General features: G+C 69.1%; 110 protein-coding genes and 1 tRNA gene (2 of these 111 cut by a window edge). 62 read left to right on the top strand and 49 right to left on the bottom strand.

Annotated features, from left to right (window positions below; all coding sequences use genetic code 11):
* Positions 1–1,765, bottom strand: partial view of a nitrite reductase large subunit NirB gene (gene nirB / locus QTI33_RS29345; RefSeq protein ID WP_286510004.1) — the 5' portion only. 692 nt of this gene lie to the left of the window's left edge; 1,765 of the gene's 2,457 nt are visible here — the first part of the coding sequence; the start codon lies at positions 1,763–1,765; the stop codon falls past the left edge of the window.
* 64 nt (positions 1,766–1,829) lie between these two features.
* On the opposite strand from nirB, the gene QTI33_RS29340 reads away from it, so the two are divergent.
* Positions 1,830–3,539, top strand: coding sequence for a bifunctional protein-serine/threonine kinase/phosphatase (locus QTI33_RS29340; RefSeq protein WP_286510003.1), 1,710 nt, complete (start codon positions 1,830–1,832; stop codon positions 3,537–3,539).
* 17 nt (positions 3,540–3,556) lie between these two features.
* Here the strand turns inward: QTI33_RS29340 and QTI33_RS29335 are convergent, their stop codons facing one another.
* Complete coding sequence (locus QTI33_RS29335; protein ID WP_286510001.1) at positions 3,557–4,825, bottom strand: MFS transporter; 1,269 nt, start codon at positions 4,823–4,825, stop codon at positions 3,557–3,559.
* A gap of 227 nt (positions 4,826–5,052) precedes the next feature.
* On the opposite strand from QTI33_RS29335, the gene QTI33_RS29330 reads away from it, so the two are divergent.
* Positions 5,053–6,309 (top strand): ANTAR domain-containing protein, encoded by a 1,257-nt coding sequence (locus QTI33_RS29330; RefSeq protein WP_286510000.1) that lies wholly within the window; start codon positions 5,053–5,055, stop codon positions 6,307–6,309.
* Between the two features lie 32 nt (positions 6,310–6,341).
* Here the strand turns inward: QTI33_RS29330 and QTI33_RS29325 are convergent, their stop codons facing one another.
* From QTI33_RS29325 to QTI33_RS29310, 4 genes are all read right to left on the bottom strand, one after another.
* Entirely contained in the window at positions 6,342–7,151 is an 810-nt protein-coding gene (locus tag QTI33_RS29325) for an ABC transporter ATP-binding protein (protein WP_286509998.1), read from the bottom strand.
* Positions 7,148–8,059, bottom strand: a complete 912-nt coding sequence (gene ntrB, locus QTI33_RS29320; protein WP_286509996.1) for a nitrate ABC transporter permease — start codon at positions 8,057–8,059, stop codon at positions 7,148–7,150. The genes QTI33_RS29325 and ntrB overlap by 4 nt, the downstream gene beginning before the upstream one ends.
* Positions 8,060–8,069: 10 nt before the next feature.
* Entirely contained in the window at positions 8,070–9,314 is a 1,245-nt protein-coding gene (locus QTI33_RS29315) for a CmpA/NrtA family ABC transporter substrate-binding protein (RefSeq protein WP_286509995.1), read from the bottom strand.
* 322 nt (positions 9,315–9,636) lie between these two features.
* Positions 9,637–10,908 carry a nitrate regulatory protein gene (locus tag QTI33_RS29310; protein WP_286509993.1) on the bottom strand — a complete coding sequence of 424 codons (1,272 nt, stop codon included), beginning with the start codon at positions 10,906–10,908 and terminating at the stop codon, positions 9,637–9,639.
* Between the two features lie 86 nt (positions 10,909–10,994).
* Here QTI33_RS29310 and tsaD point away from each other — a divergent pair, with 86 nt between their 5' ends.
* Positions 10,995–12,032 carry a tRNA (adenosine(37)-N6)-threonylcarbamoyltransferase complex transferase subunit TsaD gene (tsaD, locus tag QTI33_RS29305; protein ID WP_286509992.1) on the top strand — a complete coding sequence of 346 codons (1,038 nt, stop codon included), beginning with the start codon at positions 10,995–10,997 and terminating at the stop codon, positions 12,030–12,032.
* Here the strand turns inward: tsaD and QTI33_RS29300 are convergent.
* Positions 11,992–12,717 carry an alpha/beta hydrolase gene (locus QTI33_RS29300; protein WP_286509991.1) on the bottom strand — a complete coding sequence of 242 codons (726 nt, stop codon included), beginning with the start codon at positions 12,715–12,717 and terminating at the stop codon, positions 11,992–11,994. The two genes, tsaD and QTI33_RS29300, sit on opposite strands and share 41 nt — an antisense overlap.
* Positions 12,718–12,932: 215 nt before the next feature.
* Entirely contained in the window at positions 12,933–13,304 is a 372-nt protein-coding gene (locus QTI33_RS29295) for an Hsp20/alpha crystallin family protein (protein WP_286509989.1), read from the bottom strand.
* 127 nt (positions 13,305–13,431) lie between these two features.
* Here QTI33_RS29295 and QTI33_RS29290 point away from each other — a divergent pair, with 127 nt between their 5' ends.
* The 25 genes from QTI33_RS29290 to QTI33_RS29170 all read left to right on the top strand — a co-directional run bounded on the left by QTI33_RS29290 (position 13,432) and on the right by QTI33_RS29170 (position 37,410).
* On the top strand, positions 13,432–14,712 hold the full coding sequence (locus tag QTI33_RS29290) for a branched-chain amino acid ABC transporter substrate-binding protein (RefSeq protein ID WP_286509988.1): 1,281 nt from the start codon (positions 13,432–13,434) through the stop codon (positions 14,710–14,712).
* 16 nt (positions 14,713–14,728) lie between these two features.
* Positions 14,729–15,889: a pyridoxal phosphate-dependent aminotransferase gene (locus QTI33_RS29285; protein ID WP_286509987.1), complete on the top strand. Its 1,161-nt coding sequence runs from the start codon at positions 14,729–14,731 to the stop codon at positions 15,887–15,889.
* A gap of 249 nt (positions 15,890–16,138) precedes the next feature.
* Positions 16,139–16,405, top strand: coding sequence for a 30S ribosomal protein S15 (gene rpsO, locus QTI33_RS29280; protein WP_007837783.1), 267 nt, complete (start codon positions 16,139–16,141; stop codon positions 16,403–16,405).
* 208 nt (positions 16,406–16,613) lie between these two features.
* On the top strand, positions 16,614–18,944 hold the full coding sequence (gene pnp / locus QTI33_RS29275) for a polyribonucleotide nucleotidyltransferase (protein WP_286509985.1): 2,331 nt from the start codon (positions 16,614–16,616) through the stop codon (positions 18,942–18,944).
* Positions 18,945–19,031: 87 nt separating this feature from the next.
* A complete protein-coding gene (locus tag QTI33_RS29270; protein ID WP_286509983.1) occupies positions 19,032–20,030 on the top strand; it encodes an NAD(P)H-quinone oxidoreductase in 999 nt (332 codons plus the stop codon).
* A gap of 11 nt (positions 20,031–20,041) precedes the next feature.
* A complete protein-coding gene (tpiA, locus tag QTI33_RS29265) occupies positions 20,042–20,794 on the top strand; it encodes a triose-phosphate isomerase (protein WP_286510035.1) in 753 nt (250 codons plus the stop codon).
* A gap of 37 nt (positions 20,795–20,831) precedes the next feature.
* Entirely contained in the window at positions 20,832–21,257 is a 426-nt protein-coding gene (gene secG / locus QTI33_RS29260) for a preprotein translocase subunit SecG (protein WP_286509982.1), read from the top strand.
* A gap of 122 nt (positions 21,258–21,379) precedes the next feature.
* Positions 21,380–21,464 (top strand) — tRNA-Leu (locus QTI33_RS29255).
* A gap of 58 nt (positions 21,465–21,522) precedes the next feature.
* Positions 21,523–21,882, top strand: a complete 360-nt coding sequence (locus QTI33_RS29250; protein WP_286509980.1) for an NADH-quinone oxidoreductase subunit A — start codon at positions 21,523–21,525, stop codon at positions 21,880–21,882.
* 15 nt (positions 21,883–21,897) lie between these two features.
* Positions 21,898–22,377: a NuoB/complex I 20 kDa subunit family protein gene (locus tag QTI33_RS29245; protein WP_012748606.1), complete on the top strand. Its 480-nt coding sequence runs from the start codon at positions 21,898–21,900 to the stop codon at positions 22,375–22,377.
* 12 nt (positions 22,378–22,389) lie between these two features.
* Positions 22,390–23,001: an NADH-quinone oxidoreductase subunit C gene (locus QTI33_RS29240; protein ID WP_286509979.1), complete on the top strand. Its 612-nt coding sequence runs from the start codon at positions 22,390–22,392 to the stop codon at positions 22,999–23,001.
* Between the two features lie 85 nt (positions 23,002–23,086).
* A complete protein-coding gene (locus QTI33_RS29235; protein WP_286509978.1) occupies positions 23,087–24,340 on the top strand; it encodes an NADH-quinone oxidoreductase subunit D in 1,254 nt (417 codons plus the stop codon).
* An 8-nt stretch (positions 24,341–24,348) separates the two neighbouring features.
* Positions 24,349–24,882 (top strand): NADH-quinone oxidoreductase subunit NuoE family protein, encoded by a 534-nt coding sequence (locus tag QTI33_RS29230; protein WP_444814905.1) that lies wholly within the window; start codon positions 24,349–24,351, stop codon positions 24,880–24,882.
* Complete coding sequence (gene nuoF, locus QTI33_RS29225) at positions 24,882–26,222, top strand: NADH-quinone oxidoreductase subunit NuoF (RefSeq protein ID WP_444814904.1); 1,341 nt, start codon at positions 24,882–24,884, stop codon at positions 26,220–26,222. Before QTI33_RS29230 ends, nuoF begins: the two co-directional genes overlap by 1 nt.
* 17 nt (positions 26,223–26,239) lie before the next feature.
* Positions 26,240–28,384: an NADH-quinone oxidoreductase subunit NuoG gene (gene nuoG, locus QTI33_RS29220; protein ID WP_286509976.1), complete on the top strand. Its 2,145-nt coding sequence runs from the start codon at positions 26,240–26,242 to the stop codon at positions 28,382–28,384.
* The gene (nuoH, locus tag QTI33_RS29215) at positions 28,381–29,457 is read left to right on the top strand and encodes an NADH-quinone oxidoreductase subunit NuoH (RefSeq protein WP_286509975.1); all 1,077 of its coding nucleotides are present in this window, start codon (positions 28,381–28,383) and stop codon (positions 29,455–29,457) included. Before nuoG ends, nuoH begins: the two co-directional genes overlap by 4 nt.
* Positions 29,458–29,468: 11 nt before the next feature.
* Entirely contained in the window at positions 29,469–30,011 is a 543-nt protein-coding gene (gene nuoI / locus QTI33_RS29210; RefSeq protein ID WP_286371383.1) for an NADH-quinone oxidoreductase subunit NuoI, read from the top strand.
* 38 nt (positions 30,012–30,049) lie between these two features.
* On the top strand, positions 30,050–30,697 hold the full coding sequence (locus tag QTI33_RS29205; RefSeq protein WP_286509974.1) for an NADH-quinone oxidoreductase subunit J: 648 nt from the start codon (positions 30,050–30,052) through the stop codon (positions 30,695–30,697).
* Positions 30,694–31,002, top strand: coding sequence for an NADH-quinone oxidoreductase subunit NuoK (nuoK, locus tag QTI33_RS29200; protein ID WP_286371385.1), 309 nt, complete (start codon positions 30,694–30,696; stop codon positions 31,000–31,002). Before QTI33_RS29205 ends, nuoK begins: the two co-directional genes overlap by 4 nt.
* Before the next feature lie 13 nt (positions 31,003–31,015).
* Positions 31,016–33,034, top strand: a complete 2,019-nt coding sequence (gene nuoL / locus QTI33_RS29195) for an NADH-quinone oxidoreductase subunit L (protein WP_286509973.1) — start codon at positions 31,016–31,018, stop codon at positions 33,032–33,034.
* A 24-nt stretch (positions 33,035–33,058) separates the two neighbouring features.
* On the top strand, positions 33,059–34,543 hold the full coding sequence (locus tag QTI33_RS29190) for an NADH-quinone oxidoreductase subunit M (protein ID WP_286509972.1): 1,485 nt from the start codon (positions 33,059–33,061) through the stop codon (positions 34,541–34,543).
* Positions 34,544–34,551: 8 nt separating this feature from the next.
* Positions 34,552–36,039 (top strand): NADH-quinone oxidoreductase subunit NuoN, encoded by a 1,488-nt coding sequence (gene nuoN / locus QTI33_RS29185; RefSeq protein WP_286509971.1) that lies wholly within the window; start codon positions 34,552–34,554, stop codon positions 36,037–36,039.
* A 7-nt stretch (positions 36,040–36,046) separates the two neighbouring features.
* Complete coding sequence (locus QTI33_RS29180) at positions 36,047–36,370, top strand: DUF2818 family protein (RefSeq protein ID WP_286509970.1); 324 nt, start codon at positions 36,047–36,049, stop codon at positions 36,368–36,370.
* A 1-nt stretch (position 36,371) separates the two neighbouring features.
* A complete protein-coding gene (locus tag QTI33_RS29175) occupies positions 36,372–36,962 on the top strand; it encodes an NUDIX domain-containing protein (RefSeq protein WP_286509969.1) in 591 nt (196 codons plus the stop codon).
* Between the two features lie 7 nt (positions 36,963–36,969).
* On the top strand, positions 36,970–37,410 hold the full coding sequence (locus tag QTI33_RS29170; RefSeq protein ID WP_286509968.1) for a DUF1178 family protein: 441 nt from the start codon (positions 36,970–36,972) through the stop codon (positions 37,408–37,410).
* A 10-nt stretch (positions 37,411–37,420) separates the two neighbouring features.
* Here the strand turns inward: QTI33_RS29170 and QTI33_RS29165 are convergent, their stop codons facing one another.
* Entirely contained in the window at positions 37,421–39,223 is a 1,803-nt protein-coding gene (locus QTI33_RS29165; RefSeq protein WP_286509967.1) for an ABC transporter transmembrane domain-containing protein, read from the bottom strand.
* A gap of 78 nt (positions 39,224–39,301) precedes the next feature.
* On the opposite strand from QTI33_RS29165, the gene QTI33_RS29160 reads away from it, so the two are divergent.
* The 10 genes from QTI33_RS29160 (at position 39,302) to QTI33_RS29115 (ending at position 50,277) form a co-directional block, all read left to right on the top strand.
* The gene (locus tag QTI33_RS29160) at positions 39,302–39,856 is read left to right on the top strand and encodes a MarR family winged helix-turn-helix transcriptional regulator (RefSeq protein ID WP_286509966.1); all 555 of its coding nucleotides are present in this window, start codon (positions 39,302–39,304) and stop codon (positions 39,854–39,856) included.
* Positions 39,837–41,312: an efflux transporter outer membrane subunit gene (locus QTI33_RS29155; RefSeq protein WP_286509965.1), complete on the top strand. Its 1,476-nt coding sequence runs from the start codon at positions 39,837–39,839 to the stop codon at positions 41,310–41,312. The genes QTI33_RS29160 and QTI33_RS29155 overlap by 20 nt, the downstream gene beginning before the upstream one ends.
* A 40-nt stretch (positions 41,313–41,352) precedes the next feature.
* A complete protein-coding gene (locus QTI33_RS29150; protein ID WP_286509963.1) occupies positions 41,353–42,660 on the top strand; it encodes an HlyD family secretion protein in 1,308 nt (435 codons plus the stop codon).
* Positions 42,661–42,677: 17 nt separating this feature from the next.
* Entirely contained in the window at positions 42,678–44,237 is a 1,560-nt protein-coding gene (locus QTI33_RS29145) for a DHA2 family efflux MFS transporter permease subunit (RefSeq protein WP_286509962.1), read from the top strand.
* A 168-nt stretch (positions 44,238–44,405) separates the two neighbouring features.
* A complete protein-coding gene (locus tag QTI33_RS29140; protein WP_286509961.1) occupies positions 44,406–45,176 on the top strand; it encodes an ABC transporter ATP-binding protein in 771 nt (256 codons plus the stop codon).
* Entirely contained in the window at positions 45,176–45,886 is a 711-nt protein-coding gene (locus tag QTI33_RS29135; RefSeq protein ID WP_286509960.1) for an ABC transporter ATP-binding protein, read from the top strand. The genes QTI33_RS29140 and QTI33_RS29135 overlap by 1 nt, the downstream gene beginning before the upstream one ends.
* 44 nt (positions 45,887–45,930) lie before the next feature.
* Positions 45,931–47,127, top strand: coding sequence for an ABC transporter substrate-binding protein (locus tag QTI33_RS29130; protein WP_286509959.1), 1,197 nt, complete (start codon positions 45,931–45,933; stop codon positions 47,125–47,127).
* A 40-nt stretch (positions 47,128–47,167) separates the two neighbouring features.
* On the top strand, positions 47,168–48,361 hold the full coding sequence (locus tag QTI33_RS29125; protein ID WP_286509958.1) for an ABC transporter substrate-binding protein: 1,194 nt from the start codon (positions 47,168–47,170) through the stop codon (positions 48,359–48,361).
* Positions 48,362–48,399: 38 nt separating this feature from the next.
* Positions 48,400–49,275, top strand: coding sequence for a branched-chain amino acid ABC transporter permease (locus QTI33_RS29120; RefSeq protein WP_286509957.1), 876 nt, complete (start codon positions 48,400–48,402; stop codon positions 49,273–49,275).
* A 12-nt stretch (positions 49,276–49,287) separates the two neighbouring features.
* Positions 49,288–50,277, top strand: coding sequence for a branched-chain amino acid ABC transporter permease (locus QTI33_RS29115; RefSeq protein WP_286509956.1), 990 nt, complete (start codon positions 49,288–49,290; stop codon positions 50,275–50,277).
* A gap of 6 nt (positions 50,278–50,283) precedes the next feature.
* Here the strand turns inward: QTI33_RS29115 and QTI33_RS29110 are convergent, their stop codons facing one another.
* The 9 genes from QTI33_RS29110 to andAc form a co-directional block, all read right to left on the bottom strand.
* The gene (locus QTI33_RS29110; protein WP_286509955.1) at positions 50,284–52,359 is read right to left on the bottom strand and encodes an O-linked N-acetylglucosamine transferase, SPINDLY family protein; all 2,076 of its coding nucleotides are present in this window, start codon (positions 52,357–52,359) and stop codon (positions 50,284–50,286) included.
* A 152-nt stretch (positions 52,360–52,511) separates the two neighbouring features.
* Positions 52,512–53,213: an ABC transporter ATP-binding protein gene (locus QTI33_RS29105; protein WP_444814907.1), complete on the bottom strand. Its 702-nt coding sequence runs from the start codon at positions 53,211–53,213 to the stop codon at positions 52,512–52,514.
* 20 nt (positions 53,214–53,233) lie between these two features.
* Positions 53,234–53,998, bottom strand: coding sequence for an ABC transporter ATP-binding protein (locus QTI33_RS29100; RefSeq protein WP_286509952.1), 765 nt, complete (start codon positions 53,996–53,998; stop codon positions 53,234–53,236).
* Positions 53,995–54,981 (bottom strand): branched-chain amino acid ABC transporter permease, encoded by a 987-nt coding sequence (locus QTI33_RS29095; protein WP_286509951.1) that lies wholly within the window; start codon positions 54,979–54,981, stop codon positions 53,995–53,997. Before QTI33_RS29095 ends, QTI33_RS29100 begins: the two co-directional genes overlap by 4 nt.
* A 5-nt stretch (positions 54,982–54,986) precedes the next feature.
* The gene (locus QTI33_RS29090; RefSeq protein WP_286509950.1) at positions 54,987–55,907 is read right to left on the bottom strand and encodes a branched-chain amino acid ABC transporter permease; all 921 of its coding nucleotides are present in this window, start codon (positions 55,905–55,907) and stop codon (positions 54,987–54,989) included.
* Between the two features lie 4 nt (positions 55,908–55,911).
* Positions 55,912–57,105 carry an ABC transporter substrate-binding protein gene (locus QTI33_RS29085; RefSeq protein WP_444814903.1) on the bottom strand — a complete coding sequence of 398 codons (1,194 nt, stop codon included), beginning with the start codon at positions 57,103–57,105 and terminating at the stop codon, positions 55,912–55,914.
* 28 nt (positions 57,106–57,133) lie between these two features.
* Positions 57,134–57,478 carry a non-heme iron oxygenase ferredoxin subunit gene (locus QTI33_RS29080; protein WP_286509949.1) on the bottom strand — a complete coding sequence of 115 codons (345 nt, stop codon included), beginning with the start codon at positions 57,476–57,478 and terminating at the stop codon, positions 57,134–57,136.
* A gap of 22 nt (positions 57,479–57,500) precedes the next feature.
* Positions 57,501–58,013: an anthranilate 1,2-dioxygenase small subunit AndAd gene (gene andAd, locus QTI33_RS29075; protein WP_286509947.1), complete on the bottom strand. Its 513-nt coding sequence runs from the start codon at positions 58,011–58,013 to the stop codon at positions 57,501–57,503.
* 12 nt (positions 58,014–58,025) lie between these two features.
* Positions 58,026–59,312: an anthranilate 1,2-dioxygenase large subunit AndAc gene (gene andAc, locus QTI33_RS29070; protein ID WP_286509946.1), complete on the bottom strand. Its 1,287-nt coding sequence runs from the start codon at positions 59,310–59,312 to the stop codon at positions 58,026–58,028.
* A gap of 159 nt (positions 59,313–59,471) precedes the next feature.
* On the opposite strand from andAc, the gene andR reads away from it, so the two are divergent.
* The gene (gene andR / locus QTI33_RS29065) at positions 59,472–60,482 is read left to right on the top strand and encodes an anthranilate 1,2-dioxygenase regulatory protein AndR (protein ID WP_286509945.1); all 1,011 of its coding nucleotides are present in this window, start codon (positions 59,472–59,474) and stop codon (positions 60,480–60,482) included.
* 23 nt (positions 60,483–60,505) lie between these two features.
* On the opposite strand, the gene QTI33_RS29060 is transcribed toward andR, so the two are convergent.
* Genes QTI33_RS29060 through QTI33_RS29045 form a run of 4 tightly spaced genes read right to left on the bottom strand, consistent with a single transcriptional unit; the run spans position 60,506 to position 65,763 of the window.
* Positions 60,506–61,585, bottom strand: a complete 1,080-nt coding sequence (locus QTI33_RS29060) for a lipocalin-like domain-containing protein (RefSeq protein WP_444814902.1) — start codon at positions 61,583–61,585, stop codon at positions 60,506–60,508.
* A complete protein-coding gene (locus tag QTI33_RS29055) occupies positions 61,582–64,131 on the bottom strand; it encodes an FtsX-like permease family protein (protein WP_286509944.1) in 2,550 nt (849 codons plus the stop codon). The genes QTI33_RS29060 and QTI33_RS29055 overlap by 4 nt, the downstream gene beginning before the upstream one ends.
* 37 nt (positions 64,132–64,168) lie before the next feature.
* Positions 64,169–65,410, bottom strand: a complete 1,242-nt coding sequence (locus QTI33_RS29050) for an RNA polymerase sigma factor (RefSeq protein ID WP_286509942.1) — start codon at positions 65,408–65,410, stop codon at positions 64,169–64,171.
* Entirely contained in the window at positions 65,407–65,763 is a 357-nt protein-coding gene (locus QTI33_RS29045) for a YciI family protein (protein WP_286509940.1), read from the bottom strand. Before QTI33_RS29045 ends, QTI33_RS29050 begins: the two co-directional genes overlap by 4 nt.
* 126 nt (positions 65,764–65,889) lie before the next feature.
* Between QTI33_RS29045 and QTI33_RS29040 the strand changes: the two genes are divergently transcribed.
* Positions 65,890–66,855: a threo-3-hydroxy-L-aspartate ammonia-lyase gene (locus QTI33_RS29040; RefSeq protein WP_286509938.1), complete on the top strand. Its 966-nt coding sequence runs from the start codon at positions 65,890–65,892 to the stop codon at positions 66,853–66,855.
* Here QTI33_RS29040 and QTI33_RS29035 read toward each other — a convergent pair.
* From QTI33_RS29035 to mutL, 4 genes are all read right to left on the bottom strand, one after another.
* Entirely contained in the window at positions 66,852–67,499 is a 648-nt protein-coding gene (locus QTI33_RS29035) for an ABC transporter ATP-binding protein (RefSeq protein WP_286509936.1), read from the bottom strand. The two genes, QTI33_RS29040 and QTI33_RS29035, sit on opposite strands and share 4 nt — an antisense overlap.
* The gene (gene miaA / locus QTI33_RS29030; RefSeq protein ID WP_286509933.1) at positions 67,496–68,473 is read right to left on the bottom strand and encodes a tRNA (adenosine(37)-N6)-dimethylallyltransferase MiaA; all 978 of its coding nucleotides are present in this window, start codon (positions 68,471–68,473) and stop codon (positions 67,496–67,498) included. The genes QTI33_RS29035 and miaA overlap by 4 nt, the downstream gene beginning before the upstream one ends.
* A gap of 45 nt (positions 68,474–68,518) precedes the next feature.
* Positions 68,519–69,484, bottom strand: coding sequence for an alpha/beta hydrolase (locus tag QTI33_RS29025; RefSeq protein WP_286509931.1), 966 nt, complete (start codon positions 69,482–69,484; stop codon positions 68,519–68,521).
* Between the two features lie 161 nt (positions 69,485–69,645).
* Positions 69,646–71,505: a DNA mismatch repair endonuclease MutL gene (mutL, locus tag QTI33_RS29020; protein WP_286509930.1), complete on the bottom strand. Its 1,860-nt coding sequence runs from the start codon at positions 71,503–71,505 to the stop codon at positions 69,646–69,648.
* Positions 71,506–71,554: 49 nt separating this feature from the next.
* Here mutL and QTI33_RS29015 point away from each other — a divergent pair, with 49 nt between their 5' ends.
* Positions 71,555–72,202: a DedA family protein gene (locus tag QTI33_RS29015; protein ID WP_286509928.1), complete on the top strand. Its 648-nt coding sequence runs from the start codon at positions 71,555–71,557 to the stop codon at positions 72,200–72,202.
* Between the two features lie 7 nt (positions 72,203–72,209).
* On the opposite strand, the gene QTI33_RS29010 is transcribed toward QTI33_RS29015, so the two are convergent.
* From QTI33_RS29010 to QTI33_RS29000, 3 genes are all read right to left on the bottom strand, one after another.
* Entirely contained in the window at positions 72,210–73,562 is a 1,353-nt protein-coding gene (locus QTI33_RS29010) for an alpha/beta hydrolase family protein (protein ID WP_286509926.1), read from the bottom strand.
* Between the two features lie 85 nt (positions 73,563–73,647).
* Positions 73,648–73,929, bottom strand: a complete 282-nt coding sequence (locus tag QTI33_RS29005) for a YMGG-like glycine zipper-containing protein (RefSeq protein ID WP_286509924.1) — start codon at positions 73,927–73,929, stop codon at positions 73,648–73,650.
* A 121-nt stretch (positions 73,930–74,050) separates the two neighbouring features.
* Positions 74,051–74,965 (bottom strand): LysR family transcriptional regulator, encoded by a 915-nt coding sequence (locus QTI33_RS29000; protein WP_286509923.1) that lies wholly within the window; start codon positions 74,963–74,965, stop codon positions 74,051–74,053.
* A gap of 69 nt (positions 74,966–75,034) precedes the next feature.
* Between QTI33_RS29000 and QTI33_RS28995 the strand changes: the two genes are divergently transcribed.
* The 3 genes from QTI33_RS28995 to QTI33_RS28985 are packed head-to-tail and all read left to right on the top strand — an operon-like array spanning position 75,035 to position 77,802.
* The gene (locus QTI33_RS28995; RefSeq protein WP_286509919.1) at positions 75,035–76,420 is read left to right on the top strand and encodes an acyclic terpene utilization AtuA family protein; all 1,386 of its coding nucleotides are present in this window, start codon (positions 75,035–75,037) and stop codon (positions 76,418–76,420) included.
* Positions 76,417–76,782, top strand: coding sequence for an AtuA-related protein (locus tag QTI33_RS28990; protein ID WP_286509917.1), 366 nt, complete (start codon positions 76,417–76,419; stop codon positions 76,780–76,782). Before QTI33_RS28995 ends, QTI33_RS28990 begins: the two co-directional genes overlap by 4 nt.
* A gap of 51 nt (positions 76,783–76,833) precedes the next feature.
* Entirely contained in the window at positions 76,834–77,802 is a 969-nt protein-coding gene (locus QTI33_RS28985) for a Bug family tripartite tricarboxylate transporter substrate binding protein (protein ID WP_286509916.1), read from the top strand.
* Between the two features lie 10 nt (positions 77,803–77,812).
* Here QTI33_RS28985 and QTI33_RS28980 read toward each other — a convergent pair whose 3' ends face one another.
* Positions 77,813–79,279 (bottom strand): N-acetylmuramoyl-L-alanine amidase, encoded by a 1,467-nt coding sequence (locus QTI33_RS28980; RefSeq protein ID WP_286509915.1) that lies wholly within the window; start codon positions 79,277–79,279, stop codon positions 77,813–77,815.
* Positions 79,276–79,773: a tRNA (adenosine(37)-N6)-threonylcarbamoyltransferase complex ATPase subunit type 1 TsaE gene (gene tsaE, locus QTI33_RS28975; RefSeq protein ID WP_286509913.1), complete on the bottom strand. Its 498-nt coding sequence runs from the start codon at positions 79,771–79,773 to the stop codon at positions 79,276–79,278. The genes QTI33_RS28980 and tsaE overlap by 4 nt, the downstream gene beginning before the upstream one ends.
* Here tsaE and queG point away from each other — a divergent pair.
* On the top strand, positions 79,759–80,829 hold the full coding sequence (gene queG / locus QTI33_RS28970; RefSeq protein ID WP_286509911.1) for a tRNA epoxyqueuosine(34) reductase QueG: 1,071 nt from the start codon (positions 79,759–79,761) through the stop codon (positions 80,827–80,829). The genes tsaE and queG overlap by 15 nt on opposite strands.
* Here the strand turns inward: queG and QTI33_RS28965 are convergent.
* Both QTI33_RS28965 and QTI33_RS28960 read right to left on the bottom strand, forming a co-directional pair.
* Positions 80,816–81,244, bottom strand: coding sequence for a hypothetical protein (locus tag QTI33_RS28965; protein ID WP_286509909.1), 429 nt, complete (start codon positions 81,242–81,244; stop codon positions 80,816–80,818). The two genes, queG and QTI33_RS28965, sit on opposite strands and share 14 nt — an antisense overlap.
* A gap of 19 nt (positions 81,245–81,263) precedes the next feature.
* A complete protein-coding gene (locus QTI33_RS28960) occupies positions 81,264–82,181 on the bottom strand; it encodes an AEC family transporter (RefSeq protein WP_286510031.1) in 918 nt (305 codons plus the stop codon).
* A gap of 93 nt (positions 82,182–82,274) precedes the next feature.
* On the opposite strand from QTI33_RS28960, the gene QTI33_RS28955 reads away from it, so the two are divergent.
* The 6 genes from QTI33_RS28955 (at position 82,275) to QTI33_RS28930 (ending at position 87,578) form a co-directional block, all read left to right on the top strand.
* Complete coding sequence (locus tag QTI33_RS28955) at positions 82,275–83,249, top strand: tripartite tricarboxylate transporter substrate binding protein BugE (protein ID WP_286509907.1); 975 nt, start codon at positions 82,275–82,277, stop codon at positions 83,247–83,249.
* A 66-nt stretch (positions 83,250–83,315) separates the two neighbouring features.
* Positions 83,316–84,230 (top strand): site-specific tyrosine recombinase XerD, encoded by a 915-nt coding sequence (xerD, locus tag QTI33_RS28950; protein WP_286509905.1) that lies wholly within the window; start codon positions 83,316–83,318, stop codon positions 84,228–84,230.
* A 37-nt stretch (positions 84,231–84,267) separates the two neighbouring features.
* Positions 84,268–85,242 carry a Bug family tripartite tricarboxylate transporter substrate binding protein gene (locus tag QTI33_RS28945; protein ID WP_444814901.1) on the top strand — a complete coding sequence of 325 codons (975 nt, stop codon included), beginning with the start codon at positions 84,268–84,270 and terminating at the stop codon, positions 85,240–85,242.
* A 51-nt stretch (positions 85,243–85,293) separates the two neighbouring features.
* Positions 85,294–85,857, top strand: a complete 564-nt coding sequence (locus QTI33_RS28940; protein ID WP_286509903.1) for a TetR/AcrR family transcriptional regulator — start codon at positions 85,294–85,296, stop codon at positions 85,855–85,857.
* An 89-nt stretch (positions 85,858–85,946) separates the two neighbouring features.
* Positions 85,947–87,080 (top strand): thiolase family protein, encoded by a 1,134-nt coding sequence (locus QTI33_RS28935; protein ID WP_286509902.1) that lies wholly within the window; start codon positions 85,947–85,949, stop codon positions 87,078–87,080.
* A gap of 36 nt (positions 87,081–87,116) precedes the next feature.
* Positions 87,117–87,578 (top strand): MaoC family dehydratase, encoded by a 462-nt coding sequence (locus QTI33_RS28930; protein WP_286509901.1) that lies wholly within the window; start codon positions 87,117–87,119, stop codon positions 87,576–87,578.
* Positions 87,579–87,584: 6 nt separating this feature from the next.
* Here QTI33_RS28930 and QTI33_RS28925 read toward each other — a convergent pair whose 3' ends face one another.
* On the bottom strand, positions 87,585–88,388 hold the full coding sequence (locus QTI33_RS28925; RefSeq protein ID WP_286509900.1) for a ferritin-like domain-containing protein: 804 nt from the start codon (positions 88,386–88,388) through the stop codon (positions 87,585–87,587).
* A gap of 40 nt (positions 88,389–88,428) precedes the next feature.
* Here QTI33_RS28925 and QTI33_RS28920 point away from each other — a divergent pair, with 40 nt between their 5' ends.
* Positions 88,429–88,953 carry a gamma carbonic anhydrase family protein gene (locus tag QTI33_RS28920; RefSeq protein WP_286509898.1) on the top strand — a complete coding sequence of 175 codons (525 nt, stop codon included), beginning with the start codon at positions 88,429–88,431 and terminating at the stop codon, positions 88,951–88,953.
* A 23-nt stretch (positions 88,954–88,976) separates the two neighbouring features.
* Positions 88,977–89,975: an Hsp33 family molecular chaperone HslO gene (gene hslO / locus QTI33_RS28915; RefSeq protein ID WP_286509897.1), complete on the top strand. Its 999-nt coding sequence runs from the start codon at positions 88,977–88,979 to the stop codon at positions 89,973–89,975.
* A gap of 10 nt (positions 89,976–89,985) precedes the next feature.
* On the opposite strand, the gene QTI33_RS28910 is transcribed toward hslO, so the two are convergent.
* From QTI33_RS28910 to pyrG, 8 genes are all read right to left on the bottom strand, one after another.
* Positions 89,986–90,399: a hypothetical protein gene (locus tag QTI33_RS28910; RefSeq protein ID WP_286509896.1), complete on the bottom strand. Its 414-nt coding sequence runs from the start codon at positions 90,397–90,399 to the stop codon at positions 89,986–89,988.
* A 112-nt stretch (positions 90,400–90,511) separates the two neighbouring features.
* The gene (locus QTI33_RS28905; protein WP_286509895.1) at positions 90,512–91,102 is read right to left on the bottom strand and encodes an NADPH-dependent FMN reductase; all 591 of its coding nucleotides are present in this window, start codon (positions 91,100–91,102) and stop codon (positions 90,512–90,514) included.
* Positions 91,103–91,121: 19 nt separating this feature from the next.
* Entirely contained in the window at positions 91,122–91,583 is a 462-nt protein-coding gene (locus tag QTI33_RS28900; RefSeq protein ID WP_286509894.1) for a P-loop NTPase family protein, read from the bottom strand.
* Between the two features lie 21 nt (positions 91,584–91,604).
* Entirely contained in the window at positions 91,605–91,880 is a 276-nt protein-coding gene (ftsB, locus tag QTI33_RS28895; RefSeq protein ID WP_286509893.1) for a cell division protein FtsB, read from the bottom strand.
* Positions 91,881–91,900: 20 nt separating this feature from the next.
* A complete protein-coding gene (gene eno / locus QTI33_RS28890) occupies positions 91,901–93,184 on the bottom strand; it encodes a phosphopyruvate hydratase (protein ID WP_286509892.1) in 1,284 nt (427 codons plus the stop codon).
* Positions 93,185–93,203: 19 nt separating this feature from the next.
* Positions 93,204–93,494: a DUF1330 domain-containing protein gene (locus tag QTI33_RS28885; protein WP_286509891.1), complete on the bottom strand. Its 291-nt coding sequence runs from the start codon at positions 93,492–93,494 to the stop codon at positions 93,204–93,206.
* On the bottom strand, positions 93,491–94,348 hold the full coding sequence (gene kdsA, locus QTI33_RS28880; protein ID WP_286509889.1) for a 3-deoxy-8-phosphooctulonate synthase: 858 nt from the start codon (positions 94,346–94,348) through the stop codon (positions 93,491–93,493). The genes QTI33_RS28885 and kdsA overlap by 4 nt, the downstream gene beginning before the upstream one ends.
* Positions 94,345–96,015: a CTP synthase gene (gene pyrG, locus QTI33_RS28875; protein WP_286509888.1), complete on the bottom strand. Its 1,671-nt coding sequence runs from the start codon at positions 96,013–96,015 to the stop codon at positions 94,345–94,347. Before pyrG ends, kdsA begins: the two co-directional genes overlap by 4 nt.
* 78 nt (positions 96,016–96,093) lie before the next feature.
* On the opposite strand from pyrG, the gene coaBC reads away from it, so the two are divergent.
* From coaBC to QTI33_RS28860, 3 genes are all read left to right on the top strand, one after another.
* A complete protein-coding gene (gene coaBC, locus QTI33_RS28870; protein ID WP_286509885.1) occupies positions 96,094–97,320 on the top strand; it encodes a bifunctional phosphopantothenoylcysteine decarboxylase/phosphopantothenate--cysteine ligase CoaBC in 1,227 nt (408 codons plus the stop codon).
* A gap of 38 nt (positions 97,321–97,358) precedes the next feature.
* Complete coding sequence (dut, locus tag QTI33_RS28865) at positions 97,359–97,805, top strand: dUTP diphosphatase (protein WP_286509883.1); 447 nt, start codon at positions 97,359–97,361, stop codon at positions 97,803–97,805.
* A gap of 173 nt (positions 97,806–97,978) precedes the next feature.
* A complete protein-coding gene (locus tag QTI33_RS28860) occupies positions 97,979–98,470 on the top strand; it encodes an outer membrane lipoprotein (RefSeq protein WP_286509882.1) in 492 nt (163 codons plus the stop codon).
* Positions 98,471–98,533: 63 nt separating this feature from the next.
* Here the strand turns inward: QTI33_RS28860 and QTI33_RS28855 are convergent, their stop codons facing one another.
* A complete protein-coding gene (locus tag QTI33_RS28855) occupies positions 98,534–99,058 on the bottom strand; it encodes an FKBP-type peptidyl-prolyl cis-trans isomerase (protein WP_286509881.1) in 525 nt (174 codons plus the stop codon).
* Positions 99,059–99,072: 14 nt separating this feature from the next.
* On the opposite strand from QTI33_RS28855, the gene QTI33_RS28850 reads away from it, so the two are divergent.
* From QTI33_RS28850 to QTI33_RS28840, 3 genes are all read left to right on the top strand, one after another.
* Positions 99,073–100,212 (top strand): JmjC domain-containing protein, encoded by a 1,140-nt coding sequence (locus QTI33_RS28850; protein WP_286509880.1) that lies wholly within the window; start codon positions 99,073–99,075, stop codon positions 100,210–100,212.
* Complete coding sequence (locus QTI33_RS28845) at positions 100,202–100,705, top strand: hypothetical protein (protein WP_286509879.1); 504 nt, start codon at positions 100,202–100,204, stop codon at positions 100,703–100,705. The genes QTI33_RS28850 and QTI33_RS28845 overlap by 11 nt, the downstream gene beginning before the upstream one ends.
* A gap of 93 nt (positions 100,706–100,798) precedes the next feature.
* A complete protein-coding gene (locus QTI33_RS28840; protein ID WP_286509878.1) occupies positions 100,799–101,038 on the top strand; it encodes a hypothetical protein in 240 nt (79 codons plus the stop codon).
* A 53-nt stretch (positions 101,039–101,091) separates the two neighbouring features.
* On the opposite strand, the gene QTI33_RS28835 is transcribed toward QTI33_RS28840, so the two are convergent.
* The 6 genes from QTI33_RS28835 to QTI33_RS28810 form a co-directional block, all read right to left on the bottom strand.
* Positions 101,092–101,868, bottom strand: coding sequence for an MBL fold metallo-hydrolase (locus QTI33_RS28835; RefSeq protein WP_286509877.1), 777 nt, complete (start codon positions 101,866–101,868; stop codon positions 101,092–101,094).
* Positions 101,869–101,878: 10 nt separating this feature from the next.
* Positions 101,879–102,955 carry an NlpB/DapX family lipoprotein gene (bamC, locus tag QTI33_RS28830; protein ID WP_286509875.1) on the bottom strand — a complete coding sequence of 359 codons (1,077 nt, stop codon included), beginning with the start codon at positions 102,953–102,955 and terminating at the stop codon, positions 101,879–101,881.
* Between the two features lie 116 nt (positions 102,956–103,071).
* Entirely contained in the window at positions 103,072–103,998 is a 927-nt protein-coding gene (dapA, locus tag QTI33_RS28825) for a 4-hydroxy-tetrahydrodipicolinate synthase (RefSeq protein WP_286509874.1), read from the bottom strand.
* A gap of 41 nt (positions 103,999–104,039) precedes the next feature.
* Complete coding sequence (locus tag QTI33_RS28820; RefSeq protein ID WP_286509873.1) at positions 104,040–104,591, bottom strand: class I SAM-dependent methyltransferase; 552 nt, start codon at positions 104,589–104,591, stop codon at positions 104,040–104,042.
* Positions 104,588–104,728 (bottom strand): hypothetical protein, encoded by a 141-nt coding sequence (locus QTI33_RS28815; RefSeq protein WP_286509872.1) that lies wholly within the window; start codon positions 104,726–104,728, stop codon positions 104,588–104,590. The genes QTI33_RS28820 and QTI33_RS28815 overlap by 4 nt, the downstream gene beginning before the upstream one ends.
* Before the next feature lie 3 nt (positions 104,729–104,731).
* Entirely contained in the window at positions 104,732–105,946 is a 1,215-nt protein-coding gene (locus QTI33_RS28810; protein ID WP_286509871.1) for an MFS transporter, read from the bottom strand.
* Positions 105,947–106,166: 220 nt separating this feature from the next.
* Here QTI33_RS28810 and QTI33_RS28805 point away from each other — a divergent pair, with 220 nt between their 5' ends.
* The 3 genes from QTI33_RS28805 to parC all read left to right on the top strand — a co-directional run.
* Positions 106,167–108,164, top strand: a complete 1,998-nt coding sequence (locus QTI33_RS28805; protein WP_286509870.1) for a DNA topoisomerase IV subunit B — start codon at positions 106,167–106,169, stop codon at positions 108,162–108,164.
* A gap of 76 nt (positions 108,165–108,240) precedes the next feature.
* Positions 108,241–109,116 (top strand): lytic transglycosylase domain-containing protein, encoded by an 876-nt coding sequence (locus QTI33_RS28800; protein WP_286509869.1) that lies wholly within the window; start codon positions 108,241–108,243, stop codon positions 109,114–109,116.
* 37 nt (positions 109,117–109,153) lie between these two features.
* Positions 109,154–109,772: the 5' portion of a DNA topoisomerase IV subunit A gene (gene parC, locus QTI33_RS28795; RefSeq protein ID WP_286509868.1), read on the top strand. Its footprint extends 1,766 nt past the window's final position; only the first 619 of its 2,385 coding nucleotides appear in the window; its start codon is at positions 109,154–109,156; the stop codon falls past the right edge of the window.

Genomic DNA, 109,772 nt, shown 5'->3' with positions numbered 1-109,772 from the left:
CCGCGATGCGGCGCAGCTCGTCGGGCGTGGTGTGGCCGCCCCACATGCGCGGGATCACCGAGTAGGTGCCGTCCTTCTGGATGTTGGCGTGGCTGCGCTCGTTGATGAAGCGGCTCTGCGGATCGTCCTTGGCTTCCTTCGGCCAGGTCGAGATCAGGTAGTAGTTGACGGCCGGGCGGCAGCTGGCACAGCCGTTGGGCGTGCGCCAGCCGAGATTGCGGTAGACCTCGTCGTGCGTCAGGTAGTGCGCCTTGCGGATCGCATCGCGCACGTCCTGGTGGCTGACGTCGGTGCAGGCGCAGACCGCCTTCTTCTTCGGCGTGGCCGAGTAGTCGCCGCCGGCCGTGAACATCAGGATCTGCTCGACCAGCCCGGTGCACGAGCCGCACGACGCGCTGGCCTTGGTGTGCTTCTTGACCTCTTCGAGGGTGAACAGGCCGCGGTCCTTGATCGCCTTGCAGATGGTGCCCTTGTTGACGCCATTGCAGCCGCAGACCTCGGCATCGTCGGGCATCGAGGCGGCCTTGCTGTGGCCTTCGTGGCCGGTGTCGCCGATGTTCGATTCGCCGAACATCAGCTTGTCGCGGATGTCGTGCACGCTGCGGCCGTCGCGCAAGAGCTTGAAGTACCAGCTGCCGTCGACCGTGTCGCCGTAGAGGCAGGCGCCGACCAGCTTGTCGTCCTTGATCACCAGCTTCTTGTAGACGCCGCCGAAGGGGTCGCTCATGACGATTTCTTCCGTGCCGTCGCCGCCCATGAACTCGCCGGCCGAGAACAGGTCGATGCCCGTGACCTTGAGCTTGGTCGAGGTCAGCGAGCCCAGGTAGCGGCCGATGCCGAACTGCGCCAGGTGGTTGGCCGCCACCTTGGCCTGCTCGAACAGTGGCGCCACCAGGCCGTAGGCGATGCCGCGGTGCGCCGCGCATTCGCCGACCGAATAGATCCGGGCGTCGGTCACGGTCTGCATGGTGTCGCTCACCACGATGCCGCGGTTGACGTGCAGCCGGGCGCGCTCGGCCAACTCGGTGTTGGGCCGGATGCCGACCGCCATCACGACCAGGTCGGCCGCCACTTCGGTGCCGTCCTTGAAGCGGATGGCCTTGACCCGGCCGTCCTCGCCGCCGATCAGGTCCTGCGTCTGCGCACCCATCAGGAACTTCAGCCCGCGATCTTCCAGCGACTTCTGCAACAGCTTGCCGGCCACGTCGTCGAGCTGGCGCTCCATCAGCCAGGGCATCACGTGGACCACGGTCACGGTCATGCCGCGCAGCATCAGGCCGTTGGCCGCCTCCAGCCCCAGCAGGCCGCCGCCGATCACCACCGCGTTCTTGTGGGTGCGGGCGGTCTCGATCATGTAGTCGGTGTCGGCGATGTCGCGGTAGGCGATCACGCCCTTCAGGTCGCGGCCGGGCACCGGCAGCATGAAAGGGTTGGAGCCGGTGCACAGCAGCAGCCGGTCGTACGCGGCCTCGGTGCCGTCGTCGGCGCGCACGATGCGCTTGACGCGGTCGATCTCGACCACCTTCTTGCCGGCATGCAGCGTGATGTGGTTGTCGGCATACCACTCCCACGAATTCAGCACGATCTCGTCCACCGTCTGTTCGCCGGCCAGCACCGGCGACAGCAGGATGCGGTTGTAGTTCGGGTGCGGCTCCGCACCGAACACGGTGATGTCGTAGAGCTCGGGCTCGATCTTGAGCAGTTCCTCGAGCGTGCGCACGCCGGCCATGCCGTTGCCGACCATCACGAGTTTCATTTTCTTCATGGGGTGGACCTTTCGTGGATTCGAATCAAGCGGGCGGCCCGCGGCGCGCGTGGAGAATCGCGCCATGAGCTTTGAAGTGGACATCGGCTACAGCAGCCAGCGCGGGCCGCGCGACGTCAACGAGGACTTCGCCGGCACCGTGCATGCGCCGCCCGGCGAGGAGGCGCGCGGGCTGATCGCCGCCATCGCCGACGGCGTGTCCACCGGCGGCCACGGGCTGGAGGCGGCGCAGACCACCGTGATGGGCCTCTTGGCCGACTACTTCGCGACGCCCGACACCTGGGAGCCGACCGCGGCCCTGGACCGGCTGATCGGCGCCCAGAACGCCTGGCTGGCCGACCACAACCGGCGCCGGCAGGGCGGCGGCACCGCGCTCACCACCTTGACCGCGCTGGTCTTGCACGGCCAGAGCTACACGCTGGCGCACGTCGGCGACACGCGCGCCTGGCAGGTGCGCGAGGCCGGCGAGCCGGCCGTGCCGCTGACCCAGGACCACGCCTTCGAGCATCCGGACCTGCGCAGCCGCCTGACCCGGGCGATCGGCCTCGACGACCAGGTGCGGGTCGACTACGCGCAGGGCGAGGTCCGGGTCGGCGATTGCTTCGTGCTGACCTCCGACGGCGTGCATGGCGCACTCAAGGCGCCGCAGCTGGCGCGCTTCGCGCTGCAGGGCACGGCGCTGCAGGCCAGCGAGGCGCTGGTGCGGGCGGCGCTGGCGGCCGGCTCGCGCGACAACGCCACCGCGCTGGTGATCCGCGTCGTCGGCCTCGATGCGCGCCAGCTCGACGACGAGCTGGGCGACGTGCGCCGGCTGGCGCCGCCGCCGGCGCTGAAGGTGGGCGACCTGCTCGACGGCTACGCCATCACGGCGCGGGTGGCCGACACCGGCGTGCACCTGCTCTACCAGGCGCGCCATCCCGTCACGCGGGAGCTGGTCGCGGTCAAGACCCTGCACCCCTCCCGCGCCGGCGATCCCGAGGAGCGCGCCATGCTGGCGCACGAGGCCTGGCTGGGGCTGCGCGTCAGCGCCCGCGCCGACAGCGGCTTCGTCCGCGTCCATGAACGCGCCGTGGACGCCAGCGCGCTCTACGTGGTGTTCGACTGGCATGGCGGCCGCACGCTCGAACAGCTGCAGAAGGCCGGCCCGCGCGGCGCCGCGGCCGAGGTGATCGGGGCGGCCATCGCGATCGCCAAGGCCTTGGGCCGGCTGCACCGGCAGGGGGTGGTGCACCGCGACATCAAGCCCGCCAACCTGCACCTGGGCGAGGACGGCCGCTGGCGCATCCTCGACCTCGGCGTCGCGCTGTCCGGGCGCGAGGGCGAGGCCCAGCGCGAGCTGCATGCCGGCACGCCGAGCTACATCAATCCCGAGCAGTGGCAGGGTGCCAGCGCCGATGCCGGCAGCGACCTGTTCGCGCTCGGCGTCACGCTCTATCAGTGGCTGGCGGGGCGCCTGCCCTATGGCGAGATCGAGCCCTACCAGCTGGCGCGCTACCGGCGCGACCCGGCCGCGCTCTCGCGCCTCCGGCCTGACCTGCCGGTCTGGCTCGACCACCTGGTGTGCAAGGCGGTGGCGCGCGATCCGCGCCACCGCTTCGAGACCGCCGAGGAACTGCTGCTGGCGCTGGAGCGCGGCGCGTCGCGCCCCGTCGGTCCGCCCGGCCACACGCCGCTGATCCGCCGCGATCCGGCCGCGCTCGTCAAGATCGCGCTGGCCGTGTCGCTGCTGCTCAACGCACTGCTCGTGCTGTGGCTGCTCTTCTTGCCGCGTTGACATGATGGGTGGCCTCTTCAGCGCTGGCGCGCCGTCTTGCGCGGGGCGGCGTACTTGACCGCCGAGGGTGCGGGCGCGGTCCGCGCACGACCGCCTTTTTCGGCCCAGGTGCGGGTCCAGCGGATCTGCATCACGCGCATCACGCCGAGCATCACCAGCGACAGCAGCGCGAAGAAGACGAAGCCCCAGGTGTAGCTGCCGAGGTACTGCTTCGAAAGCCCCATCGCATTGGGCACCAGGCCGCCGCCGAGGGCACCGATCTCGCCGATCATCGAGCCCGCCACCGCGGTGCTGGCCGGCCAGCGCAGCGGCACCAGCTGGAACAGCGCGCCGTTGCCCGCGCCCAGGGCCGCGAAGCAGGCGATCAGCAGCAGCGTGGTGAGCACCAGCGAGGACGACGAGATGCCCACCAGCACCAGCCCGCCGGCCACCACCGTCAGCACCAGGGTCAGCGTGTTGACGCCGCCCCAGCGGTCGGAGATCCAGCCGCCGACGATGCGCACCGCGGCGCCCATGAAGGCGGCCAGCATGGTCAGCTGCCCCGCCTGCACCTTGCTGACGCCGAACTGGTCGTAGTAGTAGGACGGCAGGAAGGTCGTCAGGCCGATGAAGCCGCCGAAAGTCACGCCGTAGATCAGGCTGAAGACCCAGCCGTCCTTCTCGAACAGGCAGGCGATGTGCTCGCGGAAGCTGGCATGGCTGTCGATGTCCGGCGGCTCTTTCGCGAACAGGATCATCACGATCATCGGCAGCAGGATGGCGCCGGCGGCGACGCCGTACACCGCCTGCCAGCCCAGCCACTGGGCCAGCGGCGGCGCCACCAGCACCGAGACCGCGGTGCCGACATTGCCGGCGCCGACCAGGCCCATCGCCAGGCCCTTGTGCTGCGGCGGGAACCAGCCCGAGCCGAGCGACAGGGCGACGCCGAAGCTGGCGCCGGCGATGCCCAGCAGCACGCCCATCGCGAGCAGGTCGTTGAAGCTCTTGACGAAGAAGAAGCCGAACAGCATCGCCACCGCGATCAGGCCCATCTCGACCAGCGTCGCGTTCTTGCGGCCGATGTACTGCGACAGGATGCCGAGCGGAAAGCGCATCAGCGCCCCGGCGATGATCGGCACCGAGAGCATCAGCCCCTTCTGCGCCGGCGAGAGATCGAAGGTCTCGCCGATGAAGGGCGCCATGGCGCCGTTCAGCACCCAGATGCAGCACGAGAAGGAAAAATAGAGGAAGGCCGCGAACAGCGTCGGGCCGTGGCCTGTTTTCAGAAACGTCTTGAAGCTGGTCATGGCAGTCCATGGGAAATGCCGCGGCCCGGCCGGGAGCGGGCCGTGTCGTCGGGCGGGGTGGGGGAGGTGTGGGTGTGTCCGGCCTTGTCACGGCCGGACGGCGGGCAGGAACCTGCCGCTTCACCAAAGCGGTGCTTCGTTACACCGCACCCTGAATGACGCAAAAGACGTGCCAGTAACTTGAGCTTCCGCTGGCCTATGCTGTGCACCTGTTTCCGATTGCGACCGTGACCCGATTCCTCGTTGTTCCTCCTCCCGAAAGCGTGGCCGATGCGCGGCCCGCCGCCTTCGAACAGGCGCTGGCCCACGGTTTCGTCGCGGTCGACTGCGGCGATCTGGTGCGCCAGGTCGAGGCGTCGGCACCACGACAGGTCCTGGTCTGGCTGCCGGGCCCGGTGCCTGAACCGGTGCTCGAAGCGCTGCGGACTTGGGCGGGCCTGCCGCCCTGCGCCCTCGGGCTCGTCAGCGCGCCGCTCGACGACGCCGCCCACGCGCAGCTGGTGGCGCTCGGCGTGCACGCCTGGACGCCGGTCGACCGCATCGACGCGCCGGCCCTGGCAGCGCTGCAGGCGCGTGCCGACGCCCGCTGGCAGCGCGAGGCCGCGCTGCGCACCGAACTGGATGCGCTTCGCACCCGTCTCGATGAGCGCAAGTGGGTGGACCGCGCCAAGGGCCTGCTGATGTCGGCCCGCGGCATCGGCGAGGACGAGGCCTTCGGCCTGCTGCGGGGCGCCGCGATGCATGCCAACCTGCGGCTGGGCGAAGTCTCGCGCTCGGTGCTCGAGGCCGCGCAGTGGGCCGATGCGATCAACCGCGCCGGCCAGCTGCGCATGCTGTCGCAGCGGCTGGTTCGGGTCGCGGCGCAGGCCCTGGCCGGCATCGACGTGCGGCGGGCCCGGGTGCTGCGCACCCAGTCCACCGAGCGGGTGAAGCACAACCTGGATCATCTCGCCACCCTGGCGCTCGGCGTCCCCGCCAGCGCGGCGCTGGACCGCGTGCGCAGCGCCTGGCAGGAACTGGAGACGGCCCTCGCGGCGCGGGGGGCGGCGCCGGCACTCGCGGCCGTCGATGCCCGGGCCGAAGCCCTGCTGCTGGCCGCCGAAGCCCTGACCGAAGCGCTCGAGGCCTCCGGCGCACGGCGGGCACTGCGGATCGTCAACCTCTGTGGCCGGCAGCGCATGCGCGCGCAGCGGCTGGCCAAGGAGGCGCTGCTGGCGGCGCCATCGCAGGAGCGGATGGCCGCGACCATGGACGAATTCGAGGCCGCATTGCGGGAGCTCGAAGCCGCGCCGCTGAGCTCGCCCGAGATCCGGGCGGCGCTGGCGGTCGCGCGCGACGAATGGCTGCACCTCATGCGCGGCGTGCGCGCCCTCGACAGCGCCGAGGGCCGGGCGTCGCTGGTGCGCGCCAGCGACGCGCTGGTCGACACCTTCGAGCAGCTGACCGCCGCGTACGAGCACAGCCTGCAGGTGATCATGTCCTGACGCCCGGTGCGCGAAAGTGCGTGGGCCGGCGCTCAGGCGGCGACTTTTTCGACGTGCGCTTGGCGCGTGTAGAGGAAATCGATCACGGCCTTGCGCGCATGCACGTAGACCGGGTCCTCGGCCAGCGCCACGCGGTTGCGCGGCCGCGGGATGTCGACCGCCAGCACCTCGCCGATGGTGGCGGCCGGGCCGTTGGTCAGCATCACGATGCGGTCCGACAGCAGCACCGCCTCGTCGACGTCGTGCGTCACCATGACCACCGTGCTGCGGGTCTTCTGCACGATCGCCAGCAGCTCGTCCTGCAGCTTGGCGCGGGTCAGCGCATCGAGGGCGCCGAAGGGCTCGTCCATCAGCAGCACCTTGGGCTCCATCGACAGCGCCCGCGCGATGCCCACGCGCTGCTTCATGCCGCCCGAGATCTCGCCGGGCCGCTTCTGCGCCGCCGGCGTGAGGCCGACCAGCGCCAGCGCCGCCTCGGTGCGGGCCTTGAGCTGCGCCTTGTTCTCGCTCGCCGCGAACACCCGCTCGACCGCCAGGTAGACGTTCTCGTGGCAGGTCAGCCAGGGCAGCAGCGAGTGGTTCTGGAACACCACCGCGCGCTCCGGCCCGGGGCCCTTGATCTCGCGGTTGGCGCACAGCAGCACGCCCTGGGTCGGCGTGGTCAGGCCGGCGATCAGGTTCAGCAGTGTCGACTTGCCGCAGCCCGAGTGGCCGATCAGCGTGATGAACTCGCCCTTGGCCACGTTCAGGTTGACGTCGCGCAGCGCCAGGAAGCTGCCCTTGGCGGTCTTGAAGCGCTGTTCGACGCCTTCGATCGCGATGTACTTGCTGTCGTCATTCATGACTTCACCTCTTCGAACGTGAACGCGGTGGCGACCTTGACGAGCGCGAACTCGAGCACCAGGCCGACGATGCCGATGACGAAGATCGCGATGATGATGTTGGCGACGTTGAGGTTGTTCCACTCGTCCCAGACCCAGAAGCCGATGCCGACGCCGCCGGTCAGCATCTCGGCCGCGACGATCACCAGCCAGGCGGTGCCGACCGCCAGCCGCACGCCGGTCAGCATGTAGGGCAGCACGGCGGGGAACAGGATCTTGGTGAAGATCTTCCATTCGCTGAGGTTCAGCACCCGGGCGACGTTCATGTAGTCGCTCGGCACGCGCTGCACGCCGACCGCGGTGTTGATGATCATCGGCCAGATCGAGCAGATGAAGATGGTCCAGATCGCGGCCGGGTTGGCGCCCTTGAACACCAGCAGGCCGATCGGCAGCCAGGCCAGCGGCGACACCGGCCGCAAGAGGCTGATCAGCGGATTGAACATGCGCGACAGGAACTCGAAGCGCCCGATCGCGAAGCCCGCCGGGATGCCGACCGCGGCCGCCAGGCCGAAGCCCAGCGCCACCCGCTGCAGCGACGAGAGCACGTTCCAGCCCACGCCCTGGTCGTTCGGGCCCTTGCTGTAGAACGGATCGCTGAACACCGTGAGCGCCTGCTGCCAGGTCTGGAGCGGCGAGGGGAAGCCGGTGGTGCTCTTGAGCGCCACCAGTTCCCAGACCAGCACCAGCAGGGCGAAGCCGAGCACCGGCGGCAGCACACGCAGCCACAAGGCGCGGAAGTCGCGCGGCATGCGCGGCGTGGGCTCGACCGCGGCCGGCGTGGCCACCGGCCTTGCGGCCTGGGCTTGGACCTTGGCGGCCGGCAGCACCGGCTTGGCCTCGAGGGGGGAATGAAAGACGGCACTGACCATGGCGGGCTCCTCAGGCGTTGACCTTGAACGACTCGGCGTACTGCTTCGGGTTCTTGCCGTCCCAGACGACGCCGTCGAACAGCTTGCTGCTGCGCATCGTGTCCTTCGGCACCGGGGTCTTGGTGGCGGCGGCGGCCTGCTTGTAGATGTCGATCTGGTTGATCTGCGTCGCCACCTGCAGGTAGTCCGGGTGTTCCTTGAGCAGGCCCCAGCGCTTGTGCTGCGTGAGGAACCACATGCCGTCCGACAGGTACGGGAAGCTGACCGCGCCGTCGGCGTAGAACTTCATGTGGTTCGGGTCGTCCCAGTTCTTGCCGAGGCCGTTGGTGTAGCGGCCCAGGATGCGCTGGTTGATCGCGTCCACGCTGGTGTTGACGTAGCTCTTGTCGGCGATGGTCTCGGCCATCTTGTTCTTGTTCTGCAGGCCGGTGTCGATCCACTTGCCGGCCTCGAGGATCGCGGCGGTCACGGCGCGGGCGGTGTTCGGATACTTCTTCACGAAGTCGCCGGTGGTGCCGAGCACCTTCTCGGGGTGGTCCTTCCAGATGTCCTGGGTGGTGATCGCGGTGATGCCGATGCCGTCCATGATCGCGCGCTGGCCCCAGGGCTCGCCGACGCAGTAGCCGTCCATGTTGCCCACCCGCATGTTGGCCACCATCTGCGGCGGCGGCACGGTGATGACCTTGGCGTCCTTCAGCGGGTTGATGCCGTTGGCCGCCATCCAGTAGTACAGCCACATCGCGTGGGTGCCGGTGGGGAAGGTCTGGGCGAAGGTGTATTCCGCCTTCTCCTTGCCCATCACCTTGGCCAGCGAGGCGCCGTCGACCGCACCCTTGTCGGCCAGCTTCTTCGACAGCGTGATCGCCTGGCCGTTGTTGTTGAGGGTCATGAGCACCGCCATGTCCTTCTTCGGGCCGCCGATGCCCAGGTGGACGCCGTAGACCAGGCCGTACAGCACGTGGGCGAAGTCCAGCTCGCCGTTCACCAGCTTGTCGCGCACGCCGGCCCAGCTGGCCTCCTTGCTCGGCACGATCTTGACGCCGTACTTCCTGTCGATGCCGAGCACCGAGGCCATCACGACGCTGGCGCAGTCGGTCAGCGGGATGAAGCCGATCTTGACTTCTTCCTTCTCGGGCTTGTCCGAGCCCTGGGCCCAGACGGCGGCGCGCAGCGCGGGGTCGAGCCCGACCACGCCCGCGGCGGCGGCCTGCAGCACTCGGCGGCGACTCAGTGTGGGTTTCAGCGCATCGGTCATGGGTCGTACTCCGGGAAGTGAAAAACGGTTCGCAAAAACAAAAAAGGCGCCCTCACCACGCCCGGGCCGCTCGAAAACGAGCCCCTGCGGGATAAGGACGCCTTTGTCCGGTTCGGTGGCCGCACCCGCCGTTGGATGCCGCCTGCCTGAAGACCTTCGTCGGTCTATGGGCTGGGAGACAGCAAGCGGCGTGCCAAGGCTCGATCGCTATGAAAAGAGGAGCGTCGAGTCCCCGTCAACGCTTGCCAAGACGTGGATTCGGCAGGAACACCCGGGGCCAGGCCGCGCTTGTGCAGTGCACCATTGCGGGCCGGCGATGCACTCAGGACGCCTTGTCGGCGGGCAGGTACTCGGCCATCGCGAGCACCGATTCGGCGACCTCGACCAGGCGCCGGCCCTGGTTCATCGCGGTCTGGCGCAGCATTTTGTGGGCCTCCTCCTCGCGGATGCGGCGATGCGCCATCAGCAGTCCCTTGGCGCGCTCGACCAGCTTGCGCTCGTTGAGGGCGGCGCGCACGGTGTCGAGTTCGTCGCCCATCGCCTGCAGCCGGCGCGACTGCTCCTGCACCATGTCGAGGATCGAACGCTCGAGCTGCCGGCCGTAGGGCGCGCCGCTGGCCGGCGCGGCATCCGGCGTCGCCGGCGCGTCCAGAAAGAAATCCGCCGCCGCGCCGCGCTCGCCCTGCAGGCTGGCCAGCAGCGCCTCGTGGGCCTGCAGCTCGCCGCGGGCCTGCGTGGTCTTGTGCAGGCAAAGCTGGCGCAGGTCGGCCCCCAGCCGCTCCTCGACCGCCTGCATGGCGTCGATGCGGCGGGTGCAGCAGTCGAACCAGGCCTGGCTCAGCTCGCTGTCGAGCGCCACGCCGGCTGGCGCCGCGCAGGCGATGCGGCGCAGCCGCTCCAGTTCGGCCAGTTGGGCTGCCGCCTGGACCGCCCCCCAGAGCTCGGCCAGGGCGGGCGCAGCGAAGTCGGCGAACAGGGCGAAGCAATGCTCCTGCGAGGCGATCAGGTGCAGCCATTGCTGCTGGCGCGCGCCGTCGTTGCGGCCCGAGGCGAAGGCCGCGGCGCCGCAGGCCCGCTCCTGGCCCGCGAACTCCTTGCCCTGCATGAAGTTGAACAGCGCGACCAGGAGGCGCGAGATCTCCGGGTCGGTCGCGCCGTCGGCGGCCTCGAACACGACCGCGATCAGGCCCGCGATCAGCTTGCCGAAGGCGGCGGTCGACTGCGCGGCGTCGATGGCCAGCGCGCCGATGCGATGGCGCAGGCCGGGCAGGGCGTCCATCCCCGGCAGCACCCAGGCGATGCGGCTGAACAGCCGCGCCCCGTTGCCGATCCGGCCATCGGCGGCGTCGAGCTGGTCGAAGGCCAGGCGCACGGCCTGCTCCAGCCGCAGGCATTCGGCGATCTGGGCGTCGCGCTGGGCCGCGAAGCGCTGGCCGCGCGACGCCAGCAGCACGTTCGAGATGCCGCGCTCGCGCTGCAGGGCATGCACCAGCCGGCCGATCGTCGCCACCAGCGCGCTGGTGCGCGCGAGCTGCTCCAGCTCGTCGATTTCGCAGCGCAGCGCGCCGACCAGGAAGCTCAATCCGGATTTCATCGTGGTGTTCTCGAGGCCCGGAGGCCGTTCCAGGGGATTGCAGCAACATCCGTGCCCCGGAACAGGGCGCCGCCTACACTCGACGGATGCATGTACTGGGAATCGAATCCTCTTGCGATGAAACCGGCGTGGCGCTGGTCGAGACCGCGGACGGCGGCCTGCCGCGCCTGGCCGCGCACGCGCTGCACAGCCAGATCGCCATGCACCAGGCCTACGGCGGCGTGGTGCCCGAACTGGCGAGCCGCGACCACATCCGCCGGGTCCTGCCGCTGACCGAGGCGGTGTTCGAGGAGGCTGGCCGGCGCCTGTCCGACGTCGACGTCGTCGCCTACACCCGCGGCCCCGGACTGGCGGGTGCGCTGCTGGTCGGTGCCGGCGTGGCCTGCGCGCTCGGCGCGGCGCTCGACAAGCCGGTGCTCGGCGTGCACCACCTCGAAGGCCACCTGCTGTCGCCGTTCCTGAGCGCCGACCCGCCCGAATTCCCCTTCGTCGCGCTGCTGGTGTCGGGCGGCCACACGCAGCTGATGCGGGTCGACGGGGTCGGGCGCTACGCGCTGCTCGGCGAAACCATCGACGACGCCGCCGGCGAGGCCTTCGACAAGAGCGCCAAGCTGATGGGCCTGCCTTATCCCGGCGGCCCCTGGCTCGCCAAGCTGGCGGAGCAGGGCGATGCCGAGGCCTTCAAGCTGCCGCGCCCGCTGCTGCACAGCGGCAACCTGGACTTTTCCTTCGCCGGGCTGAAGACCGCGGTCCTGACCCAGGCCAAGAAGCTCGGCGACCAGCTGGAGGCCCGCAAGCCCGACCTGGCCGCCTCCACGCAGGCCGCGATCGTCGAGGTGTTGCTCAAGAAGTCATTGGCGGCGATCGCGCAGACCGGGCTCGACCGCTTCGTGGTCGCCGGCGGGGTGGGGGCCAACCGCCTGCTGCGCCAGCAGCTCGATGCCGCCTGCGCGCAGCGCGGCGTGCGCGTGCACTATCCGGAGCTGCACCTGTGCACCGACAACGGCGCGATGATCGCGATGGCGGCGGCGATGCGGCTGCAGGCCGGCGTCCAGGCGCCGACCGCGCACTACGCCTTCGACGTCAGGCCGCGATGGCCATTGGCGTCGCCTGCGGACGCCTGAACTCGCTGCGCGCCATCGACGGCAGCGGCAGCACGTCGAGCATCTTGCGCCACAGCTGCGACCATTGCGGCCAGTCGTGGCCGCCTTCGGTGGTGAAGACGTGGCCGGACGGCAGCGCATCGGCCAGCAGCTGGTGGTTGGAGGCAAAGCGATCGCTGAGCCCGTAGCCCAGGTACAGCGGCGGCAGCTGGGCGGCCTTCTGCGGCGAGGTGTACTGCTGCAGCCAGGGCCACAGCTTGCGGTCGACTTCCTCGTCTGGCGGCGGCCCCTCGGGCGCCTTCCAGGCCCGCAGGCCGCCGGCCTTGTGGATCTCGGCGCCGATCGGCCGCCGGCCCAGGTAGGGCGCCAGGGCGACGATGCCGTCGACCGCACCGGGCTTCGCCAGTTCGTGGATCAATGCGCCGAAGCCGCCGATCGAGATGCCCACCAGCCAGATCGACCGGTAGCCCAGCGCGCGCTGCGGCTGCAGCACGTCGTGGTGCAGCCGCTCGATGAAGGTCTGGTCGTAGTAGTAGGAGACGTCGGCGTCCACCAGCAGGGCGTCGGCCGCGAACTCGCGTTCCCGGACGGCGTGGACGAAGCCCTCGCGCTCGAACTCCTCGGGCTTCAGAAAAGCGCCGGGCAGGAAGACCAGCAGGGTATCGGCCCGGGCGTCGTTCTTGGCAAACTTCAAGTGCGTTTTCATGGCGCTTCGTCGGGCGCCCGCCACCTGCTGCCACCGCAGAACTCGAGGATTCGGACGCTAATTAAGAAGAAAGCATTGAAAAAGACGTCACAGAACGTGACGTATTTGGCACTTATTGTGAGCCAGATTTATGACAAGGCCAGCAACAGAAAGTTACTGACCTGTCCAGTCAGGGGTATTGCGCCCGGGCCGAACCGGGCGCATGCACCTGGAAATCAGTTGATCGCGAGCTGTGCGACGTTGCTCACCGGCACCAGCTTGCCGAGCTTCAGGCTCAGCACGCCGTTCTCGAGCTTGGCTTCGCTGGCGGCGACGTCGATGTCCTGGGGCAGCTCGTAGGCGGCCTTGATCTGGCGCTTGGCCTCGGTCTTGCTCTCGATGCGGACCACGGCGCCTTCGATGCCGATCGTCAGGTCGTCGCGCGACAGGCCGGGCACGTCGAGCGTGAGGGTCCAGGTCTTGTCGTCCTGCTCGACGTTGAGCGAGCGCTGCGCACCCGAGAAGGCCTGGTCGACGAAGCGCTCGAGGCTGCGGTCATAGGTGCGCGGAACGAAGCGGGCGGTGCGGACTGCGGGGGCGAAAAACATGATGAAGCTCCTGGGCTGAGTGATGACTTCCGGGACAAGAATGTGTGTCCCTTACACTGCGCGGCGTTCAACAAGACAAGTGCCGCATGCCATCGCATCTAGGCGCTGCCACAGGGGATTCAAGACAATGCCTTCCAACTTTATTTGGCGTCGACACGCCTTGAAATTGGCCGCTCTGGCGCTATGCGCGCCGGCCCTCCCGGCGACCCTGGCGCAATCGGCGCCGCCGATCCGGCTGGCCCTGATCGAAAGCATGAGCGGCCCATTCGCCAACACCGGGGAGGCCGTGTTCCGCAACCTGCTGTGGGCGGTCGAGCGGGTCAATGCCCGCGGCGGCGTCAAGCTGCCGGGCGGCGCCCGCATGCTGCAGCTCGACCGCTACGACAGCAAGGGCCAGAACGAGGAAGCCCTGTCTGCCCTGCGCGCCGCGATGGACGACGGCGCGCGCATCGTGCTGCAGGGCAATTCGTCGGCCACGGCGGCGGCGCTGATCGACGCCATCGACAAGAACAACGAGCGCGACCCGGCGCGGCGCGTGCTGTTCCTCAACTACTCGGCAGTCGATCCGGTGCTCACCAACGAGCGCTGCAGCTTCTGGCACTTCCGCTTCGACGCCCATGCCGACATGCGCGTCACCGCGCTGATGCAGGTGCTGCAGGACGACAAGGCGCTGCAGCGCGTCTACCTGATCGGCCAGGACTACAGCTTCGGCCAGTCGGTGCTGCGCGAATCGCGGCGCCAGCTCGCCGGCCTGCGGCCGGACGTCCAGATCGTCGGCGACGAACTGCATCCGATGGGCCGCGTGAAGGACTTCTCGCCGTATGCGACGAAGATCATGGCCAGCGGCGCGCAGGGCGTGATCACCGGCAACTGGGGCAACGACCTCACGCTGTTGGTCAAGGCGGCGCGCGAGGCCGGCTTCAACGGCAGCTTCTACACTTTCTACGGCAATGCGCTGGGCGCGCCGGCGGCCATCGGGGATGCCGGCATCGGGCGCGTGGTGGCGGTCGCCGATTGGCTGCCGAACGTGCAGACGCCGCAGAGCGAGGCCTTCTACCGTGACTTCCGCACCCGCTTCCCGAAGCCGTCGGACGACTACGTCCACATGCGCATGCAGCTGCTCGTCGAGGCGCTGGCGCAGGCCATCGAGCGGGCCGGCAGCGTCGACACCGTCGCCGTGGCGCGCGCCCTCGAAAAGGCCGACGTCACGCTGGCCGGCCAGCGCGGCCACATGCGCGCCGCGGACCACCAGTTCCAGCAGCAGCTGGTGGTCGGCGTCATGGACCGGCAGGGCGCGCCCGGCGTCAAGTTCGACGTCGAAGGCTCGGGCTACGGCTTCCGGGTCATCAAGACCATCCCCGCCAGCCGCGCGGAAATGCCCACCAGCTGCAAGATGCAGCGCCCCTGAATCCGAAAGACCCGCCATGCGCCAAGCCATTCACGACCTCGAAGCTTCCAAGATCCGCGAGGTGGCCAATGCCGGCCTCGGCCGCAGCGACGTGCTGGCCTTCTGGTTCGGCGAAAGCGACGAGGTCACGCCCGAGGTCATCCGCGAGGCCGCGATCGAGTCGCTGCAGCGCGGCGAGACCTTCTACGCCCACAACCTGGGCCTGCCCGAACTGCGCGAAGCCGTGGCGGCCTACATGAGCGGCCTGCATCCGAAGATCGAGGCCTCGCGCATCGCGATCACCTCGGGCGGCGTCAGCGCGCTGATGCTGGCGGTGCAGGCGCTGGTCGATGCCGGCGACGAGGTGGTGGCGGTCACGCCGGTGTGGCCCAACCTCACGGCGCAGCCCGCGATCCTGGGCGCGAAGGTGCGCTGCGTGCCGCTGGTGCCGAGGGCAGGGCAGTGGACCCTCGACCTCGACGCGCTGCGCGCGGCCGTCACGCCGGCCACCAAGCTGCTGATCGTCAATGCCCCGAACAATCCGACCGGCTGGACGCTGACGCGCGCCGAGCAGCAGGCGATCCTCGACCACTGCCGCGGCACGGGGACCTGGATCCTGGCCGACGAGGTCTACGAGCGGCTCTACTACGAGCCGACGCCCAACGGCTGCGCGCCCAGCTTCCTCGACATCGCGGGCGCCGACGACCGGTTGGTGGTCGCCCACAGCTTCAGCAAGAGCTTCCTGATGACCGGCTGGCGCCTCGGCTGGCTGGTGCTGCCGCCGGCCCTGATGGACGGCATGGGCAAGCTGATCGAGTTCAACACCTCTTGCGCCAGCGTCTTCACGCAGCGCGCCGGCATTGCCGCGCTGGCGCACGGCCCGGAGATCACGCCGAAGATCGTGGCCCACCTCAAGGCCTGCCGCGACACGCTGCTGCCCTTGCTGGCCGATGTGCCCGGCGTCAAGGTCGCGCCGGCCCGCGGCGGCATGTACGCCTTCTTCCAGCTCGAGGGCTTCGGCGATTCGCTCGAAGTCGCCAAGCGCCTGGTGGTCGAGGCCGGCCTGGGCCTGGCGCCCGGCAACGCCTTCGCCCCGGAAGCCCAGGGCTGGCTGCGCTGGTGTTTCGCCTCGAAGGACAAGCAACGGCTGGTGGAGGGGGTGGAGCGGCTCAAGCGCTGGCTGGCAGCGCAGCGCTGACCAAAAGGCCGGCGTAGCCAGGCCCCTTGGTGAAACACCGAGGAACCGGCTTTGCCGGGCCTCAGGTGTTGCGGCCGGTAGGGGGTGGGCGCCCGGACACGAAGTGCCGGACAACCTGGGGGCGAGCTCGGTATATAATCCCAAAGCTTTGCATGTCGCAATGCGCACGGTGGGTGCAGTTCCAGCGCCCATCGCAAGTCAAACATCCCGAAGAAATTTGAATCTCGGGATCGGAACGAAGGAAACACAATGATCGCAGCCTCCATCAAGGCCGAAGTCGTCAAGGACAACGCCCGCGCCGCCAACGACACCGGCAGCCCGGAAGTGCAAGTCGCACTGCTGACCGCCCGCATCAACGAGCTCACGCCTCACTTCAAGACGCACGCCAAGGACCACCACGGTCGCCGCGGCCTGCTGCGCATGGTGAGCCGCCGCCGCAAGCTGCTGGACTACCTCAAGTCCAAGGACGCCGACCGCTACACCGCGCTGATCGCCAAGCTGGGCCTGCGCAAGTAAGTCCAATTGCATGCAAAAACGCCTGGGTTAGTCCGCTAGCTCAGGCGTTTTTTACTTCGGAGCCGCCAAAACAGAGCGAAGCTGTGTCATTCCAGAGAGGTTCTCCCCGAGCTTCCCTGGAATGGCATCGTGTTCTGACAAGCGCTCCAGCCCCCGCGGGAGCCTGTGCCGTCACAGGTTGCGCCGCCATCCAAAACAGGAGCACACCATGAGCCTCTTCAACAAAGTCACCAAGTCCTTCCAGTGGGGCGGCAAGACCGTCGTCCTGTCGACCGGCGAAATCGCCCGCCAGGCCGGCGGCGCCGTGACCGTGGACATCGAGGGCACCGTCGTGCTCGCCACCGTCGTGGCCTCCAAGTCGGCCAAGCCCGGCCAGGACTTCTTCCCGCTGACCGTCGACTACATCGAGAAGACCTACGCCGCCGGCAAGATCCCCGGCAGCTTCTTCAAGCGCGAAGCCAAGCCCAGCGAACATGAAACGCTGACCAGCCGCCTGATCGACCGCCCGATCCGTCCGCTGTTCCCCGAAGGCTTCCTGAACGAAGTGCACGTGGTCATCCACACGCTGTCGCTCAACCCCGAAGTCGACGCCGACATCGCCGCCATGATCGGCGTCAGCGCCGCGCTGTCGATCTCCGGCATTCCGTTCAGCGGCCCGATCGGCGCCGCCCGCGTGGGCTACATCAACGGCCAGTACGTGCTGAACCCGGGCCAGACCGCCCGCAAGGATTCGCAGATGGACCTGGTCGTCGCCGGCACCGAAGCCGCCGTGCTGATGGTCGAGTCCGAAGCCCTGCAGCTGAGCGAAGAGATCATGCTCGGCGGCGTGGTGTTCGGCCATGAGCAGGCCAACATCGCGATCAACGCGATCCACGAATTGGTGCGCGACGCCGGCAAGCCCGTGTGGGACTGGCAGCCGCCGGCCGAGGACGAAGCCTTCGTCGCCAAGGTCAAGGGCCTGGCCGAAGAAAAGCTGCGCGCGGTCTACCAGATCCGCAGCAAGCAGGCCCGTACGCAAGCCCTGCGCGAAGCCAACGCCAGCGTGATGGCGTCGCTCAAGGAAAGCGGCGAGCCCTTCGACGCCGGCAAGGTCAACGACCTGCTGTTCGCGATCGAATCGAAGATCGTTCGCAGCCAGATCCTGGCGGGCGAGCCCCGCATCGACGGCCGCGACACCCGCACCGTGCGCCCGATCGAGATCCGCAACGGCGTGCTGCCGCGCACCCACGGCTCGGCGCTGTTCACGCGTGGCGAGACCCAGGCGCTGGTCATCACCACGCTCGGCACCGAGCGCGACGCGCAGCGCATCGACGCGCTGATGGGCGAGTACGAAGACCGCTTCCTGTTCCACTACAACATGCCTCCGTTCGCCACCGGCGAAGTCGGCCGCATGGGCTCGACCAAGCGCCGCGAGATCGGCCACGGCCGCCTGGCCAAGCGCGCGCTGGTCGCAGTGCTGCCGAACAAGGAAGAGTTCCCCTACACGATCCGCGTGGTCTCGGAAATCACCGAGTCGAACGGCTCCTCGTCGATGGCTTCGGTCTGCGGCGGCTGCCTGTCGATGATGGACGCCGGCGTGCCGATGAAGGCCCACGTGGCCGGCATCGCCATGGGCCTGATCAAGGAAGACAACCGCTTCGCCGTGCTGACCGACATCCTGGGCGACGAAGATCACCTGGGCGACATGGACTTCAAGGTGGCCGGCACGACCAACGGCATCACCGCGCTGCAGATGGACATCAAGATCCAGGGCATCACCAAGGAAATCATGCAGGTCGCCCTGGCCCAGGCCAAGGAAGCGCGCATGCACATCCTCGGCAAGATGCAGGAAGCCATGGGCGAGGCCAAGGCCGAGGTGTCGACCTTCGCGCCGCGCTTGACCACGCTCAAGATCAACCCCGAGAAGATCCGCGACGTGATCGGCAAGGGCGGCTCGGTGATCCGCGGCCTGCAGGAAGAAACCGGCACCACGATCAACATCGACGAAGACGGCACCATCACCATCGCGTCGACCGACCCGGAAAAGGCCGAGGCCGCCAAGAAGCGCATCGAGCAGATCACCGCCGAAGTCGAAATCGGCAAGGTCTACGAAGGCCCGGTCACCAAGATCCTGGACTTCGGCGCGCTGATCAACCTGCTGCCCGGCAAGGACGGCCTGCTGCACATCAGCCAGATCGCGCACGAGCGCGTCGAGAAGGTGACCGACTACCTGAGCGAAGGCCAGATCGTCAAGGTCAAGGTGCTCGAGACCGACGAGAAGGGCCGCGTCAAGCTGTCCATGAAGGCACTGACGGAGCGTCCGGCCGGCATGGAATTCAGCGAGCGCCCGCCGCGTGAAGACCGCGGTGACCGCGGCGATCGCGGCGATCGCGGCGGCGAGCGCCGCGACCGTGGCGATCGCGGCGACCGTCCGCCGCGCGCCGAGCGCGCACCGCGCTTCGAGAACGCCGAGCGTGGCGGCGAGCAGCCGGTGGAGCAGGTGGCCGCCGAGCAGCAGCCGGCGCAGGAACCGAACCGCGGCGGCGACCACCAGGCCTGACGGGCGGCGATGGCGGCAACGCCATCGCACCCTGGGCATGCGCGCCGCCCGCGTCCTCGCGCGGCGGCCGCTACTCGGAAAAAGACCATGAAAGCCATTGAGATCACATCGTTCGGCGCCCCCGAGGTGCTGCGCGTGGTGGAACGTCCTGCGCCGATTGCCGGCGCGGGCGAATTGCTGATCCGCGTGGCCGCGAGCGGTGTCAACCGCCCCGACGTGCTGCAGCGGACCGGCAACTACCCGGTGCCGCCGGGCGCCTCCGACCTGCCGGGCCTCGAGGTCGCGGGCGAGATCGTCGCCGGCGACGACAAGGCGCTGGCCGAGGCCGGCTTCAAGATCGGCGACCACGTCTGCGCGCTGGTCGCCGGCGGTGGCTACGCCGAACTGTGCGTGGCACCGGTGGCCCAGTGCCTGCCGGTGCCCAAGGGCTGGAGCGACGTCGAGGCGGCCACGCTGCCCGAGACCTTCTTCACCGTCTGGAGCAACGTCTTCGAGCGCGGCCGCCTGCAGAAGGGCGAGATCCTGCTGATCCAGGGCGGCACCAGCGGCATCGGCGTCACGGCCATTCAACTCGGCAAGGCGCTCGGCGCCACCGTGATCGCGACCGCCGGCAGCGACGACAAGTGCGAGGCCTGCCTGAAGCTGGGCGCCGACCACGCAATCAACTACAAGACGGCCGATTTCGCCGAGGAGGCCAAGCGCCTCACCGGCGGCAAGGGCGTCGACGTGATCCTCGACATGGTGGCCGGCGGCTACGTGGCGCGCGAGATCGACTGCCTGGCCGAGGACGGCCGGCTGGTGATCATCGCGGTGCAGGGCGGCGTCAAGGGCGAGATCAACGCCGGCCTGGTGCTGCGCCGCCGACTGACCATCACCGGCTCGACCCTGCGGCCGCGCCCGGTCGCCTTCAAGGGCGCGATCGCCAAGGCGCTGCGCGAGCGCGTCTGGCCGCTGCTCGAGAGCGGCGCGGTCAAGCCGATCATCCACAGCCGCTTCGCCGCGGCCGGGGAGCCCAGCGGCGCCGCGCAGGCCCACGTCCTGATGGAATCGAATCAGCACATCGGCAAGATCGTGCTGACCTGGTGAACAACACAGACATGACGACCAAGAAGAATCTGATCGCGGGCAACTGGAAGATGAACGGCAGCCTGGCTGCCAACGAGGCGCTCGTGAAGGCCTTGCTGGCCGGCGTGGGAGCGCCCGCGTGCGACGTCGCGGTCTGCGTGCCGGCACCGTACTTCGCGCAGCTGCAGTCGCTGGTGGCGGGGTCGCCGGTCGCGCTCGGCGCACAGGATGTCTCGGCCCAGCCGCAAGGCGCCTTCACGGGCGAGCAGTCGGCGGCGATGCTCAAGGACTTCGGCGTGCGCTACGCGATCGTCGGCCATTCCGAGCGGCGCCAGTACCACGGCGAGACCGATGAACTGGTGGCGGCCAAGACCGCCGCTGCGCTGGCCAACGGCATCACGCCGATCGTCTGCGTCGGCGAGACGCTGGCCGAGCGGGACTCTGGGCGCACCGAAGAGGTCGTCAAGCGCCAGCTGGCCGCCGTGATCCACGTCAATGGCCATTGCATCAGCGAGATCGTGGTGGCCTACGAGCCGGTCTGGGCCATCGGCACCGGCAAGACAGCCACGCCCGCGCAGGCGCAGGCCGTGCACGCGGTGCTGCGCGCCCAGCTGCACCATGCGGCAAGCGAGCACGCCGCCGGCATCCGCATCCTCTACGGCGGCAGCATGAACGCGGCCAATGCCGCCGAGTTGCTGGCCGAAGCCGACATCGACGGCGGCCTCATCGGCGGCGCGTCCCTGAAGGCGCCCGATTTCCTGCAGATCATTGCAGCGGCCCGCTGAACGCGCGCCTCGAAGACAAATTTAGGAGTTAGATCGAATGAACGTGGTCCTCAATATCCTGGTGGGCGTGCAGATGCTCACCGCGCTCGCGATGATCGGGCTGATCCTGGTGCAGCACGGCAAGGGCGCCGACATGGGCGCCGCCTTCGGCAGCGGCAGCGCCGGCAGCCTGTTCGGGGCCAGCGGCAGTGCGAACTTCCTGTCGCGCACCACGGCGGTGCTGGCTGCCGTGTTCTTTGCGTGCACCTTGCTGCTGGCCTACTTCGGCCATGCCCGCCCCGCGGGCGGCGGCAGCCTGCTCGAGCGCGCGGCGATCGGCGCGCCGGTGGCTCCGGCCCCGGCCCCGGCGCCTGTGGAATCGGCAGCCCAGATCCCGGCCGGCAGCGCCGCGCCGGCACCGGCGGCTCCGGCCTCGGCACCGGCTGCGCCCGCGGCCGGCGCGGGGCAGATCCCGGCCAAGTGATACAAGTGGAGATCTCTTCGCTCGTCGAGTGAAAAGAGCCGTTTTTCAGGGTAAACTCTAAAGCTGCACCGGAAAGCCAAAACCTCACAAGGTTCCTCATGCCATCCGGGCAAGCAAAAACCGCGGTCGTGGTGAAATTGGTAGACACGCTATCTTGAGGGGGTAGTGGCGAAAGCTGTGCGAGTTCGAGTCTCGCCGACCGCACCAAATATCACCGGCAGGAATATTGCTTTCTGCCGGTGGCAAGCGGTGATAGAACCCCCTGATGAACCTCGATTCCTACCTCCCCGTCCTGTTGTTCATCCTGGTCGGCGTCGGAGTCGGCGTTGCCCCTCAGGTTCTGGGTTACATCCTCGGTCCCAACCGGCCCGACGCAGCAAAGAATTCCCCTTACGAGTGCGGCTTCGAAGCCTTCGAAGATGCGCGCATGAAGTTTGACGTCCGGTACTACCTGGTCGCCATCCTCTTCATTCTTTTCGACCTCGAAATCGCTTTTCTCTTTCCTTGGGCCATCGCGCTCAAGGAGGTCGGTGCCGTCGGCTTCTGGGCCATGATGATTTTCCTGGCCATCCTCGTCGTGGGCTTCGCCTACGAGTGGAAAAAGGGCGCACTCGACTGGGAATGACAAGGAATCCGCAAAATGGCCATTGAAGGCGTCATGAAGGAAGGCTTCGTCACCACCACCTACGACTCGGTGGTGAACTGGGCCAAGACCGGATCACTGTGGCCCATGACCTTCGGTCTGGCCTGCTGTGCCGTGGAGATGATGCACGCGGGCGCCGCCCGCTACGACATCGACCGCTTCGGCATGCTGTTCCGCCCCAGCCCGCGCCAGTCCGATCTGATGATCGTGGCCGGCACGCTGTGCAACAAGATGGCGCCGGCGCTGCGCAAGGTCTACGACCAGATGCCCGAGCCGCGCTGGGTGCTCTCGATGGGCTCCTGTGCCAACGGCGGCGGCTACTACCACTACAGCTATTCGGTCGTGCGCGGCTGCGACCGCATCGTGCCGGTCGACGTCTACGTGCCGGGCTGCCCGCCGACCGCCGAGGCGCTTCTGTACGGGGTGATCCAGCTCCAGCAGAAGATCCGCCGCACCAACACGATCGCGCGCGCCTGAAGAGCGAGAGACATGACCGACTTTGCCATTTCTCCCGAGGCGCTGCAGACCCAGATCACCGAAACACTTGGCTCCAAGGCGAAGAGCGTCGTGCTCGCGCTGGGCGAGGTGACGGTGGTGGTGGGTGCCGCCGACTACCTCGAAGCCGCCACCTTGCTGCGTGACGCGCCGGGCTGCCGCTTCGAGCAGTTGATCGATCTTTGCGGCATGGATTACTCCGACTACCGCGAAGGCGAGTGGGAAGGCGAGCGCTTCGGCGTCGTCTCGCACCTGCTGTCGGTGAGCCTCAACCAGCGCGTGCGCCTCAAGGTGTTCGTGCCGAACGAAGACCTGCCGGTCGTCGATTCGCTGACCCCCGTCTGGAACGCGGCCGGCTGGTTCGAGCGCGAAGCCTTCGACCTCTACGGCATCGTGTTCGAAGGGCACGACGACCTGCGCCGCATCCTGACCGACTACGGCTTCATCGGCCACCCGTTCCGCAAGGACTTCCCGGTGTCGGGCCATGTCGAGATGCGCTATGACGCGGAACAGAAGCGCGTGATCTACCAGCCGGTCTCGATCGAGCCGCGCGAGATCACGCCGCGCGTGATCCGCGAAGACAACTACGGTGGTGGACTGCATTAATGAGCCCCCACGTTCATCATTTCATGTATTCACTTCCCCCCGAGGGGGCGCAGGCCTCCCTTGGGGCGGCCCGGCGGGAGGCCTGATGGCCGAGATCAAGAACTACACGCTGAATTTCGGCCCGCAACACCCCGCAGCGCACGGCGTGCTGCGGCTCGTGCTCGAGCTCGACGGCGAAGTCATCCAGCGCGCCGATCCCCACATCGGCCTCTTGCACCGGGCCACCGAGAAGCTGGCCGAATCGCGCACCTTCATCCAGTCGCTGCCCTACATGGACCGGCTCGACTACGTGTCGATGATGAGCAACGAGCATGCGTACTGCCTCGCGATCGAGCGCCTCATGGGCCTCGACGTGCCGCTGCGCGCGCAATACATCCGCGTCATGTTCGCCGAGATCACGCGGCTGCTGAACCACCTGCTGTGGCTCGGCGCGCACGGCCTCGACTGCGGCGCGATGAACATGCTCATCTACTGCTTCCGCGAGCGTGAAGACCTGTTCGACATGTACGAGGCGGTGTCGGGTGCGCGCATGCACGCGGCCTACTTCCGTCCGGGCGGCGTCTACCGCGACTTGCCGGACGTCATGCCGCAGTACAAGGTCAGCAAGATCAAGAACGCGAAGGCGATCGAGCGGCTCAACGAGAACCGCCAGGGCTCGCTGCTCGACTTCATCGACGACTTCTGCAAGCGCTTCCCGAAGATGGTCGACGAGTACGAGACGCTGCTCACCGACAACCGCATCTGGAAGCAGCGCACCGTGGGCATCGGCGTGGTCACGCCCGAGCGGGCGCTCAACCTCGGCTTCACCGGCCCGATGCTGCGTGGCTCGGGCATCGCCTGGGACCTTCGCAAGAAGCAGCCCTACGACGTCTACGACCGCATGGAGTTCGACGTCCCGGTGGGCGTCACGGGCGACTGCTACGACCGCTACCTGGTGCGCGTCGAGGAGATGCGCCAGGCCAACAAGATCATCCAGCAGTGCTCGGCCTGGCTGCGTGCCAATCCCGGCCCGGTCATCACCAGCAACCACAAGGTGGCGGCGCCGGCGCGCGAGTCCATGAAGGCCAACATGGAGGAGCTGATCCATCACTTCAAGCTCTTCACCGAAGGCTTCCACGTGCCCGAAGGCGAGGCCTATGCCGCCGTCGAGCACCCCAAGGGCGAGTTCGGCATCTATCTCGTGAGCGATGGCGCCAACAAGCCTTACCGTCTGAAAATCCGCGCACCGGGCTTCCCGCATCTGGCAGCCCTGGACGAAATGGCGCGCGGCCACATGATTGCCGACGCTGTCGCCGTGATCGGCACCATGGACATCGTGTTCGGCGAGATCGATCGATGAGCCATCCCATGCATTCCGACACTTCTTCCCACGGCAGCCAACCGGTGCTGTCGGCCGCCACGCTGGAGCGCTTCGCCCGCGAGGTCGCCAAGTACCCGCCGGCCGGCAAGCAGTCGGCCGTGATGGCCTGTCTGGCGATCGTGCAGCAGGACGAAGGCTTCGTGAGCGAGCAGCGCGAGCGCGAGATCGCCGCCTACCTCGGCATGGCGCCGATCGCCGTGCACGAGGTCACGACCTTCTACAACATGTACAACCAGCGTCCGCTGGGGGCGTACAAGCTCAACGTCTGCACCAACCTGCCGTGCCAGCTGCGCGACGGCGCCAAGGCGCTGGCCCATCTCGAGCAGAAGCTCGGCATCCGCATGGGCGAGACCACGCCCGACGGCTTGTTCACGCTGCAGCAGAGCGAGTGCCTCGGTGCCTGCGCCGACTCGCCCGTGATGCTGGTCAACGACCGCACCATGTGCAGCTTCATGAGCAACGAGAAACTCGACCAGCTGATCGACGGCTTGCGCGGCGCGACCGCGAAGGGAGCCCAATGATGTCGCCCGAGCAAGTGCTCCAGCAGTTCCAGGCCACCGGTGTCCAGACCTGCTTCCACGACCGCCACATCGAGCCGCAGATCTATGCCGGCCTGAACGGCACCAATTGGCGGCTGGCCGACTACGAGGCGCGCGGCGGCTACAAGGCGCTGCGCAAGATCCTCGGCGAGGGCCTGACGCCCGACCAGGTGATCGCCGAAGTCAAGGCCTCGGGCCTGCGCGGCCGCGGCGGCGCCGGTTTCCCGACCGGCCTCAAGTGGAGCTTCATGCCGCGCCAGTTCCCGGGCCAGAAGTACCTGGTCTGCAACTCGGACGAGGGCGAGCCCGGGACCTGCAAAGACCGCGACATCCTGCAGTTCAACCCGCACATCGTGATCGAGGGCATGGCCATCGCCGCCTATGCGATGGGCATCAGCGTGGGCTACAACTACATCCACGGCGAGATCTTCCAGACCTACGACCGCTTCGAGGAAGCGCTGGAAGAAGCGCGCGCCGCCGGCTATCTCGGCGACGGCATCATGGGCAGCACGTACAACTTCCAGCTGCATGCGGCGCACGGCTTCGGCGCCTACATCTGCGGCGAAGAGACGGCACTGCTCGAATCGCTCGAAGGCAAGAAGGGCCAGCCGCGCTTCAAGCCGCCGTTCCCGGCCAGCTTCGGCCTGTACGGCAAGCCCACCACGATCAACAACACCGAGACCTTTGCCGCGGTGCCGTGGATCATCAACAACGGCGGCGTGGCGTACCTCGAGTGCGGCAAGCCGAACAACGGCGGCACCAAGATCTACTCGGTCAGCGGCGACGTCGAGCTGCCCGGCAACTACGAAGTGCCGATGGGCACCCCGTTCTCGAAGCTGCTCGAACTCGCGGGCGGCGTGCGCAAGGGCCGCCAGCTCAAGGCCGTGATCCCGGGCGGCTCGTCGGCGCCGGTGCTGCCGGCCGACATCATGATGCAGTGCACGATGGACTACGACTCCATCGCCAAGGCCGGCTCGATGCTGGGCTCGGGCGCGGTCATCGTGATGGACGACAGCCGCTCGATGGTCGAGTCGCTCAAGCGGCTCTCGTATTTCTACATGCACGAATCCTGCGGCCAGTGCACGCCCTGCCGCGAGGGCACCGGCTGGCTCTGGCGCGTGGTGGATCGCATCCACAACGGCCATGGCAAGGCCACCGACATGGACCTGCTGAACTCGGTCGCCGACAACATCCAGGGCCGCACCATCTGCGCGCTGGGCGATGCCGCCGCGATGCCGGTGCGGGCCATGATCAAGCACTTCCGCCACGAGTTCGAGGCCCTGATCCCGGGCTACGTTCCGAAGACGCCCGCCAAGGCCTGAGGCGCTGAGAAAAACATATGGTTGAAATCGAACTCGACGGCAAGAAGGTCGACATCGTCGAAGGCAGCATGATCATGCATGCGGCCGACAAGGCGGGCACCTACATCCCGCACTTCTGCTATCACAAGAAACTCAGCATCGCGGCCAACTGCCGCATGTGCCTGGTCGACGTCGAAAAGGCGCCCAAGCCGATGCCGGCCTGCGCCACGCCCGTGACGCAGGGCATGATCGTGCGCACCAAGAGCGACAAGGCCATCAAGGCCCAGCAGTCGGTGATGGAGTTCCTGCTCATCAACCACCCGCTGGACTGCCCGATCTGCGACCAGGGCGGCGAATGCCAGCTGCAGGACCTGGCCGTGGGCTACGGCGGCTCCTCCTCGCGCTACGAGGAAGAAAAGCGCGTCGTCTTCCACAAAGACGTCGGCCCGCTGATCAGCATGGAAGAGATGAGCCGCTGCATCCACTGCACGCGCTGCGTCCGCTTCGGCCAGGAAGTGGCCGGCGTGATGGAGCTCGGCATGTCGCACCGCGGCGAGCACTCCGAGATCGAGACCTTCCTCGGCGACTCGGTCGACTCCGAGCTGTCGGGCAACATGATCGACATCTGCCCGGTTGGCGCGCTCACCAGCAAGCCCTTCCGCTACAGCGCCCGGACCTGGGAGCTGTCGCGCCGCAAGTCGGTCAGCCCGCACGACTCCACCGGCGCCAACCTGATCGTCCAGGTCAAGAACAACCGCGTGATGCGCGTGGTGCCGCTCGAGAACGAAGACGTCAACGAATGCTGGATCGCCGACCGCGACCGCTTCTCGTACGAGGCCCTCAACGGCCCCGAGCGCCTGACGCAGCCGATGCTCAAGCAGGGCGGCCAATGGCAGCAGGTCGACTGGCAGACGGCGCTCGAATACGTCGCCAACGGCCTGAAGCAGATCAAGGCCGACCACGGCGCCCAGAGCATCGGCACGCTCGCCAGCCCGCACAGCACGCTCGAAGAGCTGCAGCTGGCCAAGCTGCTGACCCATGGGCTGGGCAGCGGCAACATCGACTACCGCCTGCGCAACGCCGAGTTCGGCGCCGCCGAAGGGATCCGCTGGCTCGGCACCTCGGTGGCCTCGCTGTCGCAGCTGCAGCGCGTGCTGGTGGTCGGCTCGAACCTGCGCAAGGACCATCCGCTGTTCGCGCAGCGCATCCGCCAGTCGGTGCGCAAGGGTGGGGCGCTGAGCGCCATCACCTCGGCCGAACTGCTGGCCGGTGCCGACGCCTGGGCGATGCCGATCGCCAACGCCGTCACCCTGCCGGCCGACCAATGGGTCGACGCACTGGTGGAACTGGCGGGTGCCATCGCCGAAAGCACCGGCGCCCAGGCCCCGGTCGCGCTCAGCGGCGCCGCCAGCGACGCCGCGAAGGCGCTGGCCGCCTCGCTGCTCGGCGGCGAGCGCAAGGCGATCCTGCTTGGCAATGCCGCGGCCCACCATGCCCGCGCCGGCAGCCTGCTGGCGCTCGCCAATTGGATCGGCGCCCAGACCGGCGCCAGCGTCGGCTACCTGACCGAAGCCGCCAACACGGTCGGCGCCCAGCTGGCCGGCGCGCTGCCGCGCGACGGTGCCCAGAACGCCGCCCAGATGCTGGCGGGCGGCCTCAAGGCCGTGCTGCTGCTCAACACCGAACCGGTGTTCGACTCGGCCGCCGGCGAGGCCGCGATCGAAGGCCTCGCGCACGCGCAGATGGTCGTCACGCTGAGCCCGTTCAAGGCCAACCTCGAATTCAGCGACGTGCTGCTGCCGATCGCGCCGTTCACCGAAACCCCGGGCACCTTCGTCAATGCCGAAGGCCGCCTGCAAAGCTTCCACGCGGTCGTCAAGCCGCAGGGCGAGGCACGTCCGGCCTGGAAGGTGCTGCGCGTGCTGGCGAACCTGCTGGGCCTGCCGGGCTTCGCCTTCGAATCCACCGCCGACGTGCTGGCCGACCTCGATGCGCCCGCCCAGGTCCCGGCCGGCAAGCTGTCCAACGCCACCGCCGCCGAGATCGACATGCGCGTCGAGGCCGAATCGGCCCCGGTGGTTGCGAGCATCTACCAGCTCGACTCGATCGTGCGCCGCGCGCCGTCGCTGCAACTCACCGCCGACGCCCGCCAGGCCGCGGCCCTGCAGGAGGTGTCGGCATGATCGACGCGCTGCACGGCTTCGGCCTCGGGCTGGTTTCCGCCGGCTGGTGGACGGGCTTCCTCTGGCCGGTGATCTGGACCCTGATCAAGATCATCGTCGTCGTGATCCCGCTGATGGGCGCGGTCGCCTACCTCACGCTGTGGGAGCGCAAGGCCATCGGCTTCACACAGATCCGGATCGGTCCGAACCGCATCGGCCCGCTGGGCCTGCTGCAGCCGATCGCCGACGCGCTCAAGCTGCTGACCAAGGAAATCATTCTTCCGACGGTGGCCAACAAGGGCTTGTTCCTGTTGGGCCCGATCATGACCATCATGCCGGCGCTGGCCGCCTGGGCGGTCATCCCGTTCGGCCCCGAGGTCGCGCTCGCCAACATCAATGCCGGCCTGCTGTTCGTCATGGCCATCACTTCGCTCGAAGTCTATGGCGTGATCATCGCCGGCTGGGCCTCGAACTCGAAGTACGCCTTCCTGGGCGCGCTGCGCGCCTCGGCCCAGATGGTCAGCTATGAAATCGCGATGGGCTTCTGCTTCGTGGTCGTGCTGATGGTGTCGGCCAGCCTGAACATGACCGACATCGTGATGGGGCAGGGCAAGGGTCACTTCGCCTCCATGGGCATCGGCTTCCTGTCGTGGAACTGGCTGTCGCTGCTGCCGATCTTCGTCGTCTACTTCATCTCGGGCCTGGCCGAGACCAACCGCCACCCCTTCGACGTCGTCGAAGGCGAATCGGAAATCGTCGCCGGCCACATGATCGAGTACTCGGGCATGAGCTTCGCGATGTTCTTCCTGGCCGAGTACGCCAACATGTGGCTGGTCTCGATCCTGTGCGCGGTGCTGTTCCTCGGCGGCTGGCTGCCCCCGTTCGACTTCCTGGCCTTCATCCCGGGCTGGATCTGGCTCGGCATCAAGACCTTCTGCGTGGTCACCATGTTCCTCTGGGTCCGCTCGACCTTCCCGCGCTTCCGCTATGACCAGATCATGCGGCTGGGCTGGAAGATCTTCATTCCGGTCACCTTGGTGTGGCTGGTGGTGGTCGGCGCCTGGATGCAGACCCCCTTCAACATCTGGAAATAACTGGAACTGCCATGACTGCGCCTTCTGCCAGCGCGCTTGCGCGCTCCTCCACGACCGCCTCCGCGCCGTTCTCGCTCAAGGACTTCCTGTCCAGCTTCATGCTGGTGGAACTGTTCAAGGGTCTCGCGCTGACCGGCAAGTACGCCTTCAGCCGCAAGATCACCGTCCAGTTCCCCGAAGAGAAGACGCCGCTGTCGCCGCGCTTTCGCGGCCTGCACGCGCTGCGCCGCTACGAGAACGGCGAAGAGCGCTGCATCGCCTGCAAGCTCTGCGAGGCCGTGTGCCCGGCGCTCGCGATCACGATCGAATCCGACGTGCGAGACGACGGCTCGCGCCGCACCACGCGCTACGACATCGACCTGACCAAGTGCATCTTCTGCGGCTTCTGCGAAGAAAGCTGCCCGGTCGACTCGATCGTCGAGACCCACATCTTCGAATACCACGGTGAGAAGCGGGGCGACCTGTACTTCACCAAGGACATGCTGCTCGCCGTCGGCGACCGCTACGAAAAAGAAATCGCCGCCAACAAGGCGGCGGACGCCAAGTACCGCTAAAGCGGCTGGCTGAACCTCGAAGAAAACGAATCCGACCCATGGACGTCAAGACCGGTCTGTTCTATCTGTTTGCCGCGGTGCTGCTGTTTGCAGCCTTCCGCGTCATCACCGCGCGCAACCCCGTGTATGCGGCGCTCTACCTGGTGCTGGCGTTCTTCCAGGCATCGGCCATCTGGCTCCTGCTGCGCGCGGAATTCCTCGCGATCTCGCTGGTGCTGGTCTACGTCGGGGCAGTGATGGTGCTGTTCCTGTTCGTCGTCATGATGCTGGACATCAACGTCGAAGGCTTGCGAGAGGGCTTCTGGAAGCACTTCCCGCTGGCCGCCGGCGTCGGCGCGCTGATCGCGCTCGAGATGGCCGCGGTGCTGATGGGCGGCTTCCGCCTGAGCGCGCCCAAGAGCCCGCTGGCCACCGGACCGGACACTTCCAACACGCTCGAACTCGGCAAGCTGCTCTACACGCAGTACCTGTATCCGCTGGAGATCGCCGCCGTGATCCTGCTGGTGGCGATCATCGCCGCCATCGCGCTGACCCTGCGCACCCGCAAGGACAGCAAGTACGTGAACCCGGCCGACCAGGTCCGCGTCAAGGCGCGCGACCGCGTGCGCATCGTCCAGATGCCCGTCACGCGACAGGCCGAACCGGCCGCGGAGCCCGCAGCGCCCGCAGCGGAGACCAAGGCATGACGCTCACGCTCGGACATTTCCTTTCGCTCGGCGCGATGCTGTTCGCGCTGTCGGTCATCGGCATCTTCCTGAACCGCAAGAACCTGATCGTGCTGCTCATGTGCGTCGAGCTGATGCTGCTCGCGGTCAACATGAACTTCGTGGCCTTCTCGTATTTCCTCGGCGACATGCATGGCCAGATCTTCGTCTTCTTCATCCTGACGGTCGCGGCGGCCGAGTCGGCCATCGGGCTGGCGCTGCTGGTGCTGCTGTTCCGCAACAAGTCGAACATCAACGTCGACGAGCTGAATGCGCTGAAGGGCTGAAGAAGGTTTACTCATGAGCGCTACTCTTTCCGCATCCACCCTGCTGGCCGTTCCGCTGGCGCCACTGGTCGGCGCCGTCGTCGCCGGCCTGTTCGGCACGAAGTTCGGCGGCAACCACATCGGCCGCCGCGTCACCCATTCGCTGACCATCCTCGGCGTGCTGGTGTCCTTCATCATCTCGGCGATGACGCTCAACAGCGTGGTCAACGACGGTGCCCGCTTCAACGCCACCATCTACGAGTGGATGACCGTCGGCGGCCTGAAGATGGAAGTCGGCTTCCTGGTCGACGGCCTGACCGCGATGATGATGTGCGTCGTGACCTTCGTGTCGCTGATGGTCCACATCTACACCATCGGCTACATGGAAGAAGACGAGGGCTACAACCGCTTCTTCGCCTACATCTCGCTGTTCACCTTCTCGATGCTGATGCTCGTCATGAGCAACAACATGCTCCAGCTGTTCTTCGGCTGGGAGGCGGTGGGCCTGGTGTCCTACCTGCTGATCGGCTTCTGGTACAACCGGCCGACCGCGATCTTCGCCAACATGAAGGCCTTCCTGGTCAACCGGGTCGGCGACTTCGGCTTCATCCTGGGCATCGGCCTGCTGGCCGCCTACGCCGGCACGCTGAACTACGGCGAAGTCTTCGCCAAGGCCGACGCGCTCGCCAAGCTGAGCTTCCCGGGCACCGAGTGGATGCTGCTCACGGTGGCCTGCATCTGCCTGTTCATCGGCGCCATGGGCAAGAGCGCGCAGTTCCCGCTGCACGTCTGGCTGCCCGACTCGATGGAAGGCCCGACCCCGATCTCTGCCCTGATCCACGCCGCGACCATGGTCACGGCCGGCATCTTCATGGTGGCGCGCATGTCGCCGCTGTTCGAACTGAGCGACACGGCGCTGAGCTTCATCCTCGTGATCGGCGCCATCACCGCGCTGTTCATGGGCTTCCTGGGCATCATCCAGAACGACATCAAGCGCGTGGTGGCCTATTCCACCTTGTCGCAACTCGGCTACATGACCGTGGCGCTCGGCGCCTCGGCCTACTCGGCGGCCGTGTTCCACCTGATGACGCACGCCTTCTTCAAGGCGCTGCTGTTCCTCGGTGCCGGCTCGGTGATCATCGGGATGCACCACAACCAGGACATCCGCTGGATGGGCGGCGTGCGCAAGTACATGCCGATCACCTGGATCACCTCGCTGATCGGCTCGCTGGCCCTGATCGGGACGCCGCTGTTCGCCGGCTTCTACTCGAAGGACACGATCATCGAGGCGGTGCACGAGAGCCACCTGTGGGGCTCCAGCTTCGCCTACTTCGCGGTGCTGGCGGGCGTGTTCGTCACGGCCTTCTATTCGTTCCGCATGTACTTCCTGGTGTTCCACGGCAAGGAACGCTTCGACCAGAACCCGGACGCGCACCACGACGACCATGGCCACGGCCATGACGATCACCACGAGCCGCACGAGTCGCCGTGGGTGGTCTGGCTGCCGCTGGTGCTGCTGGCGATTCCGTCGGTCGTGATCGGCTTCATGACGATCCAGCCGATGCTCTACGGCGATTTCTTCCAGGGTGCGATCGTCATCGACGAGACCCGCCACACGGCGATGAAGGAACTGGCCGAGGCCTTCCACGGCCCGGTCGCGATGGCCCTGCACGGGCTGACCGCGGCGCCGTTCTGGCTCGCGCTCGCCGGTGTCGTGCTGTCCTGGTACATGTACCTGGTCAACCCGGCGCTGCCGGCCGCGATCAAGCGCGCCTTCGGCCCGATCTACACCCTGCTCGAGAACAAGTACTACATGGACTGGTTCAACGAGAACGTCCTCGCCCGCGGCACCCGCGCGCTGGGCACCGGCCTCTGGAAGGGCGGCGACCAGGGGATCATCGACGGCGGCATCGTCAACGGCTCATGGAAGCTGGTCGGCCGCATCGCAGGTGCGGTGCGCTGGCTGCAGACGGGCTTTATCTATCACTACGCTTTCTCGATGCTGCTCGGCATCTTCGTCCTGATGTCGTACTTCGTCTGGTTCAAGCGGTAAGCGGCTCTCTGGAGAAAAACAAAAATGGGTTTGTTGAGCCTTGCCATCTGGATGCCGATCGCCTTCGGCGTCGTGCTGTTGGCCTTCGGTCGGGATGAACACGCCAGGGGCGTGCGCTGGGTCGCACTGATCGGTTCGGTCGCGAGCTTCCTGGTCACCTTGCCGCTCTGGTCGCGATTCCAGAACGGCACCGCGGCGATGCAGTTCGTCGAGAAGGAGCGCTGGATCGAGCGCTTCAATATCCACTACCACGTCGGCCTGGACGGGATCTCGTTCTGGCTGGTGCTGCTGACCGCCTTCATCACCGTGATCGTCGTGATCTCGGCCTGGGAGGTCATCACCGAGCGCGTGAACCAGTACATGGGCGCCTTCCTGATCCTCTCGGGGCTCATGATCGGCACCTTCTCGGCCCTCGACGGCATCCTGTTCTACACCTTCTTCGAAGCCACGCTGATCCCGATGTACCTGATCATCGGCATCTGGGGCGGCCCGAACAAGATCTACGCGGCGTTCAAATTCTTCCTCTACACGCTGCTCGGCTCGCTCTTGATGCTGGTCGCGCTGATCTACCTGTACAACAAGTCGGGCGGCAGCTTCGACATCCTGACCTGGCACCAGCTGCCGCTGTCGGGCCAGGCCCAGACCTTCCTGTTCTTCGCCTTCTTCTCGGCCTTCGCGGTCAAGGTGCCGATGTGGCCGGTCCACACGTGGTTGCCTGACGTGCACGTCGAGGCGCCCACCGGCGGCTCCGCGGTGCTGGCGGCGATCATGCTGAAGCTCGGCGCCTACGGCTTCCTGCGCTTCTCGATGCCGATCGCGCCGGATGCATCGCACGAATGGGCCTGGCTCATGATCGCGCTGTCGCTCATCGCCGTGATCTACGTCGGCCTGGTGGCGCTGGTGCAGCAGGACATGAAGAAGCTGGTGGCCTATTCGTCGGTGGCCCACATGGGCTTCGTGACGCTCGGCTTCTTCATCTTCAACGAACTCGGCGTGGCCGGCGGCATCGTCCAGATGATCGCCCACGGCTTCGTCTCGGGCGCGATGTTCCTTTGCATCGGCGTGCTCTACGACCGCGTGCATTCGCGCCAGATCGCCGACTACGGCGGCGTGGTCAACACGATGCCCAAGTTCGCGGCCTTCGCGCTGCTGTTCGCGATGGCCAACTGCGGCCTGCCGGCCACCGCTGGTTTCGTCGGCGAGTGGATGGTGATCCTCGGCGCCGTCAAGGCCAACTTCTGGCTCGGCCTCGGCGCTGCCACGGCGCTGATCTTCGGCGCCGCCTACACGCTGTGGATGTACAAGCGGGTCTACCTGGGACCGGTCGGCAACGACCACGTGAAGGAACTCAGCGACATCAACGCGCGTGAATTCCTGATGCTGTCGCTGCTGGCGATCGCCGTGCTGTGGATGGGCCTGTATCCGAAGCCCTTCACCGATGTGATGAATGCCTCCGTGGACGGGCTGCTGCAGCACGTGTCCATCTCCAAGCTGCCCAAGCTGCCGTAAGAAACAAGATGATTGACAAACTCAGCTGGATGACGATCTACCCCGAGGTAGTGCTGCTGATCATGACCTGCGTGATCGCGCTGCTCGATCTCGCCTCGACCAGCCCGCGCCGCACCGGCACCTACATCCTGACCCTGCTCACGCTCGCGATCGTCGCGGTGCTGACCGGCTTCAACGCCTCCCTGGGCAAGACCATCTACGGCTTCGGCGGCATGGTCGTGAGCGACCCGATGGGCAACTGGCTCAAGTGCTTCGCGACACTGGCGCTGATGGTCACGCTGGTCTACGGCCGGCCCTACGCGGGCGACCGCGGCATGCTGCAGGGCGGCGAACTGTTCACGATGAGCCTGCTGGCGCTGCTGGGCATGTTCGTCATGATGTCGGGCAGCAATTTCCTGCTGATCTACCTCGGCCTCGAACTGCTGACGCTCTCCAGCTATGCGCTGGTGGCGCTGCGCCGCGACAACGCGGTCGCCAGCGAGGCGGCCATGAAGTACTTCGTGCTCGGCGCGATGGCCAGCGGCTTCCTGCTCTACGGCCTGTCCATGATGTACGGCGCCACCGGCTCGCTCGACATCAACGAGGTGTTCAAGGCGATCGCGAGCCGCCAGGTGAACCACCAGGTGCTGGTGTTCGGCCTGGTCTTCATCGTCGCCGGCCTGGCGTTCAAGGTCGGTGCCGCGCCTTTCCACATGTGGGTGCCCGACGTCTACCAGGGCGCGCCGACCGCGATCACGCTGATGATCGGCGCCGCGCCCGAACTGGCCGCCTTCGCGATCATCATCCGCCTGCTGGTCGAAGGCCTGCTGCCGCTGGCGATCGACTGGCAGCAGATGCTGGCGCTGCTGGCCATCGCCTCGCTGCTGGTCGGCAACCTGGCCGCGATCGCCCAGACCAACCTCAAGCGCATGCTGGCCTATTCGACCATCGCGCAGATGGGCTTCATGCTGCTCGGCCTGGTGGCGGGCGTGGTCAACGGCAACACCTACAACGCCCAGTTCGCCTACAGCGCGGCGATGTTCTACATCATCACCTACGTGCTGACCACGCTGGCGAGCTTCGGCATCATCCTGCTGCTGGCGCGCGAAGGCTTCGAGAGCGAAGAGATCACCGACCTGGCCGGCCTCAACCAGCGCAGCCCGCTGTATGCCGGCGTGATGGCGATCGCCATGTTCTCGCTGGCCGGCATTCCGCCGCTGGTCGGCTTTTACGCCAAGCTGGCGGTGCTGCAGGCGCTGATCGCCTCCGGCCAGGGCCTCTACATCGGCCTCGCGGTGTTCGCGGTCGTGATGTCGCTGATCGGCGCGTTCTACTACATCCGCGTGGTCAAGGTCATGTACTTCGATGCGCCGGTCACCGCGAGCACCGTCTCGGCACCGCGCGACGTGCGCACCGTGCTGACGCTCAACGGCGCCCTGATCCTGATCCTCGGCATCCTGCCGGGCGGCCTCATGACGCTGTGCGCGAACGCGATCGTGGCCACGCTGGCCACCTGAGCGCGCCGTGTCCCAGAGCGCGTCGGTCTGGATGGTGCTGGGGCTCGCGCTGCTGGCGGCCAACCTGCCGTTCCTGAACGAGCGCCTGCTGGGCCTGGTCCCGCTGGCGGCGGGCACCAAGTCGCTGGCCATCCGGCTGGCCGAGCTGGTGCTGCTTTATGCCGTGGTCGGCGCCATCGGACTGCTGTTCGAGCGCCGGGTCGGGCAGATCGCGCCGCAGGGCTGGGAGTTCTACGCCGTGACGGCGGCGCTGTTCGTCGTGCTGGCCTTCCCGGGCTTCACGTGGCGCTACCTCATGAAGCATCGCCACGCGCACGCGCACGGACACTGACATGACCGACAAGCACCTCAGGGAAGAACTCACCGGCAGCGAACTGCTGTTCAAGGGCAACTTCCTGCATGCCAAGCGCGACACGGTGCGCCTGCCCGACGGCCACACCGCGACCCGCGAGTACGTGGTGCATCCGGGCGCGGTGGTGGTGATCCCGCTGCTCGACGACGGCCGCCTGGTGCTCGAGCGCCAGTACCGCTACCCGATCGGCCATGTCATGACCGAGTTCCCGGCCGGCAAGCTCGACGCCGGCGAGGATCCGCTGCTGTGCGGCCAGCGCGAGCTGCTCGAGGAAACGGGCTACACCGCCCGCGAATGGGCGCGAGCCGGCGCGATGCACCTGGCGGTGGCCTATTCGACCGAGATCATCCATGTCTATTTCGCGCGCGGCCTGACGCTGGGCGACAGGCAGCTCGACCATGGCGAATTCCTCGACGTCATCACGGCCACGCCCGAGGAGCTGATGGCGTGGTGCCGCGACGGCACGGTGTCGGACGCCAAGACGTTGACCTGCACGCTGTGGCTGCAGAACGTCCTGTCGGGGGCATGGGTGCTCGACTGGGACAGCGCGTCATCGCCCGACGGCCGATAATCGGCCCATGAAGGTCCTCAACCTCCAGTGCGCCCACGGCCACGGCTTCGAGGGGTGGTTCGCGTCGCAGGACGCGTTCGACGCCCAGCTCGCCGACGGCCTGGTGGAGTGCCCGATGTGCGGCGACACCGCGATCACCAAGCTGCTGGCTGCGCCGCGGCTGAACCTCGGCAATGCCCGGCCGCCGGCAGAGGCCGCGCCGGCCAAGCCGCCGGCTGCCGATTCGCCCGAGGCGCGCTGGCTGCGCGCGGTGCGCGAGGTCATTTCCCGGACCGAAGACGTCGGCGAGCGCTTCGTCGACGAAGCCCGCAAGATGCACTACGGCGAAGCCGAGGAGCGCGGCATCCGCGGCCAGGCGACGCCCGAGCAGGCACGCTCGCTGGCCGACGAGGGCATTCCGGTGTTCTCGCTGCCGTTGCCGGCAGCCCTCAAGGAGACGCTGCAGTAGCCTGCAGCGCTCAGGCCGGCTGGGCCTGGGGTTCCGCCGCGAATTGCAGCGCGGCCAGTCGTGCGTAGACCCCGTTCTGCGCCACCAGCGCCGCGTGCGTTCCCTGTTCGACGATGCCGCCGTGGTCCAGCACCACGATGCGGTCGGCCTTCTGCACGGTCGCCAGGCGGTGGGCGATGACCAGCGTCGTGCGGCCCGTCATGGCCGATTCGAGGGCCGCCTGCACCATCCGCTCGCTCTCGGCGTCGAGCGCGCTGGTCGCCTCGTCGAGCAGCAGCAGCGGCGGGTTCTTGAGCATCGCGCGCGCGATCGCGATGCGCTGGCGCTGGCCGCCCGACAGCCGCACGCCACGCTCGCCCAGGAAGGTGTCGTAGCCCTCGGGCAGCGCCCGCAGGAAGCCGTCGGCGAAGGCGGCGCGGGCCGCGGCGTGGACTTCCTCGACGCTGGCGTCGGGCCGGCCGTAGCGGATGTTCTCCAGCGCGCTGGCGGAAAAGATGACCGCATCCTGCGGCACCAGGCCGATGCGCTCGCGCAAGGCCTCGAGGGACAGCGCCGCCAGCGGCGTGCCGTCGAGCGTGATCCGGCCGGATTGCGGGTCGTAGTAGCGCAGCAGCAGCTGGAACACCGTGCTCTTGCCGGCGCCGCTCGATCCGACCAGCGCCACCGTCTCGCCGGGCGCGATCCGCAGGTCGAAGTCGCGCAGCGCCGGGGTGCCGGGCCGGGAGGGGTAGTGGAAGCCGACGCCCTCCAGCGACAAGGCGCTGCCGGCGGCCGGGACCGGCGCCTGGGCCGGCTGCGCGGGCGACACGATCACCGGCCTGGCATGCAGCAGCTCCATCAGCCGCTCGGTGGCGCCGGCCGCCCGCAGCAGGTCGCCGTAGACCTCGCCGAGCACCGCAGCGGCACTCGCCAGGATGATCACGTAGACCACCGTCTGCCCCAGGTGGCCGGCCGTGATGTCGCCGCGCAGCACCGCCTGCGTGCCCTGGTAGAGGCCCCACAGCAGCGCCGCCGAGGTGGCGATGATGATGAAGGCCACCAGCACCGAGCGCGCCCGCGTGCGGCGCACCGCGGTGCGGAAGGCGCTGTCGGTGGAGGCGTCGAAGCGGGCCGCCTCGCGGGCCTCGGCGGTGTAGCTCTGCACCACCGGAATCGCGTTGAGCACCTCGGCCGCGATCGCGCTGGAGTCGGCCACCCGGTCCTGGCTGGCGCGCGAGAGCTTGCGCACGCGGCGGCCGAACCACATGCTGGGCAGCACCACCAGCACCAGGATGCCCAGCACCTGGACCATCACGTAGGGGTTGGTCCAGACCAGGATCGCGAGGGCGCCCACGCCCATGACCGCGTTGCGCAGCCCCATGCTGAGGGAGGAGCCGACCACGGTCTGGACCAGCGTCGTGTCGGCGGTCAGGCGGGACAGGACCTCGCCGGTCTGGGTGGTCTCGAAGAACACCGGGCTCTGGCGCAGCACATGGGCGTAGACCGCGTTGCGCAGGTCGGCCGTGACGCGCTCGCCGAGCCAGCTGACGGTGTAGAAGCGGGCCGCCGAGAACAGCCCCAGCGCCACCGCGACCGCGAACAGGGCGACGAAGTGCTCGCGCAGCGCCATCGTCTGGGCGCCCTTGTCGGGGTTGACCAGGCCGCCGTCGATCAGGCTGCGCAGGGCGATCGGGAACACCAGGGTGGTCGCCGCCGCCAGGACCAGGAACACCACCGCGAGGACGATCTGGGTGCGATAGGGGCGCAGGAAGGGCGCCAGGCCCGACAAGGATTTTGGCGATCCTTTGGCGGGCGAAGGGGAAGAGGAGGCCATATCCCGAGCATTCTAGCTAACGCTTGCCCCACCAAAAGCCGCCTTGACAGTAATTGCCGAGGCAATTACTATGCGGGTATGTCCGAATCCCAGACCCCCGAAGCGCGCCCTGCGCCGCCTTCGCCCGGCGAGTTGCCGGCGGTCACGGCCTTCTACAAGGCCGAGAACTACCGTGCGGAAGAAAGCATCGGCTACCTGATGCGCCGGATCCTGAGCGCGGTGGCCCAGTCGGTGGAGCTTCGCATGTGCGATCCCGGGCCGACCTATCCGCAGTGGGTGCCGCTGCACAAGCTGCACATGGGCAAGGTCACGACCGTGGCCGAACTGGCCCGCGAATGCGAGCTCGACACCGGCGCCATGACCCGCCTGCTCGACCGCCTGGAAGCCAAGGGCCTGTGCCGCCGCGTGCGCTCGGTGGCCGACCGCCGCGTGGTCCACATCGAACTCACCGAAGAAGGCCGCGCGGCGGCCCGCGAGGTGCCCGAAATCCTCAGCCATGTGCAGAACGAGCACCTGGCTGGCTTCAGCAACGAGGAGTGGGAGCAGCTCAAGGGCTACCTGCGCCGGATCCTCGACAACGCACAGGCCCTGTCGGCCCGTGGAGATAAGAAAAATGACTCGACTCCTTCCTGAGCGCGCCTTGCGCCGTACCAGCGCCATCGCCGCTGCCGTGCTGGTGCTGGCCGTCGCGGGCTGCGCCGACATGGGCGCGACCGCCTCCAACCCCAAGATGCAGACCGCCGCGAGCCTGGGCCTGGCCGCGGCCCCGGCCGCCCAGGCCGCGCCGGCGCTCGACAGCCAGTGGTGGCTGGCCTTCGGCGATCCGCAGCTCAATGCGCTGGTCGACCAGGCGGTGGCGGGCAACCCCAACCTGCAGGTCGCCCTGGCCCGGCTCGCGCGCGCGCAGGCCTCGGTGATGTCGACCGAGGCCGCCGACAAGCCGCAGCTCAACGGTGGGCTCGATCTCACGCGCCAGAAGTTCAGCGAGAACTACATCTATCCGGCGCCGCTGGGCGGCTCGGTCCAGGAAACCGGCACCCTTCAGTTCAACGGCAGCTGGGAGATCGATTTCTTCGGCAAGAACCGCACCGCGCTCGACACCGCGCTCGGCACGGCCAACGCCGCCGCCGCCGAAGCCGATGCGGCCCGCGTGCTGCTGGCCAGCAACGTCGCCCGCGGCTACGTGCAGTGGGCGCGGCTGAACGACCGGATGGTGGTCGCCCAGCGCGCGCTGGCGCAGCGCGAGGAACTGCTCAAGCTGGTGCGCGACCGTGTGTCGGCCGGGCTCGACACGCGGCTGCAGTTGAAGCAGAGCGAGAGCAGCGTGCCCGAGGCACGCCAGCAGATCGAAGCCCTCAACGAGCAGATCGCGATCGCCCAGCACGCGCTCGACGCGCTGGTGGCCCAGCCCGGCGCCACGCAGGCGCTGACGCCGCCGCGGCTCGCCAATTTCAGGAACATGGCGCTGCAGCAGAGCATTCCGGCCGACCTGCTGGGCCGGCGCGCCGACATCGCCGCCGCCCGCTGGCGCGTCGAGGCCGCGACCAGCGACGTCGCGAACGCCAAGACCCAGTTCTACCCGAACGTCAACCTGGTGGCCTTCGCCGGCTTCCAGAGCATCGGCTTCGACAACCTGCTGAAGTCGGGCAGCCAGCAGTGGGGCGTGGGCCCCGCGATCCGGCTGCCGATCTTCGAGGGCGGCCGCCTGCGCGCCAACCTGCGCGGCAAGTCGGCCGACCTCGACGCCGCGATCGACAGCTACAACGGCACCGTCATCGACGCGGTGCGCGATGTCGCCGACCAGCTCTCGAGCGTGCAGTTCGTGGCGCGCCAGCAAGTCCAGCAGAAAGAGGCGCAGGACGCGGCCGAGGCGGCCTACGACATCGGCCTGCAGCGCTACAGCGCCGGGCTCGGCAACTACCTGGACGTGCTGACGGCCGAAGTCACCGTGCTGGCGCAGCGCCGCGACGGCGTCGACCTCGCGGCCCGTGCGCTCGAGAGCCAGGTCGGCCTGGCGCGCGCCCTGGGCGGCGGCTGGCAGCCGTCGGACACCACCACCGCCGCCGCGCCCGCGGCCCGGCACCCCTGAACATCTCCGAACGAACGCTCCGAATCCGAAAGACACTGTCATGGAAAACAGCAACAACACCCCGAACGCTGCGTCTGCCGAAGCCGTGGCGCAGGCCCCCGCCGCGAGCAACAAGCGCCGCCGCGCATTGACCACGCTGGCCGCCGTCGTGGTCGTGGCCGGCGCCGCCTGGGGCGCCTACGAATGGCTGGTCGCCAGCCACTACGAATCGACCGACAACGCCTACGTGCAGGGCAACGTGATCCAGATCACGCCGCAGATCGGCGGCACCGTGATGGCGATCATGGCCGACGACACCGACCTCGTGAAGGCCGGCCAGCCGCTGGTGCAGCTCGACCCGTCGGATGCCAAGGTGGCGTTCGAGCAGGCCGAGGCGGCGCTGGCCCAGGCGGTGCGCCAGGCGCGCACCCTGTACGGCAACAACGCATCGCTGGCGGCCCAGGTCACGCTGCGCCAGGCCGACATCGCGCGCGCCCAGAGCGACATCGCCCGGGCCCAGGACGACCTCAAGCGCCGCCAGGCCCTGGCCGGCAACGGGGCGGTGTCGAAGGAAGAGCTGAACCACTCCGAGACCGCGCTGGCCAACGCCAAGAGCCAGCTGGCCTCGGCCCAGGCCGCGGTGCTGTCGGCGCGCGAGCAGCTGACCACCAACCAGTCGCTGACCGACGGCACGCCGGTGGAGCGCCATCCGAGCGTGCTCGCGGCGGCCGCCAAGGTGCGCGAGGCCTACCTGGCGACCCAGCGGGTCGCGATGCCGGCGCCGGTCGAGGGCTATGTCGCCAAGCGCACCGTGCAGCTCGGCCAGCGCGTGGCCGCGGGCACGCCGATGATGTCGATCGTGCCGCTGAACCAGCTCTGGGTCGACGCCAACTTCAAGGAAGTGCAGCTGCGCAACATCCGCATCGACCAGCCCGTGAAGCTCACGGCCGACCTGTACGGCAAGAAGGTCGAGTACGACGGCCGGGTGGCCGGCCTCGGCGTCGGCACCGGTTCGGCCTTCGCGCTGCTGCCGGCGCAGAACGCCACCGGCAACTGGATCAAGGTGGTGCAGCGGGTGCCGGTGCGCATCGCGCTCGACCCCGAGCAGCTCAAGGCCAACCCGCTGCGGGTCGGCCTGTCGATGGACGCCGAGATCGACGTCTCGAAGAAGGACGGCAAGTCGCTGGCCGACGCCCCGCGCGGCAGCGCGCTGATCCAGACCCAGGTCTACAGCCAGCTCGACAGCGGCGCCGACGCCGTGGTCCAGCGCATCATCGCCGCCAACCTCGGCCATGAGCCGGCGCCGAAGGCGCCGGCGGCCAGCAGCCTGCCGGTGTCGCCGATCTCCTCGCAGGCGCATCCGGGCTGATCGGGCGACCGCGCGCGATGTCGAACGCCACCGCTCCCACGCCGCTCCAGCCGCTCGAGGGCTCCGCCCGCGTCTGGGGAACCATCGCGCTGTCGGCCGCGACCTTCATGAACGTGCTCGACACGTCGATCGCCAACGTGTCGCTGCCGGCCATCGCCGGCGACCTCGGCGTCAGCTCGACGCAGGGCACCTGGGTCATCACCAGCTTCGCGGTGGCCAACGCCATCGCGGTGCCGCTCACCGGCTGGCTCACGCAGCGCTTCGGACAGGTGCGCCTGTTCATGGCGAGCGTGCTGCTGTTCATCATCAGCTCCTGGCTCTGCGGCCTGGCGCCCAACATGACGATGCTGATCGCCTTCCGCGCGCTGCAGGGCTTCGTCGCCGGGCCGATGATCCCGCTGTCGCAGACGCTGCTGCTGTCGAGCTATCCGCGGGCCAAGGCCGGCCTGGCGATGGCGATGTGGTCGATGACCACGCTGGTGGCGCCGGTGATGGGGCCGCTGCTGGGCGGCTGGATCACCGACAACATCTCCTGGCCCTGGATCTTCTACATCAACATTCCGGTCGGGCTGGCGGCGGCGGGCATCACCTGGGCCATCTACCGCAAGCGCGAGAGCGTCACCCGCAAGGTGCCGATCGACGGCATCGGGCTGGCCTTGCTGGTGGTCTGGGTCGGCGCGATGCAGCTCATGCTCGACAAGGGCAAGGAGCTCGACTGGTTCCACTCGGCCGTGATCCTGACCTTGGCGGTGGTGGCCCTGGTCGGCTTCGCCTTCTTCCTGATCTGGGAGCTGACCGACAAGCACCCGGTGGTCGACCTGTCGCTGTTCAAGCGCCGCAACTTCTGGTCGGGCGCCTTCGCGACGGCCGTGGCCTACGGGCTCTTCTTCGGCAACGTGGTGATCCTGCCGCTGTGGCTGCAGCAGTTCATGGGCTACACGGCGACGCAGGCCGGGATGATCATGGCGCCGGTGGGCATGCTGGCGATCATCTTCTCGCCGATCGTCGGGCTCACGGTCGGCAAGGTCGACCCGCGCCGCTACGCGACCTTCTCGTTCCTGGTGTTCGCGCTGGTGCTGTGGATGCGCTCGAACTTCAACACCCAGGCCGACTTCTGGACCATCATGATCCCGACCATCATCCAGGGCGTGGCGATGGCCTTCTTCTTCATTCCGCTGGTGACGATCACGCTGTCGGGCCTGCCGCCCGATCGCATTCCCGCCGCCTCCGGGCTGTCGAACTTCCTGCGCATCACCGCCGGCGCGATCGGCACCTCGGCCGCGACCACGCTGTGGGAGAACCGTGCCGCGCTGCACCACGCGCAGCTGGTGGAGTCGGTCAACACCGGCAGTTCCGCCGCCAACAGCGCGATCGCCAACTTCGGGGCCAGCGGATTCAGTGCCGACCAGGTGCTGGGGCAGATCAACCGGCTGGTCGACCAGCAGTCCTTCATGCTGGCTTCGAACGACGTGTTCTACGGCTCGGCGTTGCTTTTCCTGCTGCTGATCCCGCTGGTCTGGCTCGCCAAGCCGGCAAGGGGAGCCGGCGCGTCGGACGCGGCGGCCGGCGCCCACTGATTGCGGGCCGGCGCAGGCCGGCCTCAGGTTGCGTTGCAGCATAGGCATTTGCCCCAGTAGGCAAGTTTTGCCGCCCCTGCAAACAATGCGGTCCGCGCAGCCATGGTGGTGCGCTCAGATGGACCGCATGACCGACTTTTTCTGCCAGCCAACGGGCGACCGCGCGAGATGAGCGACATCATTCTCGAAACACGCCAGCTCACCAAGGAATTCAAGGGTTTCACCGCGGTCAGCAAGGTCGACCTCCAGGTCGTCAGGGGATCGATCCACGCGTTGATCGGCCCCAATGGCGCGGGCAAGACGACCTGCTTCAACCTGCTCACCAAGTTCCTCGAGCCGACCGCGGGCACCATCCTGTTCAACGGCCAGGACATCACGAGCGAGCGCCCGGCGCAGATCGCGCGGCGCGGCATCATCCGCTCGTTCCAGATCTCCGCGGTGTTCCCGCACCTGACCCTGCTCGAGAACGTGCGCCTGGGGCTGCAGCGCGCGCTGGGCACCTCCTACCATTTCTGGAAGAGCGAGAAGTCGCTCAAGCCGCTCGATGCCCGGGCCCGCGTGCTGCTGGCCGAAGTCGGCCTCGAGGACCTGGCCGACGAGCTGACCGTGAACCTGCCCTATGGCCGCAAGCGCGCGCTCGAGATCGCGACCACGCTGGCGATGGAGCCCGAACTGATGCTGCTCGACGAACCCACCCAGGGCATGGGCCACGAGGACGTGCACCGGGTCGCCGAGCTCATCAAGCGGGTGTCGGCCGGCCGCACCATCCTGATGGTGGAGCACAACATGAGCGTGGTCTCGACCATCGCCGACACCATCACGGTGCTGCAGCGCGGCGCCGTGCTGGCCGAGGGGCCGTACGCCGAGGTGTCGCGCAACCCGCAGGTGATGGAGGCCTACATGGGCACCACCGACGGCGCGCTGCAGGGAGCCCACTGATGGCAACCCCCGCACTGGAGATCAAGGACCTGCAAGCCTGGTACGGCGAATCGCACGTGCTGCACGGCGTCGACATGGTGGTGCAGCCAGGCGAGGTGGTCACGCTGCTGGGCCGCAACGGCGCCGGCCGCACCACCACCATGCGCGCCGTGCTGGGCCTCACCGGCGCGCGCAAGGGCAGCATCAAGGTCAACGGCACCGAGACCATCCACATGCCGACCCACCGCATCGCGCACCAGGGCATCGGCTATTGCCCGGAGGAGCGCGGCATCTTCGCGAGCCTCTCGTGCGAAGAGAACCTGCTGCTGCCGCCGGTGCTCAAGAGCGCCGACAAGGGCATGTCGGTCGACGAGATCTACGCCATGTTCCCGAACCTGGCCGAGCGCCGCCACAGCCAGGGCACGCGGCTGTCGGGCGGCGAGCAGCAGATGCTGGCGGTGGCGCGCATCCTGCGCACCGGCGCCCGCCTGCTGCTGCTCGACGAGATCTCCGAAGGCCTGGCGCCGGTGATCGTGCAGGCGCTGGCCCGCATGATCCACACGCTGCGCGGCAAGGGCTACACGGTGGTCATGGTCGAGCAGAACTTCCGCTTCGCGGCGCCGCTGGCCGACCGCTTCTACGTGATGGAGCACGGGCGCATCGTCGAGAAGTTCGGCGCCTCCGAGCTCGAAGCCAAGATGCCGGTGCTCAACGAGCTGCTCGGCGTCTGATCCCGCTTTTTTTTTCCAACCTGTTGATTGAACGGAGACCTCTCATGAAGAACCAGTTCAGCGCAATGACCCTGGCCGTCGCTGCGACGGCGCTCGCCTGCGGCGCCGCCCAGGCCCAGGAAAAGGTCAAGATCGGCTTCGTGACCGACATGTCGAGCCTCTATGCCGACGTCGAGGGCAAGAACGGCGCGCTCGCCATCCAGATGGCGATCGACGATTTCGGCGGCAAGGTGCTGGGCCAGCCGATCGAGCTGCTCACCGCCGACCACCAGAACAAGGCCGACATCGCGGCCTCGAAGGCGCGCGAGTGGATCGACACCGACGGCGTGACCATGGTCTTCGGCGGCACCAACTCCGGCACCGCGCTGGCCACGGCCAAGGTGGCGCAGGAGAAGAAGCGGGTCTACTTCAACAACGGCGCCGCCACCTCGGCGCTCACCAACGAGCAGTGCAGCCCGTACACGGTGCACTACGCCTACGACACGGTGGCGCTGGCCAAGGGCACCGGCGGCGCGGTGGTCGACCGCGGCGGCAAGAGCTGGTTCTTCCTGACCGCCGACTACGCCTTCGGCCATGCGCTCGAAGCCGACACCACGGCGGTGGTCAAGGCCAAGGGCGGCACGGTGGTGGGTGCGGTGCGCGCACCGCTCAATGCCTCGGACTTCTCGTCCTTCCTGCTGCAGGCGCAGAACTCGAAGGCCCAGATCCTGGGGCTGGCCAATGCCGGCGGCGACACCATCAACTCGATCAAGGCGGCGAAGGAATTCGGCATCGGCAAGAGCATGAAGCTGGCGGGCCTGCTGATCTTCCTGAGCGACATCCACAGCCTGGGCCTGAAGAACACCGAAGGCCTGCTGCACACCACCAGCTGGTACTGGGACCTGAACGACGACACGCGCAAGTTCTCGAAGCGCTTCTTCGACAAGACCAAGCGCATGCCGACCGACATCCAGGCCGCCGACTACTCGGCCACGATGACCTACCTGAAGGCCGTGCAGGCCGCGAAGACCGCCGACGCCGACAAGGTGATGGCCGAACTGAAGAAGACGCCGATCAACGACTTCTACGCCAAGGGCGTGATCCGCGCCGACGGCCGCATGGTGCACGACATGTACCTGGTCGAGGTCAAGTCGCCGGCCGACTCGAAGCAGCCCTGGGACTACCTCAAGGTCAACGCCAAGCTGCCCGGCGACCAGGTCTTCACGACCCAGGCCGACTCCAAGTGCGCGCTCTGGAAATGACGCCCCGATTTCTCTCACCCATCTCTCTTTTGAATCGACCATGAAGAAAACAATCGCACTTTCTGCCGTCTCCCTTGCCATCGCCCTGGCGACCGGCGCTGTTCAAGCCCAGGAGAAAGTGAAGATCGGCTTTATCACCGACATGTCCAGCCTCTACGCCGACGTCGAAGGCAAGGGCGGCGCCACCGCGATCCAGATGGCGATCGACGACTTCGGCGGCAAGGTCAACGGCCTGCCGATCGAACTGGTCACGGCCGACCACCAGAACAAGGCCGACATCGCCGCCTCCAAGGCGCGCGAGTGGATCGACACCGACAACCTCACGATGCTGTTCGGCGGCACCAACTCGGGCACCGGCCTGGCGATGGCCAAGGTGGCGCAGGAGAAGAAGCGCGTCTTCATGGTCAACGGTGCGGGCTCTTCGGCGCTCACCAACGAGCAATGCAGCCCGTACACGGTGCACTATGCCTACGACACCGTGGCGCTGGCCAAGGGCACGGGCGGCGCGGTGGTCGCGAACGGCGGCAAGAGCTGGTTCTTCCTGACCGCCGACTACGCCTTCGGCGCTGCGCTGGAATCCGACACGGCCAAGGTCGTCAAGGAGAAGGGCGGCACGGTGGTCGGCGGCGTCAAGCACCCGCTCAACGCCTCCGATTTCTCGTCCTTCCTGCTGCAAGCCCAGAACTCGAAGGCCCAGATCCTGGGCCTGGCCAACGCCGGCGGCGACACCATCAACGCGATCAAGGCAGCGAAGGAATTCGGGATCAACAAGTCGATGAAGATGGCCGGCCTGCTGGTCTTCATCACCGACATCCACAGCCTGGGCCTGAAGAACACCGAAGGCCTGCTGCTGACCACCAGCTGGGACTGGAACCTCAACCAGGAGACCCGCGCCTTCGGCAAGAAGTTCTTCGACAAGACCAAGCGCATGCCGACCGACATCCAGGCTGCCGACTACTCGGCCACGATGACCTACCTGAAGGCGGTGCAGGCGGCCAAGAGCAGCGACGCCGACAAGGTGATGGCCGAGCTCAAGAAGATGCCGATCAACGACTTCTACGCCAAGGGCGTGATCCGCCCCGACGGCCGCATGGTGCACGACATGTACCTGATGCAGGTCAAGTCGCCGAGCGAATCGACGCAGCCGTGGGACTACTACAAGGTGGTCGCCAAGCTGCCCGGCGAAGAAGTCTTCACGACCAAGGCCGAGAGCAAGTGCGCCCTCTGGAAATAAGCTGACCTCCTGACCTTTTCATCGCGATCCCTTCCGTCATGCAAATATCACTGCCTGCCTTGTTGAGCCAGCTCCTTCTCGGGCTGGTCAACGGGTCGTTCTACGCGATCCTGAGCCTCGGGCTCGCAGTGATCTTCGGCCTGCTCAACGTCATCAACTTCGCGCACGGCGCGCTGTTCATGCTGGGCGCGGTGCTGACCTGGATGGCGATGAACTACTTCGACGTCAACTACTGGGTCATGCTGGCGGTGGCGCCGGTCATCGTGGGGCTGTTCGGCATCGTCATCGAGCGGCTGCTGCTGCGCTGGATCTACAAGCTCGACCACCTGTACGGCCTGTTGCTCACGCTCGGCCTCACGCTGCTGATCGAAGGCGTGTTCCGCTCGATCTACGGTGTCTCGGGCCTGGCCTACGACACGCCCGACGCGCTGGCCAGCGCCACCGACCTCGGCTTCATGATCCTTCCCAACTACCGGGCCTGGGTGGTGGTGGCCTCGTTGACGGTCTGCTTCGCGACCTGGTTCGTGATCGAGAAGACCCGGCTCGGCGCCTACCTGCGCGCCGGCACCGAGAACCCGCGGCTGGTCGAGGCCTTCGGCGTCAACGTGCCGCTGATGATCACGCTGACCTACGGCTTCGGCGTGGCGCTGGCCGCCTTCGCGGGCGTGCTCGCGGCGCCGGTGATCCAGGTCTCGCCGCTGATGGGGCAGAACCTGATCATCGTCGTGTTCGCGGTGGTCGTGATCGGCGGCATGGGCTCGATCATGGGCGCCATCCTCACCGGGCTCGGGCTCGGCGTGATCGAAGGCCTGACCAAAGTGTTCTACCCCGAGGCATCCTCCACCGTGGTCTTCGTGATCATGGTCATCGTGCTGCTCATCCGCCCGGCCGGTCTCTTCGGCAAAGAGAAGTAAGACGGCAGCCCCATGAAAAAGCTCTCTACAGTCATCTACCTGCTGCTGCTCGTCGCCCTCGTTCTCGCACCTTTCGTCGGCGCCTATCCGGTGTTCGTGATGAAGCTGATGTGCTTCGCGCTGTTCGCCTCGGCCTTCAACCTGCTGCTGGGCTACACCGGCCTCTTGTCCTTCGGCCATGCGGCCTTTCTCGGCGGCTCGGCCTACGTGGCCGGCCATGCGATGAAGGTCTGGGGCCTGACGCCCGAACTCGGCCTGGTCGCCGGCACCGCGGCCGGCGCCTTCCTGGGCTGGATCTTCGGCCTGCTGGCGATCCGCCGGCAGGGCATCTACTTCGCGATGATCACGCTGGCGCTGGCGCAGATGGTGTTCTTCGTCGCGCTGCAGGCCAAGTTCACCGGCGGCGAGGACGGCCTGCAGGGCGTGCCGCGCGGCAAGCTCTTCGGCCTGGTCGACCTGCAGAACGACCTCACGATGTATTACGTCACCCTGGTGATCGTGGTGGCGGCGTTCCTGCTGATCGTGCGCACCATCCATTCGCCCTTCGGCCAGGTGCTCAAGGGCATCAAGGAGAACGAGCCGCGCGCGCTTTCGCTGGGCTATGACGTCAGCCGCTTCAAATTGCTGGCCTTCGTGATCTCGGCCGCGCTGTCGGGCCTCGCGGGCTCGCTCAAGACGCTGGTGCTGGGCTTCGCCACGCTGTCGGACGTGCATTGGAGCGCCTCGGGCCAGGTCATCCTGATGACGCTGGTCGGCGGGCTCGGCACCCTGTCGGGGCCGCTGGTCGGCTCGGCGGTGGTGGTGCTGCTCGAGAACAAGATCGGCGAGCTGGGCCACCTGCTGGCGCGCCTCACGACCGTCGACTGGTTCAACACGCTGGGCGAGTCGGTGACCATGGTCACGGGGCTGATCTTCGTGATCTGCGTGCTGGCCTTCCGGCGCGGGATCATGGGCGAGATCATCGCCTTCATCGATCGGCGGCGCGGGGTGGCGAAGGGCTGAGGGCCTTCAGATCGTTGGCGGCAGCACGATCGTGTGCCGCCGCTGCGCCAATGCCTGGTCGTGCATGGCCCGCAACAACGCATCGAGCTGCCGCGCGAAGCGTTGCGGCTGAAACAGGGACGAGGCCGCGACACGGTGGGCCAGGGCGCCTCGCAGGCCGCTGCGGCGTGGCGTGTCCTTCGCCAAGGCGATCGCCAGCCGCCGGTAGCCCGGGCTGCCCACAGCCACCAGTTCAGGCAACCCGACCGCGTTCAGCAAACTCGCCGCCATCCGGGCCACGAAAGTTTCCCCCGCGCGCGTGACCAGCGGCACGCCGGCGCGCAGCACGTCGCTGGCGGTGGTGCCCGAGTTGTAGGGAAAGGTGTCGAGCGCGATGTCGGCGAGCGCGATCCGCGCCTGGTGCGCAGGCAGCGGCTGGCGCCGGGCAAAGACCAGGCGCTCGGGCGCCACGCCGCGCCGGGCGGTCTCCTCGCGCAGGTTCTGCGCCGTCGTCTCGGACCCGGGTGGCGCCAGCCACAGGACGCTGCCGGGCACGGCCTGCAGGATCTGGCACCAGTCGTCCCACAGCTGCGGCGTGAGCTTGAAGATCTGGTTGAAGCTGCAGAACACCAGCGAGTCCTCGGGCAGGCCCTCGTCGGCGCGGCGCGGCGGCGGCGGCAGCGCATGCAGGGCCGCATTGGGCTGGAAGCACTCGGGCATCAGGGCCAGCGTCTCGCTGAAGTGCTGCGCCAGCGCCGGCGGCGTGGCGATGGCGTCGCCGATCACGTAGTCGGCCAGGCGCGGCTCCCCCAGGCTGCCGATGTAGCCGAGCCAGGAGGCGATCACGGGCGCCGGGCGCAGGGCGGTGATCGCCAGCCGCGCATGGGTGGTGTAGCCGGTCAGGTCGACCAGCACGTCGATGCCGTCATCGCGGATGCGCCGCGCGGCGTCGAGGTCGTCCATGGCGCCGATGTCGATGAAATGGTCGGCGGCCTGCTGCAAGGCCCGGCGCTGCGCGTCGTCGGCCGGCGGGCCGTAGGCGTAGAGGAACACCTCGGACTGCGCGCGGTCCTGGGCGGCGATGACCTCGGTCACCAGGTGCGCCACCGGATGGTTACGGAAATCGGCCGACAGGTAGCCGATGCGCAATGCGCCCTCGCGGGGCGTGGCGGGGGCGGCCAGCGGCGGGTGCGCGAGCGCCCAGGCCCACTTGCAGCGGGCGAAGCGCGCCGCCGCACTGCGCTGCAGTTCGGCGCTGCTCTCGGGCAGCGCGAGCAGATAGAGCGGCGCCATCTCGCTCGGCCGGTCCCGCGCCAGCGCAGCCACCAGCGCCGCTGCCGTCGGCTTGCCCTCGGGCCGCCAGTCGGCGGCATCCCGGCGCAAGCCCAGCGCGCTGCCGATGAATCTGGGATCGTGCGGGTCGAGAACGATGGCCTGCCGGTAGTAGCGCAGCGCCTCCTCGGGCTGCTTCAGCCGCTTGAGCAGATCGGCCAGGTTGCCGATGGCCGGCAGGAAGCGGGGCTGGACGCGCAGGGCCTCGCGATAGCACCGCTCGGCACCGGCGAGATCCTTGCGGTTTTCCAGTTCGTAGCCCAGGTTGGTGAGGGCATTGGCGTAGTCGGGCCTGGCCGCCAGCGCCTGCCGGTAACAATGCAGGGCCTCGTCGCGGCGGCTGGCCTGGAAGCTGCGGGCCAGCAGGTTGCCCAGGTTGTTCCAGGCCTTGGCCTGCCGCGGATCGAGCGCCACGGCCCGCCGGTAGGCGGCTTCGGCCTCGTCGGGCCGATGCAGCGCGTTCAGCGTGAGGCCGAGGTTGGTGTGGGTCTCGGCGCCCGCGCCCGCGGCGATCGCCGCCTGCAGGGCCTGCGCCGAGCCCGGCAGGTCGTCGTGCAGGAAGCAGGCCGCGCCGAGCAGCGCCAGGCCATCCCGGTGGTGGGGGGCCCGCGGCAGCAGCTTGTCGCGACACAGGCCGATGGCCGCCTCCCACTGGCCCTGCTGGTACAGCGCCAGGGCCTGCGCGTAGAGCGCGTCGGGCCCGGCCGGCTTCGGCGCCGCCGCGAAGCGGGAAAAAAGGGGGTGCGGCCGGGGCGCGCGGGATCGGTTCATGTGAAGACGGAGGAACAGGCAGCGCGCACTCTAGCGGCGCACTGGCGGCTGCCTCGTCTTGCTGCGCGCCGTTCGGATCAACGCGCCATATCCGGTCGCACAAAGGGAAAGCGACTGCGGCATGGACCGCCTTTTCGGGCCTCGGATCGGCCTCAGACCCCCAGGTGGTCGCGCCAGACCGAGCGGTCGGCGTCCAGCGCCGCCGAGTCGCCCTGCCACACGACGCGGCCGCGCTCCAGCACCACGTGGTGGTCGGCCAGGCCCAGCAGCCGGTCGATGTACTTGTCGACCACCAGGATCGTCTGGCCGGATTCCTTCAGCTGCCGCAGGCAGCGCCAGATCTCCTCGCGGATCACCGGCGCCAGGCCTTCGGTCGCCTCGTCGAGGATCAGCAGGCGCGGGTTGGTCGACAGCGCCCGGGCGATCGCCAGCATCTGCTGCTCGCCGCCCGAGAGCTGGTTGCCCATGTGGCCGGCGCGTTCGCGCAGGCGCGGAAACAGCGCCCACAGCCGCTCCAGGGTCCAGCCGTCGCGCAGGCCGTTGCGGTCGTCGGCGAAGGCCACCAGGTGCTCGCGCACGCTGAGGTTGGGAAAGCACTGGCGGCCCTCGGGCACGATGGCGACGCCCAGGCGGGCGATCGCGTCGGGCGCCAGGCCGCGGGTGGTCTGGCCGGCGAAGCGGATCTCGCCGCCGCGCAGCGCGAGGGCGCCGATCAGCGTCTTGATCGTCGTGCTCTTGCCCATGCCGTTGCGCCCGAGCAGCGTGGTCACGGTGCCGGGCGGGATGTCAAGGTCGATGCCGAACAGCACCTGGCTGGCGCCGTAGCCGGCCTCGAGCCGGCGCGCCGTGAGCAAGGCGTGCGATGACGCGCCGCTCATGCCATCGCCTCGACCGATGCGTCCTCGGTGCCGAGGTAGACCGCCTGCACCTGCGGGTGCCCCTTGATGGTGGCGGCATCGCCGGCCACCAGCACGCGGCCGTAGACCAGCACCGAGATGCGGTCGGCCAGCGCGAACACGGCCTTCATGTCGTGCTCGATCAGCAGGATCGCCATGTCGCCCCGCAGGCTGTGGATCAGTTCGGTCATGCGTTCGGAGTCCTCCGGCCCCATGCCGGCCATCGGTTCGTCGAGCAGCAGCAGCTTGGGGCTCGCGGCCAGCGCGAGCGCGACGTCGAGCTTGCGCTGGGCGCCATGGGGCAGGGTGCCCGCGATGCGCTCGAACTGGCCCGCCAGGCCGACTCTTTCGCCGAGCGCGTGCGCGGTCTCGAACAGCGCCGCCTCGGCATCGCGCGGCCGCAGGAAGCGCAGCGAACTCCCCGCATGGGCCTGGGCCGCGAGCAGCAGGTTGTCGCGCACGGTCGCGTCGCGGAAGATGCTCGTGATCTGGAAGCAGCGCGACAGCCCGGCCTCGACCCGCCGGTGCATCGGCAGCCCGGTGAGCGCCACGCCGTCGAGCACGATGCGGCCCGCATCGGGCGCATGCAGCCCCGAGATCAGGTTGACGAGCGTGGACTTGCCGGCGCCGTTGGGGCCGATCAGCGCATGGATCTCGCCGGCCGCCACTTCCAGGCTCACGTGGTCGGTCGCCAGCAGCGCGCCGAAGCGCTTGACCAGGCCCTCGACTTGGAAGAGGCTCATTCGGTCGCTCCCGCGGGTGTCGCCGCGATCGTTGCACGCGGCTTGCGCTGCAGCATCGCCACCAGGCCGCGCGGCGCCAGGAAGACGATCAGCAGCAGCAGCACGCCGAGCGGCAGGTGCCAGTAGTCGGTGTACTGCCGGGTGATTTCCTCCAGCAGGATCCAGGCGGCGGCGCCGACCGGTCCGCCCCAGCGCCGGCCCACGCCGCCGATCACCACCATCACGATCAAGGTCGCCGATTGCGTCCAGTGCATCACGGCCGGGCTGACGAAGCTGTTGTTGGTGACCAGCAGCGCGCCGGCCAGCCCGGCGATCGCGCCGGCGATCACGAAGGCCGCGAGGCGCAGCCGGAAGACCGGGTAGCCCATGGCCTGCATCCGTGTCTCGTTGTCGCGGATGCCGGTCAGGGCATGGCCGAAACGGGACCGGGTGGCGCGGTTCAGCAGGGCCATCACGGCCGCGAACAGGACCAGGACGACCCCGTACAGCGTCGGCTCGTTCGCCAGGTCGAGGCCCAGGCCCAGCGTCGGGCGGGCCGGCAGGTTGTAGCCGTCGTCGCCGCCATAGACGCGCAGCGACACCGCGACGAAATAGAGCATCTGCGCGAAGGCCAGCGTGATCATGATGAAGTAGACGCCACGGGTGCGCAGCGCGACCAGGCCGATCAGGGCCGCCGCGCCGGCGGCGACCGCGGCCGCGGCCGGCCAGAGGACCCAGGCCGAGCTGACGCCGGCGTTGACGAGGGCCACCAGCGCATAGGCGCCGACGCCGAGGAAGCCGGCGTGCCCGAGCGCCGCCATGCCGCCGAAGCCGAGGATGAAGTTCAGCCCCGCAGCCGCCAGCGCGAAGATCAGCGCGCGGCGCACGAAGCCGATGTAGAAGTCCAGGCCCAGCACCGGCGCCACCAGCGGGAATGCCGCGAGCAGCGCCAGCGCCAACCAGGGGGCCCAGCGCGCGGCGGGCGAAGCTTGTTGTTGCGGCATGCGTTTCAGCCCCGCGCCGGGAACAGCCCGGCCGGCTTGAAGACCAGGACGCCGGCCATCAGCGCATAGGTGGCCAGGCCGGCGATCGCCGGCGCGAGGTCGGACACCACGGTCGGCGGCAGCACGCGGCCCAGCGCCATCGGCACGAAGGCGCGGCCGACGGTGTCGACCAGGCCGACCAGCAGGGCCGCCACCAGGGCGCCGCGGATCGAGCCGATGCCGCCGATCACCAGCACCACCAGCGACGGGATCAGGATGTCCTCGCCCATGCCGATCTGCACGGCAGTGATCGGGCCCATCAGCGCGCCGGCCAGCGCCGCCAGCGCCGCGCCGAGCAGGAACACCAGCGAGAACACGCGGCCGACGCGCACGCCCATGAACTCGGCCATGGCGCGGTTCGACGCACCGGCGCGCACCACCATCCCGATGCGCGTGCGGTTGACCAGCAGGTACAGGCCCAGCGCCACCGCGGCGCCGGCGGCCAGCAGCACCATCCGGTAGGCCGGATAGAAAAGCCCCGGCAGCAGCTCGACCGGCCCCGACAGCGCGGCCGGTGCCGAGGCCATGACGGGCGACGGCCCCCAGATCATCTTGACCAGGTCGTCGGCGATCAGGATCAGGCCGAAGGTCGCGAGCACCTGGGCCAGGTGGTCGCGGCCGTAGAGCCGGCGCACCAGGAACACCTCGAGCAGCAGCGCCGCCAGCACCACGACCGCGATCGCCACCGCCACCGCGGCCACGAAGGAGCCGTGGTGCGTGTGCACGGTCGCCGCCACGTAGGCACCGCCCATGAAGAGCGAGCCGTGCGCCAGGTTCATCACGTCCATGATGCCGAACACCAGCGTCAGGCCGGCGGCCAGCAGGAACAGCATCAGCCCGTAGCCGAAGCCGTTGAGCAGTTGCTCGAAGAGGAGGATCGCCGTCATGCGTTCAGGACTTCAGCGGGCACTGGTCGGCATAGGCGTCGCGGTAGCCCTTGAGCGGGGTCGAGAGCGTGCGGTTGGTGATCTTGCCTTCGGCGTTCTTGCCGATCACGCGCAGGTAATAGTCCTGGACCGGGAAGTTGTTGTTGCCGTACTTGAAGGGGCCGCGCACGGAGTCGAACTTCGCCGCCTTCAGCGCCTTGAGCACCGCCGGCTTGTCCTGCACCTTGCCGCCGGTGTCGCGCACCGCGGCGTCGATCGCCATGATCGCGTCGTAGGCCTGCGCGGCATAGAAGGTCGGATAGCGGTTGTAAGCCTTGCGGAACTCGGCCACGAACTTCTCGTTGGCCGCGTTCGGCAGGTCATGCGACCACTGCGAGGTGCTGAACAGGCCGAGCATCGGCTCGCCGACGGCGGCGATGGTGTCCTCGTCGGCGGAGGCCGGCGTGGTCACCAGCGTGATGTCCTTCGACAGCCCCGAGGCCACGAACTGCTTGATGAAGTTGATGCCCATCGCGCCGGGCAGGAAGAAGAACACCGCCTCGGGCTTGGCGGCGCGCATCTGCGCGAGCTCGGCCGCGTAGTCGAGCTGGCCGACCTTGCCGTAGATCTCGCCCGCCACCGTGCCGTTGAAGCGGCGCTTGAAGCCGGTGAGGTGGTCGCGGCCGGCGGGGTAGTTCGGGGCGATCAGCACGGCGCTCTTGAAGCCCTTCTCGCTGGCGTACTTGCCGGCCGCCTCGTCCCAGGTGTCGTTCTGGTAGGTCGAGCCGAAGAAGTAGGGGTTGCACTGGGCGCCGGCGTACTGGCTCGGGCCCGGGTTGCTCGTGATGTAGGGCACCTTGGCCGCGAACAGCGTCGGGCCCACCGCGAGGGCGACGTTGGAGGGCGTCGGGCCGGTGAAGAAGTCGATCTTGTCGCGCTGGATCATGCGGTCGACCACCTGCTTGGCCTGATCGGGGCTGCCGGCCGTGTCGGCCTGCACGAACTCCGCTGGCTGGCCGCCCAGCTTGCTGCCCAGCAGCTTGATCGCGAGGTTGATGCCGTCGCGCGCCTCGGCGCCGCCGGCCGCGAAGGGGCCCGAGATGTCGAGCGCCACCCCGACCTTGACCGGCTCGGCGGCCAGCGCATCGGCGCAGAGCGCCCAGGCCGCGAGAGCGATCGCGCAGCAACGAAGGGAGGACATCGGAAGTGTGGCGTTCATGGCAGTGAGGGTGGATGAAGTGGAAGGATCATTCGGCGGCAGGGACGCCGACCTCGACGCGGCCCGCGCGCACCTGCACCGGAAAGCTGCGCACGGCTTCGGTCACCGGGCCGCCGCGCGTCTCGCCGCTGCAGATGTCGAACAGGCCTTGGTGCAGCGGGCATTCGATGCAGCCGTTCTCGACAAAGCCGTCGGACAGCCGCGCGTTGCCGTGCGTGCAGAGGTCGTGCAGGGCGTGCAGCGCGTCGCCCTGCCGGAACACAGCAATCGGCGTGCCTGCCGCGATCACGGGCCAGACGGCGCCGTCGGGAAAGTCGTCGGGCTCGCCGACGTCGTGCCAGGCGAGCGCCTCGGTGGCGGAGGTGTGGGTCATGGTGGTGTGGTCGTCCGGCGTGTCAGATGGGCGTCGCGAGCAGGGTCTGCACGCGCGAGGTGTCGTAGATGGCGCGCCGCTTCTGGTAGCGCCAGCCCTCGGGCGTGCGCACCACGCGGTCGAGGTAGCGGCCGGCCTGGTAGACGAATGACTCGCCATTGGTGCGCGTCTGCACCACCACGTAGCTCGATTCGGCATCGACCGTGTCGTCGTCGACGCGCGTCAGCTGCAAGCCCGAGGTCATGTGCCGCGAGGCATGTTCCTCGTAGATGTTGGCATGGCGCAGCGACAGCACGCGGTCGCGCAGCATGCGCTGGTTGTCGCAATGGATCACGCCGATCGGCAGCCCCATGTCGGCGTTCTCCCTCGGCACGATCTCGTACAGGCACTCCTCGGTGAAGAGCGCGGCCCACTCCTCGAGGCGGTCGTTGTCGAGGGCGGCGCAGTAGCGCTCCTGCAACTGCTGGATCTCGAACCACAGCACGATCGATTCGATCGCAGTGGGGGCGGGTTGTTCGCGGGTCATCATGTTCATGGCGTGCCGCCTTCAATAGCCCATGAGCTTCTGGTAGCCCATCCAGAACTTCCGGATCAGGCTCTCGGTGATCAGGGTGTCGACCTGGTCCGGCTTGGCCAGGCCCATGTCCATCACCGAGGTGGTCTCGCCGTCGCGCACCGTGCCGCGCTGCACCAGCTCGGTGGCCTCGGTGTCTTCCATCGAGATGTAGCCGGCCGGGCCGACCAGGTTGGCCTGCTTGATGCGCAGCGCGCGCAGTTCGGGCGTGTCGTCGGCGTAGCCGAAGAAATGGAACACCAGCTCGAACTGGTCCGGCCCCTTGGGCAGCACCTGGCGTGCCACCAGGGTGTTGTGGATCTGCTGGATCACGAGCTGCGGGAAGATGGTCTGGATGTGGTTCGTGCAGTCTTCTTCGAATTCCTTCACGAAGCCCAGCACCGAGTCGTCCTCGAGGTGGAAGCCGTCGTCCATCGAGCGGATGGTCTGCTGCTTGTAGGCGCTGGCGGTGTCGCCCTCGTCCTTCTTCGTCGCCGTGATGATGCTGTGCAGGCCGTGCGTCGCGTCGGGCAGCGAGCGCGCTTGCATGCCGACGCGGAAGATGTTGAAGGTCGTGTGGAACAGGTGCAGCATGCTCGCGTGGTACGGGTCCTTCACGTTCTCGTAGTAGAGCTTCCAGTTCGAGTGCGCGTACTGGCGCGTGCAGCCCAGGTAGACGATCGGCTTGTGGAAGATCCGGTCGACCCAGGGGCGCATCTCGGCGCCGATGTAGTCGAACAGCGGTGGCGTGTCGTCGCTGAAGCTCGCGAACACCAGCCCCTTGTAGCTGTCCACGCGCAGCTGGCGCAGGCTGTGGTTCCTCGGGTCGAAGTCGGCCGGCATGCCGGCCACGTCCTTCTGGCCGCGCCGGAAGGGCACGCCCTCCAGGTTGCCGGCGGCGTCGTAGCTCCACTGGTGGTAGACGCAGGTGTGCGACCTGGCGTTGCCGCGCGCATGCCGGCAGACGGTGGCACCGCGGTGCGCGCAGCGGTTGACCCAGGCCGCCAGCGTGCCCTCGGGGGTGCGCGTGACGACCACCGGCGTGTCGCCGACGAAAGTGCTCTTGTAGTCGCCAGGGTTCGGGATCTCGGCTTCGAGGGCGACGAAGTTCCACACCGGGCCGCGGAAGATGCGCTCCTGCTCGCGCTCGTAGACCTCCTGCGAGCTGAAGACCTTGTAGGGCACGCGGGAACCATCCGCGCGCGGGAAATGCACCGAACTGGCCGCTGGCAGCCGGTCGGGCGAGGGGCGCAGTGCGCTGATGTCGACGATCTGGTTCATGGGGGGCTTCCGGGTGGCGGCCGTGCTGGGCGGCGTGCGGTCCATTCTTCGGAAGCCGTCGACGGGCGGCTATCCGATTCGCGCAGGCTGGCCGGCGGCTTGTCCGGATCGCGCGAAAAGCATGCGACGCCGTGGCTCGCTTCTTGCTGAAACCGCTTCATGACCTTCGCATCCGCCGCTGCTCCTGCCCCGTCGGCGCACCGGATGGGCGCCTTCGAGCCCAGCGTGCTGCGATCGAACCGGTTGTTCGAATCGCGCGACCTCGACGAGGCGCGCGAGCGCATCTCGCGCGTCATGCAGCCGCACGAGGTGTGGCGCGTCGGGGGCTCGGCCGATGGCGGTGCGGGCTCGCACATGGATTTCGTCCGCGTCGGCGGCATCGGGCTCGGCACCATCGATTTCGGCGAGGCCGTGCAGCTCGAAGTCGATGCGATCGACGACTACCACCTGCTGATGTTCTGCCTGCGCGGGCAGGCCGAGACGCGGGTCGACGGCCGCGCGATCGCCGCCAGCACGCACGCCGGCATCGTCTGCGCGCCCGGGCACGATTTCAGCGCGGCGCTGTCGGCCGACTGCGAGCAGTTCGTGGTGCGGCTGGACCGCGCCATGGTGCAGCGCCACGCAGGCGGCGAGGTGCATTTCAACGAAGGCCTCGACCTGCGCCGCCCCGAGCTGCAGCCCTGGCTGGAGCAACTGCGCGCGCTGGCCACCTCGCCCCACCTGCTGGCCACGGCGCAGCGCCATCCGCTGATCGCGGTGGAACTCGAACGGCTGCTGGTGCTGCTGCTGCTCGAAGGCCAGGGGCGGCATGCCGCGCCGGCGCCGCCTGCGGCGCGCGGCATCGCCTCCGGCTGCGTGCGCCGTGCCGAGGCCTACATGCAGGGCCATGTCGAAGAGGCGATGTGCCTGGCCGACATCGCGCAGGCCGCGGGCGTGCCGGTGCGCACCCTGCTCGACGCCTTCAAGCGCTGCCGCGACCACACGCCGATGCAATATCTCAAGGAGCTGCGGCTCGAACTCGCGCGCCGCCGCCTGCAGCGTCCGGATGCGGCGACGCGCGTCTCGGCCGTGGCGCTGGACTGCGGCTTCGTGCACCTGGGCCGCTTCTCGCAGGCCTACAGCCGGCGCTTCGGCGAGTCGCCTTCGGTGACGCTGCAGGCGAACCTTTGAGGCCGCTCCAGCAGTCGGACAACTCAGAGCTTCAGGGCCTGCGCATAGCCGGTGAGCTCCAGGTAGCCGCGCCCCACCGGCTGGCCGTCGGCATCGAGCAGTTCGCTCAGCCCCTCCCAGTACACCGTGCCGGTCGCGCCTTGGCCGTCGAGCTCCTGGTCGTCGAGCAGCGCACGCACCGTAAAGACGCCGGCCGGCGTGTGGACGCGCCATTGCGTCGGGTACACGGCGCGCGTGCGCGGGCTGGTCCAGCGCTGCAGGGGCTCGAAGCGCAGCGCCTCGGGCCCGAACACCTGCAGCCGCCCGTCGGCCGTGCGCAGCGAGCCGCCGTGCCAGAGGGCCGAACCGTCGCGCCGCCGGAGGCGGAACGCGGTCAGCGCGCCGCCGTCGAACAGATTGATGCCGATCCAGTCCCAGCCCGTGGCCTCGGGGTGCATCAGCGCCTCGCTCCATTCATGGTCCAGCCAGGCGCGGCCCTGGACGTCGAAGCGCTTCCCCTGCACCGTCAGGCTGCCCGTGGCCGCGAGTTGCGGCTCGCTGTAGTAGTAGCTCGCCTGCTCGGGTTCGGGGCCCTTGCGCGACAAGCCGGCGCTGCCCTGCAGCAGCAGCGGCTGGGTCGGCGCGAAGCGCAGGTCGATCGCGAAGCCGGTGGCCGGCAGCCGCGCCGCGTAGCCGCCGCCGTCACGCTGCAAGGACCAGTCGCGCAGGCGCAGCTCGGTATCGGTTTCGGACGCGGAGGCGATGCCGAAGCCTTCGCGCGCGATGCGCTGGTCGTGCCACAGCTTGCGGCCCTCGAGATCGGTGATGGCCGCATGGGCGAAGATCAATTGCTTCGCCGCGAAGGCGGAACGCATGGCCTGCGTCGCATCGACCCGCGAGCGGAAGAAGGTCAGCTGGAAGCCGAACTCGCGCGCGCCGGCGCGGGCATGGCCGGTGATGTACCACCACTCGGTGCGCAGATCGGGGTGGCTGCCGTAGTCGCGCGGGAACTGCAGCGTGCGCGCCGGCAGCGCCCAGGCCGCGGGGGCCGCGAGTGCCGACAGCAGCAGGGCGCGGCGCGACCATCCGACGCCGCCGTGTGGACCGATCGGGGGCCGGCTCACCAGTCCTCCTTGACCGCCAGCACCGCATCGCGCCCGGCGGCGGCGCGGCCGGCCAGCCAGGCCGTGACCGTGCCGGCCGCGACCACCGCCGCGCACAGCGCGCCCAGCCGCAGCCACGGCACGAGCAGGTCCATGGTCCAGTGGAAGCTCTGCGGGTTGACCACGTGCACCAGCACCACCGACACCGCCAGCCCGAGCAGCAGCCCCGCGACCGCACCGATCGCGGTCCAGGCCGCGCCTTCGCCGGCCACGATCGCCAGCACCTGGGCGCGCGTGAAGCCCAGGTGCACGAGCAGCCCGAACTCCTTGCGCCGCGCCAGCACCTGGGCGCTGAAACTGGCCGCGATGCCGAACAGGCCGATCGCGATCGCGACCGCCTGCAGCCAGTAGGTGACGGCGAAGCTGCGGTCGAAGATGCGCAGCGAGGTGGCGCGGATCTGGGCCACCGACGAGATCTCGACCGGCTCGGCCGCCGCCGCCTCGCGGGCGGCCAGCGCCTGCACCGCCTGCTGCACCCGGCCCTCGGCCGCGCCGGGCGCCAGCCACAGCGCGACGTCGCTGGCACCGGCGTCGCCGGTGAGGCGCTCGAAGTCGCGCGCGTCCATGGTGATGGCGCCGAATTGCCGCACGTAGTCACGCCAGATGCCGGCGACGAAGAAGACCGGTGGCCGGCCGCCGGGCACGGGACTCCAGGCGCGCGCCAGCGGCTCAAAGGCGGCGCCGGGCCGGGCGCCGTAGAGCTCGACCATCGCCTCGCTGACGTAGATGCCGGTCTGCCCGGCGGGCACCGGCAGGGCGGCGCCGAGCAGCGGCATCGAGCGCCCGACGTCGGTGTCGAGACTGCGCGCGATCAGCGTCACCGCGGGCCGCGACGGATCGATCAGCAGGGGCCGCGTGCGCAGCGTGCCGGTGCGGGCCACGCCGGGCAACTGCGCCAGCGCCTGCACGAAGGCGGGCGGGAACAGGGCCGGCTCGCCGCCGGCACCGGCGGCGCTGCGCAGGTACAGGTCGGCCGGCAGCACGACGTCGAGCCAGCGCGTGACCGAGTCCCGGAAGCTCGCCACCATCACGGTCAGTGCCACCGCCAGGCTCAGGCTGGCGACCACGCCGCTGACCGCCACCGCCGCGGTGCCGCGCATGCGGCGGGCGCGCTCGATCGCCAGCAGCGGCAGCAGCCGATGGGCGGCCAGCGGCGCCAGGCGGTCGTAGACGCCCGCGATCAGCCACGGCAGCGCCGTGATGCCGCCGACCAGCAGGAAGCCGACCGACAGATAGGCCGCGATCGGAATGCCGTGGATCGCCGGTGCCATGGCCAGCGCACCGCCGGCGGCGATCAGCAGCAGCGCGAGGCGGTGCGCGCCGCCGCCCGCCGCCGCGGTGCCCAGGCCCTTGAGCGTCTGCGCCTCAGGCAGCGCCTGGGCGGCGCGTGCCGGCCACCAGCCGCCGACACCCGCTGCCAGCACGCCCAGCGCGCCGTAGGTCAGCGCGGCGGGCGTGCTCCAGCGCAGGGTCGGGGCCACGCCGTCGAAATAGCCGCCGCCCAGGTCGCCGCCCAGCAGCTTGAGCGCCAGCTCGGCCAAGGCGGTGCCGAGGGCGATGCCGGCCGCGCTGCCGATCAGCCCCAGCACCAGCGATTCGGCCAGCACCAGGCGCAGCCGCTCGCCTGGCGTCAGGCCCAGCACGCCGAGCAGGGCGAACTGCTGCGCGCGCTTGGCGACGCTGAGCGCCAGCACCGAGAACACCAGGAAGGCGCCGGTGAACAGGGCCACCAGGGCCAGCACCGTGAGGTTGACGCGGTAGGCGCGCGACAGGTTGCTCACCCGCTCGGCCGCATCGCCCGGTTCGGCGACCTGCATGCCGCCCGGCCAGCCCGGCGACTGCTGCAGCGAGCGGATGAAGTCCGCGTGGCCGGTGCCCGGCGCCAGCCGCAGGTCGATGCGCGTGAGCTGGCCGCCGCGGCCGAACAGGTCCTGCGCGGCGCCGATGTCCATCACCGCCAGCGCAGGGCCGCCGGCCGCCACCTGGCCGGCGATCTGCAGGGGGTGCCATTGGGTGCCGGCGCGCAGCTGCAGCTGCGTGGCCTGGTCGCCGATGGCCTTGCGCGCGGCGGCGTTGAGGAACACCTGGCCGGGCGCGAGCAGCGCGTAGCGGTCGGCGCCGTCGGCCGGCCTCGGCATCAAGGCCGGTGCGATGGTCGGCAGGGCCAGCGCGTCGATGCCGACGACCCGCAGCGGCAGCCGCCGTTCGCCGACCCGGGCGACGCTGGGCAGTTCGAGCACCGGGCTCGCCAGCACCACCTGCGGATGCCGCGCGACCTGCGCCAGCACGGCTTCGTCGAAGCTGCCCTGGGCGGCCCGCAGCTCGAGATCGGGCTGGCCGTTGACCGAGCGCACCGCGCTCGAGAATTCATCCAGCGCCGAGGCGTTGATCAGCTGCACCGAGAAGGCCAGCGCGACGCCCAGCATCACGGCGACGACCGCGGCCGCGTTGCGCCACGGGTGGTGGCGCAGCTCCTGCCAGGAGAAGGTGAGCAGCAAGGCCTTCATCGCAGCCCATTCTGCGCGATGCGCCGGCAGGAAGAGGTCAGAGCCGCTCCGACGCGGCGGCCAGCCAGGCCCGCACGGCGGGGCTGGCGCTCAGGCCGGCCGCACGGGCATAGGCCAGGCGGGCCTCGGCGGCCTGGCCGTCGCGGCCCAGCAGGTGGGCGCGCGCGGCCCAGAAGGGCTGGTAGCTCGCCACCTCGGCGGCCGCCATGGCATCGAGTTCGCGCAGGCCTGCGGCCGGACCCCGGGCCTCGGCCACCGCGCAGGCCCGGCTGACCCGGGCGCCGGTGTTGGGGCGCAGGGCGAGCAGGCCGTCGTAGAGCGCCACCAGGGCGTCGGCAGGGACCTGCGCACCGAGGCGGCGTGCGCAGTGGGCCGACTGGATCGCGGCCTCGATCTGGTAAGGGCCGAAGGCGCCGAGGGCAGCGGCCTGCCGCAGCGCCTGCTCGGCCTGGTCGCGCAGCGGCAGGTTCCAGCGCGCGATGTCCTGCGCGTCCAGCGGCACGTAGTCGCCGCCGGCGCTGCGCCGGGCGGCGGCGCGACTTTCGCAGAACAGCATCAGGGCCAGCAGGCCCAGCGGTTCGGCCTCGGCCGGCATCAGGCCGCAGAGGATGCGGCCCAGCTCGACCGCCTCGGCCGTGAGGCCGCGCTGCGACGCGTCGGCGCCGTCGACGTCGTCCCAGCCGGTGCCGTAGGCCGCGTAGATGCCGTCGAGCACGTCCTGCAGGCGCTGCGGCAGGTCAGGGGCGCGCGGGAATTCGAAGGGGATGCCGGCCGCCCGGATGCGCGCCTTGGCCCGCACCAGGCGCTGGCCCAGCGTCGCCGGCGCGCTGAGGAAGGCGCCCGCCATGCGGGCGGCGTCGAGCCCGAGCACGGTCTGCAGCATCAGCGGCGCCCGGGCCGCGGCATCGATGGCCGGATGGGCGCAGACGAAGAACAGGCGCAGCCGTTCGTCGGGCACCGCGCCGCCGGCGGCCGGATCGTCGCCGACCTCGTCGGCCAGCAGCAGCAGGGTCTGCGCGGCCTCGTCCTGCACCCGGCTGTGGCGCCAGGCGTCGAGCGTGCGGTTGCGCGCCACCTGCAGCAGCCAGGCCTCCGGCTGCGCCGGCACGCCGTCCGCCGGCCAGCGTTCGAGCGCCCGCGCGAAGGCATCGGCGAGCGCGTCTTCCGACGCCGCGATGTCGCGGGTGCGCGCCGACAGGATGGCGACCAGCCGGCCGTAGGACCGGCGGGCCGCCCCTTCGGCGGCCGCGCGGGCCGCGTGCAGGGGGTCGTCCGTCACATCGTCGGGGCCGTGAACACCGGGCGCACCTCGACGCCACCGGTGCTCGCGCAGGGCGCACGCGCGGCCCATTCGAGGGCGGCGTCGAGGTCGGCGACATCGATCACGAAGTAGCCGCCGAGCTGCTCCTTGCTGTCAGCGAAGGGGCCGTCCTGCACCTGGCGCTTGTCGCCGCGCACCCGCAGCGTGGTGCCGGTCAGCGGCGGCTGCAGGCCGTGGCCGTTCTGCACCACGCCGGCCTGGCGGATCGCGCCCACGTAGTCCATCCAGCCGGCGCGGTAGGCCTGGGCCGCCGCCTCGTCGCGCTGGTCGAACTCGGACTGGGGTTGGTAGAACATCAGCATGTATTGCATGGGACCTCCGGGAAAGACACACGAGCAGGATCGCTCACTGCCATGACGGCGCAGCCGGGCGTGTTTCGACAGTGTGCGGCCGCCGGCGCGTTTTTTTTCCGGCGCCGCCGCAGTAAGCTCGGCGCCATGCACTCACTCCCGACCTACGACGACGTGATCGCCGCGGCCGCGCGGCTCGAAGGCCAGGCGCACCGCACCCCGGTGCTGCGCTCCTCCACCGCCGACGCGCGCTGGGGCGCCCGGTTCTTCTTCAAGTGCGAGAACTTCCAGCGCATGGGCGCCTTCAAGTTTCGCGGCGCCTTCAATGCGCTGTCGAAGTTCGACGCGACGCAGCGCAAGGCCGGCGCGATCGCCTTTTCCTCCGGCAACCACGCGCAGGCGGTGGCGCTGTCGGCCCGCCTGCTCGGCATGCCGGCGGTGATCGTGATGCCGAACGACGCACCGGCCGCCAAGCTCGCCGCCACCCGCGGGTACGGCGCCGAGGTGGTGCAGTACGACCGCTTCACCGAAGACCGCGAGGCCCTGACCCGCCGGCTGGCCGAGGAGCGCGGCATGACGCTGATCCCGCCCTACGACCACCCCGACGTGATCGCCGGCCAGGGCACGGCGGCCAAGGAGCTGATCGAGGAGGTCGGTGCGCTCGATGCGCTCTACGTCTGCCTGGGCGGCGGCGGCCTGACCAGCGGCTCGGCGCTGTCGGCGCGCGCGCTGGCCCCCGGCTGCAAGGTCTACGGCGTCGAGCCCGAGGCCGGCAACGATGGCCAGCAGTCGCTGCGGGCCGGCCGCATCGTCCACATCGAGACCCCGAAGACCATCGCCGACGGCGCCCAGACCCAGCATCTGGGCGAGTACACCTTCGGCATCATCCGGCGCGACGTCACGGACATCTTCACGGTCAGCGATGCGCAGCTGGTGGACGGCATGCGCTTCTTCGCCGAGCGCATGAAGATGGTGGTGGAGCCGACCGGCTGCCTGGCCTTCGCGGCCGCCTGCGCCGCGGGCGAGGCGATCCGCGGGCAGCGGGTCGGCGTGATCGTGAGCGGCGGCAATGTCGATCTGGGCCGCTACGCGGCGCTGCTCGCCGGTAGCTAGATCCGGATCCCTTCCGCACTCAGATGCAGCACCCGGTCGGCGCGCGCGGCCGCGGTCTCGGAGTGGGTCACCAGCACCAGCGACGCGCCCTGGGCGCGCGTCTGGGCCAGCAGCACGTCCATCACCCGCGCCGCGGTGCCCGGGTCGAGGTTGCCGGTGGGCTCGTCGGCCAGCAGCAGCGCGGGCGCATGGATCAGGGCGCGGGCGATCGCGACCCGCTGCAGCTGGCCGCCGCTCAGTTGCTGCGGCAGGCGCGGGCCGAGGCCGGCGAGGCCGACGGCGTCGAGCATGGCGGCCACGCGCGGCGGGTCGGTGCGCCCCAGCAGCATCAGCGGCAGCGCGACGTTCTGCGCCACGTCCAGGTGCGGCAGCACATGGAAGGCCTGAAACACGAAGCCGACATGCCGGCGCCGCCAGAGCGCGCGCGCGTCGGCGTCGAGCGTGCCGATGTCGGTGCCGTCGTGCACCACGCGGCCCGCGTCCCAGCTGTCGAGGCCGGCCATGCAGTTGAGCAGGGTGGATTTGCCGACGCCCGATTCGCCGACGATCGCCACGAACTCGCCGTCGGCGACCTCGAGCGTGACGTGCTCGAACACCGGCGTCTCTGCATAGCGCTTGCCCAGGTCGGTGATGCGCAGCGTCATGCGATCTCGAGCACGTGGCGGACCACCTGCGTGATCGCGTCCGGCGCCTCGGCGGCGATGACATGGCGCCCGGGCATGCTGCGCAGCCAGGTCATCTGGCGCTTGGCGAGCTGGCGCGTGGCGGCGATGCCGCGCTCGCGCAGCTCGGTGATCGGCCAGGCGCCGTCGAGCGCCTCCCAGGTCTGGCGGTAGCCCACGCAGCGCATCGACGGCAGGTCGGCCACCAGGTCGCCGCGCGCGCGCAGCGCCTGCACCTCGGCGATGAAGCCGTCGGAGAGCATGGCGTCGAAGCGGGCTTCGATGCGCGCATGCAGCCAGGTGCGCTCGGTGGGCTCGAGCGAGAACAGGGCGGCGGCCGGCGTTCCGCCGCCGGACTGCGCCGCGGCGTGGAAGCTCGACAGCGCCCGGCCGCTGGCATGCCAGACCTCGAGCGCGCGCTGGATGCGCTGGCTGTCGTTGGGCGCCAGCCGCGCTGCCGTGACCGCGTCGACCTCGGCCAGCCGGGCGTGCATCGCGGGCCAGCCGAGCGCTGCGGCATCGGCCTCGAGCTGCCGGCGCAGCGCCGGGTCGGCCGCGGGCATGGCGTCGATGCCGTCGGCCAGCGCCTTGAAGTACAGCATGGTGCCGCCGACCAGCAGCGCCAGCTTGCCGCGCGCCGAGATCTCGCCGATCAGCCGCCGGGCGTCGGCGACGAAGGCGGCCGCGCTGTAGGCCTCGCGCGGGTCGCGGATGTCGATCAGGTGGTGCGGCACCTCGGCCCGCTCGGCCGCGCTGGGCTTGGCGGTGCCGATGTCCATGCCGCGATAGACCAGCGCCGAGTCGACGCTGACGATCTCGACCGGCCGTCGGCGCGCGATCGCCAGGGCGGCCGCCGTCTTGCCGGCGGCGGTCGGTCCGGCGAGCGCCACGTAGCGCAATGGGTCCGTGTCGGGCGGCGCGGTGCGGGAGAGGGCCGTGGCGGCAGGAGGCGGCATGCGCCCGAGGTTAACAAACGCGCCGCACCGAGGCGCCGAGGCGGCTCAGATGGCCGGCGTGGGCAGGTGCGGGCGCAGCGCGGTGGTCGCCTCGGGCGTTGGGGCCGGCAGTGCCGCGGGCGGCACCAGCGGCTCGCCACCCTGCACGGCCGTCTCGGTCGGCGGCTCCTTCATGCGAAAGAGCTGCGACAGCGCCGCGCGGTACTGCGCCTGGCCGATCGAGTTGGCGTTGTGGTGCGAGCCGCCCTCGACCAGCACGAACATCTTGGGCACGGTCGCGGCGTCGTAGAGCTTGCGGCCCAGGGTCGGGTTGATCAGGCTGTCGGCCGCGCCGTGCACGACCAGCAGCGGGGCGCCGATGTCCTTGACCTTGCTGATGGCCTCGAAGCGCTGGGTGATGAAGGGCCTGACCGGCAGCCAGCCCCATTTGAAGCTGCTGGCCACGTCGGCGATCGAGGTGAAGGTGCTTTCGACGATGGTGCCGTTCTCGTCGTTGACGCGCGACGCCAGGTCGATGCCGATGGCGCCGCCGAGCGAGTGGCCGAAGATGTAGCGCGGCTGCTTCGGATGGCGGGCGGCGAGCCAGGTCCATGCCGCCAGCGCATCTTCGCGCGCCGAGTCTTCCGAGGGCAGGCCGGCCGAACTCTTGCCGAAACCGCGGTAGTCGATGGCCAGCACCGAGAAGCCCAGTTCGTGCATGCGGCGCATCCGGGGCGCCGAGCCGGCGACGTTGTAGCGGGCGCCGTGCAGGTAGAGCAGCACCGGCGTGTCGGCCGATTCCGGCGCCCCGCCCAGCCACAGGCCGTGCAGGCGGGCGGACTCGCCGGTCAAAGAGGACTTGAAATCGATCCAGACGTCGTCCATGCCCTGGCTCATGGCTTCCGAATTGCCCCAGCTGCGGTCGCTGGGCTGGAAGATCCACTCGCGCTGGCGCTCGTCGAGGGTCGAACAGCCGCCGGCCAGCAGGGCGACCAGGGCGGTGGTGGAGGCGAACAGTGACCAGGATTTCATGGAAGGCTGAAGGACAGGCGGCGAGCCCGAAAGTTCAACAACAGACCCCATGCAACGGTCGTGCCGACCGCTCCGATGACCCGGTAAACCCTAGTATTTGTAACGCTTTTGGCTGCTTTCCAGCCTGAATCCGCGAAATGTAAGCGAAGGAAAGGCTGCTCTCAGCGCCCGCGCAGGAAGAGCGCATCGAGCTCGCGCACCGACAGCTGGCGCCAGGTCGGCCGGCCGTGGTTGCACTGGTCGGAGCGCTCGGTGGCTTCCATCTGGCGCAGCAGCGCGTTCATTTCGTCGAGCGTCAGCTTGCGGTTGGCGCGCACCGCGCCGTGGCAGGCCATGGTGGACAGCAGCTCGTTCTGGGCCCGCTGGACCACGGTGCTGGCGTCGTGGAGCGCCAGTTCGGCCAGCACGCTGCGTGCCAGCTCCACCGGGTCGCCGTCGGCCAGGGTGCCGGGCACGGCACGCACCGCCAGGGTGCGCGGCGAGAACGGCGTGATCTCGAGGCCGAGTGCGGGCAGCACCGTCGCGCAGGCCTCCGCGGTCGCCACTTCCTGGGGGGTGGCGGCGAACGTGGCGGGGATGAGCAGCGGCTGGCTGCCGATGGCCGCGCCGTCGAGCTGGGTTTTCAGGCGCTCGTACACGATGCGCTCGTGGGCGGCGTGCATGTCGACGATGACCAGCCCTTGGCTGTTCTCGGCCAGGATGTAGATGCCCTGCAGCTGGGCCAGGGCGCGGCCCAGGGGCCAGGCTTCGGCTTCGGCGGCGGGTTCGGGCCGAGGCGGGGTCGTTGCAGGCGCCACCGAAGCGTCCGCCACGCGCTCCGAGGCGACGACGGGCGGCGAGAACGCGGCCGGCGCATCGCGCCGTTCGGCCGGCCACATCGCCGCCGCGTCGCCCAGCCCGCGTTCGGCACCGAACTGCATGCCGGGCTGCGTCCACGACGCCGAGGCGGGCGCCAGCCGGGGCTTGAAGAAAGGTTCGGCCGGCGCCGCCACCGCGTCGCCGGCCCGCGGTGCGGCCAGCGCGTCCTCGATGGCATGGCGCACCGCCTGGTGCACCTCGCGGCCGTCGCGGAAGCGCACCTCGATCTTGGTCGGGTGCACGTTGACGTCGACCCGCGCCGGGTCGATCTCGAGGTAGAGCGCGTAGACCGGCTGGCGCTGGCCGTGCAGCACGTCCTCGTAGGCGCTGCGCACGGCGTGGGCCAGCACCTTGTCACGCACGAAGCGGCCGTTGACATAGAAGAACTGCTGGTCGGCGCGCGAGCGGGCGGCGTCCGGAATGCCGGCGCGGCCGCTGACGCGCACCGGGCCGCCCTCGCGCTCGACCACCACGCTGCGCTTGACGAAGTCGTCGCCGAGCGTGTCGGCCAGGCGCTGGTCGCGCCCGCCGGCGGCGCGCCACTGCTCGACCAGGCGGCCCTCGTGCCAGATCGAGAAGCCGACCTCGGGGCGCGCCAGCGCATGGCGCCGGACCGCCTCGATGCAATGGGCCAGTTCGGTGGCATCGGTCTTCAGGAACTTGCGCCGCGCCGGGGTGGCGAAGAACAGTTCGCGGACCTCGACCGTGGTGCCCGTAGCGCGGGCCACCGGGCGCAGTTCGCCGGTGCGGCCGTCGAGCGCGAAGGCACCGTCGGCGCCGCTGAAGCGCGACAGCACGCTGAGCTCGGCAATGGCGTTGATGGCGGCCAGCGCCTCGCCGCGGAAGCCCATGGTGCCGACGGTCTCGAGGTCGTTCAGGCTGGCGATCTTGCTGGTGGCGTGGCGGCGCAGCGCCAGCGGCAACTCCTCGCGCGGCAGGCCCAGGCCATCGTCCTCCACCGAGATCAGCCGCACCCCGCCGGCCGACAGCCGCAGCGTGATCTGCCGGGCCCCGGCGTCGAGCGCGTTGTCGAGCAGTTCGCGCACCACGGAGGCCGGCCGCTCGACCACTTCGCCGGCCGCGATCTGGCTGATCAGTTCGTCGGGGAGTTCGCGGATCGGCCGCCGCGCGGCGGGGGCGAGGGAAGAGGGGAGGGCACTCACGGGGACATTCTAGAAGGGCCTGCCGCGCCGCACCGGGATAATGCGCGCCATGGAAATCATCAGCTTTCTCATCGACTTCATCCTGCATGTCGACAAACATCTCGAAGCCTTCGTCATCGCCTACGGCACCTGGGTGTACGCGCTGCTGTTCCTGATCGTGTTCGTCGAGACCGGGCTGGTGGTGATGCCCTTCCTGCCCGGCGATTCGCTGCTGTTCATCGTCGGTGCGCTGTGCGGCGCGGGCCTGATGAGCTTCGGGCTGGCGGTGCCGATCCTGCTGGCGGCGGCGATCCTGGGCGACCAGTGCAACTACAGCATCGGGCGCTTCTTCGGGCCCAAGGTGTTCCAGTGGGAGAGCTCGCGCTTCTTCAACCGCCGGGCCTTCGACCAGGCGCACGCCTTCTACGAGCGCTACGGCGGCGTGACCATCATCGCGGCGCGCTTCCTGCCCTTCATCCGCACCTTCGCGCCTTTCGTGGCGGGGGTGGCCGACATGACGCGCACCAAGTTCACGCTGTTCAACGTGGCGGGTGCGCTGCTGTGGGTGGTGGGGCTGTGCACCATCGGCTATTTCTTCGGCAACCTGCCGATCGTCAAGGACAACCTCGAGAAGGTCATCTGGGCGCTGATCTTCGTGCCGGGGCTGATCGCGCTGTTCGGCGCCTGGCGCGCCCGCCGCACTTCGGCCGCCCGCTGACGAGCCGCTACGGTCGCTGGCGCGCCGGCACGCGCGCCGACAGCGGCTGCGGCGCGTAGGCCGCATCGATGCGGCAGCCCTTGCCGAAGCCCGGCTCGAAGGTCTTGCAGCGGGCCTCGATGTCGGCCGGCGTCGGCTTCGTGCCGTGGTCGATCCAGTCGAGCAGCGCAGCGAAGAGCGCCGGGTACTCGGCATCGCCCAGGTAGCTGTGTTCCGATTCGCGGCTGAAGGTCTGCACCAGCAAGCCGGCCGTGCCGGCGCGTTCGCGCACCGTGCGGTAGGCCGATTCGAGTTCCACGAATGCGGTCGGGTCGTCGATCGCATGCAGGCTCAAGGTCGGGATGTCGACGCGGCCGGTCGGGTCACTGTCGGCCGCCAGCCGGGCCACCGCGGCCGGGTCGGCCCGATAGCGCAGCACCGCGGTGTTGAGCAGCGCGTCGTCGCGCGAGCCGCTGTACACGGCGCCGGTGTTGCCGAAGGGATTGCCGCCGCCGAGCCGCTCCTGGACCAGGTCGCGGAACAGGAAGGTCGACCAGTTCATGTTGCCGACCAGCGAGCGCTCCGGAATCTTGACCGTCGAAAGGATCGCCTGCAGGTTGGCACGTTGCTGCGCGCTGCGGTCGGCGGCGGGCTTGCGCACGCCGGTGCAGGCATCGATGCGCCGTGCCAGTTCGGCGCTGTTCAATGTCGAGTCGCGCGGCAGGCCCTGCCAGAGCGGATAGGCGGGCTCGGTCGGCAACGGATGGTTGTTGCAGACGTACTGGTAGACCACGCGCAGGTCGAGCCGGTAGTCGTAGGCCTGGGTACCGCCGCCCAGCACGCCGCTGGTCAGCAGCAGGCCGTCGTAGGGGCCCTTGCCGCCGTCGACCCGGGCATAGAGCTCGGCCGCCTTGGCGGCGACGCCGGCGCCATAGCTCTGGCCGTGCAGCACGGTGCGCCGCGGGGCGCCGAAGTTCTGCACGAACCAGGCGCGCAGGCGCTCCGTGTCCTCGGCCGCCATCGTGACCCCGTAGCCGCCGCGGCGGTAGGTCGAGCCGGCCCAGGCATAGCCGGCCTTGACAGTCACGGCCCAGCGCTGCAAGTCTTCGGTGGCACGCGCCAGCGTCGGTGCGCCGAGCTCGGGGCCGCCGTGCGCGTGCATCACGAGCACGCGGTTCCAGTCGGCGGGAATCGCGACCCAGAACAAGGCGCCGGCGCTGTCCTGTCCGCTGTAGCAGCGCGTGTGGGGCGGCATGCCGGCGGGGCAGGCGGTGCTCGACGGGGCGGCGGCGGTGGCTGCGGCCGGGCTGCCGGTCGTCGATGCGCATGCGCCGAGCAGCAGCGCAGCGGCGACGGTGAACAGGGTCGTCAGTGGTCTCATGCCGCGTTTATACGTGCTGCGGTTTGCGAACAAAAAAAGCGCGCCCGAGGGCGCGCTCCACAATCGACACGATCTGCCCGGCCGGTCAGTAGCTCGGGCCGTTGTTCGGGTAGTAGGTGTTCGACGGGTAGTAGCGGCGCTGGTCGTTGCGTTGGTCGACGCTCTTGCCGACCTGGTTGCCGATCAGCCCGCCGACCGCCGCACCGCCGACCGTCGCGGCCGTGTTGCCGCCGATGGCGTTGCCGATCAGCGCACCGCCAACCGCACCACCCGCGGTGCCGAGGTTTTGGTTGGGGCCGCTGGCACAGCCCGCCAAGGTCATGACGCCGGTGGCCGCTGCGGCCACGATCCAGAGTCTCGTCTTCATGATGTCCACCTTTCAGTGATTGGGTGGATTCATTGTTCGAGGAAACGGCGCCGCGCATGTAGGAGCCGGCCCCGGGGTCTTGCCCGAATCTGCGGTCGCTGCGTGCGCGACAAGCACGCCCTCAGCCGGGCTTGAGGCCGCCCAGGCGTGCGACGATCAGGTCGTGCAAGGCCTGCGCCGCCACCGACAGGCTGCCTTCGCGCCGCCGCACGATGTGGACCGTGCGCTGCAGCGCCGCATGCACCAGCGGCCGCGTGGCCAGGGACTCGCGCCGGAAATGGAACAGCGTCAGGGCCGGCACGGCGCTGATGCCCAGGCCGGCCTCGACCAGCCCCATCACGGTCGCGAGATGCTCGACCTCGAAGGTGGCGTTGAGCCGCAGCGGATGCAGCACCGCGTCGATCGACTGGCGCACGCTGCTGTTGCGCGTCATCTGGATGAAGGGCCAGGGCGCGAGCTTCTTCAGGGTCAGGCGCGGCTCGGTGGCGAGCGGATGGTCGGCGCGGCAGACCAGGTGGAAGCGGTCGCTGCACAGCCGCCGTGCGATCAGGTCGCTGGCCGATGCGGTGCCCGCATCCGATGCCGCGAGCGCGAAATCGACCCGGCCGCCGCGCAACTGCGAGATGCAGGCGTCGGACAGCGCGTCGTCGAGTTCCAGCGTGATGCCGGGCCATTGCTGCTGGAACTCCTTGAAGATCGCCGGCAGCCAGCCGGCCGCGAGCGAGGGCAGGGCCGCCACCCGCACCCGGCCGGTGCGGCGCTCGACGTGGTCGGCCAGGTCGGCCAGTGCGCTGCCCATGTCGTCCAGCAGGCGCCGCGCCGGGCCCTCGAACAGCCGGCCTTCGGGGGTGAGCTGCACGCTGCGCGTGTCGCGATCGAACAGCCGGGTGCCCAGCGCCTCTTCGAGGGTGCGGATCAAGGTGCTGAAGGCGGGCTGCGACAAATGGCTGGCCTGGGCGGCACGGGTGAAGTTGCGCTGGTCGGCGAGGGCCAGGAAGGCGCGCAGCTGGCGGCTGGAGAGGTCCGGGTGTTTCATTTGGATCTTGGATGAATCTATCCGAACTTTCGATTTCACGGATGACATTCGCAGGCCTAGAGTACGCCCATGAACCCCATCGACCACCCCGCGCTCCTGATCGGCTGTGCCGCCGGCTTCTCCGGCGACCGCACCGACGCGGCCGGTCCGGTCGTCGACACGCTGATCGCACGCCTCGCGCAGGGGCCCGCCGGCCAGCGCGCCTTCCTGATCTTCGAGACCCTGGCCGAGCGCACGCTGGCGCTGGCGCAACTGCGCCGCCGCGCCGACCCCGAGGCCGGCTACGAGCCGCTGCTCGACGCCATGCTGCGCCCGGTGCTGGCGCGCTGCCTGGCGCATGGCATCCGCATCGTGAGCAACTTCGGCGCCGCCCATCCACGCGCCGCCGCCCGCCACATCGCGCGGCTGGCGCGCGAGCTCGGCATCGCGCCGCCGAGGATCGCGGTGGTGGCGGGCGACGACCTCTCGGCGCCGGCGCAGCGGGCGCTGCTGCGGCGTGAAATCGGCGAGCGCATGGACGGCATCCGGCTGGTCAGTGCCAACGCCTACATCGGCGCCGAGCCGATCGCCGCCGCGCTCGACGCCGGGGCGCAGGTCGTGGTCTGCGGCCGGGTGGCCGATCCTTCGCTCGCGGTCGGCCCGGCGATGTCCCACTTCGGCTGGCGCAGCGACGAGTGGGACAAGCTCGGCCGGGCCACGATGGCGGGCCACCTGCTCGAATGCGGCGCGCAGGTCTGCGGCGGCTACTTCGCCGATCCGGGCTACAAGGAAGTGCCGGACCTGGCGCAGGTCGGCTTCCCGATCGCCGAGATCGACGCCGACGGCCGCTGCATCATCGGCAAGGCGGACGGCACCGGCGGCCTCGTCACCGAGGCGACCGTGAAGGAGCAACTGCTCTACGAGGTGCACGATCCTGCCGGCTACCTGACACCCGACGTGGTGGCCGACATCGCCGAGGCCGAGGTCGAGGCGCTGGGCCCCGACCGGGTGGCGCTGCGCGGTGTGCGCGGCCATCCGCGGCCGAGCCACTACAAGGTCAATGTCTGCCATGAAGGCGGCTGGCTGGCCGAGGGCGAGATCTCCTATGCCGGCCCGCGCGCCGAGGCGCGCGCCCGGCTGGCGGCCGAGGTGCTGCGGCAGCGGCTCGACGGCTTCGCGCTGCGGGTCGACCTGATCGGCGCGCTCAGCATCCTGGGCGACGATGCCGGCCATGCGCTCGCCGCCACGCCCGACGCGGGCTTGCGCGACATCCGCCTGCGCGTCGCCGCGACCCATGCCGAGCGGGCGCAGGCCGAGCGGCTGGGGCGCGAGGTCATGGCGCTCTACACCTGCGGGCCGGCCGGCGGCGGCGGCGTCCGCACCACGCTCACGCCGCGGCTCAACACGCTCTCGTGCCTGCTGCCGCGCGAGGCGGTGCCGGTGGGTTTCGAAATGATCGAGGAGCCCGCACTGTGAACCATGACATCACCGTCCCGCTCTACCAGGTCGCCCACGGCCGCACCGGCGACAAGGGCGACCGCTCCAACATCAGCGTCATCGCCTGGCACCCCGCGCTCTATCCGCTGCTGGTGGCGCAGCTCACGCCGGAGCGGGTGGCGGCCCGGTTCATCCATCGCGCGCCGAGCCGGGTCCAGCGCTTCCTGCTGCCCAAGCTGCAGGCGATGAACTTCGTGCTCGACGGCGTGCTCGACGGCGGCGTCAACGATGCGCTGAACCTCGACACCCACGGCAAGGCGCTGTCCTTCCTGCTGCTCGACATGCCGATCGAGGTGCCGCCCTCGCTGGCCGGGTTGCTGGCCGGCCCGGCGCCGCCGTGAGCGCCTGACGCATCTTGCTTTCCAACCATTCCAACTTCCCGGAGACAGACAATGAAAAGCCTCAAACCGACCGTGCTTGCGGCCGCTGCCCTGGCCCTTGCGCCCCTGCTGAGCCTGGCCCAGACCTTTCCCGAGAAGGCCATCACCTTCGTCGTTCCGTTCGCGGCCGGCACCGCGACCGACCAGATCGCGCGTGCGCTGGGCAACGGCATCACGGCCGAGACGAAGCAGCCGGTGGTCATCGACAACAAGGCCGGCGCCAGCGGCTTCATCGCTTCGCAGCAGGTCGCCAAGGCCCCGGCCGACGGCTACACCGTGCTGATCACCACCAACACCACGCACGCGGCCAACGAGCACCTGTTCAAGAAGCTGCCCTACGACCCGGTGAAGGACTACGCGCCGGTCGCGGCGCTCGGCAAGGGCGGGCAGATCATGGTGGTCAATCCCTCCTTCCCGGCCAAGACCGTCGCCGAGTTCATCGCGCTGGCGAAGAGGGAGCCGGGCAAGTACAGCTTCGGCAGCGGCAGTTCGTCGAGCCGTATGGCCGGCGAGCTGCTGCAGCAGATGGCCGGCATCCAGCTGCTGCACGTGCCCTACAAGAGCAACACGCTGGCCGTGACCGACCTGCTGGGCGGCCAGATCCACATGATGATCACCGACACCGCCACCGGCCTGCCGCAGGTCAAGGCCGGCAAGCTGCGGGCGCTGGGCGTCTCGGGCGCCAAGCGCTCGCCGCTGGCGCCCGATGTGCCGACCATCGCCGAGGCCGGTGTGAAGGGCTACGAGATGGGGTATTGGTTCGCCGCCTATGCACCGGCGAAGACCCCGCCCGCGGTGGTCAAGCGGCTCAATGAACTGCTGGTGAAGGCAGCCAAGAGCGAGGCCGCGAAGGCCGCGTTCTACGAGCCCACCGGGACCGAGGTCTTCACCAGCTCGCCCGAGGAACTGGCGAAGTTCCAGGCTGCCGAATCGCAGAAGTGGGGCCGCATCGTGAAGGCGGCCGGGATCGAGGCCGAGTAGGCCCCCCGCGCTACAGCTGCCGGCTGCGCGCCAGCGGCGGGTTCTGCGCGAAGTAGCGCTGGATGCCGCGCATCAGCGCATCGGCCAGTTCTTCCTGGTAGGCGGTGCTGCGCAGCTTGGCTTCTTCCTCGGGGTTGCTGATGAAGGCGGTCTCGACCAGCACGCTGGGAATGTCGGGCGCCTTGAGCACCGCGAAGCCGGCCTGCTCGACCTGCCCCTTGTGCAGCCGGGCGCCGATGCCCTTGATCTCGCCGATCATCGCGCCGCCGAGCTTGAGGCTGTCGTTGATCTGCGCCGTGGTGCTCATGTCGAGCAGCGCGCGCTGCACCTGCACCTCGTGGTTGCCGACGTTCACGCCGCCGACCTTGTCGGCCTGGTTCTCCTTGTTGGCGAGCCAGCGCGCGGCGCTGCTCGACGCGCCACCCTGGCTCAGCGCGAACACGCTGGCGCCGCGCGCGTCGGGGGTGGTGAAGGCATCGGCATGGATGCTGACGAACAGGTCGGCCTGCACCCGCCGCGCCTTCTGCACGCGCACGCCCAGCGGCACGAAGAAGTCGGCGTCGCGGGTGAGGAAGGCGCGCATCGGATTGCCGTTGACGCTGCTGGCGTTGATGCGGGCCCGCAGCCGGTGCGCGATCTGCAGCACGATGTCCTTCTCGCGCGTGCCGTTGGAGCCGATGGCGCCGGGGTCTTCGCCGCCGTGGCCCGGATCGAGCGCGACGATGATGATGCGATCGGTCTGGCTCGCGGTCGCGCCCCGGGTCGGCGGCTCAGCCGGCGCCGGCGCGCTGGCCAGGGGCGGCATCGGCATCGGCATCGGGCCGACCGGCGCCGAGGGGCGATTGGCCTGCGAGACCGACACCTGCGGCGGCGCACCCTGCGGCGCAGTGCGCGCGGGCGGCCGTGCGGCCTGCTGGGCCATCAGGTCGCCCAGCGGATCGACCGCGCCCGCGGCGGGCGGCGACGACGAGGCCGTCGCCGCATCGGGGGGCGCTGTCTTGGGCGCCTCGCGCATGCGTTCGGCGATCAGCGACTCGAGCGGGTCGGCGGCCTGCTGCGGATAGAGGTCGAGCACCAGCCGGTCGCGGTAGGCCGCCACCGGCGCCAGCGAGAACACCTGCGGCGCCACCGCCTGCTTGAGGTCGAACACGATGCGCACCACGCCGGGTGCGAACTGGCCGACGCGCAGGCCGTTGATGAAGGGGTCGTCGGGCTTGATCTTGCCGACCAGCTCGCGCAGGGCCGGGTTGAGCTCGATGCCGGTGATGTCGACCGCCAGCCGCGGCGGGCTGCCGACCACCAGCTGCTGCGAGCTGAGCCGGCCGTCGGATTCGATCGTGACGCGGGTGTAGTCGGCCGCCGGCCATACCCGCACCGCCATGATGGTGGCGCCGCGGGCGATCTCGTGCAGGCCCAGCAACAGCGCCACGCTGCCGCCCTGCAGCAGCACGCGCCGCTTCAGTCCGCTCGCCTTCATGCAATGGCTGCGAGCAGGCGCGTGCCTCGCTCGGTGTGGGCGCGCAGGGTCACGGTGCGGGTGTCGTCGGTCATTGCTTCGATTTTAATAGCGAGGTCCGCAAGGGGGATGCGCCCGGCGGCGTTTTCGGGCCATTCGGCCAACTTGAGGCCCGGACCCGCGAAGATGTCGCGGAATCCGGCGTCCTCCCATTCGCGCGGATCGCTGAAGCGATAGAAGTCGAAATGGAAGATGGCGAGGCCATCGGGTGCCTCGTGCGGCTCCACCACCGCGTAGGTCGGGCTCTTGATGCGCCCGGCGATCCCGAGCGCGCGCAGCAGGTGCCGTACGAAGGTGGTCTTGCCGGCGCCGAGGTCGCCCTGCAGCGAGACGAAGGCGTCGCGCAGCGCGGGCGAGCGCGCCAGCGCCAGCGCCAGGGCCTCGGTGTCGGCCTCGGTGCGCCAGGCCTGGGTGGCGCTGTGCGTTTCTACAATCGGCAGGTGATCGGCAGCCATCAAATCGTCAACAGGATTCAGGCCTTGGCCCGGGAGCTCGGATTCTCCCAAATCGGCATCGCCGGTGTCGACCTGTCGAGCGCCGAGGCCGGATTGATGCAATGGCTGGCCGAAGGCTTTCACGGCGACATGCACTACATGGCCGCCCACGGCACGCGCCGCGCGCGGCCGGCCGAGCTGGTGCCGGGCACGGTCTCTGTCATCACGGCGCGCATGGACTACCTGCCGCGCGCCACCCCGGACGACTGGCAGGCGATCGAATTCGCCCGGCTCGCGCGTCCCGCCGAAGGCATCGTCTCGCTCTATGCCCGCGGCCGCGACTACCACAAGGTGCTGCGCGTGCGGCTGGCGAAGCTGGCCGAGCGCATCGCCGACGAGGTCGGGCCCTTCGGCCACCGCGCCTTCACCGATTCGGCGCCGGTGCTGGAGGCCGAGCTGGCCTCGCGCAGCGGCCAGGGCTGGCGCGGCAAGCACACGCTGGTGCTCGACCGCGAGGCCGGCTCGATGTTCTTCCTCGGCGAGATCTACGTCGACATGGCGCTGCCGCCGAGCGAGTCGGTGACGCCGCACTGCGGCAGCTGCAGCGCCTGCATCGACATCTGCCCGACGCGCGCGATCGTCGCGCCGCACCGGCTCGACGCCCGGCGCTGCATCTCCTACCTGACGATCGAGCATGCCGGTGCGATTCCGCTCGAGCTGCGGCCGCTGATCGGCAACCGCATCTACGGCTGCGACGACTGCCAGCTGGCCTGCCCCTGGAACAAGTTCGCCAAGAAGAGCGCCTTGCCCGACTTCGATGCCCGCGACGGCCTCACGGGCCGGCAGCTGGGCGAGCTGTTCGCCTGGACCGAGGCCGACTTCCTGCGCTTCACCGAAGGCAGCCCGATCCGCCGCATCGGCCACGAACGCTGGCTGCGCAACGTGGCGGTGGCGCTCGGCAACGCGCTGCGCGCCGGCGACGCAGGCGCCCGCGCCGCGCTGGCCAGCCGCAGCGACGATGCCAGCGCGCTGGTGCGCGAGCACGTGGCCTGGGCGCTGGCGGTCAGTGCCGGATGATGGCCGAGATCTGGGCCGTGCCGGCGTCCAGCGAGCGCATCGAACTGAGCCGGATCGATGCGTACTTCAGCTGCGGGTTGAGGATCAGCTTGCCGACGAAGTGGCCGTTGAAGCGCGCATCGCGGCAGCCACTCGCCACCACGTCGATCGAGGCATTGGCCGGCGTGATGTAGTCCATGCTCGAGCCGGCCAGGGTGCAAGCCGCGTCGGGCACCGCGCCCCGCACCGCGCCGTCGATCTCGATTTGCAGCGTGCCCGCGAAGACCTCGGGCGATCCCTGGGTGCCGGTGTCCTGCTGCACGACGTAGAACAGGAAGGGCCCGCTCCAGGCGCCCTGGTAGCGGGTGTACTCCTGCGCCTGGACCGCCACCGTCAGCGACGATGCGGCGAGGACGGCCAGGAGCGGGAAGCGCATCGCTGCATCGTAGCGGGTCCTAGCGGATCAACCCCAGCGCGAAAGGCAGGCTGGCCACGCCGAGCAGGGTGGACAGCGTCACCAGCCCGGCGACGTAGGGGCCGTTGTAGCCCATGCGCGCCGCCAGTACGTAGGCGCTGGAGGCGGTCGGCACGGCCGAGAAGGTCAGCAGCACCGCGGCCTGGGCCGGATGCAGCTGCAGCACCACCGCGAGGCCCCAGCCGATCAGGGGCAGCAGGAGGTGCCGGATCGTCAGCACCGACAGCGCCAGCACCTTGCCGCGCGCGATGGTCGCGAACTGCATCCCGGCGCCGGCGGCCATCAGGCCCAGCGCCAGCGAGGCCGCGCCGATGCGCGTGAGCGTCGGCTCGAGCCAGGTCGGCACGCCCAACCCCAGCAGGTTGGCGATCAGTCCGGTGACGGTGGCGATGATCAGCGGGTTGCGCAGCAGCTGGCGCGCCAGGCCGGTCTGGGCGTGGCGCGTCATCGGCCAGACCGCCGCGATGTTGAACATGGGCACGCAGACGCCGATCAGCACCGCGATCATCAGCAGGCCCTCGGGCCCCGCGACCCGGTCGGCCAGCGCGAGGCAGATGAAGGAGTTGAAGCGGAATGCGATCTGCGCGCTGGCGGCGTGGTCGCGGCGGTCGATGTGGGCGCCGATGCCGGGCAGGAAGGGCAGGGCATAGGACATCGCGATGCCGCACAGGCCGACGCCGACGCCTGCCGTCAGCAGGTTCGATGTGGCGCCGAAGTCGAGCGGGCTGCGCACGATCGAGTGGAACAGCAGCACCGGGAAAAGAAAGTAGTAGACCAGGCTTTCGACCTGGTCCCAGACGCGGCGATCCAAGGGGGTGTAGCGGCACAGCAGCCAGCCACAGGCGATGAGGGAGAAGTCGGGGAAGAGGAGCTGGGCATAGTTCACCGCTTCGAGGATATCCGCGTCGTCCGTGGGTTATCCACGGGGTGGGTCGGGGCCTTCACCCGTTAGCATCCGCCTTTTCGTTTCTCGGCCCGAGGAGGCTATTCAATGCATCGTCGTCAATGGAGCGCGCTCGCAGGCGCCGCCGCGCTGTTCGCACTCGCCGGTTCCAGCTGGGCGCAGGGCTACCCGACCCGGCCGGTCGAACTGCAGGTGCCGTTCGCCCCGGGCGGCACCACGGACATCGTGGCGCGCGTCATCTCCGAGCCGCTCGGCAAGGCGCTCGGCCAGAGCGTGATCGTGATCAACAAGGCCGGTGGCGGCGGCATCGTGGGCGCCACCGAAACGGCACGGGCCGCCCCGGACGGCTACAAGCTCGGCGTGGCCACGGTGTCGAGCACCGCCGCCAACCCGGCCATCAACCCGAAGACGCCGTACGACCCGATCAACGACTTCACGCCGATCGTCAACATCGCGGCGACGCCGAACATCATCGCGGTGCACCCGAGCTTCCCGGCCAAGAACTACGCCGAGTTCGTGGCCGAGCTCAAGAAGAACCCCGGCAAGTATTCGTACGCGTCTTCGGGCACGGGCGGCATCGGCCACCTGCTCATGGAGCTCTACAAGAGCCTGACCAACACCTACGTCACGCACATTCCCTACCGCGGCGCCGGCCCGGCGCTGAACGACGTGGTGGCCGGGCAGGTGGCGATCATGTTCGACAACATCCCGTCGGCGCTGCCCTTCATCCAGAGCGGCAAGCTGGTGCCGATCGTGGTGTCGGCCCCGCAGCGCCTGGCGGCGCTGCCGAACGTGCCGACCTTCAAGGAGGTCGGCCTGGAGCCGGTCAACCGCATGGCCTACTACGGCATCCTGGGCCCCAAGGGCCTGCCGAAGGAAGTGGTCGACAAGATCAACGCCGGCGTCAAGAAGTCGGTCGAGGACCCGGCCGTGCGCAAGCGCATCGAGGACACCGGTTCGCTGATCGTGGCCAACACGCCCGAGCAGTTCGCCGCCCAGATCAAGGCCGAGTACGAGGTCTACAAGCAGGTCGTCGTGAAGCAGAAGCTGCAACTCGACTGAGCGCGATCCGCGCCCTTTGCGAAGCCGCCTCCGGGGCGGCTTTTCTTTTTGCTATCTTTGCGCCCCATGACAGAGGCCATCGCAGCACCGCTCGAGATCCCGGAGATCGACGATTTCGTCGACGCGCTGTGGCTCGAGGACGGCCTGTCGAAGAACACGCTGGCCGCCTACCGCCGCGATCTCGCGCTGTTCGCCCAGTGGCTGCACGCGCAGCGCGGCAAGCCGCTGAACGCCGCGCTCGAGAACGACTTGCAGGCCTACATGGGCGCCCGCCTGTCCGACAAAGGCAAGGCGACCTCGGCCAACCGCCGGCTCACGGTGTTCAAGCGCTACTACCGATGGGCCCTGCGCGAGCATCGCATTGCGGCCGACCCGAGCCTGCGGCTGGCCCCGGCCCGGCAGATGCCGCGCGCGATCAAGACGCTGTCGGAGCAGCAGGTCGACGACCTGCTGGCCGCGCCCGACATCGACACGCCGCTGGGCCTGCGCGACCGCGCGATGCTCGAGCTGATGTATGCCAGCGGCCTGCGGGTCAGCGAACTGGTGTCGCTCAAGGTGTTCGAGCTGAGCCTCAACGACGGCGTGATCCGGGTGCTCGGCAAGGGCAGCAAGGAGCGGCTGGTGCCCTTCGGCGGCGAGGCGCGGCGCTGGATCGAGCGCTACCTGCACGACGCCCGGCCGCTGATCCTCGACGGCCAGCAGACGCCCGACCTGTTCGTGACCGCACGCGGCGCCGGCATGACGCGCGTGATGTTCTGGGTCATCGTGAAGAAGAACGCCCTGGCGGCCGGCATCCACGTGCCGCTGTCGCCCCACACGCTGCGGCATGCCTTCGCCACCCACCTGCTGAACCACGGCGCCGACCTGCGCGCGGTCCAGCTGCTGCTGGGCCATGCCGACATCTCGACCACCACCATCTACACCCACGTGGCGCGCGAGCGGCTCAAGCAGATGCACGCCCGGCACCATCCGCGAGGCTGAAACGACAATGCGCAGCATGAATCCAGGAGTTTTCACGATGTCTCTGAAGTTGCGTCCCGCACCGCTCGTCGCGGCGCTGGGCCTGATGCTGGCCTCGGGCGCTGCGCTGTCGCAGGTGGTCCCCAAGACCATCCGGCTGGTGGTCGCCTATCCCTCGGGGGGCGTCAGCGACGTGGTCGCCCGGGCGCTGGCCGACAAGCTGGCGGCCCAGCTGGGCAGCACGCTGGTGGTCGAGAACAAGGCCGGCGCCAGCGGCACCATCGGCATGGACGCGGTCGCCAAGGCGGCGCCCGATGGCGCCACGCTGGGCTTTTCGGCGATCAGCCCGCTGGTGCTGAACCCGCACCTGGGCCGCTCGCCCTTCGACCCGATCAAGGACATCGCGCCGGTCGCCAGCGTGATGTATTCGCCGGTGCTGCTGCTGGCCACGCCGGCGACCGGCACGCGCGACCTGCGCAGCCTGCTGGACGACGCCCGGGCGCGTCCGGGCGCGGTCCGTTGGGCCACCTCCGGACAGGCATCGCTGGGCCACGTCGTGCTCGAACAGTTGCGCGCGGCGGCCCAGGTCGACATCACGCACATTCCGTACAAGGGCGGCGGCCAGCAGCTCAACGACGCGCTCGGCGGCCAGTTCGAGGTGCTGTCGACCAATGCCGGGCCGACCGTCTCGGCGCAGATCCAGGCCGGCAGGCTGCGGCCGCTGGCGGTCGGTGCCCCGGCGCGGCTGGACACCCTGCCCAAGGTCGCGACGCTGGCCGAGCTGGGCTATCCGGCGGCCAACCTGTCCTCGCAGTTCGGTGTCTTCGCGCCGGCCGGCACGCCGGCCATCCTGATCGAGAAGTACAACGTCGAGATCAACAAGGCGCTGGCCAGCCCCGACCTGCGCGCCAAGCTGCTGGCGACCGACAACGTGCCGACCGGGGGCCGGGCCGACAGCTTCGCCGACCAGATCGCGAGCGAGTACGCGAACAACGGCAAGATCGTGAAGGCGGCGGGCATCCGGTCGGACTGAGCCTGTACGGCCCGGCTTGATTTCCTGGATTGCCTACCTTATAGTAGGTAGATGATCGCAGCAAACACCCTGGCCGGTGCCACCACCCGCGAGCAGATCCTGCAGGTGGCGCGGGAACTGATCCAGACCCGCTCCTACCTCGGCTTCAGCTTCCAGGACGTGGCCGACCAGGTCGGCATCCGCAAGGCCAGCCTCTACCACCACTTCCCGACCAAGGAGGCGCTCGGCGTCGAGGTGCTGCGCACCGCGACCCAGGCCTTCAAGGACTGGACCGCCGCCAAGCCGCGCGCGCCGCAGGCCGCGCTGGAGGCCTACTTCCGGATGTACCGCAACGGCCTGCGTGCCGGCGAGAGCGTCTGCCCCGCCGGCGCGCTGGCACCGGGCTGGGACTGCATCGACGAAGAACTGCGGGGCGCCGTGCGCGACTTGCGCGGCACGCAGATCCTGTGGCTCAGCGGCGTGCTGGGCGCCTTGTCGCCGGGCGGGCGCACCGCGGCGTCGGCCGCCTACGTGTTCGCCGTCTGCCAGGGTGCGTTGCTCGCGGCGCGGATGACCGGCCGGGTCGAGGATTTCGACGAGGCCATCGAACAACTGAGGCCGTCCTTGGCGGCCTGAACAGCGCGTGAGCTAGCGGCACGCCAGGCGTGCCTCTTTTTTGTCAACATAAACTACCTATTGGTTGGTAGCGAATCGGAGAAAAATCCATGAAAGCCGTCATCGCCGGTTATGCCCGTTCCCCCTTCCATTTCGCCCGCAAGGGCGCCCTGGCCGAGGTCCGGCCCGACACGCTGGCCGCGCAGGTGGTGGGTGGCCTGCTCGCGCGCACCGATCTCGACCCGGCGCTGATCGAGGACCTGATCCTCGGCTGTGCCTACCCTGAAGCGGCACAGGGCAACAACCTGGCGCGGATCGTCGGGCTGCTGGCCGGCTTGCCGCAGGAGGTCGGCGGCATGACGGTCAACCGCTTCTGCGGCTCGTCGATGCAGGCGGTGCACATCGCGGCCGCGCAGATCGAGGCCGGCATGGGCGACGCCTTCCTGTGTGTCGGGGTGGAGTCGATGACGATGGTGCCCCAGGGCGGCTTCAACTTCTCGCCCAACCCCGAACTGCTGGCCGGCAGCGACGCCTACATCTCGATGGGCGAGACCGCCGAGAACGTGGCGCAGCGCTGGAACGTGAGCCGCGGCGACCAGGAGGCACTGGCGGTGCAATCCCACCGCAAGGCCGCCGAGGCGCGCGCGCAGGGCCGGCTGGCCGGGGAGATCGTCGCCATCGCGCTGCCGAACGGCGACCGCGTCGAGGCCGACGGCTGCATCCGGCCCGCGACCTCGGCCGAGGCGCTGGCGGCCTTGCGTCCCGCGTTCCGGCCCGACGGCGTGGTCACGGCCGGCACCTCGTCGCCGCTGACCGACGGCGCCGCGGCGGTGCTGGTCACGAGCGACGCCTTCGCGGCCCGGCACGGGCTGCAGGCGCTGGCGCGGATCCGGTCGTTCGCGTCGGTCGGCGTCGATCCGGCGGTGATGGGCATCGGCCCGATCCCGGCCACGCGCAAGGCGCTGGCGCGCGCCGGGCTGGCGGTGGCCGACCTCGACGTGATCGAGATCAACGAGGCCTTCTCGTCGCAGGCGCTGGCCTGCATCCGCGACCTCGGGCTCGATCCGGCCAAGGTCAACCTCGACGGCGGCGGCCTCTCGATCGGCCATCCGCTGGGTGCCACCGGCGCCCGCATCACCGGCAAGGCAGCCTCGCTGCTGGTGCGTGAGAATGGCCGCTATGCGCTGGCCACCCAGTGCATCGGCGGCGGGCAGGGCATCGCGACCGTGCTCGAGCGGGTTTGAAGACCCGGGCCGCTGCAACGACATGAGGAGACCGACATGCCCGCCACCGACGCCCCGAAGCTGTACCTCGAAGACCTGAAGCCCGGCGACCGCTTCACCAGCCGCGAGCATGCGCTGGACGCCGCGCAGATCATCGACTTCGCGACCCGCTTCGACCCGCAGCCCTTCCACCTGGACCCCGAGGCCGCCAAGCACACCTTCTTTCAGGGCCTGGCGGCCAGCGGCTGGCACACGGCGGCGATCACGATGCGGCTGCTGGTCGACAGCGGCATCCCGCTCGCCGACGGCGTGATCGGCTCGGGCGGCGAACTGAGCTGGCCCCGGCCGACCCGGCCGGGCGATGTGCTGCATGTCGAAAGCGAAGTGGTCGAGGTGACGCCCTCGCGCTCGAAGCCCGGGCGCGGCATGGTGCAGATGCGCTGCGACACCCTCAACCAGCGCGGCGAAGTGGTGCAGCGCTTCTCGCCCAAGCTGGTGGTGTCGCGGCGGCCGGCTTGAGCAGCTTCAGGGTTGCGCGAGCGCGCCGAGTTCTTCTTCGGTGAAGCCGGCGAGGGCGCGGGCCTCGAGATTGAACGGCGCCCGCAGGCGCGGCGCCTCGTGCCGCCGATACAGCACGCGGTAGTGCGCGACCGGATCGAATCCGTCGCGCTCGCACAGCCAGCGGTACCAGCGGTTGCCGATGGCCACGTGGCCGATCTCGTCGCGCAGGATGATGTCGAGGATGGCGCAGGCCGCCAGCGCATCGGGCGTGTTCACGCGACGCAGCTTGGCCTGGATCAGCGGCGTCGCGTCGAGGCCGCGCGCCTCGAGGGTGCGCGGCACCAGGGCCATCCTGGCCACGATGTCGTCTTTGGTTTTCTCGCACATGGCCCACAGGCCGTCGTGGCCGGTGAAGTCGCCGTAGCGGTGGCCCATCGCCTGCAGGTGCTCGTGCAGCAAGGTGAAGTGCTGCGCCTCCTCGTCGGCGACGCGCAGCCAGTCGCGGTAGAAATCCTCCGGCATGCCGTCGAAGCGCCAGGCGGCATCGAGCGCCAGGTTGATCGCATTGAACTCGATGTGGCAGATCGAATGGATCAGCGCGGCGCGCCCCTCTGGCGTGAACGGCGAGCGCTTCTCGACCGCGGTGGCCGAGACCCGCAGCGGGCGCTCGGGCCGGCCGGGCACGGCGGCGTCGTCGCCTGCCGTGCGCAACGGCCGCAGGTCCAGCGGCTGCGGGCCGAGGGAGGCGCAGGCCGCGCGGGTGGCGGCGACCTTGGCTTCGGGGTCGGTGAGGCGCAGCGCGGCCAGGGCGCCAAGACGGGGATGCATCCCTACAATTCTAGTTTTCGTTCAATTGGAGACACTCGCGATGGCCCTCTACGAACTCGACGGCGTGGCGCCGCAACTGGCCGACGGCGCCTGGGTCGCCGACAGCGCCCAGGTCATCGGCAACGTGAAGCTGGCCGAGAACGCCAGCGTCTGGTTCGGCGCCGTGCTGCGTGGCGACACCGAGGTGCTCAGCATCGGGCGCAACAGCAACATCCAAGACCTGTCGGTGCTGCATGCCGACGTCGGCTGCCCGCTGACCATCGGCGACAACGTGACGGTGGGCCACCAGGTCATGCTGCATGGCTGCACAGTCGGCGACAACTCGCTGATCGGGATCCAGGCGGTGGTCTTGAATAACGCGAAGATCGGCCGCAATTCGATCGTTGGCGCTGGCAGCGTGGTGACCGAGGGCAAGGAGTTTCCCGACAACTCGCTGATCATCGGCTCGCCGGCCAAGGTGGTGCGCACGCTCGACGATGCGGCTGCCGCCAAGCTGCGGCAGAGCGCCGAGCACTATGTGGAAAACGCCCATCGCTTCGCGAAGGGCCTGAAGAAGATCGCCTGACACGGCGGGAGAGCGAGTTCCCCTTGAGTGAGTTGCACAAGTTCCTGTTCGACGGCATGCCGGTGCGCGGCATGATCGTCCGCCTGACCGATGCCTGGCAGGAAATCCTGGCGCGGCGGGCGTCGAACACCGCCACCGGCGCCTATCCGCCGCCGGTGGCCGAACTGCTGGGCGAGATGACGGCAGCGGCCGCGCTGATGCAGGCCAACATCAAGTTCAACGGGGCGCTGATCCTGCAGATCTTCGGCGACGGGCCGGTCAAGATCGCGGTGGCCGAGGCCAAGCCCGACCTGAGCCTGCGCGCCACCGCCAAGGTGGTCGGCGACCTGCCGGCCGATGCCCGCCTGCCCGAGATGGTCAACGCGGGCAACAAGGGCCGCTGCGCGATCACGCTCGACCCCAAGGACAAGCTGCCGGGCGCCACCCCGTACCAGGGCGTGGTGCCGCTGTTCGGCGACCATGGCGAGAAGCTCGGGCGCCTGAGCGAGGTGCTGCAGCACTACATGCTGCAAAGCGAGCAACTCGACACCACGCTGGTGCTGGCCGCCGACGACAAGGTGGCGGCGGGGTTGCTCATCCAGCGCCTGCCGGTCAAGGGGGAGGGCAATCTCGAAGGCACCTCGGGCAGCGACCACGACCAGGCCAACGAGGACCAGATCGGGCGCAACGAGGACTACAACCGGATCTCGATCCTGGCGTCCAGCCTGACACGCGACGAACTGCTGACGCTCGATGTCGACACCATCCTGCGCCGCCTGTTCTGGGAAGAAAAGCTGCTGCGCTTCGAGCCGCAGGCCGGCCTGCTGGGGCCGCATTTCGCCTGCACCTGCGGCCGCGCCCGGGTTGCCAACATGATCCGCGGGCTGGGCATCGAGGAGGCCGAGGGCATCCTGGCCGAGCGCGGCGAGATCGAGGTCGGCTGCGACTTCTGCGGCAAGCAGTACCGCTTCGACGCGGTCGATGCGGCGCAGATCTTCACGGCGCCTGGCGACCAGATGCCGGGAAGCGCCGTGGTTCAGTAGGGGCAGGGCGCTAGCGGGTGGTCGACAGGACCGTGGCCCGGCACCTTCCCTGTTCGCGCGGGGCCAGCAGGCTGCAGTTGTCCAGCGCGCGCTGCTGCATGTCGCTCAGCCTTGGCCGTCCACCGGACGGCGGGTAGTAGGGCTGCGCCGGGCGGTAGTAGGCGGGCGGCGGTGGCTGGTAGTAGGCCGGCGGCGCCGGCTGGTAATACACCGGTGGCGCGGGCTGGTAGTACACGGGCGGCGCGGGCTGGTAGTAGACCGGCGGCGGATTCACATAGACCGGGGCCGGTTGCTCGTAGACCGGGCCACCGACGCCGATCGAAAAATTGACTTCGGCATGGGCGGCCGCGGCCATCGACAGGGTGGCCGCCACGACGGCGGCCGAAGCGGCCCAGTTGGCGAATGCGGCGCGATGAAAGCTCAAGGATGTCTCCGGAAGGGGCGCGAAAACGCCCATGGTAGTCCTAACGCCCCGGCCGCGGTGCCGGTGGACAGCGTTGACATCCTGTCACGTGCGGGATCGGCTGCTGCGGCCCCTAGTAGGGGGGCGCCTTCTTCGTCCGCTGCGCGCGCGCGGCCTCGGTCCACCATGCCAGGTCGTCGGCGAAACGCACGAAAGACCGATCGAGCGCTTCGCCCGCGCCGCTGGTCGGCCGGGCATCGGCATCGAGCGTCTGCGAGATCGGACCGACCGCGAGGGTGCTCGACACGACGACCATGCCCATCTCGGACAGGATCGAATGCCACACGGTGCCCGAGCGAACGCCGGAGAAGCGCCCGGCCGAATAGCTGGCGACCGCGGCCGGGCGCCAGAACCACTCTTCGAGGAAGTGGTCCGTCAGGTTCTTGAGGCCGGGTTGCGGGCCCCAGTTGTACTCGCCGGTCACGAAGACGAAGGCGTCGGCAGTGCGGATCTTCTCGGCCAGGGCCTCCATGGGCGCCGGCGCGCTGCCCTTCGGGTATTCCTTGTACATGCGGTCGAGCATCGGCAGGCCGACCTGCATGGCGTCCACCAGATCGGCCTCGGCGCCCCGCGCCCGCAGGCCGGCGACCAGGTAGTCGGCCAGGCGGATGCCCATGCGGTCCGACCGGTAGGAGCCGTAGAACACCAGGATCTTGTCACTCATTGCGTCTTCCCCCTTGTCTTCATGAATCGGTGCCGGCTTCGGCCCGCCGGCGCAGCAGGTCGGTGAAGAGCCGATGCTCGCACGCCGGGTCGGAGCACTTGTCGCAAGACCAGGCGGCCGCGCCGCGGGATGGCTCGGTGCTACCGAGCCCGAGCGCCCGAAGGGCGTTGGCGAGGCGCTCGGGACCGCGGCCGTGGACGACGGCGAAAGGCCGTCGGGCCGTCGCCAGCGCATCGCGCAGCAGCGCGTCGGCCTGCTCCCGCTGTTGCAGGGCTTCGGCGTCGGCCAATGGAAGGTCCAGCCCCATCAGCAGCGTGAAGGCGCAGCCGCTCGGCAGCGTTATGGGGGTCGTCGAGCCGTCGACGACGGCGATGCCCTGTTGTCGCAGCCGCTGCGCGAGCGCGTTCGCCAGCGCCGTCCTGCCGGTGCCTTCGGCGCCGAGCACGGCGATCTGGCTGCCTGCGGGGAGTTCGGGCGTCATGCGGTCGGCCGCGCCGGGCCCTCAGTGCGTGATCTGCACGAACACTTCGTTGGGCTTGACCATGCCGAGCTCCTGGCGGGCCCGCTCCTCGACCATCTCGAGCCCTTCCTTGAGGTCGTTGACCTCGGCGGAAAGCCGCTCGTTGTTGATCGCCGCCTTGGCGTTGGCCTCCTTCTGGTCGGCCAGCTTCTCCTGCAGCTGCGCCACGTCGCGCACGCTGCCGCGCCCGGTCCAGAGCTGCCACTGAAGGATCAGCAGCAGCAGGACCAGGATGATCGGTACGATGCGTGAGCGCATGGCGCCGGTCCGCTGGAGGATCAGCGCAGGTTGTAGAAGGCGCCGCGGCCCGGGTACGAAGCGACGTCACCGAGGTCTTCCTCGATGCGCAGCAGCTGGTTGTACTTGGCGATGCGGTCCGAACGCGACAGCGAGCCGGTCTTGATCTGGCCGGCGTTGGTGCCCACCGCGATGTCCGCGATGGTGCTGTCCTCGGTCTCGCCCGAGCGGTGGCTGATGACGGCGGTGTAGCCGGCGCGCTTGGCCATCTCGATCGCCGCGAAGGTCTCGGTCAGGGTGCCGATCTGGTTGATCTTGATCAGGATCGAGTTGGCGATGCCGCGGTCGATGCCTTCTTGCAGGATCTTGGTGTTGGTGACGAACAGGTCGTCGCCGACCAGCTGCACGCGCTTGCCGAGGCGTTCGGTCAGGTGCTTCCAGCCGTCCCAGTCGCCCTCGTGCATGCCGTCCTCGATGCTGATGATCGGGTACTTGTCGACCCAGCTCGCCAGCATGTCGGTCCAGCTCTCGGCCGTGAGGCTCAAGTTCTCGCCAGACAGCACGTACTTGCCGTCCTTGTAGAACTCGCTGGCGGCGCAGTCCAGGCCCAGGGCGATCTGCTCGCCGGCCACGTAGCCGGCCTTGTCGATGGCTTCGAGGATCAGCTGGATGGCGGCCTCATGGCTTTCGACGCTGGGGGCGAAGCCGCCTTCGTCGCCGACCGCCGTGCTGATGCCGCGGTCGCCGAGGATCTTCTTGAGCGCATGGAACACCTCGGCGCCATAGCGCACCGATTCGCGGAAGCTCTTGGCGCCCACGGGGATGATCATGAACTCCTGCAGGTCCAGGCTGTTGTTGGCATGGGCGCCGCCGTTGATGACGTTCATCATCGGCACCGGCAGCTGCATGCCGCCCATGCCGCCGAAGTAGCGGTACAGCGGCAGCCCCGATTCCTCGGCCGCGGCGCGGGCCACGGCCATCGACACCGCGAGGGTGGCGTTGGCGCCCAGGCGGGCCTTGTTCTCGGTGCCGTCGAGGTCGAGCAGCGTGCGGTCCAGGAAAGCCTGCTCGCTGGCGTCGAGGCCGAGCACCGACTCGGAGATCTCGGTGTTGATGTTCTCGACCGCCTTGAGCACGCCCTTGCCCAGGTAGCGGCCCTTGTCGCCGTCGCGCAGCTCGATCGCTTCGCGCGAGCCGGTCGATGCGCCCGAGGGCACGGCCGCGCGGCCCATGGTGCCCGATTCGAGCAGCACGTCGCATTCGACGGTGGGGTTGCCGCGGCTGTCGAGGATTTCGCGCCCGACGATGTCTACGATTGCACTCATCTTTGCTCTTTCTCTAAGTTCAAATGCCTTCGACGACGATCATTCGCATGATCGCTGCGCCCTGGCGCGCCGCGCGCGCCTTGCCGTACTCGGGCGAATCGTTGAATTTCTTCGCTTGCTCGACGCTCGGGAACTTGAGGATCACGATGCGCTCGGGATGCCAGTCGCCCTCGAGCACCTCGACCTTGCCGCCGCGCACGCAGACTTCGGCGCCATGGACCTTCATGGCTTCGGAGGACCACTTCTTGTAGTCCTCGTACTGGGTCGGGTTCGTGACCTCGACGTTGGCGATGATGTAGGCGCTGGTCATTGTTGGAAGACGTCTTCCAGGAATGCGTTCTTCTTGGTGACGCCGTCGAGCGCCACCAGCGTCTCGAGCAGCGCCTTCATGTGCTTCAGCGGTACGGCGTTGGGGCCGTCGCTCAGCGCCTTGGCAGGGTCCGGATGGGTTTCCATGAACAGGCCCGCCACGCCGACCGCGACCGCGGCCCGCGACAGCACCGGCACCATCTCGCGCTGGCCGCCCGAGCTGGTGCCCTGGCCGCCCGGCAGCTGCACCGAGTGCGTGGCGTCGAACACCACCGGGGCGCCGGTCTCGCGCATGATCGCCAGCGAGCGCATGTCCGAGACCAGGTTGTTGTAGCCGAAGCTGGCGCCGCGTTCGCAGGCCATGAAGCTGTCTTCGGGCAGGCCCTTTTCCTTGGCCGCCGCACGCGCCTTGTCGATCACGTTCTTCATGTCGTGCGGTGCGAGGAACTGGCCCTTCTTGATGTTGACCGGCTTGCCCGACTGCGCCACGGCGCGGATGAAGTCGGTCTGGCGGCACAGGAAAGCCGGCGTCTGCAGCACGTCGACCACCTTGGCGGCGGCCGTGATGTCTTCTTCGGTGTGGACGTCGGTCAGCACCGGCAGGCCGAGCTCGCGCTTGACCTTGGCCAGGATCTCGAGGCCCTTGTCGCGGCCCGGGCCGCGGAAGCTGCTGCCCGACGAGCGGTTGGCCTTGTCGAAGCTGCTCTTGAAGATGAAGGGAATGCCGAGCGAGGCCGTGATTTCCTTCAGCGCGCCGGCGGTGTCCATCTGCAGCTGCTCGGACTCGACGACGCAGGGGCCCGCGATCAGGAAGAAGGGCTTGTCCAAGCCGATGTCGAATCCGCAGAGTTTCATGCGACCACCTTCAGTGCCTTCTTGTCCGCGCCTTGATGCTCGAGCGCCGCGGCGATGAATGCATTGAACAACGGATGACCGCCCCAGGGCGTGGACTTGAATTCGGGGTGGAACTGCACGCCCATGAACCAGGGGTGCACGTCGTTCGGCAGCTCGACGATCTCGGTCAGGTGCTCGCGCTGGGTCAGCGCCGAGATCACGAGGCCGGCGCGGCGGAGTTCGTCGAGGTAGTTGACGTTGGCCTCGTAGCGATGGCGGTGGCGCTCGGTCACGACATCGCCGTAGATGCTGTGGGCCAGCGTGCCGGGCGCGACGTCGGAGCTCTGGGCGCCCAGGCGCATGGTGCCGCCGAGGTCGGATTTCTCGTCGCGGGTCTTGACCGTGCCGTCGCTGTCCTTCCACTCGGTGATCAGGGCGATCACGGGGGTGGGCGTTTCAGGGTCGAACTCGGTGCTGTTGGCGCTCTTGAGGCCGGCCACGTTGCGGGCGTATTCGATGGTCGCGACCTGCATGCCCAGGCAGATGCCCAGGTAGGGCACCTTGGTCTCGCGGGCGAAGCGGGCGGCCGCGATCTTGCCCTCGACACCGCGCTGGCCGAAGCCGCCCGGCACCAGGATGGCGTCGTACTTGCCGAGGCGGGCCACGTCTTCGCGCGTGATGGTCTCGGAGTCGATGTAGTCGATCTTGACGCGGGCATGGTTCTTCATGCCGGCGTGGCGCAGCGCCTCGTTGAGCGACTTGTAGCTGTCGGACAGGTCGACGTACTTGCCGACCATGGCGATCGTGACTTCCTTCTTCGGATGCTCGACCTCGTAGACCAGGTCGTCCCAGCGCTTGAGCTTGGCCGGCGGCGTGTTGATGCGCAGCTTGTCGCAGATCAGCCCGTCGAGGCCCTGCTCGTGCAGCATGCGGGGCACCTTGTAGATGGTGTCGACGTCCCACATCGAGATCACGCCCCATTCGGGCACGTTCGAGAACAGCGAGATCTTGGCCCGCTCGTCGTCGGGGATCGGCCGGTCGGCGCGGCACAGCAGGGCGTCGGCCTGGATGCCGATGGCGCGCAGTTCCTTGGCCGTGTGCTGGGTCGGCTTGGTCTTGAGTTCGCCGGCGGCGGCGATCCACGGCACGTAGCTCAGGTGCACGAAGGCCGAGTTGTTCGGGCCCATGCGCAGGCTCATCTGGCGCACCGCCTCGAGGAAGGGCAGCGACTCGATGTCGCCGACCGTGCCGCCGATCTCGACGATCGCGACGTCGACCTCGTGGGCGGTGCCGATGCCGGCGCCGCGCTTGACGTATTCCTGGATCTCGTTGGTGATGTGCGGGATCACCTGCACCGTCTTGCCGAGGTAGTCGCCGCGGCGCTCCTTCTCGAGCACGGACTTGTAGATCTGGCCGGTGGTGAAATTGTTGGCACGGCGCATGCGCGTCGTGATGAAGCGCTCGTAGTGGCCGAGGTCGAGGTCGGTCTCGGCACCGTCGTCGGTGACGAACACCTCGCCATGCTGGAACGGCGACATCGTGCCGGGATCGACATTGATGTACGGATCGAGCTTGATGAGGGTGACTTTGAGGCCGCGCGATTCAAGGATGGCGGCGAGCGAGGCGGAGGCGATTCCCTTGCCCAGGGAAGACACCACACCGCCGGTGACGAAGACGAATTTGGTCATGCCAGTTCCGGACGCAGATCCGGGAAGTGGGAAATAGGGATTATAGGTGGCGCCCCTTGCCCCTTTACACTGCCGGCCATGCAAGAACTTGGCGGAAAACACATCGTCCTGGGCCTGACGGGGGGCATCGCCTGCTACAAGTCGGCCGAACTGTGCCGGCTGCTGGTCAAGGCCGGCGCCACGGTGCAGGTGGTCATGACCGAGGCGGCCGAGCAGTTCATCACGCCGGTGACGATGCAGGCGCTGTCGGGCCGGCCGGTCTACGGCTCGCAGTGGGATGCGCGCGAACCCAACAACATGCCGCACATCAACCTGAGCCGCGAGGCCGATGCGATCCTGCTGGCCCCGGCCAGCGCCGATTTCATCGCCCGCCTGGTGCAGGGGCGCTCCGACGAACTGCTGAGCCTGCTGTGCCTGGCGCGGCCGGCCGAGCGGGTGCCGCTGCTGATCGCACCGGCCATGAACCGCGAGATGTGGGTCCACCCGGCGACCCAGCGCAACCTGCGCCAGGTCGATGCCGACGGCGCCCGCGTGCTCGGCGTGGGCAACGGCTGGCAGGCCTGTGGCGAGACCGGCGACGGCCGCATGCTGGAGGCCCAGCAGCTGCTCGAGGAAGTGATCGCGCAGTTCCAGCCCAAGCTGCTGGCCGGCCAGCAGGTGGTCGTGACCGCCGGGCCGACCTTCGAGGCGCTCGATCCGATCCGAGGCATCACCAACCATTCGTCCGGGAAGATGGGCTTCGCGATCGCACGCGCCGCCCGCGATGCCGGCGCCGAGGTCACGCTGGTGGCCGGCCCGGTGCACCTGCCGACGCCGCGCGGCGTGCGGCGGGTCGACGTCCAATCGGCGCGCGACATGCTCGACGCCACGCTGCAGGCCACCGAGGCGGCCACGATCTTCGTCGCCACCGCGGCGGTGGCCGACTGGCGTCCGGCCTCGCACAGCGCCCAGAAGATCAAGAAGGACAGCAGCGGCAAGCCGCCGGTGCTGCACTTCGCCGAGAACGACGACATCCTGCTGACCATCGCCCAGGGCGCCCGCGCCAGGGCCGGCCAGCTGTTCTGCGTCGGCTTCGCCGCCGAGAGCGAGAATCTCGAGGCCCATGCCAAGGCCAAGCGCGAGCGCAAGGGCATTCCGCTCTTGGTCGGCAACATCGGCCCGCTGACCTTCGGCCAGGACGACAACAGCCTGCTGCTGGTCGACGCCCAGGGCGTGCGCGAACTGCCGCGCGCCCCCAAGCTGACGCTGGCGCGCGACCTGGTGGCCGAGATAGCCGCCCGCCTTCCTTCCGCCGGCTCCCGTTGAGCCGGCTCGTTTTCATCTCACGCAACAGGTCACACGAATTGAAAGTCGACGTTCGCATCCTCGATCCCCGCATGCAGGACCAACTGCCCGCCTACGCCACCCCCGGCAGCGCCGGGCTGGACCTGCGGGCCTGCCTCGACGCGCCGATCACGCTGGAGCCCAATGGCTGGCAGCTGGTGGGGACCGGCATCGCCATCCACCTGGCCGACCCGGGTTTCGCGGCGCTGATCCTGCCGCGCTCGGGCCTGGGCCACAAGCACGGCATCGTGCTCGGCAACCTGGTCGGCCTGATCGACAGCGACTACCAGGGCGAGCTCAAGATCAGCGCCTGGAACCGCAGCGACACGCCCTTCGTGCTGCAGCCCATGGAGCGGCTGGCGCAACTCGTGATCGTGCCGGTGGTGCAGGCCCGGTTCGAGGTGGTGGCCGAGTTCCCGCCCAGCGAACGGGGCGAGGGCGGCTACGGCTCGACCGGCAAGCATTGACGCCTGGCGCGCCCTTGTAGGGCGGCGCCTTCAGCGAGGCGCATTTGTTGCTCACACGTAAAGACAGGAACCGGGCATGGCCTCGGCGGTCCAATCGGCGACGATCGATTTCAGGTCATCCGGCGCGCCTGAGCCGCGTTGAACAGACAGACGTCCTTGAGGAGCAAAACATCATGAAGATCCCATCTCGATTCATTTCCGTCGGCGCCTCCATGCTGGCACTCGCCACCCTGACCGCCTGCGTCGCGCCGGCGCCGGTCTACCAGACCTCCAGCTATCCCTACCAGCCGGTGCAGCCGGCGCCGCAGGGGCGCTATGTCGAATATGGCCGCGTCGCCAATATCGAAGTGCTGCGCAGCGAAAGCGCGGGCACCGGCACCAGCGGTGGCGGTGCCGTCGCGGGCGGCCTGGTCGGCGGCCTGCTGGGCAACCAGATCGGCAGCGGCGGCGGGCGTACCGCGGCCACTGTCGCCGGTGTGGTCGGCGGTGCGCTGCTGGGCAACAACATCGAATCCCGCAACAACGCTCCGCGGGTCTACGAGAGCTATCGGGTCTCGGTGCAGACCGACAACGGCGGCTACCGCGCCTTCGACGTGCCGAGCCCGGGCGATCTGCGCATCGGCGACCGCGTGCGGATCGACAACGGCCAGATCTCCCGGTTCTGAGCGCCCGCGCGACGAACTCAAAAAAAGCCGGGCATGCCCGGCTTTTTGTCGTCCGCGAAAGCTTCAGTGAAGCAGGTCGTTGCCCGGTGCCGAGGGCGGGATCTTGAAGAAGCCGGTGCCTGCCGTGCCTCGGCCGACCTCGTCCTCGGTGGCGTCGCGCACCGATTTGACGGTCATGTCGAGCCGGATCGCGATGCCGGCCAGCGGATGGTTGCCGTCCAGCACCAGGTGGTCCGGGTAGATCTCGCTCACGGTGTAGAGCACGTCCTTGGGCATGTCGGGGTTGACGCCCTTGGGCAGCGCTGCGCCGTCGAAGGTCATGCCTTCTTCGGTTTCCGGCGGGAACAGCGAGCGCGGCTCGAGGAACAGCAACTGGTCGTTGAAGTCGCCGAAGGCCTGTTCGGGTTCGAGTTGCAGTTGCACCCGGGCGCCGGGTTCGTGGCCAAGCAGGGCGGCTTCGATGGCGTCGAAGAGGTCGCCGCCGCCGACCAGGAACTCCACCGGGTCGTCGAGCACGTCAAGGACTTCGCCCAGCGTATCTTTCAGCGTCCAGGTCAGGCCCACCACGCATTGTTCAGTGATTTCCATTGGACAATTCTCCCATGGAGATTGATCTACCCCTGCCCCTGCTCGGCGGCCTCAGCGCCCGCCAGTTCATGCGACGCCACTGGCAGAAGAAGCCGCTGCTCGTTCGCCAGGCCGTGCCCGGCATGGTGCCACCGATCGCACGGCCTGCGCTGTTCGACCTGGCGGCGCGCGACGAGGTCGAGTCGCGCCTGGTCCGCCACCGCAAGTCCGGCTGGACCCTGAAACACGGGCCCTTCGCACGCCGCGCGCTGCCGGGCCTGCACCAGCCCGGCTGGACCCTGCTGGTGCAGGGCGTCGACCTGCATGATCAGGGCGTTCACGATCTGTTGCAACAATTCCGTTTCGTGCCCGACGCCCGGCTCGACGACCTGATGATCAGCTACGCCAGCGACGGCGGCGGGGTCGGGCCGCATTTCGACAGCTACGACGTCTTCCTGCTCCAGGCCCAGGGGCGCCGCCGGTGGTCGATAGGCAAACAGCGCGACCTGCGCCTGCAGCCCGGCGTGCCGCTCAAGATCCTCTCGAACTTCGAGGCCGAACAGAGCTTCGTGCTCGAGGCTGGCGACATGCTCTACCTGCCGCCGCGCTATGCGCACGACGGCGTGGCGGTCGGCGACGACTGCATGACCTGCTCGATCGGTCTGCGCTCGCCGGCTGCCGCGCCGCTCGGGGCCGACCTGCTGGCGCGCATCGCCGAGGCGCATGCCGATGCCCTCCAGGACGAACCGGCGCGGGCCGCCGTCCACTACCGCGACCCGACCCAGGACGCGCTCGCGAACCCGGCCGCGATGCCGCCGGCGCTGCAGGCCTTCGCGCGCGAGGCGGTGCTGGCCGCGGTGCGCGACGGCGAGGTGATCGACCGCGCGCTCGGCGAGTCGATGACCGAGCCCAAGCCGACGGTCTGGTTCGATGCCGGCGAGATGCCCGGGCAGTTCAGCGCCGTGATGCTGGACCGCCGCACCCGCATGCTCTACGACACCCGTCATCTCTACATCAACGGCGAGAGCTTCCGCGCCGGCGGCCGCGACGCCACGCTGATGCGCAAGCTGGCGGACCGGCGCGCGCTCGGTCCGCGCGAACTGGCCGGCGCCAGCGAGGATGCGCTGGCGCTGCTGGGCGACTGGTGCGAAGCGGGGTGGCTGCATGCCGGATGAGGCGGCCGGCGTCGACTTGCCCGAGGGCGCCTTCGACGGCCGCCGCGCCTTCCACGACCATCTGCACGCGGCGCTCGGCGCCGCGGCGCGCCAGAACTGGCGCGAGATCGTGCTGTCCGATCCCGACTTCAGCGACTGGCCGCTGGGCGAGCGCAAGACGGTCGAGGCGCTGCAGGCCTGGTCGGCGGCCGGGCGCAGCATGGTCTTGCTGGCGCAGCGTTTCGACGTCTTCGCGCGCGAACATGCACGCTTCGTGCACTGGCGGCGCATGTGGAGCCACATCGTCGATGCCCGTGCCTGCCAGGGGGCCGGCCTGCCACCGGTGCCGAGCGCGATCTGGGCACCAGGCTGGTTCCTGCATCGCATCGACCTCGAACACCCGCGCGGGACCTGCGGCCGCGCGCCCGAGGGGCGCCGCGCAGTGCGCGAGCGGATCGACGAATGCCTGCGGCATGCGCGGCCGACCTTCGCGGCGAGCACGCTGGGTTTGTAAGCCAAAGCCGCGAATCGCAGCGGATCGGGGCCCGGGACCCGACCACGGGTCTAGAATTTTTTCCTTGCTGTCTTCATCCAAAGGAGTCCCCCAATGAAGAAGTCCCTGTTGATCGCTGCCCTGATGGCCGCCGCCGCGTTGACGGCCTGCGGAAAGAAGGATGAGCCGCCGGCCGTGGTCGCGCCGGCGCCCGTCGTGGTCACGCCGCCGGCGGCTCCTGCGCCAGCACCAGCACCAGCGCCGGCGCCCAATGCGCAGTCGGCGCTCGATGCCGCCAATGCGGCCACCGAGGCCGCGAAGAAGAACGCCGAGACGCCGCCGGCCAAGCCCTGAGGGCAGGAGGCGCTGTGGCTGCGGGCCGCCCTCGGGCGGCCTTTTTCATGGGCTCAGAGCGCGAGCCAGGGCGAGCCTTCGGACGCCGTGGCCGTCAGCATCTCGTGCGCGCTGGCGCCCAGCGCCGCCGCCATCGCCTCGCGCACGATCTCGGGCCGGTTGTTCTGTTCGCTCAGGTGGGCCGCCAGCAGGTGGCGCAAGCCGCCGTGGTGCACCGCGCGCGCGATGGCGGCGGCCGCGCTGTTCGACAGATGCCCGTAGTTGCCGCCCACGCGCTGCTTGAGGAAGGGCGGGTAGGCGGAGCCGGCCAGCAGGTCGCTGTCGTGGTTGAACTCCAGCAGCAGGGCGTCCAGCCCCATCAGGCAGGCCAGCACGTGCGGGGTGGCATGGCCCAGGTCGGTGAGCACGCCGAGGTGGCGCGCGCCGTCGGTGCAGCGCAGCTGCAGCGGCTCGCGCGCATCGTGCGGCACGGTGAAGGGCTGGATGCAGAGGTCGCCGACCTCGATGTCCACGCCGTCGCGCGCCAGATGCAGCCGGCCCTGGTAGTCGTGCCCGCCGGTCGCCAGCCAGGTGCCTTCGCTCATCCACACCGGGATCTGCTCGCGGCGCGACAAGGCCCGCGCGCAGCCGATGTGGTCGCCGTGCTCGTGGGTGATGAAGACCGCGTCGATGTCGGCGGCGGCGAGGCCGGCGGCGGCCAGCCGCGTGTCGAGGTGGCGCAGCGCGAAGCCGCAGTCGATCAACAGCCGCGTGACGCGGCCGCCGCTGGTCGCCTCGACCAGCGTGGCGTTGCCGGTGCTGCCGCTGCCCAGACTGCGGAAGCGCAGCATCGGGTCCGGCTTACTTCAGGTCGTCGGCGATGACCTGCACGATGCGCTGCGCATTGGCCGTGCTGTCGGGCGCGCCGGCTTCGTTCAGCACCGAGACCGTGCTGGTCTCGCCCTGGCCCTTGACCAGGATGCGGAACTTGAGCGGCGCCTCGGTCTTGCCCGAGCCGAACAGCTTGGAGAAGATGCTCGGCTCCGACTTGTTCGGGTTCGGCGGCACGTAGCGCACGAAGTAGGTGCCGGCGGTGCGGTCGCGGTCTTCGACCGTGAAGCCGGTGCGGTCGAGCGCCAGGCCGACGCGGCGCCAGGCGCGCTCGAAGTTGTCGTTGATCTGCACCACCGGCTGGCCGCCGACATTGGCGACCTTGGCGGTCTGCGGCGCGGCGCCGGCGGCAGCGATGACCTTCGACTGCTCTTGCGAGACGCCGAGCTTGACCATCAGGCGGCGCAGGAATTCGGCCTCGAGCTCGGGGTCGCTGGCGCGCGGCTGCCAGGCGGTCTGGTCCTTGCGCGAACTACTGTAGACCTCTTCCATGCCGCGGTGACTGATGAAGATCTCGGTGCCGTTGGGGGTGCGCTCCAGCCGGGTGCGGAAGCGGTCGAGTTCACCGGTCGAGTAGACCGAGTCCATGAGCTTGCCGATGGTGCCGCGGATGATGTCCTGCGGCAGCTTGGCGCGGTTCTCGGCCCAGTCGGTTTCCATGATGCCGAGATTGCGCTGGTCGGTGGTCAGCAGGAAGCCGCTCTCCTGCCAGAAGTCGCGCACCGGTTCCCAGAGCTGGTCGGCCGAGCGGTTGACGATGAGCCAGCGCTGCGTGCCCGCGCGCTCCATCTTCACGTCGCCGACCGAGCTGACCGCGGTCGGCAGGCTGGGCGCATTGGCCAGGCCGGCCTGGTAGGAGTTGGCCGTGACCGCGCCGCCCGGCACCGCGTAGCGGTTGTCGCGCGACAGCTGGGTCAGGTCGGGCGGGACCTCGAGCGTCGGGGCCTTGCCGGCGCTCTTGTAGTCGATCTTGTCGCTCTCGAGGGCCGAGCAGGCGGCGAGACTGGCGACCAGGGCCAGCAATGCGAATCGCGAAATGGTTTTCAACGTCTACTTCCTTTTGGAATGTTGAGCTCGATCGGTGGGCACGTGCCCGCTCTCTCTGAGCGGGCTGCGGGCAAAAGGTTGCCGGCGTTCGCGAACGCCCGCTGGTAAAGGTGGGGTCAATCCTTGAGCAGGCCGCTGGCGCGCAGTGCGGCTTCGACCACCGGCCGGCCGCCTTCGGCCAACTCGGTGAGCGGCAGCCGCAGCGCGCCGCCGCACAGGCCGAGCCGTGCCATCGCCCACTTGACCGGAATCGGATTGGGTTCGACGAACAGGTTGCGGTGCAGCGGCATCAGTTCGAACTGGATCTGCATGGCCCGCCGGACGTCGCCGGCGATCGCCGCGACGCACAGTTCGTGCATCTTGCGCGGCGCCACGTTGGCCGTGACGCTGATGTTGCCCTGGCCGCCGCACAGCATCAGCGCGACCGCGGTCGGGTCGTCGCCGGAATAGACGGCGAAGCTCTTCGGCAGCTCGCGGATCAGCCACTGGGCGCGTTCGATGTTGCCGGTGGCTTCCTTGATGCCGATGATGCCGGGCAACTGCGCCAGCCGCAGCACCGTGTCGTGCGCCATGTCCGCCACCGTGCGGCCGGGCACGTTGTAGAGTACCGTCGGCAGGTCGCCCACCGCTTCGGCGATCGCCTTGAAGTGCTGGTACTGGCCTTCCTGGGTCGGCTTGTTGTAGTAGGGCACCACCTGGAGCTGGCAATCGGCGCCCACGCCGCGGGCGTATTTGGCGAGCTCGATCGCTTCCTTGGTGGAATTCGCGCCGCAGCCGGCCATCACGGGCACGCGGCCGCGCGCCTGCTCGACCGAGACGCGGATGATCTCGCAGTGCTCTTCGACGTCGACCGTCGGCGATTCGCCGGTGGTGCCGACGACGCCGAGACAATCGGTGCCTTCGTCGATGTGCCAGTCGATCAGCCGGCGCAGGGCGGGATAGTCGACACTGCCGTCGTCGTGCATCGGCGTGACGAGCGCAACGATGCTACCTGTCAGTTGCTCCAAGGGAATCTCTTTGTGGGTTGCCCGAAAAGCAGCCATTCTACTGACCTGGCCCCGTCCTTCGACACGGCCGGCCCCGGCTAGGGGGCTTGGAGCAGATGTCGGGGCGGCGTGGCCGGGGCGGCCTGCGGGCGGATGGCGGCGATCCGCTGGACGAAACGCTCGGGTTCGCCCAGGAAGCCGTCCTCGTACGCGACCACCCGCAGCCCGGTGCAGGCGGCCAGCAATTCGCCGGGCTGGAGCAGGAAATCAGGCCGGGACGGCTTCCCCACCTGCTCGTTGCCTGCGGCGAAGGTTTCATAAAGCAAAACGCCGCCGGGCGCGACCGCCGCGACGATGTCCGCCAGGCGCGGGCGCCAGAGGTAGTTGGTGACGACCACCGCCCCGAAGCGCTGGCCCTCGAAAGGCCAGGGTCCCGACTCGATGTCGGCCAGCAGGGCATGGCCGAAGGTCGCCGCGGCGTCGATCGCCTCGCGGGACCGGTCGACGCCGGTGGCCGGGTGGCCCCGCTCGGCGAACCAGCGCATGTGGCGGCCGCTGCCGCAGGCCACGTCGAGCATGTCGGCGCCCGGTGCCAGCAGGTGCGACCAGCGCACGATCCAGGGCGAAGGGGCCAGCGTCGCGTGGTTCAAAAGCAGGCCCAGATCTGGTCCACCAGCGTGACCAGGAAGGCCGGCCGGGTGTAGAGCGCGAAGACCCCGGCCAGCGCCAGCGCGGCGGCGCCGAGCCAGGCGGCCCGGACGAGGCGGTGGTGCGCGATCCGGGACATGGCTCAGGCGGGCTGGAGCCGAGGCCGCACGATGGCCGCCTCCTTGACCGGCAGGTTGACCAGCGCCGCCATGACGCCGAGCGCGATCGCGAGGTACCAGACCAGGTCGTAGCTGCCCAGGCGGTCGTACAGGTAGCCGCCGAGCCAGACGCCGAGGAAGGAGCCGACCTGGTGGCTCAGGAAGACGAAGCCGCCCAGCATCGAGAGGTGGGCGACGCCGAAGATCTGGGCCACGATGCCGCTGGTCAGCGGCACGGTCGACAGCCACAGGAAGCCCATCGCCGCGGCGAACACATAGACCGACAGCGGCGACAGCGGCACCAGCAGGAACAGCCCGATCGCCGCCGCCCGGCTCAGGTAGATGGCCGCCAGCAGCTTGCGCTTGGCCAGCCGGGCGCCGAGCGCCCCGGCCGTGTAGGTGCCGAAGATGTTGAACAGGCCGATCAGCGCCAGCGCATAGCTGGCGACCTCGGGCGAGAGCCCCTTGTCGCGCAGGTAGCTCGGCATGTGGATGCCGATGAAGGCCAGCTGGAAGCCGCAGACGAAGTAGCCCGCCATCAGCAGCACGAAGCTCGGGTACCTGAAGGCTTCCTGCACCGCCTGCAGGATGGTCTGGTCGCGCTGGCCGCCGGCGGCGGCGAGCCGCGGCTCGCGCAGCGAGAAGGCCAGCGGGATGATCAGCAGCGCCAGGGCCGCCAGCGCCAGCAGCGCCGTCTGCCAGCCGAGCCGGGCGATCAGCTGCCCCTCGACCGGCACCATGAGGAACTGGCCGAAGGAGCCGGCCGCGGCCGCCACGCCCATCGCCCAGGAGCGGCGCTCGGCCGGGATCTGGCGCCCGATGACGCCGTAGATCACCGCGTAGGTGGTGCCGGCCTGGGCGGCCCCGATCAGCACGCCGGCGGTCAGGGCGAACATCAGCGGCGTGTGCGACAGCGCCATGCCGGCCAGCCCCAGCGCGTAGAAGACGGCGCCGGCCACCATGACCTTGAGCGCGCCGAACTTGTCGGCCAGCATGCCGGCGAAGACGCCGACGATGCCCCACGACAGGTTCTGGATCGCCAGCGCCAGCGAGAAGGCCTGGCGGGTCCAGCCCTGGTCCTGGGTGATCGGTTGCAGCCACAGCCCGAAGCCATGGCGAACGCCCATCGACAGGGTGACGATGAGGGCGCCGCAGATGAGCACCCGCTGGATGCTGAGCGGCTGGTGGGAAGAAGTCATTCGCGAAAATGTACCCAAAAGCCGGCGAACGCGTCGGCGGCCTGCTGGCGGCGATTGTTGATATTTTTGCCGGCCTTTGATGCGTGCGGCGCAGGGCGCGGCGGGCCGACCGGAGCCAAGGCCTGGTCCGCCGCCGGGCCGCCCCAAGGCGGACCGCGCCCCCTCGGGGGGCAGCGACCCACACGAAGTGGGGGAGCGTGGGGGCCTAGAATCCCGCGCCATGGCAAGCAAGGAACCAGGCAGTTACGGCGAATCCTCGATTCGCGTCCTCAAGGGCCTCGAGCCCGTCAAGCAGCGGCCGGGGATGTACACCCGCACCGACAACCCGCTGCACATCATTCAGGAAGTGCTCGACAACGCGGCCGACGAAGCGCTCGCGGGCTATGGCAAGAAAATCAAGGTCGTCCTCCACGCCGACGGCTCGGTCAGCGTCGAGGACGACGGCCGCGGCATTCCGTTCGGCCTGCATCCGGAAGAAAAGGCGCCGGTGGTCGAGCTGGTGTTCACGCGGCTGCACGCGGGCGGCAAGTTCGACAAGGGCTCGGGCGGCGCCTACAGCTTCTCGGGCGGCCTGCACGGCGTCGGCGTGTCGGTGACCAACGCGCTGTCGACCCGGCTCGAGGTGACCTCGTACCGCGAAGGCTCGGTGGCGCAGCTCGCGTTCTCGGCCGGGGACGTGGTCGAGCAACTCAAGGTGCGGCCCCAGGAGAGCGCCGCGGCCTCGAACGGCGAGGGCGCGCGCGACCGCCGCCAGGGCACCACGGTGCGCGCCTGGCCCGATCCGAAGTACTTCGAATCCGCCGCGCTGCCGATCCACGAGCTCACCCACCTGCTGCGCAGCAAGGCGGTGCTGATGCCGGGCGTCACGGTCACGCTGGTGGTCGAGAAGACCAAGGAAACCCAGACCTGGCTCTACAAGGGCGGCCTGCGCGACTACCTGATGCAGACGCTCAACGGCGATCCGGTGATCCCGCTGTTCGAAGGCGCGGGCCATGCCGACAAGAACGCCGACAACTTCGCCGAAGGCGAGGGCGCCGACTGGTGCGTGGCCTTCACCGAGGACGGCCAGCCGGTGCGCGAGAGCTACGTCAACCTGATCCCGACCAGCGCCGGCGGCACCCACGAGAGCGGCTTGCGCGATGGCCTGTTCAATGCGGTCAAGAGCTTCATCGAGTTGCATTCGCTGCTGCCCAAGGGCGTCAAGCTGCTGCCCGAGGACGTGTTCGCGCGCGCCTCGTACGTGCTGTCGGCCAAGGTGCTCGACCCGCAGTTCCAGGGCCAGATCAAGGAGCGCCTCAACTCGCGCGATGCGGTGCGGCTGGTGTCGAGCTTCGTGCGCCCGGCGCTCGAGCTGTGGTTGAACCAGCATGTCGACTACGGCCGCAAGCTGGCGGAGCTGGCCATCAAGGCCGCGCAGACGCGCCAGAGGGCCGGCCAGAAGGTCGAGAAGCGCAAGGGCTCCGGCGTCGCCGTGCTGCCCGGCAAGCTGACCGACTGCGAAAGCAAGGACACGGCCCACAACGAAGTCTTCCTGGTCGAGGGCGACTCGGCCGGCGGCAGCGCCAAGATGGGCCGCGACAAGGAGAGCCAGGCCATCCTGCCGCTGCGCGGCAAGGTGCTGAACACCTGGGAGGTCGAGCGCGATCGCCTGTTCGCCAACACCGAGATCCACGACATCTCGGTGGCGGTCGGCGTCGATCCGCACGGCCCGAACGATTCACCCGACATGTCGGGCCTGCGCTACGGCAAGGTCTGCATCCTGAGCGATGCCGACGTCGACGGCTCGCACATCCAGGTGCTGCTTTTGACCCTGTTCTTCCGCCATTTCCCGAAGCTGATCGAGGCCGGCCACGTGTACGTGGCGAAGCCGCCGCTGTTCCGCGTCGATGCGCCGGCGCGCGGCAAGAAGCCGGCCTCGAAGTTCTATGCCCTCGACGAGGGCGAACTCACGGCGACTCTCGACAAGCTGCGCAAGGACGGCGTGCGCGAAGGCGCCTGGAGCATCAGCCGCTTCAAGGGACTGGGCGAGATGAACGCGGAGCAGTTGTGGGAGACCACGCTCAACCCCGACACGCGGCGGCTGCTGCAGGTGCGGCTCGGGCGCTTCGACACCCAGGGCACCGAAGGCGAGATCACCAAGCTGATGGGCAAGGGCGAAGCGGCGGCGCGGCGCGAGCTGATGGAGCTGCGCGCGGACGACGTCGACATCGACGTGTGACGGCGGCGAACAAATCGTGACACCGCGAATCACCGGGCCGGGCGGCGCCACGGCATAGTGCCGGATGGCGATTTCGATGCGGGCTTCCTTGCTGTCGATGCTGCTGGCCGGCTCGCTGGCGGTGCTGGCGCCGTCGGCGCGGGCCGCCGACATCTACGGCTACATCGACGACAAGGGCGGCGCCCACTTCGCGGCCGAGAAGCTCGACGAGCGCTACCAGCTGTTCTTTCGCGGCGGCCAGAGCTTCGACACGGCGGATGGCCTCGCGCCGCTGCGTCGCGGGGGCAGCGCCGGCGGCAAGGCACCGCGCGCCTCGCAGGCCCTGGTGGCGCTGGTCGAGGCCTCGCCGGGCTACAAGGTCGCGAAGTCGGCCCTGCGCGATGCCTCGCGCAAGCACGACATCGACTACGAACTGCTGCAGGCCCTGGTCGCGACCGAGTCGGGCTTCGATGCGCAGGCGGTGTCGCCCAAGGGCGCGCTCGGCCTGATGCAGGTGATGCCGGCGACCGCCCAGCGCTATGGCGTGGCGGCGGACAAGCGGGCGTCGATCGAGGCCAAGCTGTTCGATCCGCGCGTCAACATCGCCACCGGCTCGCGCTACCTGCGCGACCTGATCGCGATGTTCCCGGGCCGGATCGAACTCGCACTGGCGGCCTACAACGCCGGCGAGGGCGCCGTGCAGCGGGCCGGCAACCAGATCCCCAACTACCGCGAAACCCAGAACTACGTGACGACCGTGCTGCAGCTCTATGCGTACCTGAAGCCCTCGGCCGCCCTCGGGCGCGGCGGCAAGGCGACCGGCCGCATCCACATGGAACTGGCGGTGCCCAAGGGCGGCGCCCTCGGACGTGGCAACATGCCGTCCGACCGGTCGCGCATGCCCGTGATCCCGGAATTGCCCGACCTGCCGCCCCCGGCGGCGCCTGAACCCGGCGCCACGGTGGCGCCCTGAATCTGCAAACCCCTACCTTTCGCTTCCTTTCTCTCCCATGGATTCCCAACCTTCGCTCGATCTGCAGAGCCCCGAAGACGATGGCGCGCTGACGCTGGCCGACTACGCGCAGACCGCCTACCTCGAATACGCGCTGAGCGTGGTCAAGGGCCGCGCGCTGCCCGACGTCAGCGACGGCCAGAAGCCGGTGCAGCGGCGCATCCTCTACTCGATGTCGCGCATGGGGCTCGGTTTCGGCGGCGCCAATGGCACCGTCGGCGCCAAGCCAGTGAAGAGTGCGCGCGTGGTCGGCGACGTGCTCGGCCGCTTCCATCCGCACAGCGACCAGGCGGCCTACGACGCGCTGGTGCGCATGGCGCAGGATTTCTCGCAGCGCTACCCGCTGGTCGACGGCCAGGGCAACTTCGGCAGCCGCGACGGCGACGGTGCCGCCGCGATGCGCTACACCGAGGCGCGGCTGGCCCGCATCACCAGCCTGCTGCTCGACGAAATCGACGAAGGCACGGTCGACTTCATCCCGAACTACGACGGCTCGACCGAAGAGCCGCGGCTGCTGCCGGCCAGGCTGCCGTTCACCTTGCTGAACGGCGCCAGCGGCATCGCGGTCGGCCTGGCGACCGAGATCCCGAGCCACAACCTGCGCGAGGTCGCCGACG

The sequence above is a fragment of the Variovorax davisae genome, assembly GCF_030316845.1.
Lineage (GTDB): Bacteria > Pseudomonadota > Gammaproteobacteria > Burkholderiales > Burkholderiaceae_C > Variovorax > Variovorax davisae.
This window is presented reverse-complemented; position numbering and strand designations above follow the sequence as displayed.

What these genes read in the sequence shown, in the direction of transcription:
- QTI33_RS29340 (WP_286510003.1), top strand. Translation starts at nt 1,830, where the DNA reads ATGAGCTTTGAAGTGGACATCGGCTACAGCAGCCAGCGCGGGCCGCGC.
- QTI33_RS29335 (WP_286510001.1), bottom strand. Translation starts at nt 4,825, where the DNA reads ATGACCAGCTTCAAGACGTTTCTGAAAACAGGCCACGGCCCGACGCTG.
- QTI33_RS29325 (WP_286509998.1), bottom strand. Translation starts at nt 7,151, where the DNA reads ATGAATGACGACAGCAAGTACATCGCGATCGAAGGCGTCGAACAGCGC.
- ntrB (WP_286509996.1), bottom strand. Translation starts at nt 8,059, where the DNA reads ATGGTCAGTGCCGTCTTTCATTCCCCCCTCGAGGCCAAGCCGGTGCTG.
- QTI33_RS29315 (WP_286509995.1), bottom strand. Translation starts at nt 9,314, where the DNA reads ATGACCGATGCGCTGAAACCCACACTGAGTCGCCGCCGAGTGCTGCAG.
- QTI33_RS29310 (WP_286509993.1), bottom strand. Translation starts at nt 10,908, where the DNA reads ATGAAATCCGGATTGAGCTTCCTGGTCGGCGCGCTGCGCTGCGAAATC.
- tsaD (WP_286509992.1), top strand. Translation starts at nt 10,995, where the DNA reads ATGCATGTACTGGGAATCGAATCCTCTTGCGATGAAACCGGCGTGGCG.
- QTI33_RS29300 (WP_286509991.1), bottom strand. Translation starts at nt 12,717, where the DNA reads ATGAAAACGCACTTGAAGTTTGCCAAGAACGACGCCCGGGCCGATACC.
- QTI33_RS29295 (WP_286509989.1), bottom strand. Translation starts at nt 13,304, where the DNA reads ATGTTTTTCGCCCCCGCAGTCCGCACCGCCCGCTTCGTTCCGCGCACC.
- QTI33_RS29290 (WP_286509988.1), top strand. Translation starts at nt 13,432, where the DNA reads ATGCCTTCCAACTTTATTTGGCGTCGACACGCCTTGAAATTGGCCGCT.
- QTI33_RS29285 (WP_286509987.1), top strand. Translation starts at nt 14,729, where the DNA reads ATGCGCCAAGCCATTCACGACCTCGAAGCTTCCAAGATCCGCGAGGTG.
- rpsO (WP_007837783.1), top strand. Translation starts at nt 16,139, where the DNA reads ATGATCGCAGCCTCCATCAAGGCCGAAGTCGTCAAGGACAACGCCCGC.
- pnp (WP_286509985.1), top strand. Translation starts at nt 16,614, where the DNA reads ATGAGCCTCTTCAACAAAGTCACCAAGTCCTTCCAGTGGGGCGGCAAG.
- QTI33_RS29270 (WP_286509983.1), top strand. Translation starts at nt 19,032, where the DNA reads ATGAAAGCCATTGAGATCACATCGTTCGGCGCCCCCGAGGTGCTGCGC.
- tpiA (WP_286510035.1), top strand. Translation starts at nt 20,042, where the DNA reads ATGACGACCAAGAAGAATCTGATCGCGGGCAACTGGAAGATGAACGGC.
- secG (WP_286509982.1), top strand. Translation starts at nt 20,832, where the DNA reads ATGAACGTGGTCCTCAATATCCTGGTGGGCGTGCAGATGCTCACCGCG.
- QTI33_RS29250 (WP_286509980.1), top strand. Translation starts at nt 21,523, where the DNA reads ATGAACCTCGATTCCTACCTCCCCGTCCTGTTGTTCATCCTGGTCGGC.
- QTI33_RS29245 (WP_012748606.1), top strand. Translation starts at nt 21,898, where the DNA reads ATGGCCATTGAAGGCGTCATGAAGGAAGGCTTCGTCACCACCACCTAC.
- QTI33_RS29240 (WP_286509979.1), top strand. Translation starts at nt 22,390, where the DNA reads ATGACCGACTTTGCCATTTCTCCCGAGGCGCTGCAGACCCAGATCACC.
- QTI33_RS29235 (WP_286509978.1), top strand. Translation starts at nt 23,087, where the DNA reads ATGGCCGAGATCAAGAACTACACGCTGAATTTCGGCCCGCAACACCCC.
- QTI33_RS29230 (WP_444814905.1), top strand. Translation starts at nt 24,349, where the DNA reads ATGCATTCCGACACTTCTTCCCACGGCAGCCAACCGGTGCTGTCGGCC.
- nuoF (WP_444814904.1), top strand. Translation starts at nt 24,882, where the DNA reads ATGTCGCCCGAGCAAGTGCTCCAGCAGTTCCAGGCCACCGGTGTCCAG.
- nuoG (WP_286509976.1), top strand. Translation starts at nt 26,240, where the DNA reads ATGGTTGAAATCGAACTCGACGGCAAGAAGGTCGACATCGTCGAAGGC.
- nuoH (WP_286509975.1), top strand. Translation starts at nt 28,381, where the DNA reads ATGATCGACGCGCTGCACGGCTTCGGCCTCGGGCTGGTTTCCGCCGGC.
- nuoI (WP_286371383.1), top strand. Translation starts at nt 29,469, where the DNA reads ATGACTGCGCCTTCTGCCAGCGCGCTTGCGCGCTCCTCCACGACCGCC.
- QTI33_RS29205 (WP_286509974.1), top strand. Translation starts at nt 30,050, where the DNA reads ATGGACGTCAAGACCGGTCTGTTCTATCTGTTTGCCGCGGTGCTGCTG.
- nuoK (WP_286371385.1), top strand. Translation starts at nt 30,694, where the DNA reads ATGACGCTCACGCTCGGACATTTCCTTTCGCTCGGCGCGATGCTGTTC.
- nuoL (WP_286509973.1), top strand. Translation starts at nt 31,016, where the DNA reads ATGAGCGCTACTCTTTCCGCATCCACCCTGCTGGCCGTTCCGCTGGCG.
- QTI33_RS29190 (WP_286509972.1), top strand. Translation starts at nt 33,059, where the DNA reads ATGGGTTTGTTGAGCCTTGCCATCTGGATGCCGATCGCCTTCGGCGTC.
- nuoN (WP_286509971.1), top strand. Translation starts at nt 34,552, where the DNA reads ATGATTGACAAACTCAGCTGGATGACGATCTACCCCGAGGTAGTGCTG.
- QTI33_RS29175 (WP_286509969.1), top strand. Translation starts at nt 36,372, where the DNA reads ATGACCGACAAGCACCTCAGGGAAGAACTCACCGGCAGCGAACTGCTG.
- QTI33_RS29170 (WP_286509968.1), top strand. Translation starts at nt 36,970, where the DNA reads ATGAAGGTCCTCAACCTCCAGTGCGCCCACGGCCACGGCTTCGAGGGG.
- QTI33_RS29165 (WP_286509967.1), bottom strand. Translation starts at nt 39,223, where the DNA reads ATGGCCTCCTCTTCCCCTTCGCCCGCCAAAGGATCGCCAAAATCCTTG.
- QTI33_RS29160 (WP_286509966.1), top strand. Translation starts at nt 39,302, where the DNA reads ATGTCCGAATCCCAGACCCCCGAAGCGCGCCCTGCGCCGCCTTCGCCC.
- QTI33_RS29155 (WP_286509965.1), top strand. Translation starts at nt 39,837, where the DNA reads ATGACTCGACTCCTTCCTGAGCGCGCCTTGCGCCGTACCAGCGCCATC.
- QTI33_RS29150 (WP_286509963.1), top strand. Translation starts at nt 41,353, where the DNA reads ATGGAAAACAGCAACAACACCCCGAACGCTGCGTCTGCCGAAGCCGTG.
- QTI33_RS29145 (WP_286509962.1), top strand. Translation starts at nt 42,678, where the DNA reads ATGTCGAACGCCACCGCTCCCACGCCGCTCCAGCCGCTCGAGGGCTCC.
- QTI33_RS29140 (WP_286509961.1), top strand. Translation starts at nt 44,406, where the DNA reads ATGAGCGACATCATTCTCGAAACACGCCAGCTCACCAAGGAATTCAAG.
- QTI33_RS29135 (WP_286509960.1), top strand. Translation starts at nt 45,176, where the DNA reads ATGGCAACCCCCGCACTGGAGATCAAGGACCTGCAAGCCTGGTACGGC.
- QTI33_RS29130 (WP_286509959.1), top strand. Translation starts at nt 45,931, where the DNA reads ATGAAGAACCAGTTCAGCGCAATGACCCTGGCCGTCGCTGCGACGGCG.
- QTI33_RS29125 (WP_286509958.1), top strand. Translation starts at nt 47,168, where the DNA reads ATGAAGAAAACAATCGCACTTTCTGCCGTCTCCCTTGCCATCGCCCTG.
- QTI33_RS29120 (WP_286509957.1), top strand. Translation starts at nt 48,400, where the DNA reads ATGCAAATATCACTGCCTGCCTTGTTGAGCCAGCTCCTTCTCGGGCTG.
- QTI33_RS29115 (WP_286509956.1), top strand. Translation starts at nt 49,288, where the DNA reads ATGAAAAAGCTCTCTACAGTCATCTACCTGCTGCTGCTCGTCGCCCTC.
- QTI33_RS29110 (WP_286509955.1), bottom strand. Translation starts at nt 52,359, where the DNA reads ATGAACCGATCCCGCGCGCCCCGGCCGCACCCCCTTTTTTCCCGCTTC.
- QTI33_RS29100 (WP_286509952.1), bottom strand. Translation starts at nt 53,998, where the DNA reads ATGAGCCTCTTCCAAGTCGAGGGCCTGGTCAAGCGCTTCGGCGCGCTG.
- QTI33_RS29095 (WP_286509951.1), bottom strand. Translation starts at nt 54,981, where the DNA reads ATGCCGCAACAACAAGCTTCGCCCGCCGCGCGCTGGGCCCCCTGGTTG.
- QTI33_RS29090 (WP_286509950.1), bottom strand. Translation starts at nt 55,907, where the DNA reads ATGACGGCGATCCTCCTCTTCGAGCAACTGCTCAACGGCTTCGGCTAC.
- QTI33_RS29085 (WP_444814903.1), bottom strand. Translation starts at nt 57,105, where the DNA reads ATGAACGCCACACTTCCGATGTCCTCCCTTCGTTGCTGCGCGATCGCT.
- QTI33_RS29080 (WP_286509949.1), bottom strand. Translation starts at nt 57,478, where the DNA reads ATGACCCACACCTCCGCCACCGAGGCGCTCGCCTGGCACGACGTCGGC.
- andAd (WP_286509947.1), bottom strand. Translation starts at nt 58,013, where the DNA reads ATGAACATGATGACCCGCGAACAACCCGCCCCCACTGCGATCGAATCG.
- andAc (WP_286509946.1), bottom strand. Translation starts at nt 59,312, where the DNA reads ATGAACCAGATCGTCGACATCAGCGCACTGCGCCCCTCGCCCGACCGG.
- andR (WP_286509945.1), top strand. Translation starts at nt 59,472, where the DNA reads ATGACCTTCGCATCCGCCGCTGCTCCTGCCCCGTCGGCGCACCGGATG.
- QTI33_RS29055 (WP_286509944.1), bottom strand. Translation starts at nt 64,131, where the DNA reads ATGAAGGCCTTGCTGCTCACCTTCTCCTGGCAGGAGCTGCGCCACCAC.
- QTI33_RS29045 (WP_286509940.1), bottom strand. Translation starts at nt 65,763, where the DNA reads ATGCAATACATGCTGATGTTCTACCAACCCCAGTCCGAGTTCGACCAG.
- QTI33_RS29040 (WP_286509938.1), top strand. Translation starts at nt 65,890, where the DNA reads ATGCACTCACTCCCGACCTACGACGACGTGATCGCCGCGGCCGCGCGG.
- QTI33_RS29035 (WP_286509936.1), bottom strand. Translation starts at nt 67,499, where the DNA reads ATGACGCTGCGCATCACCGACCTGGGCAAGCGCTATGCAGAGACGCCG.
- miaA (WP_286509933.1), bottom strand. Translation starts at nt 68,473, where the DNA reads ATGCCGCCTCCTGCCGCCACGGCCCTCTCCCGCACCGCGCCGCCCGAC.
- QTI33_RS29025 (WP_286509931.1), bottom strand. Translation starts at nt 69,484, where the DNA reads ATGAAATCCTGGTCACTGTTCGCCTCCACCACCGCCCTGGTCGCCCTG.
- QTI33_RS29015 (WP_286509928.1), top strand. Translation starts at nt 71,555, where the DNA reads ATGGAAATCATCAGCTTTCTCATCGACTTCATCCTGCATGTCGACAAA.
- QTI33_RS29010 (WP_286509926.1), bottom strand. Translation starts at nt 73,562, where the DNA reads ATGAGACCACTGACGACCCTGTTCACCGTCGCCGCTGCGCTGCTGCTC.
- QTI33_RS29005 (WP_286509924.1), bottom strand. Translation starts at nt 73,929, where the DNA reads ATGAAGACGAGACTCTGGATCGTGGCCGCAGCGGCCACCGGCGTCATG.
- QTI33_RS29000 (WP_286509923.1), bottom strand. Translation starts at nt 74,965, where the DNA reads ATGAAACACCCGGACCTCTCCAGCCGCCAGCTGCGCGCCTTCCTGGCC.
- QTI33_RS28995 (WP_286509919.1), top strand. Translation starts at nt 75,035, where the DNA reads ATGAACCCCATCGACCACCCCGCGCTCCTGATCGGCTGTGCCGCCGGC.
- QTI33_RS28985 (WP_286509916.1), top strand. Translation starts at nt 76,834, where the DNA reads ATGAAAAGCCTCAAACCGACCGTGCTTGCGGCCGCTGCCCTGGCCCTT.
- QTI33_RS28980 (WP_286509915.1), bottom strand. Translation starts at nt 79,279, where the DNA reads ATGAAGGCGAGCGGACTGAAGCGGCGCGTGCTGCTGCAGGGCGGCAGC.
- tsaE (WP_286509913.1), bottom strand. Translation starts at nt 79,773, where the DNA reads ATGGCTGCCGATCACCTGCCGATTGTAGAAACGCACAGCGCCACCCAG.
- QTI33_RS28965 (WP_286509909.1), bottom strand. Translation starts at nt 81,244, where the DNA reads ATGCGCTTCCCGCTCCTGGCCGTCCTCGCCGCATCGTCGCTGACGGTG.
- QTI33_RS28955 (WP_286509907.1), top strand. Translation starts at nt 82,275, where the DNA reads ATGCATCGTCGTCAATGGAGCGCGCTCGCAGGCGCCGCCGCGCTGTTC.
- xerD (WP_286509905.1), top strand. Translation starts at nt 83,316, where the DNA reads ATGACAGAGGCCATCGCAGCACCGCTCGAGATCCCGGAGATCGACGAT.
- QTI33_RS28945 (WP_444814901.1), top strand. Translation starts at nt 84,268, where the DNA reads ATGTCTCTGAAGTTGCGTCCCGCACCGCTCGTCGCGGCGCTGGGCCTG.
- QTI33_RS28940 (WP_286509903.1), top strand. Translation starts at nt 85,294, where the DNA reads ATGATCGCAGCAAACACCCTGGCCGGTGCCACCACCCGCGAGCAGATC.
- QTI33_RS28935 (WP_286509902.1), top strand. Translation starts at nt 85,947, where the DNA reads ATGAAAGCCGTCATCGCCGGTTATGCCCGTTCCCCCTTCCATTTCGCC.
- QTI33_RS28930 (WP_286509901.1), top strand. Translation starts at nt 87,117, where the DNA reads ATGCCCGCCACCGACGCCCCGAAGCTGTACCTCGAAGACCTGAAGCCC.
- QTI33_RS28925 (WP_286509900.1), bottom strand. Translation starts at nt 88,388, where the DNA reads ATGCATCCCCGTCTTGGCGCCCTGGCCGCGCTGCGCCTCACCGACCCC.
- QTI33_RS28920 (WP_286509898.1), top strand. Translation starts at nt 88,429, where the DNA reads ATGGCCCTCTACGAACTCGACGGCGTGGCGCCGCAACTGGCCGACGGC.
- QTI33_RS28905 (WP_286509895.1), bottom strand. Translation starts at nt 91,102, where the DNA reads ATGAGTGACAAGATCCTGGTGTTCTACGGCTCCTACCGGTCGGACCGC.
- QTI33_RS28900 (WP_286509894.1), bottom strand. Translation starts at nt 91,583, where the DNA reads ATGACGCCCGAACTCCCCGCAGGCAGCCAGATCGCCGTGCTCGGCGCC.
- ftsB (WP_286509893.1), bottom strand. Translation starts at nt 91,880, where the DNA reads ATGCGCTCACGCATCGTACCGATCATCCTGGTCCTGCTGCTGCTGATC.
- eno (WP_286509892.1), bottom strand. Translation starts at nt 93,184, where the DNA reads ATGAGTGCAATCGTAGACATCGTCGGGCGCGAAATCCTCGACAGCCGC.
- QTI33_RS28885 (WP_286509891.1), bottom strand. Translation starts at nt 93,494, where the DNA reads ATGACCAGCGCCTACATCATCGCCAACGTCGAGGTCACGAACCCGACC.
- kdsA (WP_286509889.1), bottom strand. Translation starts at nt 94,348, where the DNA reads ATGAAACTCTGCGGATTCGACATCGGCTTGGACAAGCCCTTCTTCCTG.
- pyrG (WP_286509888.1), bottom strand. Translation starts at nt 96,015, where the DNA reads ATGACCAAATTCGTCTTCGTCACCGGCGGTGTGGTGTCTTCCCTGGGC.
- coaBC (WP_286509885.1), top strand. Translation starts at nt 96,094, where the DNA reads ATGCAAGAACTTGGCGGAAAACACATCGTCCTGGGCCTGACGGGGGGC.
- QTI33_RS28860 (WP_286509882.1), top strand. Translation starts at nt 97,979, where the DNA reads ATGAAGATCCCATCTCGATTCATTTCCGTCGGCGCCTCCATGCTGGCA.
- QTI33_RS28855 (WP_286509881.1), bottom strand. Translation starts at nt 99,058, where the DNA reads ATGGAAATCACTGAACAATGCGTGGTGGGCCTGACCTGGACGCTGAAA.
- QTI33_RS28850 (WP_286509880.1), top strand. Translation starts at nt 99,073, where the DNA reads ATGGAGATTGATCTACCCCTGCCCCTGCTCGGCGGCCTCAGCGCCCGC.
- QTI33_RS28845 (WP_286509879.1), top strand. Translation starts at nt 100,202, where the DNA reads ATGCCGGATGAGGCGGCCGGCGTCGACTTGCCCGAGGGCGCCTTCGAC.
- QTI33_RS28840 (WP_286509878.1), top strand. Translation starts at nt 100,799, where the DNA reads ATGAAGAAGTCCCTGTTGATCGCTGCCCTGATGGCCGCCGCCGCGTTG.
- QTI33_RS28835 (WP_286509877.1), bottom strand. Translation starts at nt 101,868, where the DNA reads ATGCTGCGCTTCCGCAGTCTGGGCAGCGGCAGCACCGGCAACGCCACG.
- dapA (WP_286509874.1), bottom strand. Translation starts at nt 103,998, where the DNA reads ATGGCTGCTTTTCGGGCAACCCACAAAGAGATTCCCTTGGAGCAACTG.
- QTI33_RS28815 (WP_286509872.1), bottom strand. Translation starts at nt 104,728, where the DNA reads ATGTCCCGGATCGCGCACCACCGCCTCGTCCGGGCCGCCTGGCTCGGC.
- QTI33_RS28810 (WP_286509871.1), bottom strand. Translation starts at nt 105,946, where the DNA reads ATGACTTCTTCCCACCAGCCGCTCAGCATCCAGCGGGTGCTCATCTGC.
- QTI33_RS28805 (WP_286509870.1), top strand. Translation starts at nt 106,167, where the DNA reads ATGGCAAGCAAGGAACCAGGCAGTTACGGCGAATCCTCGATTCGCGTC.
- QTI33_RS28800 (WP_286509869.1), top strand. Translation starts at nt 108,241, where the DNA reads ATGCGGGCTTCCTTGCTGTCGATGCTGCTGGCCGGCTCGCTGGCGGTG.